Raw genomic sequence first — 101670 nt, 5'->3', positions numbered from 1 at the left:
CTGCGACGTCGTGTAGCTGCCGAGCACGGCCACCCGCGCCTTGCGGGAAAGCGACCCCGCCCTCGGCAGGCAGCGCGCGACGACGCCGGCGGCGGCCCCCCACGCCCCCACCTCGGCGCCCGCCGCGGGCGCCGCCCCCGCCCCCCCCCCCCCCCCCCCGCGCTCCCCCCCCCCCGCCCGGGGGGGCCCCCCCCCCGCGCCCCCCCCCCGCCGAGTCGTGCCGGCACCCACCTCGTGGCCAGGTCTCGGTCGTCGATCTCCGGCACCTGACCGTGCCCGGAGCGATCGCCCTCCGATCTGGCATGTACGCCATCGACTGGCTGCGTTCGCCTTTTGACCGAGTTAGGCTGGCTGCTGACCAGGGAGGTGGACCATCGCCGCCGAGAAGGTCACGTCGCGCCAGTACGACCGCTGGTCGGAGGACCATCGTGCCGACGTCGAGGTCGCCGATGGCCAGGTGGTCACCGCCGCCGTCGCCTCCGCCCGGCGCCGGAGAATGGCGCGGCACATCGCGAACGCGTTGGACGCCGCCGGCGGGCCGGAGTGGAACGCGGACGTCGCCGTCGAGATATGCCTGACCGAGGCGCCGCTGACGATCCGCCGCCCAGATGTCGTCGTCTACCGCGCCGACGCGCTCGACACCGCCCCGATGCACGCCGACCGGGTACTATGCGTCGTCGAGCTGGTCTCCAGCAGTTCCCAGGCGACCGGCCGGATCGTCGGCGTGCATCGTTACGCCCAGGCCGGCATCGGCCATTACTGGCGGATCGAGTGGTCGGCCACCGGCGTCCCGGTTGCCTGCGCCTACGACCTCGACCCGGCGTCGCAGATCTACCAGGAGCACGCCGTCCGCGGCGGCCTGGTTCACGTCACCACCCCGTTCCCCGTGACGATCAACCTGACCCAGCTGCCGTAACCCGGCGCCCGGCCGCCGGTGGCGCTGGCCCGTCGCCGCTGGGCGGCGCTGGCCCGGGGAGCGGGCGCTGACCGCGGAGCGCGGTGCGCCATCGACCAGTTGGTTGATGGGCGGATCAGCCGGCTCGCGGGCGGGGATGACCGGACGGTTGATCCACAACGGGCGCCGGCGGCGGCAGTGTTGTGTCATGGCTGGTTCAGGCTCCACCGCGATCGAGGTAGCTGGCCTCGAGAAGCAATACGGCGACCGCGAGGTACTGCGCGGAGTGTCGTTCAGCGTGCGACAAGGTGAGATCTTCGGCGTCCTCGGGCCCAACGGTGCCGGCAAGACGACGACCGTCGAGATCATCGAGGGACTGCGCAGGCAGGACCGGGGCACGGTCCGCGTCCTCGGGCTGGACCCGTGGGCGGATCGTCGGGCGCTCACGCCCCAGCTCGGCGTCCAGTTGCAGGAGAGCGAGCTGCCCGGGCGGATGACCGTCGACGAAGCGCTGGCGTTGCAGGCCGCGTTCTACGACGCCCCCGTCGACACCGCGGCGCTGCGCGACGAGCTCGGCCTCGCCGAGGTGCGCCGGACCCGGTTCGGCAAGCTGTCCGGCGGGCAGCGCCAGCGCCTCTCGCTCGCGCTGGCGCTGGTCGGCGACCCGCGGGTCGCGGTGCTCGACGAGCTGACCACGGGCGTCGACCCGCACGGCCGGCGGGACGTGTGGGACCTCGTCGAGCGGATCCGCGATCGCGGCGTGACGATCCTGCTCGTCACGCATCTGCTCGAGGAGGCCGAGCGGCTCTGCGACCGGGTCGCCGTCCTCGACGCCGGCCGGATCGTCGCCCTCGACACCCCGGCCGCGCTGGCCCGCGCCACCGAAGGCACGTCGACGATCCGGTTCCGGCCGTCCACGCCGATCGACGACTCCCTCCTCACCGCCATTCCCGAGGTCGCCTCGGTGACCCACACCGGGCCGACCGTGCGGGTCACCGGCACGGGCGAGCTGGTGCACGCCGTGGTCGTCGTGCTCGCCCGCCACCAGATCGTCGCCCAGGACCTGCGCATCGAGCAGGCCACGCTGGACGACGCCTACCTGTCGCTGACCAGCTCGCCAGCCCCCGAACCGAGGGACGCGGGCGAGAACACGCCCCAGGCCAAGGCACCGGCTAAGGCATCGGCCCAGGGAAGCACCGCCGGCCGCAAAACGAGGAGGTCCTGATGTCCCGCAAGGTGCTCGAAGCGCTGGTGCGCAGCGAGGCACGGCTGGCGCTGCGCGACCCTGGTACGACGTTGTTCGCCGTCGGCCTGCCCGTCGTTCTCGTGGTGATCCTCGGCTGTGTCCCGTCCTTCCGCGAGCACAGCGCCGATCTCGGCGGTGCGCGGGTCATCGACCTCTACCTCCCGATCACGATCGTCATGGTCGTCGCGCTGCTGGGGCTGAGCCTGGCGCCCGGCGCCCTGGCCAGGTACCGGGAGAAGGGCGTCCTCAAGCGGCTGGCGACCACCCCGGCGAGCCCCGCGTCGCTGCTGGCCGCTCAGGGCGCCGTGATCGCGATCCTCGCGGTCCTCGTCGCGGCGCTGCTCCACGTGGTCGGTGCCGCCGCGTTCCGCGTGCCCGCGCCGGAACAGCCCGTCGGCTACGTGCTGGCGCTCCTGCTGACGATCGCGACCCTCATCGCGCTCGGCCTGCTGATCGCGGCCGTGGCGCCAAGCAGCGGGGTCGCGAACGGCATCGGCGTCGGGCTGTTCTACCCGCTGATGTTCTTCGCCGGGCTGTGGGTGCCCCGGGAGGCGATGCCGCGCGTACTCGTGGACATCGGTGACGCGACCCCCCTCGGAGCGGCGGTGGGCGCCTTGCAGGACTCGATGTCCGGGTCGTGGCCCGGCCTGGTGCATGTGGGAGTGATGGTCGCCTACATCGTCCTGTGTGGCCTCGGCGCGGCCCGCTGGTTCCGCTGGATGTGAGGGATCGAGGCGCTGGACGCGCTCGATCCCGTCGGGCGCCAGGGCGCCCTCCCCGGCTGGTTTCGGGGTTGGCGTGTTCGGACGGAGCTGGGCTGGTTTGAGGTCGGTCAGATGGCTGCGTTGGCGCTGCGCCTATGCGCCGTCACCAGTCCACACCAAGTACAGAACCCCGACCCCTGTCGGGCGCCAGGGCGCCCTCCCCGGCTGAGATCGCGGTTGGCGTGTTCGGACGGAGCTGGGCTGGTCTGGTCCGAGGTCGGTCAGGTAGTTACGTTGGCGCTGCGCCAATGCGCCGTCACCAGTCCACACCAGGTACGAATCTTGGGCGAATCGGGAAAGAGGTGTCGCATGGCCGACCCGGCCGACCTGGTGGGGGGGTCGACGGTGCCTGGCGCGTCCAGCGTCGGGGCCGAGCCGGCGGCGCCCGACGTCACCGGCTCACCGGCCGGGCGGGGCCTTCCCAACGCGACCGGCGACGCCGCGTCGCCAGCGAGCGCGGACGTCGTGGTCGAGTCCTGGGAGCGGCGGGAGATGCTTGCCTACCGCATCATCCCGTATGTCGGCCTCGGCCTCTCGGTCCTGCTGTCCGCCCTGGTGCCGAGCGATGACGGCTGGTCACAGGTCGCGGTGGAAATCGGGCTCTCCGTGGTCGCCGCGGGCTGGATGGTGTGGTTCCGCGTCCTGCATCCGACCTGGGTGGGCCGGCGACGGCTGATGACCGGCTATCTGGTCATCCTGTTGGTGCTGATCGCAACCCTGGTCATCCTTGCGCCCTGGTTCGGCTTCTTCGCCTTTACCGGCTACCTGGAGTCCACCGCGCTGCTGACCGGGTGGCGGCGCATGCTCGGCGCGGTCGTCACCGCGATGATCGTGGCGACGTCGCAGGTCGGTGGGGTGCCGACGTCCTGGGGCTACCTGCTGCTCTACGTGGTCGTCTTCGGCTTCAACGTCGGTGTCGCCGGCACTCTGACCTGGTTCGACGCCATCTCCACCGAGCAGCGGGCCGCCCGCGGACGCGCGATCGCGGAGCTCGGCGAGGCCAACCGGCGGTTGCAGGCCGCGCTCACCGAGAACGCCGGTCTGCACGCCCAGCTCGTGGTCCAGGCTCGGGAGGCCGGCACGCTGGACGAACGGGCCCGGCTCGCCCGGGAGATCCACGACACCCTCGCGCAGGGGCTTACCGGGATCGTCACCCAGCTGCAGGCCGCCGAACAGGCGGGCGCGCGAGGCCACCATCTGTCGACCGCGCTGCGGCTGGCCCGCGAAAGCCTGACCGAGGCCCGCCGGTCGGTGCAGGCGCTGCGCCCCGCCGAGCTCGCCGACGCGGCGCTGCCCGACGCGCTGGTCGACGTCGCGGCCCGCTGGACACAGGCGAACGGGGTGCCGGTCGAGGTGTCGACCACCGGGCCGGTCGTCGCGCTGCACCCGGAGGTGGAGGCCACGGTGCTGCGGGTCGCCCAGGAGTCGCTGGCCAACGTCGCCAGGCACGCGGCCGCGACCCGGGTGGGGCTCACGCTGTCCTACATGTCCGACGTGGTGACCGTCGACATCCGCGACGACGGCGTCGGGTTCGACACCGACACCGACGTGGCCGGCCCCGGCCGAGCCGAGAGCGGCGGAGACACGCGCGGCGGCGGGTTCGGGCTGGCCGCGATGCGCCAGCGGGTCGCCCGGCTTGCCGGCGGTTTCAGCGTCGAGTCGGAGCCGGGCGCGGGCACCGCGGTGTCCGCGACGCTGCCGGCGATCCCGGCGCCACGCGGCGACGCCGAGACAGCGGGAGCCAAGACAGCGGGAGCCAAGACAGGGAGAACGGCGACGACGGGAATCGAGACGACGGGAACGGCGACGACGGGAACGCAGACGGCGGGAAGGGACCGACCGATGGTCGAGGCACCTGCGTGGGCCGTCGATGCCTGAGCCGTGTCCTCCCGACTACGGGGAGCAGGTAGACCGTCCGGTGCGAGTGCTGCTCGTCGACGACCACCCGGTGGTACGCGACGGGCTGCGCGGCATGTTCGCCGACACCCCGTCGATCGAGGTGGTCGGCGAGGCCGGCGACGGCGCCGCCGCCGTCCGGCTCGCGGGCGCGCTGCGACCGGACGTGGTGCTCATGGACCTGCGGATGCCGCGGCTCGACGGGGTCGGCGCGATCACCGCGTTGCGTGCCGCCGACAGCGACGCTCGGGTGCTGGTACTGACCACGTACGACACCGACAGCGACGTCGTCCCGGCGATCGAGGCGGGCGCCACCGGCTACCTGCTCAAGGACGCGCCCCGCGACGACCTGATCCGCGCGGTGCGCGCGGCCGCCCGTGGTGAGGCGGTGCTCTCGCCGTCGGTCGCGACCAGGCTACTCGGCCAGATGCGGGCGGCACCGGCCCCGACACGCGACCCGCTGAGCGCCCGGGAGCTGGAGATCCTGGCGATCGTGGCCCGGGGCGCCACCAACCGGGAGGTAGCCCGGCGGCTGTTCATCAGCGAGGCGACGGTGAAGACCCACCTGCTGCACATCTACGCCAAGCTGGACGTGAACGACCGGGCCGCCGCCGTCGCCGAGGCGTTCGGCAGGGGCCTGCTGCCCACCCGCCGCACCGACTGACCACCGAGACCACCAGCGGGCGGACGGCCGAGCCCGCGGGCCAGGGTGCCGCGCGGGATCAGCGACGCCTGAGCCCCTGCGCCATCTTTGCCACGGTGCAGAAGTACTGGCGATGGATCTCCAACAGCTGGGCGGCCTCGGCGCGTGTCGCCACCTTGTCGGACTTGGTCTTGCAGCCGGGGCAGACATAGTGAGCCATGACGGGATCCTCCTCCGGAAGTGCCGACCCAGGGATTGGTGTGTTCCCTGGTGAGTCGCCCACTATTCCTCAGGAAGGGGCAGACTTCAGGCAAGTCACCGAAAGCGCCCATGCGTGGACGGGATGCAACACAACCAGGTTAGTCCGGGGACGGCACGGGCACCGACGGTGCCGGCCGGACAGCTGGCACCGTCGCCGGAAGATCGGGGTTCTCCAAGACCGTCCGAGCGTCCCTGACGAAGGTGATCCACAGCCAGCCGCCGACGTCGATGCCCCCGGTTCTGCCCGGCTCCGGCGTCGCCTCCGCCGCGGCTGTGTCGTCTCCGCCGCGGTCGTATGGCACCCGCATGCCGCCGGGTAGAGCAACCGATGGTTGCCTTTCCGCGGAAGCGGCGTTAACCTCACCAGCAACCAATGGTTGCGATAGTCGGGAGGTCTGATGGAGTACGCCAGCATCGAGCGCGAGATCCACATCGATGCCCCGCCGTCGGCAACCCCTGGGACGCCCGGCTGCGGCGGATCAAGCAGATCGCCGAAGCCTTCCAGAAGAGCCAGTGAACGCGTCCCGGCCGCGGCTGGGTGGAGAAGAGGAGAGAACGATGGTGGACATCCTGCATCGCGTGGGGATCACGGCATCGCGCGAAGCGGTGTTCCGTGCGCTGACGACGCCGGAGGGCCTGGCGGGCTGGTGGACCGACGACACGCACGGAGACGGCGAGGCCGGCGGCGTGCTCAAGTTCCACTTCGAGCCCGGCGGCTTCGACATGAAGGTGCTGGAGACCCAGCCGGCGGAGCGTGTGCTCTGGGAGGTGATCGGCGGCCCGGAGGAGTGGGTCGGCACCCAGGTCAGCTGGGACCTGCGGACCGCGGGCGACTACACGATCATCATGTTCGCTCACCAGGGATGGCGTGAGCCCGTGGAGTTCATGTACCACTGCAGCACCAAGTGGGCGACGTTCCTGATGAGCCTGAAGTCGCTCCTGGAGACCGGCACCGGCGCTCCCGCGCCCCGCGACGTGCAGATCAGCGACTGGCACTGATCAGGCGCTGGTCGGGGAAGCCTCATATCGCCGGGCAGGCCGGCAAACCGATGGGTGGCCGCGGGCCGGCACGACCAGGGGCCACGGGCCACGGACAGAGGTGAACCCATCGGCGTCGCCTCACCCGGTCACGTGCGCGTGCCCCAGACGGTGACCGAGGCATGGACCCCGACACGAAACCAGGGCTCCCGCGCTACGCAGCGCGGGAGCCCTGGTTGGAACGGGCGACGCGGTCGACGTGACGCGGTCGACCTCGACATGGCCGACCGGGGTCCGGCGTGTCGGCATGGCGGGTCACTTCCAGTCGGGCGGGCGCAACCCGAGTGCGCAGTCGTCGGTGGGCAGCGCGGGGCAGGTTCCCGCACAGTCCGGCCACACGCAGCGAGTACGCGGCTCGGCGGGCGTACGGGTGAACAACCGGCGAAGCAGGCGGAGCAAGGCAGCCACGAAACGCCTCCAATCAGCGGATGTATGGGGTCCCCACAAGCCGGTAGCGGCGCCGTGCGAGCGGTTTCCAGCCGCCGCCGGCGTCGGGCCGGTGCCGAGCGTCCTTGGCGAAACGATCCCGCTGCCTGATCGGCGGGCAGCGTCGCGGCGACCTGCGCCGGGTGCGGGGCGACCAGGCTCCCGCCGACCTCTGGATCACTGCCGGGCCGGATGGTGTCAGCACGGCGATCGCGGTCAGGGCGGCGTCCGCCGGCCGGCAGGTGCCGCTGTGGGTGCGACTGTCAGTGCGGCTGGTGGTCAGCGGTCAGATCATCGAGGCCGCGGTCACCGGGTCGCCGCCTGCGCTGGAGTGGGATGGGAGCGCATGGGCCGCCCGGGCAACCACAAGGGAGCGGATCCGGTACATCGACATTCCCCTCACAGCAAGATCATCCTGGGTGTGAGGTGGCTGCCCAGACGGCCCCTGATCTCCGCGACGACCCAGGAGAGCTCTCCGCTGGGCGCGGTCGTCGCGAGACTCATCGAGCCACTGAGCGTCCCCCTTCGCCGTCTCGTACAGCGCCGCCCCGGTGTCCAGCTCGACGTCGGACGAGTAGACAGCCCTCGCCATGCTCGCCGTCGGCGCCGCCCCGGAGTTCCAGTCTGGGTAGGCGGCGAACAGCGACGAGCCCGTCACCGAACAGATCACCGACGCCGACACCGACACTAGCCCCGTGACCTGCCGATCCTCTCTCGCGTTCCCGACCGGCGACGAGGTGCCCACACCCATAAGGGCCAGGACCTGGGGTTCATGGAGGGCCGGCGTGGAGGAGCTGGCGCAGGCGGGGGCCGTACGCATCGCCACGTTCGTGCCGCACCAGCACAAGATCAGGACCGTGACGCCGGCATGTGCCAGTGAGCGACAGTTAGTGACCTTGGAACGACGAAGCGGGCCCGCACCATCGTGCGAACCCGCAGGTCAGAGCGGAGGCTCGGGGATTTGAACCCCGGAGGGGGTTAATGCCCCCAACCGCATTAGCAGTGCGGCGCCATAGACCGGACTAGGCGAAGCCTCCCAGCGTGCTAGTCAATCATAGCGGTTGGACCGACGGGTGTGGCGGCCGGCCGGGCCGCGGGCACCGTCCCGCGAGATGGATCTGTCAAGTACTTGTGCGGCGGCGGGATGTCTGGCTCGGTGGGATTCGCGGTGGTCCAGACGTACCTTGCGCGGCATGCGAGTGATACTGACCGTCGTTGATCCGGTCCGTGGGGTCAGCAGGGACGTCATGCTGGAGGCGGACGAGGAGGCACCTGTCCGGGAGGTGGGGCGGGCGCTCGCCGGCCGCCTCCGCGCCAGGACGGGCGGCGTCGACGTGTTCGTCGGCGGGCGTGCGGTGGACGGGCGGCTTGGCCTGCGGGAGTCGCCGCTGGTCGACGGCGCCGTGGTCAGCCTGAGGTCGGCGGCGGGGTGCGCCGCGGTGGGCGAGCCGGTCGGGCTGGTCGAAGCGCGGGTCGTCGGCGGGCCGGGCGCCGGTGTGGTGCATCGGCTCGGGCCGGGCGAGTTCCTGATCGGCACCGGGCCGGACTGCGCCGTGACGCTCGACGACCCGACGGTCGCGGGTGTGGCGATGGTGCTCGTCGTCGGGGCGGACGGCTCGTGCGCGGTGCTCCCGGCGGGGGTGGGCGACGGGTTCGGCGAGGTCCTCCTCGACGGGGAGCCGTTGCCCGCGGCCGGACGGCTACTGCCGCTGCCGCTCGTGGCCGAACACGACGAGACCGGCCGCGGTGGTCGCGTGGCTGGCGACGGCGACGGGGGCAGCACCGCCCCGGGCCGCGTCGCCGACCTGGCCAGCGGTCACGACGATGCCGCGCCGCTCCGGCCCGCGCCGATGTTGGCGGTGGGGGCGGTGCTGTTGACCGTGACGGTCGCCGGGCCGCCGGACCTGGCGACCCGGCCGGCCGCGGACGGACACCGGCTCGATGTGAACCGGCCGCCCCGGCTGTCATCGCCGCGGCCCGACGTCCGTTTCCGGCTGCCGCCCGCGCCCGCGCGGCCCGAGCGCCGTCCGGCGCCGATCCTCGGGGCGCTGCTGCCGGCGGTGGGCGCGGGCGTTATGGCGTTCGCCCTGCACATCTACTACCTGCTGCTGCTCGCGCTGCTGGCGCCGCTGGGAATGGTCGCCTCGCATCTGAGCGGCGGCCGGCGAGCCCGCCGGGCGTATCGCCGCGACCTCGCCGAGCACCGGCGCCGGCTCGCCGACATGGAAGGCGAGATCCGGGCGGCGCTGGTCCGGGAGTGCGCCGCGCGCCGCGCCGGCGCGCCGGACCCCGCCGAGGTGCTGCTCACGGCGGTCGGGCCGAGGCGGCGGCTGTGGGAACGGCGCCGCGGCGATCTGGACTACCTGCGCCTGCGGCTCGGCACCGCCGACCTGCCGAGCGAGCTGACCGTCGAGGACCCCGCCGAGCAGCGACCGCACGACGGGCACCGGCCACGGGGGTGGAGCCGGACCGTGCCGGACGTCCCGGTCACGGTGGCGCTCGCGGAGCGCGGCGTGCTCGGCATCGCCGGCCGCGGCGAGCTGCCGCGGGTGGTCGGCTGCTGGCTGCTGGCCCAGGCCGCCGTCCTGCACAGCCCACTGGACCTGGTCGTCTACCTGCTGACCTGGTCGGACGCGGACGGCGCATCGGCCTGGGACTGGTCACGCTGGCTGCCACATGCCCGCCCGCCTGCTGAGGCGGGCGGCCAGGACGCCGTCGTCCGGGTCGGCCTGGACGACGTCAGCAGGGCGCGCCAGATCGGGGAACTGGCCCAGCTGGTCGCCGCGAGGACCGCGAGCCGGGGTGGCCGCCCCGTTGCCCCCTCTTCCCGCGGCGGCACCTCCGCCGGCCTGCCGGGGCACTCGGCCCCCATCCCCGGGGAGCCGGACGTGCTCGTGATCCTCGACGGGGCACGCGCGCTGCGGGCGCTGCCCGGAATGGTGTCGGTACTGCGCGACGGCCCGGCCGTCGGCATGTATTCGATCTGCCTGGACCGTGACGTCCGGCTACTGCCCGCCGAGTGCCAGGCGGTGGTGGAGCAGGCTCCCGGTGGGCTGCGGGTCAGGCAGGCGGGCGGGGCCGCCGACGTCGACGACGTCCGACCCGACCTCGTCGCGACCGCGGCGGCGCTGGACCCGTCCGGCCAGACGCTCGGCGGGACGGTCTCCGTGCGCGGCGCGGCAGCCTGGTGCGAGCGGGCGGCCCGTGGGCTCGCGGCGCTGCGCGACGTCGGCGGCGGCCGGGAGGAGTCGACGCTGCCCACCGCCGCGCGGCTGCTCGACGTCCTGGATCTCGATCCGCCGACGGCGGCGGCGGTCGCCGCCCGCTGGGCGGCCGCTCCCGGCGGCGGCACCTCGTTCACAGTCGGCGTCGGGCTGAGCGGGCCGTTCACGCTGGACCTGCGGCGGGATGGGCCACACGGGCTGATCGCCGGCACGACCGGCTCGGGAAAGTCGGAGCTGCTGCAGTCGATCGTCGCGTCGCTCGCGGTGGCGAACCGGCCGGACGCGCTCACGTTCGTGCTCGTCGACTACAAGGGCGGAAGCGCGTTCGCGGACTGCGTCGATCTTCCGCACTGCGTGGGCCTCGTCACCGACCTGGACAGCCATCTGGTCGCGCGGGCACTCGCCTCGCTGAACGCGGAGCTGCGTCGCCGCGAGCACGTACTCGCCGACGCCGGCGCGAAGGACCTCGAGGACTACGAGCGCCTGACCGGTCTGTCCCGCCCGGGTGCTTCCGGTGCCGCCGGCCGGCCGCCACGACTACCACCGCCACCACGGCTGGTGATCGTGATCGACGAGTTCGCCTCGCTCGCGAGGGAGCTCCCGGAGTTCGTCGCCGGGCTGGTGAACATCGCGCAGCGCGGCCGGTCGCTCGGCATCCACCTGCTGCTCGCCACCCAACGGCCCGCCGGCGTGGTCTCGCCGGAGATCAGGGCGAACACCAACCTGCGGATCGGGCTGCGGATGACAGACGCCGGCGAGAGCGCCGACGTCCTCGATGCTCCAGACGCCGCGTGGATCGCCCGCTCGACGCCGGGGCGGGCGTTCGCGCGGCTCGGGCACGCGTCACTGGTGACGTTCCAGGCCGGCCGGGTCGGAGGCCGGTCGACGTCTCCGGGCCCGGCGACGGGTGGGGGCAGGGGCAGGGCCGCGCGGGCACCATGGGTGGTCGAGCTGCCCTGGGCCGCGCTGGGGGCGCCGGCTCCCCGCCGGCCGGCGGAGGTGGCGGACGACGGCGCCGTCAGCGATCTGCGGCTGCTCGTCGGCGCGGTGCGCGCCGCGGCCGAGCTGGCCGGTGTGCCCAGGCAACCTGGCCCTTGGCTGCCGCCGATGCCGTCGCTGGTCACGTTGGGCGACCTGCTCGCCAGCGCGGCGCGCCCGCCGGCCGCCCGCGGCACGCAAGGCGGGCGCGGGCGGCTGGCCCCGATCCCGATAGGGCTGTCGGACTTCCCGAACGACCAGGATCAGCGTCCCTACCTGATCGACCTGGACAGGTACGGCCACCTGCTGGTCGTCGGGTCGGCGCGATCCGGCCGGTCGACCGTGCTGCGGACGTTCGCGGGCGCGCTGGCGGCCACCGTGCCGTCGCGCGACGCGCATCTGTTCGGCCTCGACTGCGGCAACAACGCGCTGCTGGCGCTCACCGCGCTGCCGCACACCGGGGCCGTGGTCAGCGCGGACGCGCCCGAGCGGGTGGAGCGGCTGTTCGACCGGCTGCGCGCGGAGGTCGCCGCCCGGCAGGAGGCCTTCGCCAGCCGCGGGTACGCGGACCTCGGCGAGCAGCGGGCAGCCGAGCCGGCCGCCGCGCTGCCCTACCTGGTGCTGCTGCTCGACAGGTTCGAGGGCTTCCTGGCCGCCTTCGAGAACCTCGACGGGGGGCGGTTCGTCGACGAACTGTCGCGGCTGCTGCGCGAAGGCCCGGCGGTCGGCCTGCGGGTGGTGGTCAGCGCCGACCGGCGTGGCCTGACCGGCCGGGTCGCGTCCGCGATCGAGAACCGGCTGGTGCTGCGTCTCGCCGACCGGGGCGACTATCCGCTGGCTGGCCTGGCGGGCTCGGCCGTGCCGGACGGGCTGCCGCCTGGACGCGGGTTCCGGCTCGGCGACGCCGACGAGAACGCCGCGGGGGGCGCCGGCGAAGACGCCACCGACGAAGTCGACGAACCCGAGCGCGACGGCGCGGTGCGGTCACCCGAGGGCGCCCATCCGAACGGGACGGCCGGCGCGGATGAAGGCGGGGGTGGTGGCGGAGCCGGGGGAGCGGTCGGGGGCGCGGCTGGCACGTTCGCTGGGCGGGGCGGCCGGTCCTGGAGGGCCGCGCCGGGTGGGGGCTCGGCGGTCGGCGCGGCACCGGCGGTCGAGACCCAGGTCGCGCTGCTCGCCCCGGACCCGTCTGGCCAGACGCAGGTCGCCGCGCTCGCCCGTATCGGCGCGTGGGCGGCGGCGCGGGACGGTGTGCCGCCCGGCCCGGCGACCGGCCCGCGCACCGACCAGTGCCGGCCGATGCGGATCGACGCCCTGCCATCACGGATCACGCTGGCCGAGACGGCGGCACTCACCCGATCACTGTGGCCGACGCCAGGGCGCGGCGGGCCGTTGACGACGCCGGGATCGCCGGCTCCCGCCGAGGCGGCCGTGACGCCGGCAGGTCCGCCAGGCACGATGGCGGGCACGACAGCGGGTGCGGCGGCGGCATCGCTGGCACCGCCGGCGCCGCTGCTGGGCCTGGTCGGCGTGGGCGGCGACGAGCTGGGCCCGCTGATCGTGGATCTGGCCGAGGACGGCCCCGGCTTCACGGTCGCCGGGCCCGCGCGCTCCGGGCGCAGCACCGCGCTGGTCACCCTGGCGACGACCCTGCTCGCGGGCGGAACCCGGCTGGTCCTGGTCACGCCGCGGCCCTCGCCGCTGCGCGGGCTGGCCGGCGCGCGAGGCGTACTCGGCCCACTGGACGCCGCCGCCGACGCCGGCGACCTGGCCCGGCTGCTGCGATGTGCCGGCCGGGATGACGACGCGCCGACGGTCGTGTTGGTCGACGACGCGGAGCTGCTCGCCGACACGCCGCTGGCCGCCGGGCTCGCCGACTTCCTGCGCCGGGCGCGTGACACCCGGTCCGCGCTGGTCGCCGCCGGGACGACCGAGGATCTGCTCGGCCAGTTCCGCGGGTTCCTGCTCGACATGCGCCGCTCCGGGTGCGGCCTGCTGCTCTGGCCCGGCGGACCGGCGGACGGCGAGGTGCTCGGCCGGCGGCTCTCCCGCTCGGCCGGCGGTGCCCATCCCCCGGGACGGGGGCTGTATATCCGGCGCGGCATGCCGACACCGGTCCAGGCCCAGGTCCCAGTCACGCCCGGCGATGTCCAGTTCGGGGGGTCTCACCCCCGAATCACGGACCCGCCTAGATCACCTAAGCTCGCCCCGCTACCCGCCCCGGGCATCCACCGAGGCGCGGACAGCCGGATCCCCTTTCCCCGCGACGGCGAAGGAGCCGACCCATGAGAACGGTGACGACCCCGGCGGCGCAGGCCGCCGCCCGTGGCCTCGGCGGCGAGCTGCCCGGCCTCGCCGCGATCACGACCGACCTGAGCCGCCACGGCGGCACGCTGGCCGACCCGAGGAACTGGGAGGGCCCCAAGGCCCAGACCTTCCGCACGCAGGTGTGGCCGGAGGTGGAGACCACCCTGACGAACCTGCGGACCAACCTCGACGAGCTCGCCAGATCCATCGCCGAGATCAACCGTCGGATCGCCGACGCGGGCGCCTGAGCCCACGCGGGCAAGCCCTCCTCGACGCCATCCTCACCCCGACGCCCAAGGAGAGATACCCATGTCCGCCTCGGATGGGACCGTCCGGAGCACGCCGGAGGCCGTCGCCGCGGTCGTCGGGCTCGGCACCCTCGTCAACGGGCCGCTGCTGAGAAGTTTCGACGACCTGCGCCGGCACGCGGGCGTGCTCACCGACCCGGAATGCTGGGACGGCCGCACGGCCACCGAGTTCCGCTCGACCGTCTGGCCGGCATACCAGCGCGCGCTCACCGACCTGCACACCCAGCTCGGCCGGCTGCGCACCCGGCTCGGCGAGATTCAGGACGACATCCAGGGCGCCGGCTAGGCCTTCTCCACCGGGTGCGTCTTCCGCGCCGATCTCGCCGATCAGCTGGACAGGGGCCCGGCACACGTCGACACATCCCGCGGGCATCACCAAAACAGCTAAACCACCCCCGGAGACGCGAGGACTTCACGGAAGGTTTCGGAGTGAAAGGGCCGGCTACACGGTTTTCGGATGGGACGGGCGACAACACCTCTTGTCGGCACGCACAACGACGACGCAAAGTGATCAGACGGCGGGAAGGAGGGTCGCGAGTGGCCTTCGGGGGCGTGGGCAGGCGAAGGAACGGCCGGCATGTCCGGCCGGCTGGGCCAGGGGCACCAAACCAATGGCCCAGCGGTGGGGAGGCGTCGAGCCGTCCGGACCCGCCACCGGTCGACGACGCCGCCGAACCCGCGATTCGCCGAGCGGAGCCGCGGCGCGGACCGGGCGGGCGGTCGCTGCTCGCCGCCGGTCTGCTGGCCGCGCTGGCCAGACGGGGCACGTCGACGCTGGCCGCCCGGCACCGCACGGTTGGCGAGGCCCTGCGGCTGGCCGCCGACGTCGACGCCGCGAGTTTCCTCGATCGCGCGACCCGGCTGCTGTCCGCGGGGCTGGCCGCGCAGGACAGGCCCCTGCCGCCGGTGTTCGCGGCGACGCTCACCGACGACGCGTTGATCCTGCACCTCGCGCCGGCGCCACTCGACCCGCCGCCGGCGCCGTGGTGGAAGGGCGGCGCGCCCGGCACATGGCGGATCGAGCGTCCCTCCGGGACGCCGGACGGGCTGCCAGCCGGTGCCGGCGAGACAATCCCGCCCGCCGTCCCGGCGCCGTTCCCCGGCCTCGCGACGATCGGGCACAAAGGGAACAAAGGGAATGGTGCCAGGATCCTCGTCGACATCGAGGGCGCGCCGGGCGTCATCGCGATCGGCGGTGACCAGGCACGCGCCCGGGAGATCGCGATGTCGATCGCCGTCGAGCTGGCCACCAACCGGTGGTCGGACGATCTGCGGATCCACCTGATCGGGTTCCCGGACGACCCGCCGGCGGTCGCGCCGGACCGGCTGCGCGCGGTCGCGACCGTCGGCGAGGCGCTGGCCGAGCTCGCGGCACGCGAGGAGCAGCGGGCCCGCGCGACGGGCGTGCCCTGGGACGGTTCAGACGCGATGGCTGTGCTGCACGGTCGGCGGGAGGCGAGGACGCAGGCGCTGTGGGCGCCGGACCTGCTGGTGCTGGCCAGCCCACCGGACGAGGCCGACACCGCCCGGCTGGCGCGGTTCGCGCGCGGGCGGGGCCAGGCCGTCGGCGTGGTCGTCGTCGGCGAGATGGCGGCGGCCCGCTGGGTGTTCACCGCCAGCCAGGACGGCCGGCTCGCGCTGGGCGTGCTCGGCATCGAGGTCGTGGCGCAACTCCTGCCCGCCGCGCAGCACGCCGCACTCGTCGACCTGTTCCGTTCCCGGAACGACGACTCCCAGAACGACGACTCCCAGGACGTCGGCGTGCCCGACGGGCCGTCGGCCGCGGCCGACGAGGCCGAGCCGTTCCCCCCACCGGTCGTGGGCCAGCAGGACGCCGGCGAGGACAGCGCCGGCCCCGCCCGCCCGGCCGGTCAGACACTCCCGGTCGGGCCGCCCACGGCCGCCAGGCCCGTCGCCCCCGGTAGCGGCCCGCGGACCACGTCCGGCACGTTCCTGCCCGCGGAACCGTTCCTGCCGGCGCTGCCCGCCGAGAGCCCACCCGCCGGTCCGTCGGCGTTGCCTGTGGCCGCGGCCGATCCAGGCACGACCGTCCCCTCCCGGCCCGGCGGGCCACCGCCCCGCCCGGCTGATCCCCGCGTTCCGCCTGATCCCCGTGTGTCGCTCGGACCAGGCCCGGCGATGTTGCCGGCGGTGTTGCCCGAGCCGGCCGTGACGGCCCCCGGTCCAGCCGCGGCCGCGCCATCCGGCGCCGGCCAGCCACCGCCGCGCCCGACTGGTCCGCACGACCAACCCAGCTCGGATCCCCCAAGGCCGCCAGCGCCGGGCGTCACCGGTCCGACCGATCCCGACCCACGCTCGACGTCGCCCGATGCGCCGCGCACGCTGCCGAGGGCGGGCGGCCCCACCGCTCCCCCACCGACGGAGCTCCCCGGCTCCCGACCGACCAGACGGCCGCTGTCGGTCCTGGTCCCGACAGCGCGTCATCGCACGCCGCCGACGCCGGACGACGCGCCTCCAGGCGACGCGCCCCCGCCCGGGCCCGGGCGGGGACACCGGGTGGCCGGGCCTCTCGGCCGCGGGGCGGGACCCTCCCCGACGGGGCCGATCTCGCCTCTCCACCTCCCCTACGCGGCCGCCACACCGCCCGCCGAGCTCGCCGACCCGAGGGAGGCGGAGATCCGAGTGCTCGGCCGGCCCACGGTCTATGCGCCAGGACCGGTGGCACGCGACCAGGTCGAGTCGTTGACAGAGCTTCTCGTCTACCTGGCCCTGCACCCGGACGGCGCACATCCACGGACACTCTCGGCGGCGCTCCGGCCGGCCAGCGCCAGGAGCACGGCCTCCGGCCGTGCTACTCCTGACTTCGTCACCGCGGCCTCCGTGAGCCGCGCCAGGGACTGGCTCGGGACCGGCCCATCCGGTCATCCCCGGCTGGTCACCGGCGAGGACGGGCGGCTGCGCCTCGGCCAGGACGTCCGCTGTGACTGGTGGGCATTCGCCGCCCACGCCCATCAGGCAGACCAGCCGCCGAGCGCCGCCTCGGGCGGTGCCGGCATCGCGACGGTCGGGAGCGGGGCAGAAGCTGAGCTGGCGGCGGCGCTGGGCCTGGTCACTGGTCCGCTCCTGGCGGACCTCCCAGCTGGCAGATACGGCTGGCTACGGTCGACCGGGCTTGAGGCTGGCCTGCGCGCGGCCGTCGTCGACGTCGCCCACCGCCTCGCCGAGCGCAGTCTGCACGCGGGCGACACCGCGACCGCGATGGCCGCGTGCCGGACCGGGCTTCGCGCCGTCCCGGCCGCCGAGCCCCTCTGGCGGGACCTGCTGCGCACGGTCGCCGCCCGGGGTGACCGCCGTACCCTCGAGGCCGTCGCCGCTGAGATGTACCGGGCACTGCCCGCCGCGACGGCGCCGCGGCCCGGCGTCAGCCTGCCGCGTGGGCGCCGTGCGCAGAACCGTCCGGCCGAGCCCGAGACGAGCGCCCTGCTCAAGGCCCTCCTGCCCGGCTACCGCCACCGCGACCGCCGCTGAGCCCGAGCGGGCCGGCGGGCGCGGGCACCTCGGCGTCCGGGCACGATGGACAGTGCACGATGGACCCCGCCCGCCTCGAGCCCTCGCGGCTCGCGCCGCGGCGCCGCCGGACTGGAACTGGAATGGGAAGAGGTACCCGCGTGAACGTGCACCGGCTGCTCGGTACCGCGGACGGCGTCGCGGCGACCGGAAGGCTGGCAGACCGAACGGCGGTGCGGATCGCGGGTGAGGCGATGCGGCGCGGGGAGCTCTGGGCCGCCGCGGCGGCCGTCGCCGACGAGGTCGCCGGGGCCAGGGTCGTGGCGGTGCCCGGATCGGCGAGCCTGCCCACAGTCGTAGGGATCGTCGGCTGCCTGCTCGGCGGCGTCACGGTGGTGCCGGTGCCAGCCGACGCCGGCCCGCGGGAGCGCGCGCACATCCTCACGGACTCCAAAGCCGAGCTGTGGCTCGGCGAGCCGCCCGCCGAAGACGGTGCGGCGGGCGGCAGCGGCCGCGGGCTGTCGGTGGTGCCGGTCGACCCCGCCCGCCGATCCGGCGGCACCTTCCCGGAGCCGGATCCCGCCTCGGCCGCGATGGTCATGTACACATCCGGGACGACCGGGGCACCCAAGGGCGTCGTGACGTCCAGGCGGGCGATCGCCGCCTGTCTGGACGCGCTCACGGACGCCTGGGCGTGGACGCCCGACGACGTGCTCGTCCACGGGCTGCCGCTGTTCCACATACACGGACTGGTGCTCGGGGTTCTCGGCGCGCTGCGAGTCGGTAGCCCGCTGGTTCACACCCGGCGGCCGCGCCCCGCCGACTACGCGGCGGCGGCGGAGCGGCACGGCGGAAGCCTCTACTTCGGCGTGCCGACGGTCTGGTCACGGGTGTGCGACGACCCGGCGGCCGCGGCGTCGCTCGGCCGGGCCCGGCTGCTGGTCTCCGGCAGCGCCCCTCTGCCGGTCCCGGTGGCGCGGCGGCTGCACGAGCTCACCGGGCTGGTGCCCGTCGAACGCTACGGGATGACCGAAAGCCTGATCACGGTGGCGGTTCGCGCCGACGGCGAGCGCCGGCCCGGCTGGGTCGGCCTGCCGCTGCCCACCGTGACGACCCGCCTGGCGCCGATCCCCGACGCCACCGACGCCGCGGACAGCGCCGATGACGCCGGTGCGCCGCTCAGCCCGCACGGCGGTGAGGACGTCGTTGACGTGCCGCGTGACGGCGAGTCCGTCGGTGAGCTGCAGGTCCGCGGCGCGACCCTGTTCGACGGCTACCTGGGCCTCGCGGAGGCGACCGCGGCCAGCTGGACGCCCGACGGCTGGTTCCGGACCGGCGACGCGGCGGTCATCGGCCCCGACGGCTGGCACCGGATCGTCGGTCGGACCTCCGTCGACCTCATCAAGAGCGGCGGGTACCGGATCGGGGCCGGCGAGGTCGAGGCGGCGCTGCTCGCGCATCCCGCGATCACCGAGGCCGCCGTCATCGGCGTCGCGGACGCCGACCTGGGCCAGCGCATCGTCGCCTACGTCGTCGGCGACGGCACGGCGCCGGTCGACCCGGAGGCCGTGTCCGCGTTCGTCGCCGAGCAGCTGTCGGTCCACAAGCGCCCCCGCGAGGTCCGTGTCGTCGACGGCCTCCCGCGCAACGCCATGGGGAAGGTCCAGAAAAAGATCCTGGCCAGCTCCTGAGACCGCGACGCCGTGGGCAGAGGATTGGCCAAGTAGATCGAACCGCTCGCGCCACTGTCCCGGCGAGTCGCCGTCCCCGCCCGGCCCGACCGCTGGCGTCTCCTCACGCTCCCGGCTGCGCGGCCTGAGAGGCTGGCAGTCGTACGGCAAGCTCGGACCGCGTCCGGACGTCGCCGGCCGGGGCTACGAGACTGGTGTCCGGGATGGGAGTCCGGGCGCCCCTCACCAGCAGCCACACGCCGGTTGCGATCTCGAAGACGAACATCGGCAGCCACATGATGATCGAAGCGCCCTCGGCCGTGGTTCGGCTGGCGGCGGTCTCCAGCGGTACCCCGACGACCAGGATGAGCGAGGCCCCCACGCCGAGTGCGGCCAGCGGGACGGGAATCGAGCGGGCCCTGAGCAGCAGGTACGCGAACAGCGTGCTGCCCACCGCGAAGAAGGCGGCTCCGACGTTGGTGCTCCACGACGCCACGTCGGCCACGACAGCGCCCAGCTCCTGTTCACCGGCGGTCGGCGCCTGGCTGAGCGACAGCAGGATCAGCACGCTAAGGATCTTGACGGCGTAGAGCGCCGCCTCCACCACGCGGCAGGCAAGTGCCAGGATCGCCAGGTTCTCGTCCTGCCGTTTGGTCAGGGCATAGAGCATGGCCGCGAGCGCCAGCGTGCCCACGCCGGCGACCATGAGCAGCACCGTGCTGGCCCGGATGCTGACCGTGTTGTCGGCGACGGTGCGGAACGTGTCGGCGATGTCGTCAGCGCCGCTGACGCCGCCCTGAAGGACCGAGCTGGCCAGGACGGCGGCGATGACGATCAGGAACAGGGCGCCGGCGAGGCGGGCGACGTGCCGGTTGGACATCATCGAGTCCTCCATCGAGATCCGTGACAGCGAACGCAACGCCAGCTGGCCGATCTGGCTCGCCGGGGAACCCACCTGGCGAGTCCCGCGAGCTGCGATGGTTCGTGGCGTGGTCGGGCCGCGGGAGCGTTACGCGTCGACCGTGCCGGATGCCGGTTGAGTCGCGGTTGTGGACCGGACGAAGGAACGTTGAGTCGTGCCGCGCGCCGAGACCTCGGCGGCGCGCGGCGTCACCGGGACGTCCCGGTGAGGTCCCCGTGGACGTCGCCGCACCGCGCCATCAGTCGGGTCATCCGTCGCGCTGTGCGCGGCGCTCGCGCTCATTGTCGCCCTGGTCGCCGGGATCCTCGCCCGGCTCGCTGGCGCGCACCTGGCCACCGCGGTGCCGCGCGGCGGGACCGCGTTCGCCGGCGCGCTGGGCCTGCACGGTCCCACTGACCGGCCCCTGGCCCGGTCAGTGCGGGGCCGGGCCGGCCGGCGGCGCGTCGGCGGCGCGCAGCCAGGCGACGGCGCGGTCGCGCAGGTTGGCGACGCCCTTGTACTCGGCGATGTCGTCGGGCAGGTGAGCAAGAACGTCGGCGGTGCGACGACGCCAGGGCTCGACGGTCGCGAGCTGCTCGAACGAGAGCAGGTAGGTGCGGATCAGGAACATGACCGCTCCGGAGTCCGGGAGCCGAACGAGGTGCTGCACCTCGACCCGCAGGTGGAGCAGCCGCCCGAACGACCCGTCGTCGGCCCGCCGCATCCGCGCCCGGTCCGGAGCCCAGTCGGGATAGCGCTCGAGGGAGACGTCGAGCCGCCGGCCGACGTTCACTCCCCAGTTGGTCCGGCGGTAGGGCTGGTGCGGCTGAAGTCGCCTGATGAACTCCTGTGCGCGGGTAATGACGCCTTCGGAATGGATACGCGGGACCGGGCCGTGGATCTCTAGAAAACTCATGCCCAGGTCGAACCCGAAGCTCCAGGCGGACGCGAAGGTCACGACGCCGGCATCGACCCAGAGCTGGCCCGCCCGCGCGTCGAGCAGAACGATGTCCTCCTGAACCTGGTTCGCGACCCAGTGCAGCGGCCCGCCGGGCAGCGTCGCGTCATCGCCGTAGACGAAGTCCGCCTCGACGCCGAGCCGGCGGTTCTCCCAGCGCCAGCGGTTGATGCCCGTCCGGGTGAGGAGCATGTCGGCCGGGTAGCTCGCGGCCAGCTCGCGCAGAAGGGTGAGGGTGGCGTCCCACGCCGCCGTGCGCATGTGTGTCGGGACCGCGTGCCGCGTCGGGTCCTGAGCGAGAATCCGGGCGCGTTCCTGGAGCTCACGGTGGTATTCGCCGTCGATGTCGACGACCGCCGCGCCCCACCGGCCGGCCGCGGTATGGACCGGCACGCCGGCGGGCTCGACGTTGGTGCTGTACCGGAAACGCTCGTCGGTGAAGGGAAAAGGGAAGCCGCGAAGCAGCGACGACGATTCCGGGGCGCTCATCAGAGCGGAACCTCCAGGCCGGACCCGTCCGCTCGGGAGACGCAGGGCATGACCCAGGCGCCGGTGGATCTCTCCTCCTCGGACAGGAACAGGTCGCGGTGCAGCGGACGCCCGGCGGTGACCGGAATCCGGCACTCACCGCATACGCCCTGCCGGCAGCGGCTCGCGACATCGAGGCCGGCGTCTTCGAGCGCCGCGAGCAGGCTGGTACCGCTGGGGACCGTCAACGTCCCGCCAGTCCTGGTGAGGACGACGTCGAAGGAATCACCAGGATCGAGGGCGACCGTGCCGAACCGCTCGGTATGGATCCTCGACGCCGGCCAACCGAGGGCGGCGGCGGTGCCGACCACCCGCTCGGTCAACGCGGCCGGGCCGCAGACGTACAGATGCGTTCCCAGCGGCTGGTCGGCCAGCGCTTCCTCGACCCGGGTGGAGAACGCGCGGCGGTCCGTGAAGAGCTCGGCACGGCCGTCAGAAAGCTCGACGACGTCGTCGGCGTGGGCGCCACGCCCGGCACGGTAGGTGTAAAGGACCCGCACGTCGTGGCCACGCCGACGGGCGGCCCGTAGATGCGAGACGATCGGCGTCACCCCGATGCCACCCGCGACCAGCAGGTGCCGACGGGCTCGCGCAACCGGTGGAAACGCGCTTCGCGGTAGGCGGGCCGCCACTCGGTCGTCCGGCGCGAGACGCTCGTGTATCCAGCGCGATCCACCGAAGCCGTTCTCCACCAGAAGCACCGAGACGGCGTATTCCCTGGGGCAAAAGCCGTCGGAGGTGAGGCTGTAGGCGTTTACCCGGCCACCGCAGTCCAGCAGAAGGTGGCTGCCTGGGACGAAGCCCGGCAGCTCGCGCCCGTCGGGCGCGGCCAGCCGGATGCTCCGGACTCCCGGCACCGGCTCGTCGACAGCGGCGACGACCAGTTCGAGATCCACTCCGAGGCTCATTCGGCGCTCACGGTGCTCATTCGGCGATGGCCCCGGCGTCCCCCTGGAATCCCAGGAACCGGCCGAGCCGGCGTGACACGTGGTAGTAGACGAGCAGGTCACGTCCACAGCCCGGGCAGCCGACGACGTCGCCGATCGCGGCCTCGGCCGACGCGACGCCGCCGCAGTGGACACACGCCACCTCGACCGGTCCGCTCCCAGTCGGGGCGACGTACAGCTCGTCGTCCTCGAGACCGGCCGCGATCGCCGTTGCCCGCAGGGTAAGGCAGCTGCCGACGGAACCCGCCACGCGCACCCGAACGCCGACCCGCGCCTCGGCCAGGGCCGCCGCGAGCTGTTCGCACGCCGTCCCCACGTCGTCGGCGCACAGCACCAGCGGGCTGGGACGGCCAGCGCGCCGGGTGAGCTCATCCCGCCAGGACGCCAGAACGTCCGTCGCCCCCGGGCCCACGCCCACCAGAACGTACGTGGCGCCGCTGGCATCGGCGGGCGGAGACGCCGGGGCTCCCGGACGCGCCCACGGCGGCACGCTCGTATGAGCCAGGCTCGGCACCGACCAACAGTAGGCCGACGCCGCGAGCCGCGTCGGCGACGGCCGCCTCGGCGACCTCGACTCAGCCCGCCTCGACTCAGCGGCCTCGACTCACGCGATGTCCGCACGACCGCGTCGGAGCACGTCCTCTCACTCGCCAGTAGGAACATGTCCCACCCACCCGCCGATAAATAAGCTATGACTTATATAGTCGAGTCATGAACACCATCGACCCCGTCGCGACGGCCGGGCTTGTGGCCCGCGAGATCCGCAGCGGCTCCCGGAACGGGATGCCAACGAAGATCGCCGTGGCCCACCGGACGTATCGCACCGACCAGACCGATCTCTGGGACGCCCTGACCAATGTCGACCGCATCCCCCGCTGGTTCCTGCCGGTCAGCGGCGATCTGGCGCTAGGTGGCCGCTACCAGCTCGAGGGCAACGCCGGCGGCATCGTCGAGCGCTGCGAGGAGCCCGAGTCGTTCGCCGTGACCTGGGAGTTCGGCGGCATGGTGTCGTGGCTGGACATCACCCTCACGCCGGCTGGCGATGGCACCACCCTCGAGTTGGTTCACGAGTCACCCGTCGACCCCGAATTCTGGAACCAGTTCGGCCCCGGCGCGGTCGGCGTCGGCTGGGACCTGGCTCTGATGGGTCTCGGTCTGCACCTCGACAGCGGAATGCCGGTCGACCCGGCCGAGGGGGCCGCCTTCGCCACGACGCCGGACGGTGTCGAGTTCGTGCGGCGCTCGGCGGCGGGCTGGGCCGACGCCGCGGTCGGCGACGGCGACGAGCCGGGGCCGGCGCATGAGGCCGCCGCGCGCACCGTGACCTTCTACACCGTCGTCCCCGACGATGCCGCTCCCACGGATGCCGCCTCCACGGATGCCGCGCCCGAGACGGGCGAGGACGAGAGCGCCGGGAGCTAGGTGGACGGTGTCTTCGAGGCGCTTGGCGAACCGGTCCGCCGGCAGATCCTGGAGTTCCTCGCCACCGGCGAGCAGCCGGTGGGGACGGTCGTCGCCGCGCTGCGAGCGCGGACGCCGATCTCGCAGCCCGCCGTCTCGCAGCACCTCAAGGTGCTGCGCGCGGCCGGGCTGGTGACCGTGCGGGCCGAGGGCACCCACAGGTACTACGCCCTCGACCAGGCCGGCCTCGACGCCGCGCGGGACTGGCTGGCCGCCCTGTCCGCCGACCCGCTGGCGCCGTTCGCCCAGCCGCTCGACGCCCTGGCCACCGAGGTCGCCCGCGGCCGCCGCGGCCGCCAGGCCAGCCCCGTCAGCGAGGCGGAGGCATCGGGACGGCAGCGCGGCCAGTCCGCGTGAGGCGCCTTCCTCAGTACGTGGGGTGCCACCCGAGCCGGACAGCCTCGGCTCGGCCGTGCCCCGGCGGTGCCCGGTGCTCGCCCGGCTCAGCGGGCGGCGGCTCGCGTCTCGAGGAACTGGCGTAGTTGACCGACGGTGGCGAAGGAGCCGAGCCTGTCGTCCGGGATGTCGATCTCGAACTCGTTCTCGACGGCGAACATGAGATTGATATGCGCCAGCGAGTCCCAGGCGGGGATGTCGGCGGCGGTCGTGTCGTCGGTGACGACGAGGGCGTCGTCACCGAAGATCTCCCGGAAGACCTGCTGGAGTCGATCGTCCATGGTCAGCTCGCGGTCCCTTCGAGTTCCCGGTCGGTTCGGGTGATCTGGATGAGGCCGGGCGGGCTACCGGCGCCGTCGACGGCAAGCAGCCACGAGGTCGCGCCGGAGTGACGTTCGGGCAGGCCGCCATCGGAGCGACGTCTGTCCGAACGAAGCCCGTCCGCACCCACGCCGTCCGCACCAGCACCGCCCGAACGAACTCCGTTGGAGGAAGCCGGCTCGGCGAGGGCGAATCCAAGGCGGGCGAACAGGTCGGCGACCAGCCCGTTCTTGGCCGTCGGTACGTGGTGCCCACGCAGGTAGCGGCAGCCGCGACGGCGCGCCTCGGCAACGAGAAGCCCGGCTGTCTCGTCCTCCAGCGTCCGGCCGATCACTCGGCAGCTCATCAGCCAGGTGTCGATGTCGAGCACGTCGTGCTCCTGGCTGGCGATCGCGACGGCGACCAGACCGTGGTCGGCGAACTGGTCGGTGAGCCGGACGCAGAGCACCGAGGTGCGCGGGTCGGCGGCGAGCTCGGCGAGCTCGGCCTGGCTCCGGCGCCGGCCGGTGAGGTTGAACTGGTTGGTCTTGGCGACCAGCTGCGCGACCCGCGGCAGGGTGACCTCGTCGAGGGGGACGACGGTGGCGACCATGGCGAGGCTTCGGTGGAAGTCCTCCAGCGACGTGGCGTCGGCGGCGAGCTGGGCGGCCTGGGCGCGGGCGCGGTACTGCGCGGCGCGGTCCGCGTCCTCCGCGGTGAGGGCCGGGGTCTCGAAGAACGGATAGGACGCCAGCGCCCGCACGTAGCCGTGCGGGTCGGATGGCAGGTCGATCACGTCGACCTCACCGACCAGCTGGCGCACCACTTCCCGTTCCGCGGGGTTGTCGTCGACGAAGACCAGCGAGTCGAGGCCGATGCCGAGCGTGCTCGCGATCTGGCGGATCTGCGCCGGCTTGTCCGCCCACGACGCGGAGAACATGGCGATGTCGTCGAGCCGGAGCCGCATCGCCGGATGACGTTCGAACACCTCGCGCGCGTCGGCGTCGTTGTTCTTCGAGCAGACCGCGAGGATGACGCCCTTGGCCTTCAGTTCCAGGATGTGGTCCTGAAATGCGGTGAACGCCTCACCAGCGGGGCCGTCGCCCAAGGCGATGCCGCCGAGGCCCTCCTCGCCCAGCACGCCGCCCCACAGCGTGTTGTCCAGGTCGAGCACCAGGCACTTGCGACTGGCGCCGAGCTGGGCGCCGAGCACGGCGGCGGTGTGCCGGGCAAGCAGCGGCACGCAACCGAGCGACACCGCCTGCTTGGCCCGGTGCCAGTAGCGGGCGTCGAACCACCGCCGCTTGCCGACCTCGGCGGCGAGCCGGTCGCAGTCGACCAGCGCCACGCGGCTGCCGGCCGCCCGCCCGAGCGCGGCGTTCACCGCGGCGAGCATCGTGGCCCGGCAGCCCGGAGTGCTCGCGGCCAGGTGCCCCAGCGCGACGTCCGGCGGGACGGCGAACAGGTGCTGCACGACCCGGGCGCCGGTCCGGTCGACGAGCAGGTCCCACAGCGACGTCCAGCGGGCGGCCTCCGCCGCCACGTCCGCGGCCGGGTCCTGGCTCATCGCCGGCAGCTGGGCCTCGCCGGCGTGCACCGCGAGGACGACGACGTCCGGGCCGAACCGGTACAGCCCGCTCGACGGGTCGAGGATCTCCTGGCGATACTGCCCGTAGCCGCACTCGTAGACCTCGACCGCGACTCCCGCTCGCGCCGCCGCCACCGGCAGCAGCGCCGAGAGCTGCGACGTCGTGTAGCTGCCGAGCACGGCCACCCGCGCCTTGCGGGAAAGCGACCCCGCCCTCGGCAGGCAGCGCGCGACGACGCCGGCGGCGGCCGACCAGGCGGCCAGATCGTCGCCCGCGTCGGTCGCGGCCAGCGCCCACCGCACCGCGCCGGCGGCGTCGCCCGCCTGTTCGGCCGCCCGCGCCCGGTCGAGACCGGTCCGCATCGCGGCGGCCCCAGCATCCCGGCCGTCGTCCTGTCCCGTGCTCATGTAGCCCGCTTCATCACCCGGGCGGGCGCCGCGAACACGGTCGCACCAGCCGGGACGTCGACGGTCACGATCGAGTTCGGCCCGATCCTGACGTCGTCCCCGATCGCGATGGGGCCGAGCAGGTGCGAACCGGGGCCGATCTCCACCCTGGCGCCGATCGCCGGCACGGCGTCCCGGGGTGCCTGGCCGGAGGCGAACCCGATCGTGACGTTGTGCCGGATGAGGCAGTCGTCACCCACCACACAGAACGCGGGAATCTGGACCGCCTGGTGATGCCCGATCCGGACCCGCCGGCCGATGACCGCCTCGTCGGCGATCTCCACCCCGTACAGGCTACGGATCACAAGTTCGTTGACAAGTTTGTAGATGATGCCGACCGGCGACCGAAGCCGCACGGGTGCCGTGAGCCGCCAGTGGCCCACCCGGTACGCGACCAGCGCGTGCAGGCCGGGATGGACGAAGGAACGGCCATGATTGATCCAGTCCTCCCGGATCAGGGCCCCAAGGCTCGGGCCCGCGGCGGGCCCCGGTTCGGGCGCACCGGTTCCATCGACGGCTGCCACGGTGAACCTGCCACGACCTGTCTGTCTGCCCATCCAGCCGGACCCTCCGCGCCGCCTCCACCTTTTCCAACCATACAGTTACGTAACAGTAGGGTCAGCGCAAGACGGGCCCGGTGGCCTCGCGCTCAGACCACACCCGCGCGCCTGGCTCCACACGGCCGCCGCGGCGGCCGGCCGCCCAACGCCGCGCGTCGTCGCCGGGCTACAGGTGGCCGTCCGGTTGTGGATCCGGCGAAATCACGACCACGACAACACGCTCGTGGCGATCATGGGCGACCGCGGCTCGCTCGCCCTAGGCCCACGCGGCCGTGACCGCCGTGACTGTTGTGACGGCGGTCATGGTCGTGACGGCCGTGACGGCCGCAATAGGCGCGACGGGCGCCTCGCGGCCACTGGCACCTCGTGGGCGGGACTGTCACCCCTTCCGCCCGGCTTCCCCGGGACACCGATTGCGCCCATGGCGCGGGAAGGCCCGGTCGGAAACCAAGGAATGGTTTCCCGCGAACCTCCGGTATCGCTGCGCAGAACGGGCGGATGAATCAACGGCGACTACGCCGTCCTACGGTTCCATGGTAGTTCCCGTTCGTACGGCAGGTGTAACTCCTCCGTCGTCATGCTCGTTTTTTCGGACCATCGACGGGGAAGGTCGTCCTGCGATGTGGGGGGTTTGAATGCGTCCTGAGGCGGTTTTCGAAACGGGGTCTCATCCGCTGAGCAGGATGGACAGCGCACTTCTCGGTTATCAGCGGAAAAACAGTGCCGCGCCGCTGGCGGTCGCTTATCTGCTGCGGGTGGCGGGAACCTGCGATCTCACCGCCGTACGAGCCGCGGTGCTCGACCGGGCGCGGAGGTTCCCGGTCCTGACGCACCGGCTCGTGGCCGCCGCGGGCCGGTCCGGATGGCCCGCCTGGATACCCGAGCCGGGATTCGACGTATCGGCCCATGTCCGGGAGCACCACCTGTCAGCGAGCGCGGGAGAGGCGGAGCTGCGGGGCTTCGTCGAGTGGCGCTGCCGGGCGCCGATCTCGCTGGACGCGCCGCCGTGGGAGATCTGCCTGCTGCCCGGTCCCGGCGCGGACGAGTTCCATGTCCTGTTCCGCGCCAGCCACATCTGGCTCGACGGGGCGGCGCTGCACCAGGTACTGGGCATGCTCTTCGGCGAAGGCCCGGCCGCCGCGCCGCCGCGCCGGGGGCGCGATGGGCAGGTCACCCCCCGCGTGCTGGCGGTGGCTCTGGGGCGTCTCCTCGGCTGGGCAGCACCGGCCGGCAGCCTGGAGGCACTGACACGGCCATGGTCGAGACGTCACAACCTGCACTGGGCGACGACGAACGCCGAGCGGCTGCGCGCTCTCGCCCGCACCTACGACGCCACCGTCAACGACGTCTTCCTGGTCGCGCTGGCCGGCGCCCTCGATTCCTGGTCGCGGCCGGTCGGCGGGCGCCGCGAGGTACGGGCGCTGATGCCGGTCAGCATCCGCCGGAAAGAGGAGTTCGGCGGCCTGGGCAACTATGTCGTGGGCGCACGCGTTTCCCTGCCCCGCGGTCCGGTATCGCCCTGGAGCCGTTTCGAGGTAATACGGCGGCAGACGTCACGCTACCGCGGCGCCGAGAACGTGGCGGCGGGCGAGCGCTGGTGGTTCGAGAAGATCCCGGCCCGCTTCGGGTCCATGGCGGTGGCGATGGGAATGGATTCCCGAAGGGTGCCGGTGACCACGTCGAACGTCGGCGTCCTGTCCGGTCCGATGGCTGTGGCGGGCTGCCCGGTCACCGGCGGGATGCCGATCCCGGTACTTCTTCCCGGGCAGCGCCTGTTCGTCATGCTGGGCGTCCTCGGCCCGACGGCCGCGCTGTCCGTCGCGGTCAACGGCAACGTGCCGGACGGCGCCCGGCTGGTCAGCCTCTGGCTCGCCGAACTCGACCGCCTGGAGCAGGCCGCCGGCCTCACCGCCGTCCCAGCCCAGGCCGCGGCCCCCGCGGCCCCCGCGACGGCCACCACGGCCACGACCTGACGAGGACCACCCGACAAGGACCGCCGGGCCGGACGAACCAGGTCTCCGCGCCGGCGGTCCCGTTCGCGCGCGGCTCTATGATCACGAAATGAAGGTGACCTCGCTCGGGTACCGGACCGATTTGATGGTGCGGAGGCTGACGGGCTCTCTCATCACTGAGCATGCGTCTCACCTGGTCGTCCGCACCCCGGCCAACCCCGGGTTCTGGTGGGGGAACTTCATCCTGGTCGACGGCCCGGCGCGCCGCGGCGACGCGGACCGCTGGGCGGCCACGTTCGCCGACGCGTTCCCACGGGCAGCGCATCTCGCCCTGGGCGTGGACAGTGGCGACGGCGATGCCGGTGACGAATCCGAGCTCACCCGGCTCGGGGTGACGGTGGAGGTGAACTCGGTCCTGACCGCCACTCGGCTCGTTCCTCCCACCCGCCCGGTGACGGGCGCCGCCATCCGACCGCTGGTCGGCGACGACGACTGGGCACAGGCGGCCCAGCTCCGCGCCGTCTGCCATGACGACGAGGAACCATCGGCCGAGGAACGGCTGTTCATCGCGAGGGCGGTCACCGAAGAACGCCGGCTCTGCGAGGCGGGTGGTGGCATCTGGTTCGGCGCCTTCGTCGACGGCCGGCTGCGGTCCGGCGCGGGCCTGGTCGGCGACGGCGGCGAGCTCGCCCGCTACCAGAACGTCGAGACCCACCCGGACTTTCGGCGGGGCGGCCTGGCCTCGGCCGTCGTCCACGGCCTTGGGCAGTGGGGCGTCCGCGAGCTCGGCGCTCGCACGCTGGTCATCGTCGCCGACCCCGACGACCAGGCCATCCGCGTCTACCGCGCGCTCGGCTTCACCGACACCGAACATCAGGTCCAACTCCAGCGCGCGCCCGGTCAATGACCATCCGCCGGCCCGCCCGGCGATGGTGATGGCGGTGGAGTCGACCCGGCGGCAGAGGCCCAAGCCGGTCCGGTCGCGACGCGAGCGCGAGCGTGGACGCGAATGGTGACGGTACGTGTTCGTTCTGGTAGGTCCGTGCGGTCCCGTCCCTCCGCTTCGTGATAATCGAACCACCCGGGCCTGACGGCACGACACAACGCGGCAGGCCCCAGGCGCGCGCCTCCTGGCGGGCCCTGGCGGGCGGCGGATCACCAAGGTCGGAGGTGGGCATCGTGGGCGAGGACGAGAGCGCGGAACTGCCGACGGGGCGCCGACCACCGTTGGATCTTCGTACCGACGTCCCGCATCCGGCGCGAATGTACGACTACTTCCTCGGTGGGAAGGACCACTTCCCGGCCGACCGGGCGGCCGGCGAGGCCGCGCTCGCCTTCTTCCCGTCGATTCGGACCACGGCGCTGCAGGCGCGCCGGTTCATGACCCGAGTGACGGCCTTCCTGGCCGAGGCCGGCGTCCGCCAGTTCCTGGACGTCGGCACCGGGATCCCCACCAGCCCGAACCTGCATGAGGTCGCCCAGCGGGTGGCCCCGGACGCCCGGGTCGTCTACGTCGACAACGACCCGATCGTGTTGGCCCACGCCCGGGCCCTGCTCACCAGCACCTCCGAGGGACGCACCGCGTACCTTGAGGCCGATCTTCGCGACCCGGACGGCATCCTGGCCTCGCCCGAGGTGCGGGAGACGCTCGACCTGAACGAACCGGTCGCGTTGTCCCTGTTCGCGATCCTGCATTTCGTGCCAGACGGACAGGGACCAGACGGAATCGTCTCCCGGCTGCTGGACGCCCTGGCCCCGGACAGCTACCTGGCGCTCAACCATGCCACTCCCGACTTCGTCGCCCCGGAGATCGCCGCCCAGGTGTCGGAGGTCTACCGCTCCCAGGGAATCCCGTTCCAGGCCAGGACCCGGGCCGAGATCGCCCGGTTCTTCGACGGGCTGGAGCTGACCGATCCGGGGCTGGTGCCGGTTCACCGGTGGCGGCCCGCCGGCGAGCCCGAGAACATCCCGGAGTCCGACATCGCCAGCTACGGCGGGCTCGCGCGTCTGCCGGGGCGAGGCGCTGGACGCGCTCGCCCCGTGTCGGGCGCCTAGGCCGTGTCTGACGGCCTCCGGCCACGCGAGGCTCCGCCATCATCGCCGCAGGGGTCCCGGAAGATCGGCGCCAGCCGATCCTCCGGGGGAGCGACTTTGGCCTAGGGCGCCCTCCCCACGTGGTGCCAGGCACAGGCACAGGCGTATGGCGGTCGCTGAGGTGGTGCCGAATTAAGGACGTGGCTGGCTTGGCACTGCACCAATGCGCTGTCACCTTCTGTGGCCGGGCTGCGCGGATGCTCGCCGGCACCACATCGCCTCGCATCACCCGGCTTGACGTCCGAACGCATGGGATGCGACACGACGGCCGCGTCCGGCCGGAAGCCGGGACGGTTCCAAGGCAGTTCAGGGCAGGAGCAGGCAGCTGTCACCGAACTCGTGCCACAGATAGCGCTCACGCAGCGCCTCGCGGTACGCGGCGGCGACGAGGTCGGGGCCGGCGACGGCCTCGAGCAGGTCCAGGTGCGAGGCTCCGGGCGCGTGCCATCCGGTGACCAGCCCGGTGACCGTGCGGGCGGCCCGCCGGGGGTCGAGGACGAGGTCGGTCCAGCCGGCGGCGGCCCGCACCGTCCCGTCCGGGCCGGTGGCCGACTCGAGGGCACGGGTGGCGGTGGTGCCGACCGCGACCACCCGCCCGCCCCACCGGCGCGTCGCGTTCACCAGACGGGCCGTGTGCGCGTCGACCCGGAACCGTTCCGCCTGCGGCGGCTCACCGGGCTCCTGGGAGGAGACACCGGTGTGCAGCAGCACCGGCGCGACGAGGATGCCGCGGGTGACCAGGTCGGTCACCAGGTCCGTCGAGAACGGGCGCCCGGCGCTCGGCATCTCGGCGCTGCCGGGGTCGCGGCCGAACACGGTGCGATAGGCGTCCATCGGCTGGGGGTCGAGCACGTACGCGTAGCGGATCGGCCGGCCGACGTGCCGCAGGTACGGCACGACACCGCCGTCGATCGGCACGCTCGCCCGCCACAGCCGGTCCTGGCCGGCGGGGTGTGGCGCGTGGACCGTCAGCCAGACGCCGTGGGGCAGCGCGATCCGCTCCCCGCGCCGCAGGTCGTCGACCGGTCCCGTACCGACCTCCCAGATCGGCTTCGCCGATCCGGCAGGAACCCCGGCGGGATCCGCCGCCCGTACCTCGAGGACCCAGTCGCCGTCGTCGAGCGCCGTCGCGAAGTGGACGACCACCGCGCGGTTCCCGGCCCGGTCGCCGTGACGGGAACCGCTCACGGCGGCCGGGAGCATCGCGGAGGTGTTGACGACAACCAGGTCGCCGGGCGCCAGATGTTCGCCGAACTCGTCGAAGCGCGCGTGGCGGACGCCGTTCGGACGCGCGACGAGGAGGCGCACGCCGTCGCGGCGCTCGGGCGGCGCGGATGCCTCCAGGCCCGTCGGCAGGTCGAACGCGACGGCGCTCATCGAACGGTCTCCGCCGCCAGGAGATCTGCCGGGCGATCGGCGGTGAGACCGGCCGCGAGCTCAGCCGCGAGATCGACCGCGAGGTACCGGCCGCTGACCGGGCGTGTCGCGATCAGCCGCAGGATCGCCGGTACCACCTGCTCGGGCGGCGGCCGGTCGGAGATGTCCTCGTCGGGGAACGCCCGCTGGTGCATCTCGGTCCGCATGTCCCCCGGGTCGACCGCGTACACGCTCACCGCCGGCTCCTCGGCGCCGAGGACGGCGGCGAGGTGGTCGAGGGCGGCCTTCGACGGCCCGTACACGCCCCAGCGCGGGTAGGCCTCGACCGCGGCGTCAGAGCTGATCGTGAGCAGCGTTCCGCCACCTGCGCGCAGCAGCGGCAGCACCAGCTGGACCAGCGCCAACGGCGCGATCACATTCGTCTCGTAGACGGCGCGGACCGCGTCGAGCGGCGCGTCGGCGAGCGCGGGCAGCGGGCTCGGGCCGAGCTCGCTGGCGTTGGCGACGACGAGGTCCAAGCGGCCGAGGCGCGCCGCCGCGTCGACGAGCGCCCGCCGGTGCGCCGCATCGGTGACATCGCCGGCGACCGGGATGATCCGGCCGAGGGCGGCGCGATGCTGGCGGAGCCCCGCGCCACCGGGGGCCTTCTCCGGTACGGAGGGCGTCGACGCCACGGCGTTCACGAGGCGCGCGGCGTCGCGGCCGTCCACGACTACCCGCCAGCCGCGTTCGGCGAGGGCACGGGCCAGGGCGAGGCCCAGCCCCCGCGACGCGCCGGTGATCAGTGCGACAGGATCGTTGGTCATGCGGCGATCGTCATAGTTAAAGTTAACTTCAAGTCAAGGGCGGAATGCGCCTGGGCAGGCGGGATGAGCCGCGAGGGCTGCCGGGGCGGCGAGGGAGGGTGCTGTGCGGGCGACCGATCTGCTGACCGTCGGGGAGACGTCCGCGCGCAGCGGCCTCCCGGCCTCGGCGCTACGCTACTACGAGTCCCAGGGGCTGCTCGAGACCACTCGCACGACCGGGAACCAGCGCCGCTACCCGCGCCACGTCCTGCGCAGGCTGGCGTTCATCCGCGCCGCGCAGAACGTGGGCCTGTCGCTGGACGAGATCAGGGCGACCCTGGCAAGGCTGCCGGATGGCCGCACCCCGACCCGCGAGGACTGGGCGCTGCTGTCCGAGTCGTGGCGCACCCGGCTTGACGAGCAGATCGCCGCCCTGCTCAAGCTGCGCGACGGGCTCGAGTCCTGCATCGGCTGCGGCTGCCTGTCGCTGGAACGCTGCGCCGTGTCCAATCCTGGCGACATCACCGCGCAGCGCGGCCCTGGCGCGAACTACCTTCCCCGCGCCCTGCGCGGCTCCCCACCCCGCGGCGCCTGACCGGCCCCGGCGGACGGCCGTCACGCCGAGTTGGCTCGACCAGTTCCAGACCGCCGGACCATACCGACGGAAAGCATCGCACCCGCTCACCGACGCGGCCCGGAGAGCATGCCGGTAACCGGGTTCACATCATGTTTTCCAGGCCTTTGGGAAATACCCGCGAGACGCCGGCCGCGAGCCCGGCTCCCTCTGTGACCGCGCCGGTACGGGAATCGCCGCACCCGCTCGGCGCGACACGTCCCGTGGCCCCCGCTAAATTGTATGGGCGAGGTGACGGTCGCGGAGGGTCATCGGTAGCCGTCAGGAAGATAGGGCCGGTGGAAGTCATCGGGAGGCATTCCGTGGGCAGGCGAACCGCGCATGCATGAGCTTTCCGTGACACAGGGCATTGTCGAGATGATTTCCGACCGGGTGCCAAACCAGCGGGTTCTGACGGTCAACCTCACGATTGGCCAGGTATCGGGCGTGGCGCCGCACGCCGTCCGTTTCTGTTTCGATCTGGTCGCCGCCGGCACCGTCGCCGAGGGTGCCCGCCTGCACATCGACACCCCGCCCGGGCGGGCGCGCTGCCGAAGCTGCGGGCAGGACGACTTCGTCATCGACACCCCGCTTCCACTGTGCGGCTGCGGCAGCGCCGACGTGGAGGTGATCGGTGGCGACGAGCTGACTGTCGCGTCGGTCGAGGTGGCGGCTGAGCCAAAGGGCATGCGAAAATGATCTTCTTTCGCATGCCCGGCGGCAGACTCACAAAATCACTTGAGCCAAAGGGCATGCGAAGATGATCTTCCTTCGCATGCCCGGCGGCAAGTCCCGAGATCACCAGATGGCGCCGCGTTGGAGGTGTGGGAACGGGTGTGCGTGACCTGTGGGTGCGACGGCGACGCCCGGCCCAGAATCGTCGGCCCCGTCGATCCGGTACGCCGTGGCGACGATCCGGTACGCCGTGACAAGGACGAGCGGGATCCGGCGCGGGCGGATGGCCGGCACGCGGGCCATCCCGGGCCCGGGGACCGGCCGGCCATCGTTCCGTCGGGCCGCGGGCTCGCCGGCGCCCAGCTGGTGACCCTCGAGGAGCGCGTGCTCGCGAAGAACGACGCCATTGCCGCTTCCAACCGTCATTGGCTGGCTCACCAGGGCATCCTCGCCGTAAACGTGATGAGCTCGCCCGGCGCAGGGAAGACCACCCTGCTCGAACGCACCATCCGCGCGCTGAACGCCGAATGGCCGATCGCGGTCGTCGAAGGTGACCAGGAAGGCGTGCTCGACGCGGACCGAATCAGGGCCAGTGGTGCGCCGGTGGTCCAGGTGAACACGGGCGACGGCTGCCATCTTGACGCGGAGATGTTCGACCGCGGGCTGCGCACGCTTCCGCTGGCGCCTGGGACGCTCGTATTCGTCGAGAACGTCGGCAACCTGGTCTGCCCCGCGCTTTTCGACCTCGGCGAGGGCGCTCGCGTCGTCGTGACGGCCGTGACCGAGGGCGAGGACAAGCCGGCCAAGTACCCCCGGATGTTCGCGTCCGCCGATCTCGTCCTGATCAACAAGTGCGACCTCCTCCCGCATGTCGACTTCGACGCGGCGGCCTGTGAGCGGCATATTCGCCTCGCCAGCCCGCGGGCCGAGGTCATGGTGCTCTCCGCCCGGACGGGCGAGGGCCTGTCCGCCTGGTACGGCTGGCTTCGTCACCGTCGCGGCCACCGCGAGGCCGAGATTTCGGCCTGCTCGACACATCACCACCACCCCCATCCCCCGACCGACCCGACGGACTCCTTGTCAGCGTCCGCGCCAGTCGAGTCCTCCGCGCCCTGAACGGAGTGGATATGCGCATCGTTCTGGGCTGCCGCGCACTGAGGGTGGCCGACACGACCAGGGGGCCGCGGTCGTGACCGCGGACCTCGGCGCCGGGACCGACAAGGCCACGCCGGTCGCTGTGCCGCCTCGGCGGGACGCACCGGCCACGCCGGTCGAACCAAGCCGCCTCGGGCAGCCGGATGCTCCGGAGGCGTCCGGCGACGTGGCCGAGCCCTCCGGGTCGGCCGAGCTGGGACCGCCGCCGCCGGGATTCGCGGCGGCGCGGGCGGTCGCCGACGCGGTGCTGTATGAGGGCTACCTGCTTTATCCCTACCGGCGTTCGTCTGGAAAGAACCGGGTGCGCTGGCAGTTCGGTGTCCTCGCGCCCCGGCCGTGGGTCGAGGCGAACTGCCTCCCCGCCGTCACCATGGCGGGTTCGTCGGACTCGTGGCAGCAGCAGACCGAATGCCTGGTCGAGGCGCCGCCGAGCGCGGTCATCCACATCCGGCTGCGTTTCCTGCATCTACAACACCGTTCGGTACAGCGACGGAACGAGCGCGCCCAGTCCACCGAGGCAGAGCTCGTCGAGGCAGGGTCCGCTGAGGCAGAGCTCGTCGAGGCAGAGTTCGTCGAGGCAGAGTTCGTCGAGGTCGACGCGGCGGCCAGCGGTGACCACCGGTACCTCACCTTTGACGAGGCCGTCGAGCGCGAGATCGACATCGCGGTCGAGCTGTCCGAGCTGATCGCCGGACCGTGCCAGCGCCAGGTGTTCTTCCCCGCCACCGAGTCGGTCGAGCCGCTCGGTCACGACACGAGAATCGTCCGCACCCAGCAGCCGGTGTCCGCGGTGGTGTCCCTGTCCGCGTGGGCCGCCGCGACCCCGTTCCCCGCGTGGCAGCTGCGCCTCGTCACCGAGAACACCGCGACCGACCTGGCCACGCTGGCCTCCCGCCAGGAGGCGCTGCACCGCGCGCTGCTCGCCACGCATTCCCTGCTCGGCGTGCGCGACGGGCGGTTCCTCTCCGTGCTCGATCCTCCGGCCTGGGCGGCACAGGCCACCCGGGCGTGCGAGAACCTGCGCACGTTCCCGGTGCTGGCGGGCGCGGCCGACACCAGCGACGTCGTCCTGTCCGCCCCGATCATCCTGTACGACCGCCCCGCCGTGGCTCCCGAAAGTCCGGGTGACCTGTTCGACGCGACCGAGATCGACGAGATCCTCTCGCTGCGGACGATGACGCTCACTGAGGAGGAGAAGCAGGAGGCCCGGGCGACCGACCCACGAGCAGCGAAGATCATCGATCGGGTCGAGCTCATCCCCGACGACGTGTTCGCCCGCCTCCACGGCGTCGTCCGGTCCCTGCGCCCAGCATCAGCGGCCACGGGTTCCATCGCCAGCGCCGACGTCGTCGCTGTCAGCGTCACTGACGATGTCACTGACGCCGACGCCGGCGACGTGACGCCGAGCCGGCCACCGGCGACGGCGTCCGCTCAAGAGCCGTCCCCGCCGCGCTGGTGGGATCCGGAGGCGGACGCCGCGGTGTCACCCGACCGTGAGGCCGTTCTGGTCGACGGTGTACGGGTGACCAGGGGAGCCCGCGTCCGGCTGCGGCCGCGCGGGCGGGGCAGCGATGCGCAGGACATGTTTCTCGACGGGCGCGAGGCCGTCGTCGAGGGGGTTTTCCTGGATGTCGACGACGCGCGGCACCTCGCCGTGATCCTCGTCGACGATCCGGGTGCGGACCTGCATCGGTGGTATGGGCGTCACTATTACTTCGCCCCCGACGAGGTCGAGGTCGTCTCCCCCGCCGACGGCGGGACGGCACCGGCCGTGGAGCCCGGGCGATGACCGCGCTGCCCACCGGACCGACGGCCACCGGGCTGGATCCGGGCCGCACCGGGCTGGATCCGGGCCGAGGCACTCGCCCCGGCGGGCCCACCGCGCCCCGGGTTCTCGTCGCGGGAATAGGCAACGTGTTTCTCGGCGACGACGGGTTCGGCGTCCAGGTCGTGCGCCGGATAACGCCCGACCTGGTGCCCGATCTCACGGCCTCCGGGCGCGCGAGGCTCCGCCATCATCGCGCACCCTTCGGCCCAGTCCCCGACCTCACGGCCTCCGGGCGCGCGAGGCTTCGCCATCATCGCGCACCCTTTGGCCCAGTCCCCGATGGCGTGGACGTCGCCGACTACGGCATCCGCGGCGTGCACCTCGCGTACGACCTTCTCGACGGCCGGTACGCCACGGTCGTGCTGGTGGATGCGGCGCCGCTCGGTAAGCCACCCGGCACCGTGGAGGTGCTGGAGGTCGACACCGCGGACGCGGCCCGCGACGCCACCACGACCGGCGCCGTCGAGAGCACGCCGGGCTTCGATGCCCATGGGCTGCACCCCGAGGCCGTTCTCGCGCTGCTGCGCGGCCTCGGGGGGCACATCGACCGTGTCCTCGTCGTCGGCTGCCAGCCGGCCGCGCTCGACGAGGGCATGGACCTGTCGGAGCCGGTCGCGGCTTCGGTGGATGCCGCCGCGCGCCTGGTCATCCGACTGGCCCGGGATGAGGCGGCCGCACTGGCCTGCGCCAGGGAACGGAGGAACGTGCGATGACCACCACACCGACTCCCAGCGGAGCCGCGGCGACATCGGCGCCGCGCGGGTTCGACGAGATGACCATCCTCTGGATCTCGGAGGGGATGAGCTGCGACGGCGACACCGTATCGGTCACCGCCGCCTCGCAGCCGGCGATCGAGGACGTGCTGATGGGACTCGTCCCCGGCCTGCCCACGGTGCACCTTCACAACAAGGTGCTGTCCCCGACGCTCGGCGGCGAGGAGTATCTCGCCCCCTTCCGGGCGGCCGCGCACGGCGACCTCGCCCCGTTCATCCTCGTGATCGAGGGCTCCGTCCCGAACGAGAACATCAACGGCGACGGGTACTGGACCTCCTTCGGGAACGATCTGATCACCGGGGAGCCGCTGACGGTGAACTGGTGGATCGACAACCTCGCGCCAAAGGCGTGGGCGGTGGTCGCGATCGGCACGTGCGCCACCTACGGCGGCATCCACGCGATGGCGGGCAACCCCACCGGCTGCATGGGCCTGGCCGACTACCTCGGCTGGGATTTCCGGTCCACCGGCGGCCTGCCGATCGTGAACATCCCGGGATGCCCGGTCCAGCCGGACAACTTCATGGAGACCCTGACCTGGGTGCTCTACCACGCGGCGGGGACGGCGCCGCCCCCGCCGCTGGACGAGCTGCTGCGCCCGCAGTGGCTGTTCGGAAAGACCGTGCACGAGGGCTGCGACCGGGCCGGCTATTACGAGCAGGGCGACTTCGCCCTGGACTACAACTCACCCAAATGCCAGGTGATGGTCGGCTGCTGGGGCCCGGTGGTCAACTGCAACGTGCCGAAGCGCGGCTGGATGGGCGGGATCGGCGGCTGCCCGAACGTCGGTGGCATCTGCATCGGCTGCACCATGCCGGGATTCCCGGACAAGTTCATGCCGTTCATGGACATGCCACCCGGCGCCAGCCTCTCCACAAAGTTCATCAAGCCGTACGGCGCCTTCATCCGGCGAATGCGCGGCATAACGAACACAACCGTCAACAAGGAGCCGCGCTGGCGCCACAACGGCCCCGAGCTGACGAGCGGCTACGATCCCCGCTGGCGTCCGAACGGGCAGGTTTCCCAGGTTCGTTGACGCGGGCGGACAGTCAGGGACGGCACTGGCTCGGGTAGGCACCCCACCCTTCTATCCGGAAAGGCCCGACATGGCGGCGAGAACGACGCAGCGCACGGCGGCCGAACCCTCTTCCCAGCTCGTGGAGATGTCGTGGGACCCCATCACGCGCATCATCGGGAACCTGGGCATCTACACGAAGATTGACTTCGCGAACCGGCGGGTGGCCGAGTGCCACAGCACGTCGTCGCTTTTCCGCGGCTACTCCATGTTCATGAAGGGCAAGGACCCGCGGGACGCCGGCTTCATCACCAGCCGTATCTGCGGCATCTGCGGTGACAACCACACCACATGTTCGGTGTACGCGCAGAACATGGCCTATGGCCTGAAGCCTCCCCCGATGGCGGAGTGGATCATCAACCTGGGCGAAGCGGCCGAGTACATGTTCGACCACACGATCTTCCAGGACAACCTGGTGTTCGTGGACTACTCCGCGGCGATGGTCGCCCAGACGAACCCGAGCGTGCTCGCCCGCGCCGAGAACACGCAGGCCCCGGGCGCGGCGATCCACGGCTACCGCACGATCGCCGACATCATGCGCTCGTTCAACCCGTTCGAGGGCGAGCTCTACAAGGAGGCGCTCCAGGTCTCCCGGGTCACCCGCGAAATGTTCTGCCTGATGGAGGGCAGGCACGTGCACCCGTCGACGGTCTATCCGGGCGGGGTGGGGACCATGCCCGAGCCGTCGCTGTTCACCGACTACATGAGCCGGCTGGTGTCCATCCTTGACTTCGTCAAGAAGTCCGTGGCGATGAACGACGACGTCTTCGATTTCTTCTACGAGGCGCTGCCCGGCTACGAGGAGGTCGGCCGGCGGCGGATCCTGCTCGGCTGCTGGGGTGCCTGGCAGGACCCGGCCGTCTGCGACTACCGGTACGAGACCATGAACGAGTGGGGCAAGTCGATGTACGTCACCCCCGGCATCGTGGTCGACGGCGAGCTGCTCACGACGAATCTCGTCGACATCAACCTGGGCATCCGGATCCTGCTCGGCAGCTCCTTCTACGGCGACTGGGTAAACGAGGAGCCGTTCGTCACCCGCGACCCGCTCGGTAATCCGGTGGACATGCGCCACCCCTGGAACCAGACCACGCTGCCAGAGCCGCAGAAGCGGGACTTCGACGGGAAGTACAGCTGGGTGATGAGCCCACGCTGGTTCGACAAGCGGTCCGGCGATCACCTCGCGCTCGACACCGGCGGCGGCCCGTACGCACGGCTTTACACCACCGCGCTCGCCGGCCTGGTGGACACGCCGTACGTCACCTCGACCGGGCGCGGCGTCCGGATCTCGCTCCCGAAGAGCGAGCGGCTGCCGGCGACGACGCTGGAATGGAAGATCCCGCCGTGGTCGAACGCCATCGAGCGCAACCGGGCGCGGGTCTACTTCGTCGCGTACTCGGCGGCGATGTCGCTCTACTTCCTGGAGCGGGCGATGGAACGCCTCCGCTCCGGCGACACTCGCACCTTCACCGATTTCGAGGTGCCCGACGAGGCGATCGGCTGCGGCTTCCACGAGGCCGTCCGCGGGGTCCTGTCCCACCACCTGGTCATCCAGGACGGGAAGATCGCCAACTATCACCCGTACCCGCCGACGCCGTGGAACGGCAGCCCGCGCGACAGCTACGGCACCCCGGGGCCGTACGAGGACGCCGTCCAGGACATGCCGATCTTCGAGGAGAACGGCCCGGACGACTTCAGGGGCGTCGACATCATGCGGGCGGTGCGCAGCTTCGACCCGTGCCTGCCCTGCGGCGTGCACATGTACGTCGGCAACGGCCGCACCGTCACCCACCAGCACTCACCGATGCTGGGCGCCCAGCATGGATGACCTCCCGCGCGAACAGGCGACCGCGAGGGAACCGGACGTGGCCGAACCGAGCGCGGCCGAACCGGCCCCGCTCAGACTGGCGCCGGCCGAACCGGCCGAGCCGGCCGGTTCGCGGCTCGACGATGAGGCCGTGCGCGAGCGGCTCACCCTGCTCGACGGTCTGCTGGAGCAGGTCGAGCGGACGCCGGGTCCGGGGGCCCAGGTCGCGCTGGACGCGGTGGCCACGCTCCTCGAGGTGTACGGCGAGGCGCTGGCCCGGGCGGCCGGCTATGCCGCGCGGGCTCCCGACGTGCGCGACGCGCTCACGGCCGACGAGCTGCTCGCTCACCTCCTCGTCCTGCACGGCGTCCATCCCGACCCCGTCGAGCGCCGGGCCAGGCGCGCCCTGGAGGCGCTGCGCCCGGAGCTCGCCACGGTCGGTGCCGAGGTCGAACTGCTGGGCATCGACAGCGGCGTGGCGACGGTGGCGGTGCGCGGTGAGAGCGGGTGCGGCGCGGCGGCGACCACGGACGCGGTCGCCGACGCCGTCCGCGACGCGTTGCAGGCCGTGGCGCCGGAACTGTCCGAGGTGCGCGTCGACGTCGCCGCGAAGCAGACGCTCGTCCCCGTCGACTCGCTGCTGCGCGGGCCGGCCACGCTGGGGTCGGCCCGGTGATCGCCGACGCCGGCCCAGGCGTGCTCGGCCATAGGGCGACCGCCGCCGGCGACGGCCCCACCCGCGGGCGCGCCCAGGGCGGACCCGACGCCGCGGCCGGCCTGGGTACCCGCGCCGGTACCCGCCCGGGTGCCGGCGCGGCCGCGGCACTCGACCTGGGCACGACCGGTGGTGCGCTGCGCCGGACGGTTCGCCGGGCCGGGCGGGCTGGCGCGCGCGGCACGGCGGCGTCGGAGCGTTGCGGACTGTGCGCGGCCCCGGTGCCGGAGTCCCACCGGCACCTGCTCGACGAGCGGGAGGCCGGCCTGCTGTGCGTGTGCCAGGCGTGCACGCTGCTGTTCGAACGCGACGCGGCGGGCCGCGGCCACTACGTCCTCGTCCCGCGCCGGCGGCTGGCCCTGCCCGGATTCGTCTCAGGCACGCTGGGGATACCGGTCGGGTTGGCGTTCTTCGTCACCCAGGCCGACGGACGGATCATCGCGCGCTATCCGAGTCCGATCGGTGTCACCCAGGGAGAGATCGATCAGGCCGTCTGGGCCCAGGCACAGGAGCGGTGCGGTGCGCTAGGCACCTTGAGGCCGCTTGTAGAGGCAGTGCTGGTCAACACCGCCAAGGGCGCGAACGAGCACTGGATAGTCCCAATCGACCTCTGCTACCGGCTCGTCGCCATCGTGCGCGAGGAATGGAAAGGATTTTCCGGCGGCAGCACGGTATGGCCCGCAATTAACGAGTTTTTCGCCGTACTGGCCGACGGCGCGGTCACCGCCCGCGCCGCGCACGCGAAGCAGGATTCCGGGCCCGCGCCGCGGGTGACACATCCGCCCCGGCATGACACCTCCGTCCAAACCTCTGTCACCTCCGTCCAAGCGGACGCGGCGAACGCGTCCGCCGGGACGGGCACCTGAAAGGAGTGGTCATGGCCAGCATCCGAGTCGGCAGGCCCGACGTGGCCATCGACGCCTCGGCGCACACGCCCGGCGTCCCCCAGGGCAACGCCAAGGGCGCCTACGAGCGCGAGGCCGGACACCATCCCGACGGGAAGGCCGACGCTCGCCGCTCGACCGGCATCGTGCCGGAGCGGCACAACCCGGTGCTGCCGGAGATGCCGAACATTCCGCCCCCTTGACCAGCCGGCGCGGACCGGGCACCTCGATGGCCCGACCATCTCGCCCCGCGCAAAACAGGCGCCTGGTGCCGCTTTGGACAAAATCACCCGGTCTATCGCCGCGTCGCGAACTTGATCAGCGGGACTGTGTCCGGATCCGAACGGGCGGGGGCTCGGAGTTCGGATTCGGATACAGATCTGGCGATCTTGGTGGGCGAGCGGGCGGGTGTTGCCGGGAACGGCACCAGGTGACGGGACAGGCATCGGAGCGGATCGAAGCAGTCGGAAGGAGCACGCCGTGCGGAAATCCCTGATGATGATCGCGCTTGCGGCGGCGACCGGTGTCACCGGCAGGATCGCCTGGGACGAGCTCCCAGCGCTGCGCCGGTACCTGAAGGTCCGGCAGATGTGACGTCGTCGCCCCTCGACCCGTCCGCGTTGGACCTGTCGCCGGCCGCCGCGCCGACCACCGTCGCGCCAGCCGGTGTCCGGCCCGCCACCGCCGACCCGGCCACCGCCGCGCCGACCACCGCCGCCTCGGCCACCATCGACCCGGCCACCATCGACCCGGCCACCGTCGACCCGGCCACCGTCGACCCGGCCACCGTCGACCCGGCCACCGTCGACCCGGCCACCGTCGACCCGGCCACCGTCGACCCGGCCGGCGGCAGGTCGGCCAGCGCGGTGCCCAGACCCGCCGCGCCGGCCGACGCGCCGGTGCGCCGCCGGTTCACCGTGGGCGGCGTCGTTCAGGGCGTCGGCTTTCGCCCGTTCGTCCATGCCACGGCGACCGGCCTCGGGCTGGCCGGCTCGGTGCGCAACGACGTCGCGGGCGTCGAGGTGGAGGTCGAGGGCTCGCCCGCGGCCGTCGAGGAGTTCGGGCGCCGTCTCCGGGCGGACCCGCCACCGCTCGCGGAGATCGAACGGATCACGGTCGTTACGCTCGCGCCGCGCGGCGAGCTGGGCTTCACCATCGCCCCGTCTCAGCCGTCTCAGCCGTCCCAGCCGTCCCAGCGGCACGGGCCGTCTCAGCCGTCCGCCGCCAGGCGTGCCCAGGCGCCCGCCGACACGGCGACCTGCGACGCATGCCTGCGTGAGCTCGCCGACCCGGCCGACCGCCGCTACCGGCACCCGTTCATCACCTGCACCCACTGCGGCCCGAGATTCACCATCATCACCGATCTGCCTTACGACCGGCCGGTGACGACGATGGCCGGCTTCCCCATGTGCGCCGACTGCGCCCGCGAGTACGCCGACCCGGCGGATCGCCGTTTCCACGCGCAGCCGATCGCCTGCCCGGCTTGCGGGCCTCGGCTGGAGTTCCGCGCGCCGGACGGGCGCCGCGTGCGCGGTGACGAGGACGCGCTGGCCGAGGCCCGGCGGCTGCTCATCGCCGGAGGCGTACTCGCCGTGAAGGGCGTCGGCGGGTACCACCTTGCCTGCCTCGCCACCGACGAGGCAGCGGTCGCGACGCTGCGCCGTCGCAAGCGGCGTGGCGGCAAGCCCTTCGCCGTGATGGCCACCGACCTCGCGACCGCGAGGGCGCTGGTCGAGCTCGACGACGCCGAGACCCGCCTGCTGACCAGTCCGGCCCGGCCGATCGTGCTGGCCCGGCGCCGAGCCGACCCGCGGCCCCGGCCGGCGGACGAGGTGGCCCCAGGCAACCCTGACCTCGGGCTCATGCTGCCCTACACCCCCGTGCACCACCTCCTGTTCGGCCGCCCCGCGCGGGCCGGGGCCGATGCCGGCGCCGGTCTTCCCGACATCGCCGTGCTGGTGATGACCTCCGGCAACCTCGCGGGAGAACCGATCGCCGCCGATGACGACGACGCGGCACGGCGGCTGGCCCATCTGGTGGACGGCTGGCTGTGCCACGACCGTCCCATCCACATCCCGTGCGACGACTCGGTGGTGCGGGTCGTGGACGGCGTCGAGGTGATGATCCGCCGGTCCAGGGGGTACGCGCCGTTGCCGATCCGCCTGCCCTTCGCCGTCGCCCCGACGCTGGCCGTCGGGGGCGACATGAAGAACGCCTGCTGCCTTGGCTCTGGCCGCTCGGCCTGGCTGTCCGGCCACATCGGCGACATGGACGACCTCGCGACCCTGACCGCCTTCGGCAGGGCGGTGACGCACCTGGAGCACCTCACCGGAGTGCGGCCGGAGCGGCTGGCCGCCGACGCCCATCCCAGATACCGCTCACGCGCCTGGGCGATGGAAAGATCTCGCGGCCTGCCCGGCCTGCCCGGCCTGCCCGGCGAGCCGGCCCACCGCCCACCGCCCACCCCGCCGGGTCCGCAAGGCCCGCCCTTCCCGCCAGGCCCGCCCGTCCGGTTCGTGCAGCATCACCACGCGCATATCGCGGCCGCGATGGCCGAGCGTGGCCTCGACGGAACCAGCCCCGTCATCGGCTTCGCGTTCGACGGAACGGGATACGGCACCGACGGCGCCATCTGGGGCGGCGAGGTGCTGGTCGCCGACTACCGCGGGTTCCGGCGCTTCGCCCATCTCGGCTATGTCCCGCTGGCGGGCGGCGACGCGAGCGTCCGGCATCCCTACCGGATGGCGCTGGCGCATCTGGCCTCCGCCGGGATCGCCTGGGACCTCGACCTGCCACCGGTGACGGCGGCGGCCCCCGCCGAGCGCGGGGTACTCGCCCGGCAGCTGCGCCGCGGGGTCGGCACCGTCCCCACGTCGAGTGTGGGCAGGCTGTTCGACGCGGTCAGCGCGCTGCTCGGCGTTCGCCAGACCGTGGACTTCGACGCGCAGGCCGCGATCGAGCTCGAGGCCCGGTCCCGCGGCGGCGTGCCGGATGAGTGCCGCTATCGCTTCGAGCTGCGCGAGGCCGCGAGCGATGGCGGGCCCTTGATCGCCGACCCGGCGCCGGTGATGCGGGCGCTGGTGGCCGACCAACGCCGGGGCGTCGATGTCGCCGCCGCTGGCGCGGGGTTCCACGAGGCGCTCGTCGCGCTGGTCCTGGCGCTGGCTGAGCGGGCGCGGCGCGAGCTGGGGCTGGAGACGGTCGTGCTGGCCGGCGGCGTGTTCCTGAACGCGCTGTTGCTCGCTGGCGCCCGGCGGGCGCTGCTGGCGGCGGGTTTCGACGTGGTGAGCAGCCGGCGGGTGCCTCCCGATGACGGTGGCCTGTCGCTCGGCCAGCTCGTCGTGGCGGCCGCCGGCGACCGGCTGGATTCCGACGACCGGCTGGATTCCGACGAGCGGCCGGCGGGACCGGCCGCGGTGGACAGGATGGGGTGAGGGCGGGTGTGTCTAGCGGTGCCGGGCAGGGTTGTCCGGACGTTCGAGCGGCACGGGACGCCGATGGCCGAGGTCGACTTCGGCGGGGTCAGCAAGGACGTCTGCCTGGCGTACCTTCCCGAGGTCGCCGCCGACGACTACGTGATCGTGCACGTCGGCTTCGCCATCCAGCGCCTGGACGAACGGCGCGCGCTGGAGACGCTCGCCGAGTTCCGGCGATTCGGCCTGCTCGACGAGGAACTCATCGACCCGTTCACGGCTGAGGCCGGAGAGGAGGCGGTCACGCCGTGAGGTATCTGGAGGAGTTCCGGGACCCCGAGCTGGCCGAACGCCTGCTGAAGGAGATCCACGCGGTGACCACCCGGCCGTGGGCGCTCATGGAGGTCTGCGGCGGGCAGACGCATTCGATCATTCGTCATGGCATCGACCAGTTGCTTCCCGAGAGCATCGAGCTGATCCACGGCCCCGGCTGCCCGGTCTGCGTCACCCCACTGGAGATCATCGACAAGGCTCTGGAGATCGCCTCCCGGCCGGAGGTCATCTTCTGCTCCTTTGGCGACATGCTGCGCGTCCCCGGCAGCCGGGCGGACCTCTTCCAGGTGAAGAGCACGGGCGGCGACATCCGGGTGGTCTACTCGCCGCTGGACGCCGTCACGCTGGCGGTCGACAACCCCGACCGTCAGATCGTGTTCTTCGGCATCGGTTTCGAGACCACCGCGCCGGCCAACGCCATGGCCGTCTACCAGGCCCGACAGCTGGGACTGCGCAACTTCTCGCTGCTGGTCTCCCACGTCCTGGTGCCGCCGGCTATGGCGGCGATCATGGAGTCGCCAGCCTGCCGGGTCCAGGCGTTCCTCGCCGCCGGTCATGTGTGCAGCGTGATGGGCACCGACGAGTACCCACCGCTGGCCGAGCGGTACCGGGTACCGATCGTGGTCACCGGCTTCGAGCCGCTCGACATCCTCGAGGGCGTCCGCCAGGCGGTGGTCCAGCTGGAGGCGGGCCGGCACACCGTCGACAACGCCTACCCCCGCGCCGTGCTGGCCGAGGGCAATCCCGCCGCGCGCGCGATGCTGCGCGCCGTGTTCGAGGTGACCGACCGGGCCTGGCGCGGGATCGGCACCATCCCGCGTTCTGGCTGGCGCCTCTCCCCCGACTACCGGGAGTTCGACGCCGAGCTCCGCTTCGACGTCGGCGGCCTGCGCGCCGACGAGTCCACCGCGTGCAGGTCGGGCGAGGTGTTGCAGGGTCTCATCAAGCCCCACGAGTGCGCCGCGTTCGGCGCCGAGTGCACCCCGCGCCACCCGCTGGGAGCGACGATGGTCTCCTCCGAGGGCGCCTGCGCGGCCTACTACCTGTACCGGCGGCTGGAACCGGCCCGGGCGGGTGCCCGGTGACCGCAGCCGAGACCGCGGTCACCGGGGTGACCGGGGTGACCGCCGAGACGGCGAAGACCGCCGAGACAGTGGATCCGGCGGCCTGGAGCTGCCCGGCGCCGTTGCGGGACTCACCCACCATCGTGATGGGACACGGCGGGGGCGGCGCCATGTCCGCCGAGCTGGTCGAGCATCTGTTCCTGCCCGCCTTCGGCGAGGCGGCCGCGACCGAGCTCGACGACTGCGCCGTGCTCGCCGTCGGGTCGGCCCGGCTCGCGTTCTCCACGGACTCCTACGTGGTGCATCCGCTGTTCTTCCCCGGCGGGTCGATCGGCGAGCTGGCCGTGAACGGCACGGTCAACGACCTCGCCATGTCCGGCGCCATGCCACTGTGCCTGTCGACGGCGTTCATTCTCGAGGAAGGGACGCCGCTGGCCGATCTGGCGCGGATCGCGACGGCCATGGGTGCGGCCGCCCGCCGGGCCGGAGTGCGCCTGGTCACGGGCGACACCAAGGTGGTCGACGCCGGCCACGGCCATGGCGTCTTCGTGAACACCGCGGGGATCGGCCTGATAGCTGACGGAGTGGACATCCGCCCCGCCCGGGTCCGTCCCGGCGACGCGGTCCTGGTCAGCGGTGATCTCGGGGTGCACGGCATCGCCGTGCTGAGCTGCCGGGAGGGCCTGGAGTTCGGCACCGCCCTGGAGAGCGATACCGCGCCCTTGCACGGCCTGGTCGCGACCATGCTCGACCGGGACTCATCGGGCCAGCATCCCGATGTGCACGCCCTGCGCGATCCCACCCGCGGGGGTCTCGCGGCCTCGCTGAACGAGATCGCCCGCGCGGCCGGCGTGGGCATCGACATCGTGGAGCGGTCGGTGCCGGTACCGGCGGCGGTCGCGGATGCCTGCGGCATCCTCGGCCTCGACCCGCTGTATGTGGCGAATGAGGGCAAGCTGGTCGCTTTCGTCGCACGCGACGACGCGGACCGAGTGCTGGCGGCCATGCGCCGCCATCCGAACGGCCGAGGCGCGGCCCTGATCGGCACGGTGGTCGAGGACCACCCGGCCATGGTGGTCGCCAGGACCGCGTTCGGGGCGACCCGGGTCGTCGACCTGCCTGTCGGCGAGCAGCTCCCCCGCATCTGCTGACGAGCAGGCGCGAGGGACACGGAACGGGCGCGACGGTGGGGTCAGGGCGGTGAGAGAGGCCAGGGTGGCGAACGATCTCGGCTGGCCGACGCCGTGCGATCACGGCGGCACCGCCGGCCTCGCGGGACCGGGCGGTCGGCCTGGGAGCGGTCGGCCTGGGAGCGGACATGTCCGGAGCGGCGACCCGCCGGGAATATCCGCCCGCGCAGCCCTCCGGGCAGGTTGCGACGTGGCGTCACGCGTCGCGCGTAGGAGACTCGTCCGGTGACGAAGGCTACGCTGCGTGCCGCCACGGTTACAAGATTTGCCCCCGCCTCGACGGACGACCCGGCGGGGACGGCGCCCTCCCGCGGCGTGCTGCTCGACGGCTGGCGAGACGCGGTCGCGTCGGTGGCGGGCCGGATCCTGCTCGCGGCGGCGTGCTGGTCGCTGGTCAGCCTGGCGCTGCGGCGGGCTCACTGGGCGCGCCGCGTCGACGACCTGTTCGGGCTGGTCAATCTTCCGGTGAGCCCGAGCCTGTTCTCCACCGCCCTGCTGTTCATCGTCGCGGGCGCGGCCCGGCGGCGGATGCGGGCCGCGCTCTGGCTGCTGCTCGCGTTCCAGGCCGCCGCGGCCGGTTATCTGATCGCGGTGCTCGTCGCGATCATGACCGACGCAAGGGATGTCCGAGATCTGACGGCGCTGGGCACGGTGTACCTGGTGGTCAACGCGACGTTGACCGTGGCGGTCGTGGCGCTGCTATGGCTCAGCCGGCCGGCGTTCTCCTCCCGGCTGGAGCCCGGCGCGCGGTGGCGGGCACTCGGTGTGCTGGTGGTCGGGCTGGCGGTGTCGGTGGCGTCGGCGGTGACGCTCACGCTGCTGTTCCCGGGCCAGCTGACCGGCACGACCCGCAGGATCGTGTGGGGAGCGCGGGCGGCGCTCGGCATCGAGCCGAACTCGTCGGAGGTGGGCTGGAAAGGGCAGCAGGGCCACCACTGGGTCGCGGCGCTGGCGGGCCTGATCTCCGCCGCCTCGCTCATCACCGCGGCCGTGGTCTTCCTGAGGTCCGCCCGGGCCAAGGCGTACCTCACGGCGGCCGACGAGCTGGCGGTACGCGGGCTGCTGCTGCGCGCCGGGCAGCGCGACTCCCTCGGCTATTTCGCGACCCGCCACGACAAGTCCGTGATCTTCTCGCCGCGGGGAGACGCCGCCGTCACCTACCGGGTGCTCGCCGCCGTCAGCCTGGCCAGCGCCGACCCGATCGGGCTGCGCTCGGCATGGGCGAGCGCGATCGAGGCGTGGCTCGCCGAGGCACGGCTGTTCGGCTGGTTCCCGGCGGTCCTGGCGGCCGGCGAGGAGGGCGCCCGGGCCTATGTCGCGGCCGGGCTCAAGGCGCTGCCGATCGGGGACGAGGCGATCATCGAGGTCGCCGAGTTCAGCCTGGAGGGCGCGACGATGGAGCCGGTCCGGCGGGCGGTGCGCCGGGTTCGCCGCGCCGGCTACACCTTCACCGTGACCCGCCACGGGACCCTGTCCGCCGGCGAGCTCGCCGAGATCGAGCGCTCCGCCGAGGACTGGCGCGGCGACGACACCGAGCGCGGGTTCTCGATGGCGCTCGGGCGTATCGGCGACCCGGCCGACGAGGCGTGCGTCGCTGTGCTCGCCCGCGACGGCGACGGCCGGCTGCGCGGCGTGCTCTCGCTGGTCCCGTGGGGCTCGCACGGGCTCTCCCTCGACCTGATGCGCCGCGACCGGGAGGCGGAGAACGGGCTGGTCGAGGCGATGGTCGCCGCCCTCGCCCAGGCGGCGGGCGACGAGCTCGGCGTGCGCGCGATCTCGCTGAACTTCGCGGCGTTCCGGGAGGTCTTCAGCGCGGCCGAACGGGTCGGCGCCCGGCCGGGCGCGCGGCTCGGCGCGCGGCTGCTCACCTTCGCCTCCCGGTTCTGGCAGATCGAGGGCCTGTACCGCTCGAACGCCCGTTACCTGCCGCGGTGGACGCCCCGCTACCTGTGCTACGACTCGGCGCTCACCCTGACGAGGGTCGCGCTCGTCGCCGGGATGGTGGAGGGGTTCCTGCCGGCCCTCGCCGGTCCCCGGGAACGTGCACCGGGCGCGGTCGTCGAGTACGGCGGGCGGGAGATGCCCTTCACCGAGGCGGTCGCGGCGCAGCGGCGTTCGGCGGTCCAGCTCGTCACTCCCCGGCGGCGGCTCGCCGAGCAGCAGCGGGTGCGGTACGCCAAGCTCGACCGGCTGCGGGGCGCGGGCATGGATCCCTACCCGGTGGCTGTTCCGCGCGACAGCGACCTCGCCGATCTCGTCGACCGGTTCGGCGGCCTCGCGCCCGGCACGCGAACCGGCTGCCGGGTGTCGGTGACGGGACGGGTCCGGGCGCTGCGTGATCACGGAGGGCTGATCTTCGCCGTTCTGCGGGAGGGTGACGCGTCGATCCAGGCGATGGTCGACCGTGCCCGGCTCGATCCGGCCGCGCACCGGTTGTTCCGCGCGGCCGTCGATCTCGGCGACCACCTGAGCGTGACCGGCGAGGTGGTGACGTCGCGGCGCGGCGAGCTGTCGGTGCTGGTGGACGAGTGGCGGATGGCGGCGAAATGCCTGCGGCCGCTGCCCGACGGCCGGGCCGGGTTCACCGACCCCGACGCCAGGGCCCGACAGCGCCACGTCGACCTGATCGTCAACCCCGGCGCCCGGCGCATGCTCACCAACCGCGCGCGAGCGGTCGGCGAGATCCGCCGCTTCTTCGCCAGCAGGAGCTTCACCGAGGTCGAGACGCCCATGTTGCAGGCGGTCCACGGCGGCGCGAACGCCCGGCCGTTTGTCACCCACATCAACGCCTACGACTCGACGCTCTATCTGCGGATCGCGCCGGAGCTGTATCTCAAACGGCTGTGCGTCGGCGGGATGCGGCGGGTCTTCGAGCTGAACAGGAACTTCCGCAACGAGGGCGCCGACGCCACGCACAATCCCGAGTTCACATCGGTCGAAGCGTACGAGGCCTACAGCGACTACCTGGCGATGCGCGACCTCACCCGCGACCTGGTCATCGCCGTCGCCACCGCCGTCCACGGCGCGCCGATCGCGCGCAGGCCCGGACCGGACGGCCGGACCGTCGACGTCGACCTGTCGGGGCCGTGGCGATCGGTCACCGTCCACGACGCCGTCTCCGCCGCCGCCGGCCACCCCGTCACCGTCGCCACGCCCCAGGAGGAGCTCGCCGCCCTGTGCCGGAAGCGGGGCATCACCCCGCCCTTCGACGCGGCCGCCGGCGCGCTCGTCGCGGCGCTCTACGACGAGCTCGTCGAGCCCGCGACCACCGAACCGACCTTCTACCTCGACTTCCCGACCGAGACGTCACCGCTGACCCGCGCTCACCGCCTGGACCCCCGGCTGGCCGAGCGCTGGGACCTGGTCGCCTTCGGCACCGAGATCGGCACGGCCTACTCCGAGCTCGTCGACCCGGTCGACCAGCGGGCCCGGCTCACCGAACAGTCCCTGCTCGCCGCCGCGGACCCGGAGGCGATGCAGCTCGACGAGGCGTTCCTCTCCGCGCTCGAGTACGCGATGCCGCCGACGGGTGGCCTGGGAGTCGGGGTCGACCGGCTGGTCATGATGCTGACCGGGGCCTCCATCCGTCAGACCCTGGCGTTCCCCTTCGTCCGCCCCACGCCGCCGCCCACCCCCACGCGCCGCGGCTGACCACCCCGGCCACCCCGACGGCTCCACATGCCGAGCGCGCCGCCGAGCCCGCTTCCGCATAGGCCCGCCGGCCCGGTCGCGGGCTGGCCCCCGGTTCACGTGACGCTTGCCACGCGGCGCCCGGCCTAACTAAATTGAAGTCAGTTCAGTTTACCCGCTCGCTGCGGGACGACGCCGGCAGGAGCAGCCCCGTGGAGGAGCAGATCAGACCCACCAGCGGAAAGCTGCTGGAGGGCAAGGCCGCCCTGGTCACCGGCGCCACGCGAGGCCTGGGACGGGCGATCGCGGAGGCGTTCGCGGCCGCCGGCGCCAACGTGATCGTGGTGAGCCGCAAGCCGGACGCGGTCGCGCGGGCGGCGGATCAGATCTCGGCGCGCAGCGGCCAGAAGGTGTTCGGCGTCGCGGCGCATGTCGGTGACTGGAACCAGTGCACGGCTCTGGTGGAGCGGGCGTACGAGCTGGTCGACCGAGTGGACGTGCTCGTCAACAACGCCGGCATCGCGCCGCTGTACAGCGCGTTACACGACGCCAGCGAGGAGCTGTTCGACAAGACGCTCGGCGTGAACCTCAAGGGGCCGTTCCGGCTGTCGTCACTGGTGGCCCAGCGCATGCTCACCACGGGCGGTGGGTCGATCATCAATGTGTCCAGCGTCGCCGCCGTGCGGCCGACGCAGCACGAGATTCCCTATGGCGCGGCGAAGGCAGGTCTGCATGTGCTGACGACCGGAATCGCGCTGGCGTACGGGCCGACCGTCCGCGCCAACACGATCATGCCTGGCCCCTTCCTGACCGACATCGCCGCGGGCTGGGACATGGAGAAGTTCGGCGAGTTCGCCGCGAGGATGCCGATGAGGCGGGCCGGCGCCCCGGACGAGATAACGGGCGCGGCGCTCTACCTCGCGAGCGGGATGTCGAGCTTTACGACGGGCGCCCTGCTCCGCGTCGACGGCGGACAGGCCCTGGTCCGCGACTAGCGGTGTACCGCCGCGGCCGCCCCGCTCCATGGCCGCCCACCGAGTTCGATAGCCCCCCTCCCCCCGAGCACCCACGTTCGACGGCCGCATCGTGACCGCACCGTCGGAAGGAGCCGACCACCATGTCCAGCGTGAGCCTGAAGGGCCTGACAAAGCGGTTCGACGGCAAGCCGCCGACCCACGCGATGAAGGACCTCGACTTCGATATCGAGGAAGGGGAGTTCATCGCTCTCCTGGGTCCGAGCGGATGTGGAAAGACGACGACGTTACGCTGCGTCGCCGGTCTGGAGACCCCGACCCGCGGCCAGATCACGATCGGTGACCGGGCCGTGTTCGACAGCACAAGGCGCATCAACGTGCCACCAGACAAACGCAAGATCGGCATGGTCTTCCAGTCGTACGCGCTGTGGCCCCACATGTCGGTCCGCAAGAACATCGCATACCCCCTTAAGGCGCGGGGGCTGAAGCAGGCGATCGCGCAGGGGCGGGTGGAGGAGACAGCCCGCCTCGTCGAGTGCGAGGAACTGCTCGACCGGCTGCCGATGCAGCTGAGCGGCGGTCAGCAGCAGCGGGTGGCGCTGGCGCGGGCGCTGGCCGCCCGGCCCGAGGTCATCCTGTTCGACGAGCCGCTGAGCAATCTCGACGCGCGCCTGCGCGACCAGATGCGCTCGGAGATCCACGAGCTGCACCGCCGCGCGCCGTTCACAGCCATCTTCGTTACTCACGACCAGTCGGAGGCGCTCGCGCTGGGCCAGCGCATCGCGATCATGCGGGCGGGCGCGATCGAGCAGCTCGACACGCCGCAACGCGTGTTCGAGGCGCCCGCGACCGAATATGTCGCTGCCTTCATTGGGATGTCGAATCGGCTCGAGCTGAGACGCACCGACACCGGGTGGACCTGCGGCGGCCAGCCGCTCGAGGGTCTCGCGCCCGACGCCGCGGACGCCACCGTCGTGGCGCGCTTCAGCCCGGACGCCGCGCGGCTCGCGAAGAACCTGGAGGAGATCGAGGCACACGAGACCGCGCTGCCCGTCCAGATCGTCGACGTCGAGTTCGGCGGCCGGCAGATGAACGTCACCGCCACCGCGGCGGCGACGCGGGTCCGGGTGCACGTCTCCGCGGACCGCGACTCCTGGACACGCCGGATCACGCCGGACGACCGCTTGGTCCTCGCCTTCGCCCCGCGCTCCGCGGCGATGTTCCCGGCCGAGCCGGCGCAGGAGCCGAATCAGGCCGAGGCGGCGCCGGCCGTGGCCGGGGTGTGACGTCATGGCGACGCTCGCGCTCCCGGGCCGCCGGGCCCTCGCGGTCGACCACCGGGCTGTCGGCCGGTTCACCATGGCCACCGCTCTGGTGGCCGTGCTCGCCTACCTCGTTCTCGCACCCCTCATCCGGCTGCAGCTGAAGGCGTTCACCGGACCAGGGGGCAACAGTTACCACGCGGCCTTCGCACGTGACGGCTTCGGGCGGACCCTGCTCTACACCGTCGGGCTCGCGCTCGGCTCGCTGCTGATCGCCCTCGTCCTGGGGACCTGGCTGGCGTGGGCGTCGACCCGTCTGCCCCGGCGGCTGCGTTTTCTGTCCGTGTTCCCTGTGCTGCCGATCGTCGTGCCGGCGATCGCGTTGGTCGTCGGCTGGGCTTTCCTGCTCGCGCCCGGGCCGGGATATCTCAACGCGGTCCTGCGGAAGTTGCCGTGGTGGTCGGGCGACACCACGGGGCCTATCAACATCTACTCGCTGCCGTGGATCGTCATCATCACCGGGTTCAGCCTGACCTCGTTCGTCTACCTGTTCGTGCGGGCCGCGTTCGCGAACATCGGCGCGGACTTCCTCGAGGCGGCCCAGGTGTGCGGGTCGCCCGGCTACCAGGTGTTCTTCCGGGTGACACTGCCGCTGCTCCGCCCGGCGCTGACCTATGGCGGTGGCGTCGCGCTACTCCTCGGCCTCGGCCAGCTCACCGGCCCGCTGCTGCTGGGCACGAACGAGGGCATCACGGTCCTGACCACCGACATGTACAACCAGGTCTCCTCGACGCCGGTCGACTACGGGCTGGCCGCCGCGATCGGTTCGCCGCTGCTCGGGTTCGGCCTCCTCGTCGTCCTCGGGCAGAAGTTCCTGCTCGGCGACCAGCGGCGGTTCGTGACCCATGGCGGCAAGGGGTTCAGGAGCTCGGCCAGACCGTCCAAGATCGCCGCTGTCGGCATCGTCCTGTTCTCGCTGACCGCCACGGTGCTGCCCCTCATCGGGCTACTGATCGTGTCCCTGTCGCGCTACTGGACGAAGAACGTACGGCCGTCGACGTTCACGCTGGACAACTTCCGCAAGGTGCTGGAGGCGTCGGCGACGCGGGACGCGATCCAGAACAGCGTCGTCTACTCGCTGATCGCTGTCCTCATCGTGCTGCCGATCGGGTTCGCCGCCGCGAGCATCCTGCTGCGCGGCCGTCGGTACCCGGTCCTCGCCCCGATCCTGGACTTCCTCGTCACGCTGCCGCTCGGCGTACCCGCCGTACTCTTCGGCGTCGGCTTCCTGGTCACCTACAGCCAGAAGCCGTTCGTCCTGTACGGGACGCGCTGGGTGATGATCCTCGTCTACGTGACCCTGATGCTGCCGTTCGCGACCCGGATGCAGTTGTCCGGGCTGATAGCGCTGGGTGACAGCTACGAGGAGGCCTCCCGGGTGAGCGGGGCCGGACCGGTCCGCACGAAACTGCGTGTGATCCTTCCGCTCATGCGCTCCAGCCTCGGCGGCGCCGCGGCGCTCATGTTCGTGCTTCTCACGCAGGAGTTCACCGCCTCGGTCCTGGTGCGGTCCCTGCACACCCAGGTGATGGGAACGGTGCTGTTCGACAGCTGGGGCAGCGGATTCTTCCCGCTGGTCGCGGCCGTAGCGCTGATCATGTCAGCGGTCACCGCGGTCGGAGTCGCGGTGGCGCTGGTAGCGGGTGGCAGCGACTCGCTGAATGCCCTGTGATCGCCGGGCCCGGCGGCTCCTGCCCGACGGGCCTCGGCCCCGGGCCGAGGCCCGTCGACGACGGCCCGCGCGGCTGGCTCCCCCGAAGGAGTTTCTGGTGAAGAACGATGTCGCGCCGAGCGCGCGGTCGAAACGCGAACTGATCCTGCGGATTGCCGCCGAGGAGTTCGGCCGCCACGGCTTCGACGCAACGAAGTGGGCCGACATCGCGAAAGCTGCCGGCATCGGCAACACGGCGCTCTACCACTACTTCGAGACGAAGACGCACTGCCTTTTCACGCTAATGCTCGAGTCGTGGGAGAGCTGGTTCGACCGTTGGAGTAAGTGCCTGAACTCGCCGGAGGATGCCGTGGCCTCGGTCCTGACCGCGGTCAGCGCGTCCTTCAACGGGCCGAAGTCGGAGATGACACAGAACCGGCTTCTCGCCAACGAGCAGGGCAAGCTGTCGAGCACGCGCGGCAGCGGACGGGAGGAGGAGGTCCGGCTGGCCTCCCTGCGTACAGCGCGCAAGGTGGAGGCGCTGTGGGTCGACTTCCTGTCCCAGGCCATGGAGGCGGGGAGCATACCGAGGCAGGACCCGACGTTACTGGCCCACGCGATTATCGGCCTGCTCCAGAGCGTCTGGAACTGGTACCGCCCGGAGGGGCGGGTCACGTCACGTGACCTGGACGCCTTCTACGGGCAGGCGGTCCGCAACATCCTCAGGGGGCCGGAGCCGGGCTGACGTCGGCCGTCCGCCACCGGGGCAGGACGGTGCCGTCGACGTCCTCGAAGTCGGCCGCCATCGCCTGGCCCGGCCGCAGCGCCGGCCGGCCCGGCAGGTGCCCGACCAGCCGGGTGCCGGGCACGTCGTCCAGCTTGACGAGCACCACGGTGTACGGCACGGGGAAGGCCGGGTGGACCTGGTGCTCGACGACCGTCCACGAGTAGACGGTGCCGGTCGCGGCGACCGGCTGCCAGCGGCCCTCCCAGCTGCCGCAGGTCGCGCAGTACGCGCGCGGCATGTGCAGGACGGCGTCGCAGCCGTCGCAGCGGCGGACGACCAGCTCGCCGCGTGCCGCCGCCTCGAAGAAGCCGCCGGTGTCGAGGTCGTCGGTGACCGGCAGCGGGCGGCGGGTCACCGGTCCGCCGTCAGGATCAGCGCGCTGCCCGGCGGCAGCGGAGTAGCGGTGACCAGGCAGGTCTCGGCGCCGGCCACCTGCGAGGTGGACGTGCCGCGGATCTGGCGCACGCCTTCGACGATGTGGTTCATGCCGTGGATGTAGCCCTCGGAGAGATGGCCGCCGCCGGTGTTGATGGGCAGGCTGCCCCCGAGCCCGATCTCGCCGCTGGCGACGAACGGGCCGCCCTCGCCCTTCTTACAGAAGCCCCAGTCCTCCAGCTGCAGCAGAACGGTGATGCTGAAGCAGTCGTAGATCTGGGCGACGTCGATGTCGGCCGGGCCGAGGCCCGCCCGCGCGTACAGCGTCCTGGCGACGGCCGTGGCTGGCAGCGAGGTGATGGACTCGCGGAACAGCGTCGGGAACTGGATGCCCGGCTGCGGGTTCGGGATGCTCGCCTGGGCGACGGCGCGGATGACGGCGGGCGACTGGCGCAGGTCCCGCGCCCGTTCGGTGCTGGTCACGACGACGGCGCAGGCGCCGTCGGTCTCGAGGCAAAAGTCGAACAGCCGCAGCGATGTTGGGGTAGAGCAGCTGCGCGTGGATGCCGTATTCGCCCATGACCTTGAGGCGTTCGGCCTTGTCCCAGGTCTTCGGGTCGGCATCGGAGAACCGCCGGGGACATCAGGGCTCCTGGAGCCGCGCGGCGGTATGCTCGCCCAGCCGCGGCGGCCGTCGCATCGGCGGCACCGGGAAGGCGCCGAAACGGAACGGCGTGCTCGGGTACTCGACAGTGCCCGCTTCGCCGAGGTCGACGCCGACGAAGTAGCCGCGAGCACGCAGGTGCGCGTCGGCGAGGAGGTCCTCGGGGGCTGAGACGATGCCGATTGGCAGTCCCCTGGCCTGGCCCTCGTGGTACATCCAGTCCGCGTCGTGCAGCAGGCAGAACACCTCGATCAGGTCCTGGATGTGCGCGAAGTTCTCCTGGCGGTGCGGCAGGCTGCCGTAGGCCGGGTCGGTGAGGTCGAGGGCGACCCCGGCGCTGTCGAGCCAGGCCACCAGCTGCTGCCAGGGCTTCTGGTCGGCGAGCACGAGGGCGAAGTAGATGTAGTTCCCGTCCGCGCACTGGAAGAGAGCCGGCTGGGTCGGCTCCGGCTGGGCGTGCCGGCAGGTCTGCCGCTCGAGGAGCACCCGGGGGTAGAACCAGTAGGGGTTCGCCAGCTCCCCCGTCACCGCGAGCGCGTCGTGCATCGACACGTCGACGATCTGTCCTCGGCCGGTGCGCCGCCGCTGCAGCAGCGCAAGCAGCAGCCCGTTGTGCGCGTGGCTCGCCGAGGTCTGGAACCCCTGGTTGCCGCCCGGCCGGATGGGCGGGATCGTGTGGTCGTCGTACCCGCAGCTGGCAAGCGGGCCGCCGGCGGCCAGCGCCACGAGGTCGCTGCTGAGGTAGTCGGCCCACGGCCCCGTGAGGCCGAATGGCGTCACCGACAGGACGACCAGGCGCGGGTGGCGCGTGACCAGCTCGCCGTATGACAACCCAAGCCGCGCTAGTGCCGCCGGTTGCAACCCGCACAGCAGCACGTCGGCGTCCGCGACGAGCTCCTCGAGCCGTGGCAGGCCCGCGGGCAGATCAAGTACCACCGACTGCTTGGACGTGTTGTATGTCGCGAAGGCGAGGCTGGTCTCGACCCCTTCGACATCACCCAGCCACGGCCCACAGGCCCGGGTCGGCGACCCGCCGGGCGGCTCGACCTTGATGACCGTCGCCCCGAGGTCCGCGAGGAGCTTGCCGGTCTGCTCGCCGTCGAGGTCGGTGCCGACCTCGACGACGACCAAGCCGTTGTAAGGCGTGCGCCCCGGCGCCGCGTCGGCCTCCCGCCACACTCAGATCACCCCTTCCGCGGCCAGGTCGGCGACCTCGTCGCGCGACAGGCCGAGCACGGTCGTCAGGACGTGCTCGTTGTCCTCGCCGAGCAGCGGGGCCGACCGCCACAGGTCCGGCGTGAACCCCGAGAACAGCACCGCCGGGCCCTCGAACCGGGCCGTCCCGATCACGGGATGGTCCATCTCGAAGAACACGCCTCGCTCGGCGAGCTGCGGGTCGTGCTCGTTGAGGTCCTCGGCGTTCTGCACGGCGCTGGCCCGCACACCGGCCGCCTGCAGCAGCCGCATCACCTCGTGCGGGGTGCGTTCCCTGGTCCACGCGCCGAGCAGCGCGTCCAGCTCGTCCTGCGCGGCGAACCGGGCGGCCTGGGATGCGAACCGCTCCTCATCGGCCCACTCGGGCTGGCCGACGGCCTTGCACATCCGATCCCACTCGTCGTCGTCGAACACGGCGATGGCGACCCAGCGGTCGTCGCCGGCGCAGGGGTACACGCCATGCGGCGCGGCGTGCGGGTACTGCAGCCGGTTGCCGGTCGGGAAATCCGGCCGGCGGGTCGGCCGGCTGTTCGCCGAGGCGTCGAGCAGGTCCGGGCCGAGCATGCTGATACCGATCTCGACGGCCGCCATGTCGATCTCGGTGCCCTCGCCGGTCTGCTCCCGGTGCAGGATCGCCATCAGGAGGGCTGCCGAGTTGTAGTAGGCGGCCTGGTTGTCCATGTAGGACAGCCCCCAGCCAGACGGCTCCCGGCCGGGCAGGCCGCTGATGAACGACAGACCGGAGACCGCCTGCACGACCGGTCCGTAGCTGCGGTACCGGGCGTAGGGGCCCGAGTGTCCGAAGCCGCTCATGCGGGCGTAGATCACTCCGGGGCACAGCTCCTGAAGGCGCTCGTAGGTCAGGCCCCAGCGCTCCATGACGCCCAGCGCGAAGTTCTCGGAGACGACGCTGGCAGCGGCGATCAGCGCGTCCGCGAGCTCCCTCCCGCGCGGGTCGCGCATGTTGAGCGTGATCCCGAGTTTGTTGCGGTTGTAGTTGTTGAACAGGCCGCCCTTGTTCGGGTCGGGGTTCGGGTCCTCGTCGCCGTAGCTGCGGGGATCGCCCTTGTAGATCGGCAGCCGCCGGGGCATGTCGAGACGAGCGCGGTTCTCGATCTTTATCACGTCGGCGCCGAAGTCCGCCAGCAGGCGGGTCGCGACGGCGCCCACGCCCATCCAGCAGAAGTCCGCGACGCGGATGCCGGCGAGCGGGCCGGTGCGGGGGCGAGGCCGGCGCGCCGGGTCGGGGTAGGGCGTGTCGGGGTAGGGCGTGTCGGGGAGGGGTGTGTCAGCCGGCATCGACGGCCTGCTCGATCTGCTCGGCGAAGCGCTCCCTGGCCGCCGCCCGGCGGGCCGGCAGATGACCCGACGGGAAGAGACCCATCGCGGGCTCGAACTGCGCGAGCAGGGTACGCGCCAGCGCGGTCTTGTGGATCTCGGTCGGGCCGTCGGCCAGCCGCTCGTTGGCGTAGACGGCCGCGAGCCGCTGGCGGACCAGCGGGTCGTCGAGCACCCCAAGCCACTGCGCGAGGCCGAGCACCTGCGTCCAGCCTCCGCCGATCTGGTGCGGCCGCGCGCTGGCGTCGCGTTCGAACCCCAGCGTCGTCAGAGCCACCCCCCAGCCCTTGCCGACCTCGCCCAGGCGCAGCGAGTCAGGAATCCGCACGTCGTCCAGGAACACCTCGCAGAACGACACTCCCCCCGACATCTGCCGCAACGGCCGCACCTGCACGCCCGGGGTGTCGAGTGGCAGCAGGAACGCCGTGATGCCGGCGTGCTTCACGGTGTCCGGGTCGGTGCGCGCGAGCAGCTCGCCCCAGCCCGCGTGGTGGGCGCCGGAGCTCCAGACCTTCTGCCCGGTGACCACCCATTCGTCGCCGTCCCGGACGGCCCTGGTCGCGAGCCCCGCGAGGTCGGAGCCCGCGCCAGGCTCGGAGAACAGCTGGCAGGCCAGCTCCTCGCCACGCAGGAAGGGCCTGATGAAGCGCGCCTTCTGCTCCGCCGTGCCGAGCAGCCGGATCGTCGGGGCGATCAGGCGCACGGTTACCGAGAACAGCTCATGTGACGGCACCGTCTCGAACGCGGCCTCCTCCAGTGCGAAGGCCTCCTCGTACGCCGCCGGCAGCCCCGCCCCGCCGAGCTCGGGCGGCCAGCTCAGCGCGCCGTACCCCGCGTCGAACTTGCGGCGCTGCCAAGCCCGGATCCGGCCGAGCATGGCCCGTTCCTCGTCGGCGCCGAGGTCGTGGAAGACGGCGACGTCGTCGGACCCGGTTCCCCAGTTCGCCTGCGCGGCGGGCCGCCGCTTGGCGTTGTCGGCGAGCCACGCCCGCGCCTGTGCCCGGAAGGAGTCGAGGCCGGGCGCCGGCGCGGTCATGCGGCACCGCCGAGCGGGATGACCATCTTCCCGATGTTCGCCCCGTCGAGCATCGCCAGGAACGCCTCGAACGCGCGCTCGACCCCGGGCTTGTACTCCGTCTCGATGTTGCGGACCTGCCCGGCCGCCAGCCAGCCGGCCATGTCCCGCTCGAAGTCCGCTCGTCGTGCCTCGTGGTCGTCCACCAAGAAGCCCTCCATCCGGAGCCGTCGCCAGATCATCAGCAGCAGGTTGCGCGGACCCGGCACCGGCGTGGTCGCGTCGTAGGTCGAGATCGCACCGCACAGCGCGATGCGGCCCCCGGTCCGCATGTGGCGCAGCGCGCACTCCAGCTGCTCACCGCCGACGTTGTCGAAGTAGACGTCGAGCGCCTCCGCGCCGGCGCGCGCCAGCGCGTCGGCGAGGGACTCGCGGATCGGACCGTCCCGGTAGCTGAACGCGGCCGCGAGGCCCAGGTCGGCCTCCAGGAAGCGGACCTTGTCGGCGCCGCCGGCCGAGCCGATGACCGTGCACCCCCGCGACATGGCGATCTGCGCGACGGCCAGCCCTACGGCGCCGGCCGCCGCGGAGACGAAGACCGTCTCCCCCGGCCTGCACGCCGCCACGTCGAGCAGTCCGACGTAGGCGGTCAGCCCGGTCAGGCCCAGGATGCCGAGCCAGCTGCTGTCGGGCACGTCGAGGCCGGGCAGCACCCGCGCCTCGGTCGCCGGCACGAGCGCCAGCTCGCGCCAGCCGAGGTCGTGCAGCACGCGGGCGCCGACCGGGACCCCGGGCACGGTGCTGGCGACCACCTCGCCGACGGCGTGCCCCGACATCGGCGCGCCGAGCCGGTAGCCGTCGGCGTAGGAGGGCCCGGCGCTCATCCGGCCACGCATGTAGGGCTCCACCGACATGACCCGGTTGCGGACCAGCAGCTCGCCGGCCCCGGGCGCCGGCACGTCGACCTCGACCAGCTCGACATCGCCGTCGGCCGGCCGGCCCACGGGATGGCGGGCGAGCCGCCACTCGCGGCTCAGCACGTCCGGCTCCGCCGGCCGGTGGGCGCGGTCATGCCGTGGCCGTGCGGGTCTCGCGCGCCGTGGCCGCGGCCGCCGCCAGGCCGAAGACCAGCGCGTTCGCGAGACCGCCCGCATAGTCGCGCACAAACGTCCCGCCGGCGTCGGCGCCGGCCGCCAGCAGGCCCGGCACGGGCATGCCCCGGCTGTCGAGGACGCGCGCGTCGGCGTCCGTGACGAGGCCGCCGAAGGTGAATGTGATCGCCGGGCAGACGTCGACGACGTAATAGGGCGGGTCGGCGAGCGGGCGGTCGTCGTAGCGCCGCCGTGGCCCGGGCGGCTCCGCCGTGCTGGCCGCGCGCAGGGCGTCGCGGATCGTGGGCGCGTCGTAGCCCCACTCCTCGGGCAGGTCGGCGAACTCGTCGACGTCGTTCGCGACCGCGCAGCGCGCGCCCCGCCGGGACGCGAGCTCGAAGCGTTCGGGCCCGAGGGCGCCGCCGGGAACCAGCGGGGTGTCGCGCCACCAGTCCCGGACCCGCTGGTCGATCACAAGCAGCGCCCTTGCCTCGGGCTGTTCCAGGACGGCCATGGTGCTCACGGCGTCGCTCACGCTCTCGTCGACGAAGCGCTCGCCGCGGAGGTTAAAGAGCAGACCCTCCTGGCTGTAGAACTGGGACAGCGAGACGAACTGCGACGGGTCGACCAGGTCGACGCCGTAGGGGACCAGGTGGCCGTAGAACCCGGCGCCGTCGACCCCGAAGACGCCACCCGGCACGCGGCGGCCGCGGCGGAGAGCCCGGCCATGCCGGCGCCGATGACGAGCAGATCAACCGTCAGGCTGTCCATGGGAACCTCCTTGCGTGCCGGCGAGAACGCCGTGGGCGGTCACCGGGACCGGTCACCTCGGATCGGCCCTGGCGGGTGAGACCGCGCTCACAGGAGCGTTATTATCATGAGGAACTCGGTCAAGCCAGGGTTGCCCGACAGATCACCTTGACGGTCATCCCAGGACAGGACGGTCGTGACCATGAGCCGATCCCGCCAACAGGGCGAGCAGGGACCGTGACTGTTGTCACAAGACGAGATCCACCCTATTGTCTCGCCTACCAAACTGAAGTCAGTTCAGTTCCGGGTGGGGTGGGGCGGAGTGGCCGCGATGGCCCGCGCGTCCCACGGACTTGAAGGAGGTCTGATGGCACGCTCTCGGCTTCGGCGGTGCTTGTTACGGTCGCTGCCCGCGGCCGTGGCGGTGGTGGCCCTGGTCAGCGCCTGTGGCGGCGGCAGCGGCGACGCGAGCGGCCAGCCAGGCGCGGCACAGTCTGGCGCGGCCAGCTCCGCGCCAGTGAGCCCGCAGTGGCAGGCCGTCATCGACGCCGCTAAGAAGGAAGGCTCGGTTACCCTCTATTCCGCCCAGGGCACCGACCAGCTGCAGGACCTGGCCAAACGCTTCCAGAAGGCGTACGGCATCAAGGTCGACGTGCTGCGCATAACCGACGCGCCGGCCGAGGCGAAGCTCGACGCCGAGCACGGCAGCAACGCGATCGCCGATGTCGTCACCATCACCGACAGCGCCTACGTCAAGGCAAAGGGCGAGGCCGGCTGGTTCACCAAGCCGACCGGTCCGAGCTTCACCAACGACACCTACGACACAACGGCCAACATGACCCCGAGCGGTTCGTTCGTGACCAGCGCGGCGGTCTTCGCCCTCTCCTGGAACACGCAGTCCGTCCCGAATGGGCTGAAGAGCTACAAGGATCTTCTCGACCCGAAGCTCAAGGGCAAGATCGGTGTTCCCGACCCGGCCGCCTCGCCCTCGGTGGTGGACTTCTACTTCTACCTGCAGGAGCAGAACGGCGCCGCGTTCGTCGACGACGTCCTGAAGAGCAAGCCACAGATCTTCCCGAGCGTCCTGCCCCTCGCGCAGAGCCTCACCAGCGGGCAGATCAGCGCCGCCCTGGCGACCCAGGCCCTCACCGATGAGAAGAAGAACGGGGCGCCCGTCGACTACCTCATCCCCAAGCCCGCGTGGGGTGCCCGGTTCTACAGCAGCATCGTCGCCAAGGCTCCACACCCCAACGCGGCGCAGCTGCTCGCCAACTTCTACATCAGCCAGGAGGGCCAGGAGGCCATCGCGTACAAGGCCGCCTCCATCATGCGGAACATCCCGGGCAGCGTCGCCTACGTCGCGGACGTGCGTGTGCCCGACCTGACCAAGCTCACGCCGACCGCGGTCGCGGACTTCCGCGCGCATTTCAAGGCGCTGACCTCTGGATGACGACTGCCTGAGGCCGGACGCGTCGCCCGAGGCGGTGAACGGCCGGCCCCGGCCGGGATGCCCGCCTCGGGCGACGACCCGTCACCGGTGACGGGTGACGGGTGACGGGTCAGCCCGCCGCCCAGGCCGGCCCGTGCCCCGCCGGGCGCGAGGCCCTCCGCCGGGCGGGGTCCGTCAGCGGTCTCGCCGTGGCGATCGGTCACCGTGCACGACGCCGTCTCCGCCGCCGCCGGTCACCCCGTCACCGTCGACACGCCCGCGAGGAGCTGACGCCGGCCGGCCACCGCCGAGGGCGCAGTAGCGGTATCGCCGGCCTGAGATCTCTTGTCTCCCGCGACGTGCGAGCGTCGGGTATGCCACTGAGCGGACTCCGCTGGAGGCATACCCGACGTCCGTATGGTCCGTCCGAACCCCCTTGGCCGTGCTCGGCAGGCAGGTTCGGAGCCGCAATCCTCGATGGCCACCGCGGCCTTCACAGCCGGGTTCTGAGTGGTCGGCAGGAGGCGGTGGGTGGCCCAACACGGCGGTCAACATGTAGGCGAGCGCAACTGCTGGGCCACGGGCAGGCGGTCGCGCGGCCCGCCGTGCATCATGCTTGACCTCAGCTTGTCACTTGCTGGCAAACGGTAATTCTAAGAGCTTCGGGCCGATCGGTTCTGGCCCTCAACGTCCGCCGACGACGAGCGGATTACGCACGGTCAGGTCCGGGAACCGGCCGAAGTCTCGATCGGCGCTCCAAAGCTCTCGGACGCCGTTTGCACGACACAGCGCGGCGATACGAGCGTCGTGGACCATAGGCCCTTGGACCTTCCCGGATTCGAGCATTGCGCGCAAAGTCGGCCAGTAGGTAGCGCCCTCGTGGAGAAGCACCAGCGATGGGGAACCGAGCCATGCCTCAACTTGCGTGATGGCCTGATCTGGCCGGCTGGGCGGATCGTAGATCCGGGCGTGGGTCGCTACTGAATAGAACTCGTGCACACAGGGCCACGGGATGGACCAGGCCGCGTTGGACTGCGCCAGGTCGCGGACGACACGCGCCGCAGGCTCGTAGAATGGCGAATCGCGGCGGTGTGCATAAATGAGGATGTTGGTGTCGACCGCGATCATGCGCGGTCACCGTAGACCGCAGCGCGGAGGTCGTCCCAGCTGGCGCCACGGAACTCCTGGCGCACGCCGTCGCCGTCCACGGACGCGTCCGGCAGCTCGAACCGGGCCGTGGAACGGCGCCGCGCGAGTACGGCGCGGAGGCCGTCCTCGAGAAGAGCCCGCAGCGTGGTGCCCTCAGCGCGGGCCACGTCCTGCGCTTCGCGAACGAGCGCATCCGGCAGGTCGACGGTCGTCTTCATACTGCTGACCATACGCGTCCTCCCATATTCCCATACTCCAGGCGGGCAGCCTAGGTTGGCACTGTCCTGAAGGCCTGATGACAGGTATGCCGATCCGCGCGATGCCGCGCACCTCGCGGTACCTCGGAGCCGGGCCCTCCGAGCCGATACCGGCAGTGCCGGGTCAAACAGTACTCGACCCGGCACCACCTCAGGAATCTTGCCTGAGGCCCGAGCCTCCACCCATCGCGGGCGGGCGGTCAGGAGGCCTGAACGGGGGTGCCGGCCTTCGCCAGCGGGACGGTCAGGGACAGCGAGAGCGAGACGCTGCCCCGGGAGGTCTGCGGCGCGAACAGGGCCGATCCGGCGACCACCTGCAGGGCCAGGTGGCTGCCGGGGGTCACGTGCCACGCCACCGTGGCGAGGTCGACGCTGACGCTGTGCTGCTGCCCGTCGAGGCGGAGCTGGACCGGGACCGCCTGGTTGTCGACGACGACGTGCCGGTCGGCGTCCACCAGCTGGGCGTACACGACCGCCCCGGCCGGTTCCGCGGTGCCGTGGTAGTCGACCATGAGTCTGGGCGCGCCGACGATCGCGCCCGGGGCCGACGGCGGCGGGACGGCGGCCTCGACGGCCGTGCCGGCGGCGGCCGGCGCCGCGGCGGTCGCCGACCCGGACGTCACGCTCGGGTCGAGGGTGAGAACGCCCTGGCCGGTGGCGGTGAGCGAGCCGGTGGCGGCGAGCGGGAACGAGTCGGCGCCGTACCAGGTACCGGTGTCGTCGACGTACTCGAACCCCGGGCCGGTCGCCGTGCCCTGCCGTTGCCTGAGGTATCGGTCGAGCCAGCTGATCGTGAGCTGCTCGGTGTGGTCGGACGGCCCGGGATTCGTCAGGCACTCGCCGTGGCCGCCGCAGAACCAGACCATCTTCAGCGGCACCCGGCCGCGCAGCGCCTGGTAGTTCTCGACGCCCTGGGCGAGCGGGAAGAGCGTGTCCACGGTGCCCTGGATGATCAGCGTCGGCACGCGGATCTTCCCGAGCAGCGACGCCGGGCCGTGGTCGGCATACCAGTCCATGATCTCTGTCGATGGCTGGCCGAAGGCGGTGGCCGACCGGCACGAGTCGATCACATGCGTGTCGAGGCGGTTCTTGCCGCTCTGGCCGATCTGGCACAGCAGGCCGGCCCAACCGGCCTTGTTCGCGCCATCGGGATAGAGGCTCTCCGGTAGGGAATGCCACGCGATGGCCGGGACGATCGCGTCGATGCGCGGATCGGACGCCGCCGCGATGAACTGGATTCCCCCGCCGTAGCTGCTCCCGACCATGCCGACCCGAGGATCACCGGTCGCGTCGAGCTGCGTCTCCGGCTGCCGGGCAAGCCAGGCCACCAGCGCGGTCACGTCGCGGCCCTCGAACGGTGCGTAGTCGGTGTGCGCGGTTCCGCCGGACCCGCCGAATCCGCGCGGATCCCATGTCACGACGTTGTAGCCGGCGGCCACCAGCGGCGCGACGCTGCCCGTCGCCGGGTCGGTCTCACCAGGCTGGCCCCAGCCGGGGCCGTCCAGCACGGTGGGAGCGCGGCCACCGGCCCGCAGGCCGGTGGCCGGAAAGAAGTGCGTCACGATCTGGGTGCCGTCGAGCGACGCCACCTTCACCGTTCTGGCGGCCATCACCGGACCTGTGCCCGCGGCGGCCGGCGCGGCGCCGGCGGCGACGGGCCGCGGCGACTGCGGGGCCGAAGCACCGGAGCCGCCGCAGGAGACGAGCGCCAGCAGGGTGAGGACCGCACCCGCCAGCCGCACTGGACGTCGAGGAGGAAGACGTCGAGGAGGAAGACGTCGAGGAGGAAGCCGGTTGGGACGTGCCATCATCCGCACCTCTGACGGCCAGAGCCAGGCGAGACGTGCCGGGTTCACCAGGTTGAATCAACTAAAGGAATCCGGTGAGGCTAGCAGCGCTGCCCCGCTCGTGCTACCGGCAGATCGTCTACGCGGCCCGGCGGGCGCGGCGGGTGGCCCGGGCCGAGCGGACCAGGTAGGCCGGCGTCGGCGGGACCCAGCCCAGCTGGGTGGCGGTGCCCAGGTCGTCGCGGTTGGCCCAGTGCTCGATGACCTTCCCTTCGGCGATGCGGAACCAGTGCGTCTGCGTGGTGGCGAAACGCCGCCCGGTCGGCGGGAAGGCCCGCTCGACGCGCCCCTCGGCGTCGTAGGCGACGAACGGCTCGACGTGCCGGCCGCTCATCGTGCAGTGCAGCGCCACGACGTCGTCCTGTTCCACCGCGTCGTGCACCTGCCAGTGCAGGTCGGCGTAGGAGCGCCGCAGCCACTGGGCAGTGGCGAAGAAGGCTTCCGGTCCCTGGCCTCGGCAGGCCGGCGGCTCCTGCTCCGCCTCCCGGTTGGTGGCCAGCGGGTGCACGACCTCGACGAAGTCGTCGAAGTCGCCGGTCGCCATGATCTCGATGCTGCGTCGCGCCAGCGCCGTGAGCGAGAGTGTGCCTTGCATGGGTCACCTCGTGGTGGTCTAGTCTCCAGATTCGAAGACATGCCGTCTGTATTCGTTACTGGAGGACAGTAAGGAACCATGGAGGATCGCGCCAAGACTCGTCGCGGATACGACAACCGGGGCCGGGCCGAACAGGCGCGGCGCAACCGTCGGCAGATCGTCACCGCCGCCCATGACCTGCTGCTGGCCCAGGGCTACCGGGCCACCACGATGACCGACATCGCCCGCGCCGCCGGCGTCTCCGTCGAGACCGTCTACAAGGCGTTCGGCACCAAGGCGGCCCTGGTCAAGGCCGTCTACGACGTCGCTCTGGTCGGCGACGACGAACCCGTTCCCCTGGTGGACCGTCCGGAGCTCAAGGCACTACGCGCCGACCCCGACCCGGCGTCGAAACTGCGCCGCTACGCCGCCATCGCCCGGTCACTGGGCGAGCGGATCGGACCACTGACGGGCGTGCTGCTGGCCGGGGCGCGCAGCGGCGGCGACCCCGACCTCGAGGCGCTGGCCGCGACCACCGACCTGGAGCGCCTGACCGGCGCCACCGTCATGGTCACCCACCTCGCCGAAATCGGCGGCCTGCGCCCCGGCCTCGACCTCGGCCTCGCCCGCGACACGGTCTGGGCGCTCATCTCACCCGACCTGTACCGCCTCCTCGTCGTGGAACGCGGCTGGTCCCACGACGACTACGAACGCTGGCTCGCCGACACCCTGGTCACCAGCCTGACCTGACCGGGCAGAAGTCGGCCGGACAGTCCCGCACAATCATGTCCGCGGCGCCGGAGAGCCGACGTTCGACGCCGAGGGCTGTTCCCCAGGGCGGGGGCCCGCTCGACGACTGCCAGCGGACCTCATCGCGTCAGGGATGCGGACAGAAGTCCTGCCCGGAAGGGCGCCTCCGGCTTATTCGGCCGCGACGCGGTTCAGCTGACCTTCGGAAAGACGGGTCTGGGAAGGGGATGCCGCCGAGGTCTGCCACGCGAACCCGTCCGGATCGGTGAAAGGTTCGGAATCGCCGGCGATCACGAGCCGGTGCGATCCGGTCCCGTCGGGAGAGACGCCGGCGTCCTTCGCGAGTGCGCGGCGCCGGTAGAGCGCCAGCTTGACGGGACTGGACGGGGTGTCGAACTCGACGTACATGCGGCCGAAGCTCTTCCCCACAGCGAGGCCGTGGTTGACGTAGAACCGCTTGCTCGCCGCGACGTCGGCGACTCCGAGCAGGAGCACGATCTGCTCGATCTGCCGGCTGGCCGGGCCGGTGTCCTTCTTCGCCGAGGACGCGATCTTCCAGATGGTCCCGTCCGGGGCCTGGACGACGCCGCCGTAGCCCCAGAACGATTTCGTCACCGGCTTCAGCGATGACGCGCCAGCCTCGAGGGCCGTGCCGATGAGGCTGTCGACGTTGGCCGGCTGGGACACCGTGAGCGACAACGTGAAACCGCGGAAGCCGGTCGTCGGTGTCTCCGCCGCCCGGAGGCAGATCTGCTCGTCCAGGTCGAAGGCGTCGCTGTAGAAGCGGCTGGCGGCGGTCGGGTCGGTCACCTCAAGGGTGACGGATTCGATGGAAGCCATGCCGGTCACGCTAGGTGCGGCCCGCTACCGAACGCTTCTCCATTCCTGACCGATCTGGTCGCCCTCCCGGATGGCGACCTCTGTGTCCCGCCGGGGGTGTCCCCGGGCCGCGTTTCGGTACGCCCACGAGGCGCGTGCCGTCACGGACCTCGCCTGGCTTCCCGCCCGCGCGGCCGTGGCCGGGTTAGGTCATGGTCATGGGCACCGGGGGCTGGCTGGCGCGCTGGTCGTAAAGCCCTCTGGCGGCGATGATCTCTGGAGCGTGAACCACCGCCCACTCGCCGACGGCGTCGGTCAGCTTGCCGACATCGATGCCGAGCTCGGTCAGCGCGTACTCGACGCGGGGCGGGACCGTCGGGTAGACGGTGCGCGATACGAGCCCGTCACGCTCGAGGGTCTTCAGTGTCTGGGTGAGCATCTTCTGCGTGATGTCGCCGAGCAGCCGGCGCAGCTCGTTGAAGCGCATCGGCCCGTCAGCGCGCCGCAGGGCGGACAACACGTAGAGCGCCCACTTGTTGGCCAGTACCTCGAGCACGGTCGCCAAGCAGGCGTTCCTGCGCGAGCTGGGCGCCGACGAACTGGTCGACTACACCAGCGTCGACTTCGCCGCGGTGCTGCGCGAGATCGACGTGGTGATCGACCCGATGGCCGAGGAATACGGTCCGCGTTCGCTGGACGTCCTGGCAGCCGGCGGCGTGCTCATCGACGTACGCGGTACGGGACCGGACCGCGCCCAGGTCCGCGCACTCGCCGCCCACCGAGGCCTGCGCTTCGCGCAGTTCGGGGTCAAACGCTCCGGCGACGACCTTCGGCACCTCACCGAGCTGGTTGCCCGCGGCGCCCTCCGGGTGGACGTGGGCCAGACCCTGCCGCTCGCCGGGGCCGCCAAGGCACACGAACTCATCGAGACCGGCCGCACTCAGGGCAAGATCGTGCTGCTCCCGTAGCGCCGGACGCCCATCCAGACCCGGGAGGAGGTCACATGACCCCTGCCAGCCGCGGATAACAGAGGGTGGCCGCGAGTAGGCGGACGCTTGCTGTCGCGGCGCTAGGCCTTGCGGGCGACCGCGGCGTAGATGATGTTGCCGCCGGCCTCCGCCTCCAGGCTGGGCGGGGCGGTCGTGTCGGGACGCCAGAGATGCGTTGGCGTCGGGCCGGGCTCGACGATGTCGAGGCCGTCGAAGAAACGGACGAACGCGTCGCGACCGCGCGCCACGCAGGTAAGGCCCTGCGCGTGGTACACGCCGACCGCGGTGTTCACCGAGGCGGGGTTGTAGTCGGCGGTGAGGCTGCTGAGCATCAGGTAGCTGCCGGCGGGCAGCGCGGCCACCAGCTCGCGGACGACCTCGTAGGCGCCGTCCTCGTCGGAGACGAAGTGCAGGATCGCGACGAGGGAGAGGGCGACCGGGCGGGTCAGGTCGAGCGTGTCGAGCAGCTCCGGCGCGGTGAGGATGCGCCCCGGTTCGCGGACGTCCGCATCGACGTAGGCGGTGCGCCCCTGCATGTTGCTGGTCAAGAGGGCACGGGCGTGCGCAAGCACGATCGGGTCGTTGTCCGCGTAGACAACCCGGGACTCGGGCGCGACGCCCTGCACGACCTCATGCAGGTTCGGGCTCGTGGGGATCCCGGTGCCGATGTCCAGAAACTGGCGGATGCCGACCTCGGCAGCCAGGAACCTGGCCGCGCGGACCAGGAACAGCCGGTTCTGCACGGCCGCCTGCGGAACCTCGGGCAGGGCCGCCTTGACCTGCTCCGCGGCCGTGCGATCTGCCGGGAAGTTGTCCTTCCCGCCGAGGTAGTAGTCGTACATCCGCGCCGAGTGCGCCCGGTCCGTCCTCAGGTCCGCCGGGGCGGCCGGGCGAGTCTCCGTCGGCCCCGCCGAGCTGGCAGTGCCCGCCGTCCGCGCGCTCGCATCCCCCACCGCGAGTGACCCCCTACTGCCGGAAATGTCCCTGTGCCGGCATCATAGTGCCGGCCTATCAGGCGCAGGTCGGTCTCGCGCGCTCCCTCCAGGGGCCAGCCGCGTCAGATCGCCAAGTGGAGGTGAGCCGGTCGTGAGCGCTATCAAGACGCCGTTGGCGCCGCCGGCCCCGTTGGCCCCGCTGTCGGCCGGTTCGGTTTCGTTACGCCTCTACCCGCACGCGGTGGAGCCGCCGATGAGCGCCCGGCAGACAGTGGTCGAGCTGCGGGCACAGGCCGCGCTGGCCACCGACGCCGGCTTCGACGGCGTCATGACCAGCGAGCACCACGGCGGATTCGCCGGCTACATCCCCAACCCATTGCAGATGGCGAGCTGGGCGCTGGAAGCCATGGCCGCGGGCTGGGCGGCCGCCTGCCCGTTGTTGCTCCCGCTGCGCCAGACGGCGCTGGTCATCGAGGAGACGGCGTGGCTGGCGGCCCGGTTTCCGGGCCGCGTGGGCCTGGGCGTCGCCGCCGGATCGCTCCAGGACGACTTCGACATCCTTGGGACCACCAAGGACGGGCTGACGCGGCGGTTCGCCGCCGGGCTCGCGGAGGTGGCGGGTGCCCTGTCCGGTCGCGACCCTGGACCGCTGGCGAACGACCCGGCCGTCGCGGCCTGCGCCGACGCCCCGATCCCGCTCGTCAGCGCGGCCATGAGCCCGGCGGCCGTGCGCAGGGCCGCCGCCGCCGGCGCCGGCCTGCTCTTCGACTCGATGTCCACCGTCGCGCGCTGCCGCCAGCTCGCCGACGCCTACCGGGAGGCGGGCGGCGAGCGGGCCTGCGTCATCGTCCGCAGGATCTGGCTCGGCCCGCCGCCGACCAGCCGCCAGGCCAGGCAGGTACAGGTCTACCGCGGCTACGCGGCGTCGGCGGCGGTCTCCCACTGGGCGGACGACGCCCTCATCGCCGACGACGACCCGACCGCGTTGGCCGAGCGGCTCGCGGCCGACGTGATCACCGCTGGCTGCGACGCCGTCAACGTCCGCCTGCACGTTCCCGGCATCACCCCGGCCGAGGCACGCCACCAGCTCGCCCAGCTCGGCGGGCTCGCCCCCGAGGTGCGCCGCCTGCTGGACGGGCACAGGCATCGGACACAGGCGACCTAGGAACGTAGGACGGTCAGGCGGGACCGGCCGAGACAGACGGCCGGGCTGAGGGCCGGGCCAGCACGCCGGCCGAGGGACCGGGCGGAGCCGGCGCCGCTTGGCTCTCGCGGGCGATCCGCCAGCAAGAAAGGGCAAGCCAGCCAACGGCAAACCCGACAAGCACGTGCAGCATGCTGGTCACCGGGGTGTCCGGCAGCCGCGCGGCGAGCGCGAACGGCGGAAACCCCAGCAGGTAGAGCCAGACCGGCGTACGCGGGTAGGCGCCCGAACGCAGCAGGGCGATCCCGAACAACACCACGCCGACGACGAAGACCGCGGCGCTGGCCAATAGCGCGGCGCGGCTCGCCGTGGCGAGGTCGGTGTCCTCGCCCAGCGGGTAGACAACGACGTTCAGGGCATAGGCGGCCCCGCCGAACAGCCCGAACCCGACCAGGTTGACCGCGAACGCGGCATCAGCGAAGGCGCCACCGCCACCGCCACCGCTCCCACCCCCAGCCCCAGCCGGGGAGATGGACGGGTTGGCTGCACCCGGCCGGCGCGACTGGCCCGCCGGTCGCCGGTCGCCGGCGGCCAGGAGGCCGAGGCGCAGCGCCGGCAGCAGTGGAACCGCCAGTGCCGGCGAGACGCCGAGCACCAGGCTGGTAGCCAGAGTCTCGCCGGTGAACGCCTCGATCATGCCGGGCACCGCGACAAAGAGGCCGGCCACCAGGCCACTGACCGCTCCGAAACGCAGAAGAAAGAACATGCCCGGACCGTAGGAAGAGGCGATGCGCGCCGGAAGTGCCCACCAGCCGCATGCCCTTCGGCACCCGGTGCGCGACCATGCCCGCGGGCACGTGCCTTTCGGGTATATCGGCGAGTGCGCCGGCCGACGTACCCTGACGCCGTGTCACCGCCGGTTCCGTGGGTCGCACCCGTCCTGTACGCCGGCGTGCTGATCGCCGGTGGGTACGCCGGCCTTGCCGGTGTGGGTGACACGCGGCCGCTGCCGTTCGTTGGCGGGCTGGCCGCGGCGGCCGTGCTGGATCTCGCCGAGCGGCGGGCGTTCCCGGATGGTGCCCCGCGGCCAGCGGCTGTCGGGTTGCTGGCCGCGCGCGCCGCGTTGTTCGTTCTGGTCGCCGCCGGTGACGGGGCCGGGCTTGCCCGGGTGCTGTTCCTGCTGCTGCCGTTCACCGCGTACTTCGCGTTCGGCCGCGCGGTGAGCATCGGGGTCGGCGCTGGCTGCGTTGTGGCCATCGCCGTGGCGTTCCAGCTGACCGAACCCCACTGGTACCGGTCGCCGGAACACATCTCGGATCTGCTGATGTTCGTCCTCGGGTTGGTGCTGACGATCGCGATGGCCGCGGTCGCCGCCGAGGAACGGCGCGGCAGGACGCGCGCGCAGGACGCGAACGAGCGGTTGCGGGCGTCGTCGGAGCGGGTAGCCGAACTGTCCGCCGCCGCGGAACGCAACCGGGTCGCCCGCGACATCCACGACGGGCTCGGCCACCATCTGACCGCCATCTCGGTCCTGCTGGAAAAGGCGGCCGCCTTCCGCGACCGCGACCCCGCGGCCGCGGACGCCGCCGTCGAGGACGCGCACCGGTCGGCGCGGCTCGCGCTTGATGACGTCCGTCGCTCCGTCGGTGCGCTGCGCGAGGTCCCGTTCCGGTTTTCCACGGCGCTGGACGAGCTGGCGAGGCAGGCCCAGCGGACCGACGACGGCCGGCTGGCCGTGACGGTGGACTGGTCCGGCGACGAGCGCCGGTATGGGCCCGCCGTGTTGATGACGCTCTACCGGGCGGCGCAGGAGGGCATGACCAATGTCCGCCGGCACGCGCACGCCACCCGGGCGGTGGTGACCGTCCGCTGCGCGCCGACCGAGGCCCGTCTCGTCGTCGCCGACGACGGCCGAGGGTTCGAGGCCGGCCGGGAGGGGTTCGGCCTGCGTGGAATGCGCGAGCGGGTGGCTCTCGTCGGCGGCTCGGTCACGGTCGACAGCGAGCCAGGCCGGGGTACCCGCCTGGCCGTCGCGATCCCCCACCAGCCGGAGCCGGTGTCGTGACCGGAACGTCTGCTCCCGGATCCGGGCCCGCGTCCGAGTCCGAGTCCGGCTCCGGCGTGGGCGTCTCCGCGTCGTCCGCGCCGCCGCCGGTGCGGGTGCTGGTTGTCGACGACCAGCGGCTGATCCGGGAGAGCATCGCCGCCCTTCTCGGCATCCAGCCGGGTGTCGAGGTCGTCGGCACGGCGGCCGACGGCCGGGAGGCCGTCGAGCGGGCACTGGCCCTCGGCCCGCACGTGGTGCTCATGGACGTGCGGATGCCGGTACTGGACGGCGTCGCGGCGGCGGCGGAGCTGGCCGCGCGGGCGCCGGCCTGCCGGGTGGTGATGCTCACGACGTTTGATGACGAGGACTATGTGGTGCGTGCGCTGCGCGCGGGCGCCGCCGGCTACCTGCTCAAGGACCGTCCGGCCGCCGAGCTCGCCGCCGCCGTCCGGCTGGCCCATGCCGGCGTGGTCCAGTTCGACCCGGCCGCCGCCGCCCGCCTCACCACCGCTCTGGAACGGGCCTCGCCCTTCCCCGTCCTCATCCCCACCTCCGTACCTGCCGGTACAGCCACTGCTCCGCCGGTCGCGGTCCCGCCGGCCGCCGCGGCGCCGCCAGCTGACTGGTCAGCCGTCAGGCCCGCGGTCGCTGGTCTGACACCACGGGAGATCGACGTCCTGCGTCAGGTCGCGGCCGGGCTGAACAACCGGGAGATCGCCGCTCGGCTCTACCTGAGCGAGGGGACCGTGAAGAACCACATCTCCCGCATTCTTGACCGTCTCGGCCTGCGCGACCGCACCCAGGCCGCCATCTACGCCCGCGACCACGACCTGCTCTGACCCGGCCGTGGGCTTCTCGGGCCATCCCGCGCCCAGAGCCCTTGATGCACGGTCGTCGAAGTCAGCAGGGGTGATTGCCTCGCGTCGAGAGTTCCGGTCCCACGGAGTGCCCGGGGGGCCCCGGGGGGGGGGGGGGGGGGGCCCCCCGCCCCCCCGCGCCGGACGGGGTCAGGAGCCCGTGACCTTGCTGGCCGCGAACGCCGCGCCCTGGGTGGTCATTCCGTTGGAACCGTAGGTCAGATGTGCCACGCCGTTGACGCCGTTGCCGCAGACCGGGTCACCCAGCGCGCAGAACTCCTGTGCCTTGGAGCCGTAGAGCTTGCTGGCGGTCGGGATGTGCTGCCCAAGCAGCGCCAGCGGGTTGCCGAAGACGACAACCGCCCAGACCCGCGGAGCCAGGTTTGTCGGGATCGTCTTGCCACTGCCGAGCAGCGTCGGGATGCCGATCGCGATATCGGTGACGCTGGCGCCCTGCGAGTATCCGCCGAGCACGAACTTGGTGTTCGGGCACTCGGCGGCCACCGAGGTGACGTGGTTGGTCATGTCGGTGGCGCCGGAGCCGGCCGAGGTCTGGGCGACGTCGGCCGCGTAGTTCACGGCATACGAGTTCACGGACTTGCCAGCCAGGTCAGCCTTCAGGGAGCTGACGAACGGGCCACCGGTGATTCCGAGGCCTGGCAGTTCCCCGCTGCCGCGGGCGAAGACGACCTCCACGTCGGCACACTTCACGGGCGTGGGCGGCCCCGAGTCGGGCCCCGGGCAACCGGAGATGCCTCCGGCTGAGGCCGCGGCCATCGCCAGGAATGTGAACAGAGTTCCGTTCTTGAGCACCATCGTCGCGAGCACCTTCCTCGTCGCTGGCTGCCCGGTGGGGGGCCGGGCGCCGTCCCGGTTTGGGGGTGGCCGGGAGCGGCGCGAACGTAACGAGCGCCCATTCAAAGGAAAAATGGCACGTAGGTGCCGATGAGGGCCTTTAGGCCTCTGTTGCAGAGTGAAACTGCAGGCTCGGGTGATGCGGCAAACGGGTTGCCGGGACTCTGGTCCTAGCTATAAAGGACCATCGCCTGGCACTTTTGGGCTAGCAATACGGCTGACCAGCGGAAACCCGCGAGCAGGGCCCGGCCCGCTTGACGTCCAAAACCAGGTCGGGCCGCATTGACACAACAGCCTCGCGCCAGCGCGGCTCGATCCCCGCCTCCGAGCGGCGCCAGAATCCCGCGTGCGCACCCGCCCAGGAGCGCACGGACAAGCCCTGCGGGAGCGCGGATGAGCGATGACGCGAGCCCACTACGTGATCGCCTGACAGATACTGACCAACCCCATGCTATGATCCGCCGCCCATCGGGCACGCCGAGGAAGCGTGTCAAGGACGTCGTCGATGTCGTGCGGCGCGGAGTCGGCGAGCGCCTCGTCCACCCGGCCGCGGATCTGGATGCGCTCGCGCGGTGAGAAGGAGAACGCGGCCACTATGCCCGGTAGCGCCGCCGAGAGCTGGCCGGGTGTCAGGATGAAGTTGCCGAGGAATCCGGGCAGCGACCGGGCACGCGCGGGTCCGATCGCGTAGAACAACGCTTCAGGCGCAGAGCATCGACGAGTGACGTGGATATCGGTGAGCACTTCCGAGGCGCACTCGTTGGAGAAGTCCCAAAGCTCTTTCCAGCCACCGTGGGCGACGGCGGAGAACATCCGGGCGAACGACTCATCCGGTTGACCGTCATCGAGCCAGCCCTGCCAACAAGTCCGCAGGTCCTCCCGGGACGCGTATCCGTCGAACAGACTTGTCCAGACCGGAGCCCACCGTTCCAGCGCAGGTGCGTCAAGGGCCGAGACCGCCCACAGCATGCTCACGCTCACGCCGGCACGGTACGTCTCAGCACGGTACGTCGCGGAATGGCCTTGGTAACCGGTGGTAGGTGAAAGGCCCACCCGGGTTTGCTCCGGGGCGACCGTCACGACACGTGACGCGTACGTGCTCCGCGGCAGGCCGGCCTGTCGATGAAGATCGGTGTCCGGGCCGGCGCGGTTCCCGACCTCGATCGGCCGGGCCGCGGCTACTGTCGGTGCCCGACCGCCCCGGATCGTCATCCGTGGCACTGGCGCGGGCGCCCGCCTCCGAGCGGGATGGTCAGCCGTCTGGTCAGGGATGAGCCCGATGCCACTCGGGGGAAAGAACAGCGGCGCGCCGGCGGCCGCGGTCGTCTCCTCGGGACGCCGGTGAGGGGAACGTGGGCCGGTGGCGCGCCCCGCGGCCGTACCGGGCCTGGCCGCGGCCGACGCTGATCGCCAGCGTGCGCAGCAGGACCTGCGTCTGGTCGGGCTCAAGCGGGATCGCCGGCCGCGATCTGGGCGCACTTCCATTCCAGGTCGGCCCAGAGGCCGGATTCGACGACGTCCGCGGGTACGAAGGGCGGCCGGCGTCGGGCCGCCTCCTCCAGGGCACCGCGTGGCCAGAACAATCCACGCACCTCAGTCGACGCGGACGGCCGTCTCCGACAGCCACCACGCGCACCACCGCCCTTCCGGGTGAGGACGGCAGACCGGACCTGTGGATCAATTCCCGACCAGACCTGTCCCCCGAGCACGAAGGGTCCAACCAGCGCGAGGGCACGACGATTTGCCGTCAACCAGGGGCCGAACGCGGCCCGACAGCACGGCGAAACGACAGATCACACCCAAAAATTGGGTATATCTTGAGATCATCAAAGACTGGCGTCGAGTATGGCCTTACTAGAATTGTGGATACAGGCAACTACGCCGCCTCGTGATATATCCGACACGCCACAGCAGGCGTTCGAGCCATATGTAGAGAGCGTTTCGTGCCAGGCGGCGGCCGCGAGAATCGCGGGCACGTGTCCCGCCGGTGCTTCGGGCGGTCGGAGCGTACGGGCCGTACCACACCTGAGATATCTCAGTGAGCCGCGCCGTCGGCGTCGTCGTGGCAGACTCAGGTACCGTAGTGCCCACCCCCGTTCCAGTCTGCGCTGTCGCCCTACTACAGTTCGTCGAGTGTCAGGTGCTGCGAGGCACGTGGGCGGACCGGCGGGGGTCAGGGTGGACGACCGAGCATGGGATCGGCTCGTGAACCAGCTTCGCAACGGCGAGTGCACCCCGTTCCTCGGTGGCGGTGTCTGCCATCCGACGCTGCCCACCGACAGTCACCTCAGCGCCGTCTGGGCCGCCCGCTACGCCTACCCGTTTCCAGACTCAATGGCGGAACTCCCGCGTGTCATGCAGTACGCGACCACGGTCGAGGGCGAGGGCGTCTACGTCAAGGAACAGCTGAGGGAGGAACTGGCCGCTCGGGGGCAGCCGGATTTTTCCGACCTTTCCGAGCCACACGCGCTTCTCGCCGAGCTTCCCCTCAAGGTCTACGTCACGACGAACTATGACAATTTTATGGTGAGCGCCCTCCGCGCATCCGGAAAGGATCCCAGGGCGCTCGCCTGCCTGTGGGACGACCCACTATCCGAAATTGGCGCCCCGAGTTTGGACCCCGATCCACCGATGGTGGAAAATCCTATTGTATTTCATTTGTACGGAAGTTTCGAGGATCCTCGGACACTCGTACTCACCGAGGACGACTATCTTGACTTCGTGGCGAATCTGTCGGCGAATCGGACCACAATGCAACGCATTGTACCGACCTCGGTGCTTCCGGCTCTGAAGAATGCCCCGCTGCTGTTTATCGGATACCGATACGGGGACTGGAATTTTCGGGTCCTCTTTCACAGCCTGCTACGCACGCTTGCCCCCGTCCACCTGCGACGTCACATAAGCGTGCAGCTCGCGCCCAGCGAGGACGGAGAAACGGGCCTGGATGCCCGCGCCCGAGACTACTTGGACAGGTACTTCGACAGGCGGAATATAACCGTCTTCTGGGGCACAACCGCGGAGTTCTGCCAGCGGCTGCGATTTCTGATGGGGCCGGCATGACGGGGGGTGCGCCGGCTGGTGGCCGCCGGCCCCCTTTCGTGGGTCCACGTTCGTACCAGCCGGACGAGACCGACCTGTTTTTCGGGCGGGAGCGTGAGTCATACGACGTCGCGACCCTGTGGACCAGCCACCGGCTACTCGTGGTCTATGGGCCGTCCGGGGTCGGAAAGACGTCGCTCGTGACGGCCGGAGTCGGCGCGCGGGTGGCTGCCGAGGCGGCCGAGATCCTACCGCCGGGGCGGGTCTCGCAGGCGTCGCCAGTACCCACGGCGGCGCTTTCGCGACACAACCCCTATACCTTCGCGCTGCTGTCCTCATGGTCACCTCACGATTCACCCAACCAGCTTTCCGGACTCTCCGTCACCGACTTTCTGAGCCGCCGCGTCGAACGTTTTGACCGTTACGACGACCCGCTCCCCGTCCTCGCCGCGATTGACCGGTTCGAGGAGGTGTTCCGTGACCTTCCACACCGCCGGCGGTACCGCGACGAGTTTATTGATCACCTCGCCGAGGCCATCCGGGCGCTGCCGCATCTGCGCCTGCTGATCTCGATCCGAGAGGACAGCCTCGCCAGCCTTCTGCCGTACGAGGCCGTGATCTCCAGCGACTCGCGGACGCGCTTCCACGTCGAGCCGCTGCCGGTGGGCGCCGCGCTGCGTGCGGTGACTCGCCCGCTGGCGGGTACCGGTCGGTCCTTCGCGCCCGGGGTGGCCGAGCGCCTCGTCGATGACCTGCGCACGACCGACTTCACCGACCGGCTGGGGGAGACGGCGTCAGTCCAGGCCGAGACGGTCGAGCCGGTGCAGCTGCAAGTGGTCTGTTCCGCTCTCTGGGAGGCCCTGCCCGACGAGGTCAGCGTGATCACGGCTGAGCACCTGCGCAACTACGGCGACGTCGACCGCACGCTTACGGACTTCTGCGCGCGAGCCATCTCGGAGGTCGCCCGCGAGCATGACATCGCGGAGTCTGCTCTGCGCGACTGGCTGGCCCGGTCCTTCCTGACCGAGCTGGGTACCCGGAACACGGTCTACGAGGGCAGAAGCCGGACCGCGGGGATGTCGAATGCTGTCGCCCACGCCTTGGTGGACCGGCATCTCCTCAAGGCGGAATGGCGCTCGGGATCTCGTTGGTACGAGCTGCAGCACGACCGCCTGATCGAGTCGATCCAGGCAGGCAGACTGCGTTGGCCGGAAAGTGACGAGCCGCTGGGCCGGCCGGTCGACTACCTGCGCGCGGCCGAGGCCGCGCTCGCCGACGGTGAGCTCGACCTCGCGCGCAAGCATGCGGAGGAGGCGGTCCGGCTGGCCGGGGGGGACCCGCGGACCTTGGGGGAGGCAGAGTCTTTCCTCGGCAACCTGGCCTTCAACGGCGACCGCTACGACGAGGCTGAGACCCGCTACCGACGGGCCGCGGTGCTGTTCGAGCTCGTTCAGGACTCGACGGCGGTCGGCATGCTGCTGGCCGCGATCGGCCAGCTCCTTCTACGGGCGGGCCGCCACGCCGAGGCCGTGAGCGACCTGCAGGGCGCCGTGGCACGTCTGCAGGGCGACCGCATGCTTCGAGTCGAACTCGCTCACGCGCTTTGGCAGGCAGGCCAGCTACGCGGGGCCGAGGGCGTCTACGGCGGGGTCCTGAGCTACGCGCCGGCCACAGCGGACGCGCTCGCGGGACGCGGCGCGCTGCGCACCGAACTAGGCGACTTCGAAGGCGCGCTGGAGGACCTGGACAACCTGGCCAGGCTGAGGCCGGCCGCCGCGGGCTCGCCTGAGGTGCAGGCCGCCCGCGCATACGCTCTCGCGGAGCTCGGCCGCATCGACGAGGCACGGGCACTCGCGGGCGCGGCGCTCGCGCGGGCGCCAGCCGACGGCGCGGTCCAGTGGCGGGCCGCTGTCGTGGCCGCCAGAGCTGGGGACACCGCTCGCGCGGTCGCCCTGCTGCGAGGGGCGCTGGAGGGCGCGGATCCGCCGCTCATGCCGCACCAGCACACTGGCGCCCGCCGCCTGCTCGAGGAGCTCGGCGGCGAGCGGCCGAACGGCTGACCGAGCTGGCGGGCAGAGCGTCGGCTCAGGGCGAGGACCAAGGGGGAACAGTGCTGGTCGTCTGTGGGTACCGGGCTCGGTCAACCGCGCCAAAATTCCTGGACGGCCCGGAGGCTGCGCCGCCGGGGCGCATCGCCCCCAACGGCCCGTCCCCTTACCAAATGCCGTCCATGCGATCGTCGGCTGGATAAGGCGATTATGACAAGAAGCAAGCACAGCGGCACCCGGTTCCAACCACGGGGGCGGATTCCTGGACGCCGTGGCGCGCCGTATCGGAGGCAACGCCGAACCCGAGCACCCGGCGCGGTTAGATGGTCCGGTTACCTGCACCGAGCTCTCCGGTGCGGCGGCCAGCCCCGGGGAGCCGGGTGGCCGGTGAAGAGTGGGAAGCGGGATACAATCCGAATGTCGTATGCGCAGCGGGGCGGAGGGAAGTGGCGGTGAGCATCGATCCGGCGGTCGGCTCCGGCAGGACAGAGCGGGTGCCTACGGTATGGGGCAACGTCCCGCAGCGGAACAAGAACTTCACCGGTCGGACGCACCTGCTCACTGACCTGCGCGAGCGTCTCCTGACAAAGACCACCGCGGTCCTCCCGCAGGCCGTGTATGGCCTCGGCGGCGTTGGCAAGACGCAGCTCGCAATGGAGTACGCCTACCGCTACGCCAGCCAGTACGAGGTCGTCTGGTGGGTGTCGGCCGACCAGCCCGGTCTCATCCGGGCCGGCCTCGCCGCTCTCGCTCCCCGTCTCGGCCTGACCGTTCCGCTGGACCGGACCGAGGACGCGGTCACCGCCGTGCTCGACGCGCTGCGCAAGGGAGAGCCGCACCCGCGCTGGCTGCTGATCTTCGATAACGCCGACCAGCCAGAGGATCTCAAGAACCTGCAGCCGCAGGGTACCGGGCACCTGCTCATCACATCGCGCAACCGCCGCTGGCAGAGCGTGGTCGAGACGATCGAGGTCGACGTCTTCACCCGCGAGGAGAGCCTTGAGTTCCTCGAGCGCCGTGTGCCGGGTATCGGCCCGCAGAGCGCCGACCGGCTCGCCGAGGAGCTGGGCGACCTGCCGCTCGCCCTGGAGCAGGCCGGCGCTCTGCAGGACGAGAGCGGCATGACCGTCGACGAGTACCTCGCGCTCTTCGCGGACAAGGCCAGCCAACTGTTGGCGGAAAATCTGCCGGCGGACTATCCGCAGACAGTGGCCACTGCATGGAGCGTGTCCAAAGCAACCGTCGGCGAACACAATCCGCAGGCTTTGGAGCTGCTTCGCCGGTGTGCGTTCTTCGGGCCGGAGCCGATCCGTCGGGACTTTTTCAGCAACGGCCGGTTCGCCCTGGAAGAACCGATGCGCGGCTTCCTTTCAGACGGGATCCTGCTCGCCCGGGCGACCCGCGAGCTCGGCCGCTACGCCCTCGCGCGCATCGACAACAACGCCAACACCCTCCAGGTCCACCGGCTTATCCAGCGACTCGTCCGGGAGGAGCTGGGCACGGCAGAAGCGGAGAAGATCCGCCATGACGTCCATCTGATCCTCGCTGTCGCGGACCCGCGCAATCCGAACGACCCCAAGCTCTGGCCGGACTATGCGGAGTTGTATGGGCACGTCACCAGCTCCGCCCTGGTCGAGTGCCAGGATTCCGGTTCCAGGGAGCTGTTCACCAACGTCATCCGCTACCTGTACGCGTCCGGAGACTTCGAGATCGGCCTGGTCGAGGCGGACCGTGCCATCGAGCGCTGGTCCGCCGACTCCGGAGCCGATAACCGTTACGTGCTGGTCATGGCGGGACACAAGTGCAACCTGCTGTGGACGACCGGTCGGTACGACGATGCGTACGAGCTGCGCCGCTCGACCCTGGAGCAGATGCGTGCCACCCTGGGGCCCTCTCACGAGGACACGCTGACGGTTCTCGGCGGACACGGCGCGGATCTTCGTGCCCGGGGTGAGTTCGCGGCGGCCAAGGAACTGGACGAGGAAGCGGTCGCGCTGCACCGAGAGGTTTTCGCCGACCACCTCAACACGTTCTACGCTCTTAACAACCTCGCGGTCGACTATGGTCTTACCAGCGAGTACACGCTCGCGCTCGAACTGAGCGAGCGCAACTACAACTCCTGCAGGATCTTCTTCGGGGGCGACGACAACCTTCATGTCGTATGGGCGCTGGCGACTCTGGCCCGAGACCAGCGGCAGGCCGGTCGGTACCTGGAAGGCCGGGACACCGCCGAACGGGCCTATGGCCTCTACCGAGAGCTGATCGCCCGAGGCACGATCCGCGAGCTGCATCGCGACGCCCTGCGGGCGGCCAGAATCCTGTCGGTCAACCGGCGCAAGGCCGGCGACTTCCCCGCGGCGCTGGCGCTGGCCGAAGACACCTACGACAAATACACGGCGGGCCACCCGCAGAATCACCCCGACCGACTCTTCGCCGGACTCAATCTGGGCAACGCCCTGCGAGCCGTCAACCGGACCGACGAGGCGTTCGATCGCTTCGACCGGACTGTCGGCCGCTTCGAGCAGGCGCTGGGTAGCACCCACCCATACACCTATGGCAGCGTGCTCAACCTCGCGCTCGTGCGGCGGCAGATGGGTGACCCGGCCGAGGCCCGGCGGATACTCGAGGGATCACTCGCCGGCCTGACCGACCGTCTGGGTCCGGACCACCACTACACGCTGACCTGCGTCACCAACCTCGCCACCGCCATCTCGGAGAGCGGGGACGTGGAGTTCGGGCTGCAGACGGGCGCGGACACGTTGCGCCGCTTCCAGTCTCTGCTCGGGCCCAACCACCCGCACACTCTGGTCTGCGCCACCAACTATGCGCTCGACCTCCGCCACGTCGGTCGGGTAGAGGAGGCCGACGAGCTGGCGGCCGACACGATTGACCGCTACGGCAAGGTCCTTTACGAGACCCATCCTGACGTCGTCGCCGCGGTTGAGGGCCGGCGGCTGGACTTCGACTTCGAGCCCGTCGCGCTCTGATCCCGTGTCGCCCGACCTAGCCGTGCTCGTCGAGAGTCTGCGCACTGCTTTCACCGAGCCAACCCGCCAGCGCTTCCGGGTCAGGACCGGTCCCGGTGCGCTCGCCGATGTACAGGTGCAGCGCGCGAACTGTCTCGGGTCGAGCGACGAGGAGCGGTTGGCCTGCCGTACGCAGACCGCGGTGCGCGATCGCAAGCCCGGTCCAGGCCTCGATCCGCTCTGGCGTACGGGTAATTTCTCGCTGGTAGGCGCGGGTGGCCGCGACATGGTCACCCGCCACCAGAAGCACGTCGGCCACGGTTGCACCAGGGAGGGCCGCGGCTAGAGCATCCCGCTTCCCGAGGTCGCGGCGCAGGGCGTCGAAGCGGTCCGGCTCCCGAAGTCGAAGATAGGCGAGCTCGAGGTGCGGCTCCGTGGCTTTACCGCGGCGGCCGCGACGGACTGTCGCCGGAGCTGTTCGCCCGTCGGGGCCAGGCTGGCCTGCCAACCACGCGTCCGCCGCCGCCGCGATCCACGTCTGGTCCGGGTGAATGTTGCGCAGCCGCCAGCTCGTCCAGTGCTCGGCACTGGCAACGCGCGCCAGCGCGAGCGGCAGCGCCGGCACCGCCTCGGCACACCACCGTTCGATGCTCGTCCGCATCCCGACCAGGAAGTCTCGGCCCAGCGCCGTCAGGAGGCTGGATTCATGCAGCCATCGAATCACCCGCCGGACGGCCTCACGCCAGCGCGCGAACTCGAAGTGCGCCAGCTGTGCGCCCGGCCCTTCGGCCGCCTGGCGGTAGACACCCCAGAATTCGGTCAGACCCAGGTAGGCGTACACCCCCTGGAACATTCCTGTGAGCGGGCGCGGGTCATAGCGCCACGGCGCGTAGTGAAGCTCGTCGTCCGACCCGCAGAGCCGGACCGCGTCCTGCAGGACAGCGAGTTTCGTGTGCTGCAGCTCATGGACCAGGGTGACGGCCAAGTCGAGCCCGTCCGTGGGCGGGATCATGCCGACGGCGCCGGGCGCGTCGGTTGAGGTGGCACTCAGCTTCCGCTTCTCTGGGCCAGGATCGAGCGGCACCAGGCAACGGACTCCCGCGGCGATCGCCTCGGCATGGTCCGGCAGGTACCGAACAAGCAGTTCCCATGCCTCGTCCAGCCGCGCCTTCCACACCGCGGCCTCGGTGGACGTCAGGCGGTCCGCGTTTCGGAGCCCGGCGAACCCACGGAAGGGGTCGACGTCATCAAGCGCAATCTCCAACGACCGTCCGTCTACAACGCAACGGAGCTGCCGCAGAGGCAGCCACCGTGACCCGGCCACCGGACCCATTTCGTCTGATGCAACCGTCTCGTCGCCCACCGAGATCCTGAGTGTCTCTCCCGAGCCGTCGGCATGTGCCCGTCCCCACCCGTCCAGCATCTCGGTCCTGATGAGGCCGACGGTCGGGATCATCACCGATCCGTGGCTCACCCGGATCGTCGTCTCGAAGGGAAGGCCCGCCCGCCAGGCCGCCGCCGCCACCACAGCGCCGAAATGCCCGAGATCGGATTCCGCCGAGGATCGTTCGCCGGCGGGATCCAGCATCGTGCGCAGGCAGCGCATGATCCACCCACCGATCTGGGGATTCAGAAGCACATCGGCGACGGCGTCCGGGACAGCGCGGCGGGTCTCCGCCAACACGGCGAGGGCTTCCGCGAACCGGCCCGCGACGAAGACCTCCGGCGCGTGCTCCTGTGCTACCTCGGCGACCGTGTGCACGAGCAAGATCCGTCTACTCAGCTGCATCTTCCAGAGGGCGGCCAATGTCGAGGGCCCGCCGCCTCCGGCGGCCAGGGCGTCGAAGTCCGCCCTGAACAGGCGGTGCGTCTCGTTCACTCGACCTGCCTTGAAAGCCGGGCCAGGTCAGCGTGGACGCGACGACGGATATGACGGATCAGCGCCAGCAGGTCCGGGCAGTAGACAGAAGGGTTGGCGAAGCCCGAGCCCGCGCGGTAGCGGTGTGGGTAATAGCCACCGCCGCACACGTCCCGGATCTCGCACCGGCGGCACTCGGCCGACAGCCCGGCCACACCCTGCTGTCGGGCAACGACGGCCGGGTGACCGAGGGCGAGGTCGAAAGGGCCGTCGGCTACGGTCAGGCCCGTCGCGGGGGCCCCTGGGTAGGCTGCCTTGAGGGCGTCGACCTGCTCCAGCGCACCGTCCGTCTCGATGACGAGGACGCTGGAGGGAGTAAGGCCGATGTCCTCGGTGCCACTCCGTCCGCCGAGCAGCACATGAATGATCTCGGAGAAAAGCCGGACATCGGTGGGTCGCCGCGGGGCTTCGTACCAGCGGTCGAACACCGGGATCAGCCAGTCCGCGTACGGGGTGCCGGGGTCGCCGGGCGTCCGGCCGGGAGGAGGCGCGCTCCACGTGCCGTGCGGGAGCATGAAGTCGACCGCGGGCGGTGCGTGGCGCAGCAGTTCCTCGTACACAGCGAGCGGGTCGTTCGCGGGGTCGACGACGCACAGCAGGCCGGCAAACAGCCCCCGGTGACGCTCGTTGCCGAGCAGCGCGAGCGCGGCCATGACCTGGGCATGGCTGCCTCTGCCGCTGGCGTATGTCCGGTGTCGGTCGTGCGCGGCGGCGGGGCCGTCCAGGCTGATCCCCACCCGGACACGATGCCGGTGCAGCACGGCCAGGATCTCGTCGTCCAGCAGCAGGCCATTGGTCTGCACGGTGACGTTCACGGACACCCGCCGGGGAACGGCCGCCCGCAGAATAGTCAGCGCCTCACCAAGCCACTCAGGCCCGGCCAGCATCGGCTCACCGCCGTGCAGGATTACCCGCACCGCGCGTAGCCCGTGAGTATTGGCATGTTCGCCGATCCGGTGGGCCGCCACCGCGAGAACGTCGAGGGCCATCACGGTTGGCCGTTGCCGCCAGCTTTGGTCCGCCATCTCGTAGACATAGCAGTAGTCGCAGGAAAGATTACAGCGGCTCACGACCTTCAGAATGAACTGCTGAAAAGGTTCTGATCGCCGTTCAATTTCCCGCGGCGCACTGGCCGTGGGCCCCCCTGGAGACCATCCGGCCGCGCCTGCTGATGGTGTCCCGGGTCCCGTGAGCGGCACGGCCACGAGATGCACCCTTTCTCTCTTCCAGCCGCCCTTCAGATGGACGACTTGAAACCAGCAATCGCGCTGGCTGGATCCCGGGCCTCCTGGAGTATCCGTCGCAGGGAATGCGCGAGCGCCGAATCCGGGGCCGACTCCCCGGCCTGCTCGGAAATTGTCGAGCTCAGACGCTCGAAGTCGACCTTTGTCAGGTCGACGAGATCCGTCACGATCTCCGGCGGAGACTCGTTCACCCGCGATCTCCTTCTGTTGCCTGCGGCGGTGGCCGGCCGGCCTGACGACGCAGGCCCGCAGACACGGGCTGGGCTCGTCATGACGAACGCTCCGATCGACACACTACCTGGTAGGAATTACGAGTGTCTGATCTCGCTGGCAACCGCGCAACCATTACCGCGGTGCGCGGTGCGCGGTGCGCGGGTCGAGCCGGGGCTCCCGCGTGATCGTGGCCTGGCGGTTTTGCCAGGGGACGCCATGGAGATCGAGCACGGCCGTTGGGCAGTGTGGACGCGGCCGCCTTCACGACGATCGGGTAGCCGGCCTCGGCGTATCCGTGTTGATCACAGCGGCGCATAGGCCCGCAAGGTGACCGGAGGTCGGCGGTCCAAAGGAGAGGACGTTCTCGTGGAAACCGACGTCGCGCACGTCGTGGGCCATGTTGTCGAGCGTTCAAGGTAGCGGAGCGTGGGCAGCGGGCACGGAGAGCTGGCGGTCTCGACGAGGCAGCCGGTGATCGCGGAATCGACTGAAGATCCTTGAGGTCTGGGTCAATGGCCTGGTGGTGGGGGCGTCCGCTGGGCTGGTGGCGGTGACGCCGAGTGTGTGAGGTATCCGGATGGGGGCGGTCTGACCGCGCATGGGCGGGCTCGCCGGGAGCGGGTGCGGTTGCGGGCCGCCCAGAAGTTCGCCGCGGGGGCGTCCTGACCGGACGTGGCCCTGGTCCTCCGGGCCTCGGTGATGTCGGCGAACCGGTGGCACCGCGCGTTCGAGGCGGGCGGGTCGAGGCGTCGGCGTCGGCGTCACGATGGGCGTAGCGCGCGGCGAGCCCGAGGCTGCCCACGTCTGTCATATTTCGCTTATGACAACGGCCGCGTGCGGGCCAACCCTTCCTGCGGTTGAGGATCAGTGACGTGTCGGGTACGAGGATCGATGACGAGCCGGATGAATGGGACTTCTTCGTCTCCTACACCGCCGCGGACGCGGAGTGGGCGGAGTGGGTCGCCTGGCAGCTGGAGGACGCCGGCTACCGAGTGCTGATCCAGGCATGGGACTTCGTGCCTGGATCGGACTGGATGTTCCGCATTCAGCAAGGAATCGCCCATGCACGGCGGACCATCGCTCTGGTGTCCGCCGCCTATCTGCGGTCGGTGTACGGCGGGGAAGAATGGCGTGCAGCGCGCGCGGCCGATCCCGAGGGTTTCGCCCGCAAGCTGCTCCCCATAAGGATCGAGGACTGCGACCTGCCCGGCCTGCTGCGCACCGTCGTCTGGATCGACCTGTTCGGTCGGCCACCAGAAGCCGCCCGCAGCCATCTCCTCGAGCGCGTCGGTCACGCAGTGGCGAACCGCGCGAAGCCGCCCGTCGCGCCGCCGTTCCCGGTACCTGATGGGGCGGCACCGCCGAGCGCCGAACCCCCCTTCCCACTACCTCAACCCATCGAGCGGCACTTCACTGTTGCCCACCGGTACACTTTCACCGGCCGCGCCGACAGCGCGCAGACCGTGGCGTTCTCCCCGGACGGAACCCTGCTCGCCACCAGCTCCTGGGACAAGACCGCGCGAGTCTGGGACACCACCAGCGGCACCCTCCACGCGACCCTCACCGGCCACACCGACTGGGTACACGCCGTCGCCTTCTCCCCCGACGGGACCCTGCTCGCCACCAGCTCCGCCGACAGGACCGTTCGGATATGGGACCCCAAGAGCGGCACTCCGCGCGCGTTCCTCATCGGCCACACCGGTGCCGTCGGGTCAGTCGCGTTCTCCCCTGACGGGACCCTGCTCGCCACCAGCTCCGCCGACAGGACCGTTCGGATATGGGGCGCCACCAGCGGCACCCTCCGAACGACCCTCACCGGCCACACCGGCGCCGTCGGGCCAGTCGCGTTCTCCCCTGACGGAACCCTGCTCGCCACCAGCTCCTGGGACAAGACCGCGCGAGTCTGGGACACCACCAGCGGCACCCTCCGAACAATCCTTACCGGCCACTCCGGCGCCGTCGGGTCAGTCGTGTTCTCCCCTGACGGGACCCTGCTCGCCACCAGCTCCCGCGACCGGACCGCGCGAGTCTGGGACACCACCAGCGGCACCCTCCGAACGACCCTCACCGGCCACACCGACTGGGTACACGCCGTCGCCTTCTCCCCCGACGGGACCCTGCTCGCCACCAGCTCCCGCGACCGGACCGCGCGAGTCTGGGACACCACCAGCGGCACCCTCCGAACGACCCTCACCGGCCACACCGACTGGGTACACGCGGTCGTGTTCTCCCCTGGCGGAACCCTCCTCGCCACCAGCTCCTGGGACAAGACCGCGCGAGTCTGGGACACCACGAGCGGCACCCTCCGAACAACCCTCACCGGCCACACCGGCGCCGTCGGGCCAGTCGTGTTCTCCCCTGACGGAACCCTCCTCGCCACCAGCTCCGCCGACAAGACCACGCGTCTCTGGACAATCGGCTACGAACCCTGAACGGTCGCGTCGCCCGAGGGGATCTCACCTCCGGGCTCCCAGCAGGCTGGGTATGTCGCCGAGGAACGAAGTCAACGTCGTGGGTCGGGCCGGACCCGGCGGACAGGACGCCTGCGTCCTCGGCTCCGGTGGCGGCATGGAGCCGCGCCAGCGCCTCGGCAAAGTCGATCACCCAGTTCATGGACGCCACCAAACTGGACAATCTCCGCGGATCGGCAACCATTCGCGGTCGCGGAACGACTTCCCTATGGGGAGGGGACCCAATTCGACGGAGCCATACATGACCCTGAGACGAACAGCGCGGACCGCGGCTCTGGCGGTGGTCGCCGTCGCCGCGATCGCCGGCTGTGTACCCGCCGGATTCCCGGGCGGCGGAGGCGGCACAGCGGGCACCCCGACCGCCTCGCCATCGGTCCGGCCGACCACCTCTCCGTCGGTCCCACCGACCACCACACCGTCGTCGCCGTCCGCCACCCCGGCGGCGACCACGACACCCCCGCCCACCGCGACCCCGTCCGGACCGGCGTCCAGTGACTGCGGTCGGACGGCGGGCGCCTCGCCGACGGCGAGGATCACCGAGGTCAGCCTGGGGTCCCAGGTGGTCAGCTTCGCGCCGCAGGGCGACACCGACCCGTTGCCGACCGCGATCGCCGCGGCACCGGGCGGGGGGTCGTGGCTGGCCTGGCTGGGCACCGACTCCAAGGTCCACCTGGGCAGGCTCGACTGCGGTGACCAGTTGGTCGGTACTCCCACGTCCGTGGACGGGGTCGACCTGCAGGACATCAAGGCCGATGCGCAGGGTGTGGTGGTCCTGCTGACCCGTCCCGGCCCGCAGGGCAGCGGGAAGCTGTGCGGCGGAACCTCCAGCCCGACCAAGACCATGTGGATGGTCCGCTTCGACAACTCCGGCCGGCAGGTGTGGGAGCAGCAGGTCACCAACCTGAGCGGCAGCCTCGGCGGCTACGATCCCGGGGCTCTTTTCGTGTGGTGGTACAACCACCACGGCACCCTGGCATACGACGGCACCAACTACGCCGCCTACTTCGAGGCCGCGATCACCGTGGCCAACGGCAGCTGCGTCGACATCCACGAAGGTGACCGGATGCAGGTGGTCAACGCCACCACCGGCTCCCCGGTCTCCGGGCACGACAGTTTCGCCTGGGGCTGCAGCCACGCCTGGGACTCCCACATCGTCTGGGACGCCCGGACCGGCCACTTCGCGATGGTCTGCGCCACGGACAACAAGTGCCGCATCGCCCGCCCTGCCACCGGCCAGACCGTCGCGGCCGGAGTCTGTGACGGGACCCTGTTCGGCGGCAACATCGTGCTGGCCGGTACCCAGGGCTACTGGACGGCCTGGAGCAACGGCAACCAGACGAAGCTGGAGCACTTCTCCACCGGCGCGTCCGACCAGACGGTCCTGACCGCCGACAAGACCCAACACTCACACCTGGCCGCCTACGGCCCGGCCAAGATGCTCCTGACCTGGAAGTCCGGAACCTCGATCGCCGCCCAGGTGTACGACTCCACCACCGGCAAAGCCGTGGGCGGCCAGTTCACGATCGCCGCGCCGGACCACACCTACGTCGAGGCCAAGGACTACACCGACGGCAGCGTCGCCTTCCCCGCCGCCGGCACCTCCACCACCTCCATCCGGATCGTGCGGGTCATGCCGCTCGCCTGACCCCGCGGGAAAGGGACGGTCTCTCCGCCGTCCCACGCCTCGACCGACCTCGACGCCTGCGCGACGTGCGCAGCCTGGTCGGGCGGGGGGCCGGCCGCCCCGCCGCCCGGCCGCGGCCCCCCCCCCGGGGGGGGGGGGGCGCCGGGGGGGGGGGGGGGGGGGGGCCCCCCCCCCCCCCCCCACCAGGCCAACTCTCTGCAGGATGGTTCATACGGCTGCGCCCTGGGGTCGATGTCCATCGAGCTGTCCGACGCCGACGAGCCGTCCCGCGCGGCGCTCTTCGGAACGTTCACGGCCTGGAAAGCACTGATCGCCGACGCCCTCACCCGGCTACGCGACCTCGGGATCCTCGCGAAGGCCGCCGATCCCGGCACCGGCTTCAGTTGAAGCGCCTGCTCAGCCTGGCCAAGGCCTGACCTGGGACCCGGCCACCCGCGGCCCACCAGCCAAAGGCGAGCACCATGGACCTCACCGAAATCGCGAACCCGAGTCACCGGGTCGGCCCCGTTGACGGGCAGCAGCGTCTCCATAACCCTGAGGAATCCCTCGACGGCGACCGGGCCGATGGCTACAAGGTCGGCCTCCCGCAGCGGGCATCCGTGGTGCCACGGGAAGCCACATGATCTGCCCGACCCTGCTGACCTCCGTCGGCACCGTCCAACCGTCGCTTCAGGTCGCTTATATGCCGGGTTATGCTCTGCCGGTGCTCACCACCGAGGACCAGCCCAACTCGGGCGTCATCCTGCTGAAAAGGCTGTTCTTGGAACAGGTGCCGCTCCACGCGGTCCGTCAGGCTCACAGCGGCTGAGGCCAGCGGGCACGTATGAGCACGCCGGTCACGGGCGTACGCGTCACGATTACTCGGCGGTTCACAATGACGGCCGATTGTCGGCAGATAGACAGTTTCTCCGCGGACAGCCTCCGCGCAATACGCGTGCTCTCACGTCTGTGAAAGCCATCACACAGGGGGGTCATGGAAGCGGGGGTAACGATGTCAGCCGGGCTGACCGTCCGCAGTGGGCACGAGGTTGTGGCTGTCGTTCCGGCGGGCCAGTCGTGCGTCATCGGGCGGACAACTGGCGGTGACCCCCTGCTGGCGGACGACCGGGTCTCCCGGCGCCATCTGCTCATCGAGCCGACCCCCGAGGGCTGGACCGCGGTCGACGTCAGCACCTTCGGCACCTGGCAGAACGGCTGGCGGGTCGGACGGGTCCTGATCCACGAGGAGTCGCACCTGCGGCTCGGCGCGCCGGACGGCCCGATGCTCACCCTGGTGCCGCATCCGACGGCCGGTCCGGCCGGCCCGCATTCGTCGGCACTGGCGGTGTCCGTCACCGCGGTCGACGAGCCCGCCGAACAGCGGTCCCAGCCCGACGACTTGTTGGAGCAGCCGCAGGCCGGCCCCTGGGGGCGGCAGGCGGAGCACTGGGACTCCGCCGGGCCTTGGAACCAGCCCGCCGCGTCGACGCCTGTTGGAACCTGGGAGCCACCGGTCTCGTCGATCCCGATCGGGCGCTGGGACCCGCAGGCGTACTCGCCCCCCACCAGTTCCTGGGAGCCGCCGGCCGCGCCGCTCCCTGTCGACCCCTGGGACGCCCGGACGGCCGTGCCGCCCTCCAGCCCGTGGGACGCCGCCCAGCCCGCGCCTAACCCCGGGTCATCTGGGAACCCGCGGGCGACGTCCACCCACGCCGCTTCCCGGGACACCGCTTCCTGGGACACCGAGGCACTCCCTCCCCCCACTGGTTTCCCGGCCGAACAGGTCTCGCCGGACCCGGCGCCGTCCGTCCCGGTCAGTTCCTGGGACCCACCGGCGATCTCGGTCCCAGCTGGATCCTGGGAACCGCCACCACCCGCGGCGCCCCCCACCGGGCCGCGGGATCAGCACGATCGACACGATCAGTACCTGCCCTGGCCGTCCGCTCCGGACTCCTTGGACCCACTGGGGACCCTCGTCATAGATCGGCCGGACCTGACAGGCAGGGCGCCGCACGCCGCCGACCCGGCTGCCGGGGCGTCCGCCGTCGCCGGCCGGAACCCGACGCCATCTACCCGACGCCCGGACGACCGGGCCGCGGCGCCGGCGCGGCGGCACGGGGACAGCCCGGCCATGGGCGACTCCGCGCATCGCGCGGACAGGCCGGCTGGAGCGTCATCCGCGCCGGGCGCGGTCGTCCCTTCCGAGGTCAAGCGCCATCACGAGCGCCCAACGCTGTTGCCCAAGAAGGCACGTTCTGGATCGGGGCCCCGGATGCCCCCGGCCGAGGGCGGCGCGCCGGATACCGCCGCGGGGCTCGGCCGCATCCACACGCTGCGGCCGGGCCGGACGGTGATCGGACGGGCGCTGTCGAGCGACGTCGTCGTCGGGGACCTGCTGACTTCGCGGGAGCACGCGGCGCTGTTCGTCGACGCCGAGGGTGTCGAGATCATCGACCTGGGCTCGGCGAACGGCACGTTCGTCAACGGCCGCCGGATCGACCGGGCACGCCTGCGGACCGGGGACTTCTTCTCGATCGGGCACCACGTCTTCCACACTGGCGCCGCCTCGGCGGAGAAGAACGCGGTGCCCACACGGCTGGTCGAGTACCTCGATCACGGTGACGTGACCTTCCAGGTGGACGGGCTGTGCGTCGACGTCGGCGAGACCCGGCTGCTGCACGACGTCACCTTCCGCCTGCCCGGGCGTGCCCTGCTGGGTGTGATCGGTCCGAGCGGCGCCGGCAAGTCGACGCTGCTGGGCGCCCTGACCGGCTTCCGCCCGGCCGACGTCGGAACCGTCCGCTACTCCGGCCGCGACCTCTACGCCGAGTACGACGAGCTGCGCCGCAGGATCGGCTACGTCCCGCAGGACGACATCCTGCACACCGCCCTCACCGTCCGACAGGCCCTCGAGTACGGCGCCCAGCTGCGCTTCCCGGCCGAGACCACCAAGGAGGAACGCGCCAGGCGCGTTGACGAGGTCCTCCTCGAACTCGGCCTCACCAACCGGACGGGCGAGGCGCGGGCGGAGCGATCCAGCCGGGATCCCGATGACGCCGCCCGTCGCCGCCGCCGTCCAGCCGGCGCTGGCGGCCCCGGCGACGAGGACCTCGACGACCTCGACGATCCGGCGGACGGCCTCGACGACCTCGACGACCTCGACGACGAGGTGCCCGGGGGCGTCGACCTACCTGGGCTGAAGGTCTCGAAGCTCTCCGGTGGCCAGCGCAAGCGGACCAGCGTCGCGCTGGAGCTGCTCACCCAGCCGACCTTGCTTTACCTCGACGAGCCCACGTCGGGCCTTGACCCCGGCCTCGACAAGGAGGTCATGGAGTCGCTGCGCCGTCTCGCCGACGGTGGCCGGACGGTGGTCGTCGTCACCCACAGCGTCGCGAACCTCGACCTTTGCGACTATCTGCTGGTGCTCGCCAGGGGCGGTCACGTCGCCTACTTCGGTCCCCCGGCGCACGCGCTCGAGTTCTTCCGCCGCGGCAGCTGGTCGGACGCCTTCCAACTGCTCAAGAACCCGAAGAGCGCGGTCAGGCTCGCCCACCGGTACCGGAACTCGAAGCACTTCATCCGGGGCTCGGCGAGCGTGCCCAAGCCGCGGCCGGCACCGTTGGAGAACATCCGCCAGCAGTCGGTGCTTTCCCAGGCGCTGACGCTGAGCCGTCGATATCTGCGGGTCATCGCCTCGGATCCGGCCTATCTGCGGCTGCTGGTCGCGTATCCGATCGTGCTTGGCCTGATACCGCGGACGCTGCCGTCGAACTACGGCCTGGCCGCGTCGACCAACCCGGAGGAGGCGAACACCGCTGCGTCGTCGATCCTGCTGATCCTCATCCTTATGGCCTGTTTCATGGGGATGTCCAACTCGATCCGGGAGCTCGTCAAGGAACGCGAGATCTACCGCCGAGAACGCGGCATCGGCTTGTCCACGGCGGCCTACCTTGGGTCCAAGGTCGCGGTGCTCGGGATGATCACGACGGTGCAGAGCGTCGTGCTCACCATGGTCGGCCTGACGGGCATGAAGATCTCGGGTGACGGCGTCCTCACCGGTATGCCGCTGCTGGAGCTCACGATCGCGGTGGCGGCCACCGCGATCGCCTCCGCGATGATGGGCCTCGTCGTGTCCGCGCTGGTCGACAACGCGGACAAGACGCTGCCGCCGCTCGTCGTGGTCTCGATGGCGCAACTGGTGTTCATGGGCGCGATGATGCCGCTGGCGGGAAAGGCCGGCCTGGAACAGATCTCCTGGCTCTTCCCCGCCCGCTGGGGGTACAGCGCCTCCGCCTCGGTGATCGACCTCATCACGGTCCAGCGGATTGGCGACGAGCGGTTCGCACCCGGAGTCCCGGTCGACCCGCTGTGGAAACACACGGCGGCGACCTATCTCATCGACCTCGGCGTCGTCGCCGTCATCGGCCTCCTCTGCGCGGTGGTCGCCGCCCGGCTGCTGCGCCGCCTCGACCCCCAGAGCGCCCAGCGCGGCTCTGCCCGCGCCCGCGGGCGCTGACCCGACTCCGCCAGCTCGGGCCACAAGGGTGCTCGGTCGGCTCAATGGACACGCGCTGCTCGACCGGACGCGGGCCCGCCGAGTTCAATGGCGGTCGGACCGCGGGTAGCAGGCGGGCGAGGTACGGCTGGCCCCGCAGGGAGTGCCAGTCGTAGGGGTTGACGGCGACCGCCCGCACCCGGAGCAGCACCTCGCCGTCGCCCGGCTCGGGCTTGTCGACCTCGGCCAGCTCCAGGTCGTCGGGCGAGCCGTACCCGCGGAAGACGAACGCTTTCATGTGGTGCCCGCCGCGGCACTCGTGCCTGTGGTGGCGTCCCCGCTCATTCGACGGACCTCAGGATCTTCTCGATGGAGGCAGTACGGCCCCGGAGCTCGGCGACGTCGGTGGCCACCCGCTGCTGGGCGTCCATCGTGTTCTCGGCGAGCTGCTCGAACCGCTGGACGAGCTGCCGCAGGTCCTCCGTCTGCGCGGTCCGGAGCTTCGTCTTGCGGTAGTCGAAGGTGAACCAGAGGACCGCGATGGTCACGGCTGCGATGGCGAGAAAAAACGCGAGGGCGGCAATCCCCTCACCCGCGCTGAAGTCATCGGCGACGTACATCAGGAAATCTCCTTGGGTGCGTGACCCTTGTCCGGGTCATGGCTGGTCAGGCTGCGTGCCGCAAGGGCCAGCGCGGGCGCGGTCAGGCGCAGGTCGAAATCGGTGACCTCGTAGTACTTCATGGCTTTGCCGTCTTCCGAGAGCTCCAGGCTGCCGACGATCAGGCCGGCAGCCTCCAGGCGCTGCAGGTGCATGTGCATGAGCGGCCTGCTCACGCCGATCACCCGAGCCAGGTGGCTCACGTAGTCACGGCCGGTGGCCAGCGTGGCGACGATGCGCAGCCGCAGCGGGTTGGCCAGGGCTGCCAGCATCTCGACCAGCTCGTCGCCGGTCGGCCGGGCCTCCGTCATACCCCTCCTTCACCTGTAAGGGATCTGTGACAGGTGAAAAGATAGCACATCATGTGTCCGATGGCACTGACAAAAGATGGCGGAGTGGGTGGGCCCGCGGGTGCGCCACACTGGACGAGCTGCGATCACTGCTCACGCTCCGCGACGACCTGTCCGATCAAGGACTCCCCCAGGACCGGCGCAACGAGCTCCACAAGGCGCTCCAGACCTGGATCGCGCCGGCGGAGGACAAGCTTGCGACCCTGCGCACAAAGACGACCGTCGTCGAGGAGTTCGTCGCCGGCCTCGACTCCAACTCCGACCGGGCCGCCCACAGGTAAGGCGAGCAGGCGCCACCTCCGGGCGCGCGACGGTCTCGTCAGGCGTGGGCGCGACAAGGTATTGCCACTGGCTCACGCTCCGCTGTGGATATAGGCGGCCCACAACGAGGGCGTGCGGGGCAATCGGTCGCGCAAGGCCCGGGCAGCGCCGTGCAACGCCGCGGCGGACCGGTCTGTGTCCAAGGCGCCGGCTTCGGTGCGCAGGGCGGTGTAGAACTCCTCGGCGATCTTCACAGCTATGACGTCGTTGATCTCCCACAGCGTGCCGACGACATGCCGGTAACCGATCGCTTGGAAAGCCGTCGTGAGGTGGATGGCCTCATCGAGGAGCGCGGCATTGCGGTTGAGGGCGGCGATCGTCGAGGCCAGGTCGGGCAGGGCATTCCGCGTCGGTTCGTCGAGCTCCACCGTGCCGAGGGTGACCACGCTCATGCTGGCGGTGGCGCACGCGGACAGGTAGGCGAGGTCGGCCCGGGTCACCCGGGCCGAGGCGAGTCCAGCCACGGTCAACGGCGCGGTCTGGTGGTCGCTAAGGAGAAGGCGGCTGTGTGCCGGGTCGACGGGGTCGCTGGCGCCATGGCACGCGGGCGTCGCCGTAACCGCCTGACGGAGAGCTTCCACGGCGGCGTCGAGATGTTCCCCGGACCCGGTCCGTTCGAAGAGAACGCCGTCGCCACCAGGCTGGATCACGAGCTCGACCTTGACCTCGCCACCATCTGGCCATACCTGTGGCTCACCGTGCCCGACGCCGCCCGCCTCGAGATCACCAACGCACGTGAGACGATCGACCGCGCCACCACCCTGGCAGGCTGGGGCCTGCTCTACGTCGTGGTCGCGGCGGTGTGGTGGCCCGGTCTGCTCATCGTGATCGCCGTCGTCGCCACCGCGCACCACCGCGGACGCGCGGCAACCGACACCTACGCGCTCCTCCTGGAGGCGACTGTCCGGCTCCACACGGTCGCCCTCGCGCACGGTCTCGGCCTGACCCACACCGGCCCGCTCTCCCGCGAAACCGGCAGGGCGCTCACCAGCCTCCTCGGAAGCCGGTCCCCCGCCACCGCCTGACCTCCGAAACAACCTCGCCTACGCGCGACTGTTCCGACAAACCACGTGACGGTACGGATCGCAGGTCACGGTGCCTTGTCGCTTGTCGGTGATCCCCGGTTGACGAGGGCCTCCAGCCCGGGCTGTCGTCGGCGAGAAACGGATTGACGATCATGCCGGAGTGACCATGGTCAAGGCCCGCAAGCTTCCGCGGCGGGCGGACGATCGACCCGCGCGACCTCAACCGATGGTGAGACGTCATGTGACTTCCCAGTACGTTCTGGCATCGTCACCTTCCTCTCGTGCCCTCGACCTCGTGTTTCAGGGGATCTCCAGACGAGCGGCTGGGTCAGGGCGCGGTGAGGGCTTCGGTGGGCTGGAGGTGGGAGGCGCGCGTGGCGGGGTACAGGCCGGCGACACCGCCGATGGCGAGGGTGGCCCCGAGGGCGAGGAGCATCGTCCAGGGCGGGACGACGGTGGGCCAACTCTGGAGGGTCGCGTAGCAGGTGGTGACGCCGACGCCGAGGACGAGTCCCGCGATCCCCCCGAGCGTGGACAGCAGCAGCGCCTCGGTCAGGAACTGGTTGCGGATGTCGCCGCGGGTGGCCCCGAGCGCGCGGCGAAGCCCCACCTCGCCGCGCGCTCGGGGCCACCTCGGGCACGAAACTGATTTCTGGCACGGTACAGCTTATGGCGGGCCTTCGGAGCGCAATGCAGGCGGCGTCATCCGCTCGAATTCTCCTTGAGGTAGGTGTCATAGATCAGCCGGTCGTCGGCCGAGAGTGACTCCTGGGGGATGTAGGAGAACCTGAAGTCCGTGTTCACGACGTTGGCTCTGTTGTACAGCTCGTTGTCGGAGGGCGACCATGTCCCTATCTGCTCATTGACGCTCGGATTGAGCATCATAAATATATTGTCGCTTATCCACCTGTTGACAGTGATTGGATCGTAGGTGGGGTAGAGCTTGCATGCTCCCGTGGAGTTCCGCCAGTTGAAGTACATCTGCGTGCCGTCCACGAAAGTGCTGAGATATAGATTCTGGCCGTTTTTCTGCAAAGTCCACAGCAGGGCACCGTCCGTGGTGGCGGAGCTCGAGTACAGCCATACTCCATCATTGGTGACGTAGGTGTCGAAACCGACGTTGTAGAGGTAGCCACGGAACGGACTTCCGCTGTCGTACTGACTCTGAGCCAGCCACGCCAGACCAAGTGTCGAGTAGAGGCTTGCCAGCTCCCGATCGAGATCGACCGCCTCTTCTCGGGGCTTCGCTGTGGACCCGTGCGTTTCGCGCACCTTCTTCAGTACTTCCTGGCGGTATTCCACGGAGACAGGCATGATCAACTCCCTTGGTCTCTCGGGCCACAGGCGCCCACACCAAACGTAGATGAGGACGCCGAGTCGAAGGCCGCTGGGCGGACTGGGTTGACGTCAGTCCCCTGAAAACGCCAGAGTCCTCCTTCCCCGGTGACCTCGCCTGAAACGCCATCATTGAGGCGCCGCGGGCCGCGGCCGTTCTTTGCCTGCGGCCATCCCTCCCGCCGCCAGGCTTACTCGGGGGTTCACCGAAAATCGGGACTCCGTCAGTGATCCTGGGGACAACGGCCGCCGCGCGTGCGAAGGAAGATCATTTTCGCACACCCTTTGGCCCTCTAGTGATCCTGGGGACAACGGCCGCCGGGCGTGCGAAGGAAGATCATTTTCGCACGCCCTTTGGCCCTCTAGTGATCCTGGGGACAACGGCCGCCGGGCGTGCGAAGGAAGATCATTTTCGCACACCCTTTGGCCCTCTAGACCTGTCTTCCGCACGTCCGTGCGGTGAGACAGTTGCTTGATCCCTTGTTCGGACCACGTCGGGATGATCGCGATCCGTAGTGACGGGTCTGGGACTGTTCGTGGCTGTGTCGGTCGCCAGG

91 protein-coding genes and 1 tRNA gene are annotated in these 101670 nt (G+C 71.4%); 52 read left to right on the top strand and 40 right to left on the bottom strand.

The window, feature by feature from the left end; all coding sequences use genetic code 11:
• Positions 1-373: 373 nt before the first annotated feature.
• The 5 genes from QOZ89_RS33285 to QOZ89_RS33265 all read left to right on the top strand — a co-directional run bounded on the left by QOZ89_RS33285 (position 374) and on the right by QOZ89_RS33265 (position 5465).
• Entirely contained in the window at positions 374-916 is a 543-nt protein-coding gene (locus QOZ89_RS33285; RefSeq protein ID WP_071049680.1) for a Uma2 family endonuclease, read from the top strand.
• A 187-nt stretch (positions 917-1103) separates the two neighbouring features.
• Positions 1104-2120, top strand: coding sequence for an ABC transporter ATP-binding protein (locus QOZ89_RS33280; RefSeq protein WP_312627679.1), 1017 nt, complete (start codon positions 1104-1106; stop codon positions 2118-2120).
• Complete coding sequence (locus tag QOZ89_RS33275; protein WP_312627677.1) at positions 2120-2866, top strand: ABC transporter permease; 747 nt, start codon at positions 2120-2122, stop codon at positions 2864-2866. The genes QOZ89_RS33280 and QOZ89_RS33275 overlap by 1 nt, the downstream gene beginning before the upstream one ends.
• A gap of 348 nt (positions 2867-3214) precedes the next feature.
• Positions 3215-4783 carry a sensor histidine kinase gene (locus tag QOZ89_RS33270; protein ID WP_312627675.1) on the top strand — a complete coding sequence of 523 codons (1569 nt, stop codon included), beginning with the start codon at positions 3215-3217 and terminating at the stop codon, positions 4781-4783.
• Positions 4776-5465 (top strand): response regulator, encoded by a 690-nt coding sequence (locus tag QOZ89_RS33265; protein WP_071049684.1) that lies wholly within the window; start codon positions 4776-4778, stop codon positions 5463-5465. Before QOZ89_RS33270 ends, QOZ89_RS33265 begins: the two co-directional genes overlap by 8 nt.
• A gap of 58 nt (positions 5466-5523) precedes the next feature.
• Here the strand turns inward: QOZ89_RS33265 and QOZ89_RS33260 are convergent, their stop codons facing one another.
• Positions 5524-5664, bottom strand: coding sequence for a hypothetical protein (locus QOZ89_RS33260; protein WP_198543299.1), 141 nt, complete (start codon positions 5662-5664; stop codon positions 5524-5526).
• A 139-nt stretch (positions 5665-5803) separates the two neighbouring features.
• Positions 5804-6013, bottom strand: a complete 210-nt coding sequence (locus QOZ89_RS33255; protein ID WP_071049685.1) for a hypothetical protein — start codon at positions 6011-6013, stop codon at positions 5804-5806.
• 250 nt (positions 6014-6263) lie between these two features.
• Here QOZ89_RS33255 and QOZ89_RS33250 point away from each other — a divergent pair, with 250 nt between their 5' ends.
• Entirely contained in the window at positions 6264-6704 is a 441-nt protein-coding gene (locus tag QOZ89_RS33250) for an SRPBCC family protein (protein WP_071049686.1), read from the top strand.
• A gap of 294 nt (positions 6705-6998) precedes the next feature.
• Here the strand turns inward: QOZ89_RS33250 and QOZ89_RS33245 are convergent, their stop codons facing one another.
• The 3 genes from QOZ89_RS33245 to QOZ89_RS33235 form a co-directional block, all read right to left on the bottom strand.
• Complete coding sequence (locus QOZ89_RS33245) at positions 6999-7151, bottom strand: hypothetical protein (RefSeq protein ID WP_198543300.1); 153 nt, start codon at positions 7149-7151, stop codon at positions 6999-7001.
• Between the two features lie 304 nt (positions 7152-7455).
• Positions 7456-7920: a hypothetical protein gene (locus tag QOZ89_RS33240; RefSeq protein ID WP_312627672.1), complete on the bottom strand. Its 465-nt coding sequence runs from the start codon at positions 7918-7920 to the stop codon at positions 7456-7458.
• Between the two features lie 195 nt (positions 7921-8115).
• A tRNA-Ser gene (locus tag QOZ89_RS33235) sits at positions 8116-8206 on the bottom strand.
• 156 nt (positions 8207-8362) lie between these two features.
• Between QOZ89_RS33235 and QOZ89_RS33230 the strand changes: the two genes are divergently transcribed.
• The 5 genes from QOZ89_RS33230 to QOZ89_RS33210 all read left to right on the top strand — a co-directional run bounded on the left by QOZ89_RS33230 (position 8363) and on the right by QOZ89_RS33210 (position 19145).
• Entirely contained in the window at positions 8363-13660 is a 5298-nt protein-coding gene (locus QOZ89_RS33230; RefSeq protein ID WP_312627669.1) for an FtsK/SpoIIIE domain-containing protein, read from the top strand.
• On the top strand, positions 13657-13926 hold the full coding sequence (locus QOZ89_RS33225) for a pyrophosphorylase (protein WP_071049689.1): 270 nt from the start codon (positions 13657-13659) through the stop codon (positions 13924-13926). The genes QOZ89_RS33230 and QOZ89_RS33225 overlap by 4 nt, the downstream gene beginning before the upstream one ends.
• 61 nt (positions 13927-13987) lie before the next feature.
• On the top strand, positions 13988-14272 hold the full coding sequence (locus tag QOZ89_RS33220; RefSeq protein WP_071049690.1) for a hypothetical protein: 285 nt from the start codon (positions 13988-13990) through the stop codon (positions 14270-14272).
• Positions 14273-14523: 251 nt separating this feature from the next.
• The gene (locus tag QOZ89_RS33215) at positions 14524-17475 is read left to right on the top strand and encodes an AfsR/SARP family transcriptional regulator (protein ID WP_312627666.1); all 2952 of its coding nucleotides are present in this window, start codon (positions 14524-14526) and stop codon (positions 17473-17475) included.
• 140 nt (positions 17476-17615) lie between these two features.
• Positions 17616-19145: an acyl-CoA synthetase gene (locus QOZ89_RS33210; RefSeq protein ID WP_312627664.1), complete on the top strand. Its 1530-nt coding sequence runs from the start codon at positions 17616-17618 to the stop codon at positions 19143-19145.
• 103 nt (positions 19146-19248) lie between these two features.
• On the opposite strand, the gene QOZ89_RS33205 is transcribed toward QOZ89_RS33210, so the two are convergent.
• The 4 genes from QOZ89_RS33205 to QOZ89_RS33190 form a co-directional block, all read right to left on the bottom strand.
• Complete coding sequence (locus QOZ89_RS33205) at positions 19249-20079, bottom strand: DUF4386 family protein (protein WP_312627662.1); 831 nt, start codon at positions 20077-20079, stop codon at positions 19249-19251.
• 379 nt (positions 20080-20458) lie between these two features.
• Complete coding sequence (locus tag QOZ89_RS33200) at positions 20459-21472, bottom strand: heme-dependent oxidative N-demethylase family protein (RefSeq protein WP_071049692.1); 1014 nt, start codon at positions 21470-21472, stop codon at positions 20459-20461.
• Positions 21472-22419 (bottom strand): PDR/VanB family oxidoreductase, encoded by a 948-nt coding sequence (locus tag QOZ89_RS33195; protein ID WP_071049693.1) that lies wholly within the window; start codon positions 22417-22419, stop codon positions 21472-21474. Before QOZ89_RS33195 ends, QOZ89_RS33200 begins: the two co-directional genes overlap by 1 nt.
• Before the next feature lie 16 nt (positions 22420-22435).
• Positions 22436-22876 (bottom strand): dimethylamine monooxygenase subunit DmmA family protein, encoded by a 441-nt coding sequence (locus QOZ89_RS33190; RefSeq protein ID WP_241841837.1) that lies wholly within the window; start codon positions 22874-22876, stop codon positions 22436-22438.
• 293 nt (positions 22877-23169) lie between these two features.
• Here QOZ89_RS33190 and QOZ89_RS33185 point away from each other — a divergent pair, with 293 nt between their 5' ends.
• Both QOZ89_RS33185 and QOZ89_RS33180 read left to right on the top strand, forming a co-directional pair.
• Positions 23170-23880 (top strand): SRPBCC family protein, encoded by a 711-nt coding sequence (locus QOZ89_RS33185; RefSeq protein WP_312627656.1) that lies wholly within the window; start codon positions 23170-23172, stop codon positions 23878-23880.
• Positions 23881-24276: an ArsR/SmtB family transcription factor gene (locus QOZ89_RS33180; RefSeq protein ID WP_071049696.1), complete on the top strand. Its 396-nt coding sequence runs from the start codon at positions 23881-23883 to the stop codon at positions 24274-24276.
• 86 nt (positions 24277-24362) lie between these two features.
• On the opposite strand, the gene QOZ89_RS33175 is transcribed toward QOZ89_RS33180, so the two are convergent.
• The 3 genes from QOZ89_RS33175 to QOZ89_RS33165 are packed head-to-tail and all read right to left on the bottom strand — an operon-like array spanning position 24363 to position 27174.
• The gene (locus QOZ89_RS33175; RefSeq protein WP_071049697.1) at positions 24363-24596 is read right to left on the bottom strand and encodes an acyl carrier protein; all 234 of its coding nucleotides are present in this window, start codon (positions 24594-24596) and stop codon (positions 24363-24365) included.
• Positions 24597-24598: 2 nt separating this feature from the next.
• Complete coding sequence (locus QOZ89_RS33170; RefSeq protein ID WP_312627654.1) at positions 24599-26611, bottom strand: HAD-IIIC family phosphatase; 2013 nt, start codon at positions 26609-26611, stop codon at positions 24599-24601.
• Positions 26608-27174 (bottom strand): serine O-acetyltransferase, encoded by a 567-nt coding sequence (locus tag QOZ89_RS33165; RefSeq protein WP_071049698.1) that lies wholly within the window; start codon positions 27172-27174, stop codon positions 26608-26610. Before QOZ89_RS33165 ends, QOZ89_RS33170 begins: the two co-directional genes overlap by 4 nt.
• Positions 27175-27893: 719 nt before the next feature.
• On the opposite strand from QOZ89_RS33165, the gene QOZ89_RS33160 reads away from it, so the two are divergent.
• The 3 genes from QOZ89_RS33160 to QOZ89_RS33150 all read left to right on the top strand — a co-directional run bounded on the left by QOZ89_RS33160 (position 27894) and on the right by QOZ89_RS33150 (position 31217).
• Complete coding sequence (locus tag QOZ89_RS33160; protein WP_241841838.1) at positions 27894-29183, top strand: wax ester/triacylglycerol synthase domain-containing protein; 1290 nt, start codon at positions 27894-27896, stop codon at positions 29181-29183.
• An 88-nt stretch (positions 29184-29271) separates the two neighbouring features.
• Positions 29272-30069, top strand: a complete 798-nt coding sequence (locus QOZ89_RS33155) for a GNAT family N-acetyltransferase (protein ID WP_071049700.1) — start codon at positions 29272-29274, stop codon at positions 30067-30069.
• A gap of 272 nt (positions 30070-30341) precedes the next feature.
• The gene (locus QOZ89_RS33150; protein ID WP_241841839.1) at positions 30342-31217 is read left to right on the top strand and encodes an SAM-dependent methyltransferase; all 876 of its coding nucleotides are present in this window, start codon (positions 30342-30344) and stop codon (positions 31215-31217) included.
• Positions 31218-31562: 345 nt separating this feature from the next.
• On the opposite strand, the gene QOZ89_RS33145 is transcribed toward QOZ89_RS33150, so the two are convergent.
• Both QOZ89_RS33145 and QOZ89_RS33140 read right to left on the bottom strand, forming a co-directional pair.
• Positions 31563-32633, bottom strand: a complete 1071-nt coding sequence (locus tag QOZ89_RS33145; protein ID WP_071049701.1) for an S-adenosylmethionine:tRNA ribosyltransferase-isomerase — start codon at positions 32631-32633, stop codon at positions 31563-31565.
• Positions 32630-33439 carry an SDR family NAD(P)-dependent oxidoreductase gene (locus QOZ89_RS33140; protein WP_071049702.1) on the bottom strand — a complete coding sequence of 270 codons (810 nt, stop codon included), beginning with the start codon at positions 33437-33439 and terminating at the stop codon, positions 32630-32632. The genes QOZ89_RS33145 and QOZ89_RS33140 overlap by 4 nt, the downstream gene beginning before the upstream one ends.
• Positions 33440-33542: 103 nt before the next feature.
• Here QOZ89_RS33140 and soxR point away from each other — a divergent pair, with 103 nt between their 5' ends.
• From soxR to QOZ89_RS33045, 20 genes are all read left to right on the top strand, one after another.
• Entirely contained in the window at positions 33543-34013 is a 471-nt protein-coding gene (gene soxR / locus QOZ89_RS33135; RefSeq protein ID WP_071049703.1) for a redox-sensitive transcriptional activator SoxR, read from the top strand.
• Positions 34014-34373: 360 nt separating this feature from the next.
• A complete protein-coding gene (locus tag QOZ89_RS33130; protein WP_312627644.1) occupies positions 34374-34730 on the top strand; it encodes a hydrogenase maturation nickel metallochaperone HypA/HybF in 357 nt (118 codons plus the stop codon).
• 141 nt (positions 34731-34871) lie between these two features.
• Entirely contained in the window at positions 34872-35822 is a 951-nt protein-coding gene (gene hypB, locus QOZ89_RS33125; protein ID WP_312627642.1) for a hydrogenase nickel incorporation protein HypB, read from the top strand.
• A gap of 73 nt (positions 35823-35895) precedes the next feature.
• A complete protein-coding gene (locus QOZ89_RS33120) occupies positions 35896-37650 on the top strand; it encodes a hypothetical protein (protein ID WP_312627640.1) in 1755 nt (584 codons plus the stop codon).
• Positions 37647-38402, top strand: a complete 756-nt coding sequence (locus tag QOZ89_RS33115; RefSeq protein ID WP_071049706.1) for a hydrogenase maturation protease — start codon at positions 37647-37649, stop codon at positions 38400-38402. Before QOZ89_RS33120 ends, QOZ89_RS33115 begins: the two co-directional genes overlap by 4 nt.
• Positions 38399-39496, top strand: a complete 1098-nt coding sequence (locus QOZ89_RS33110) for an NADH-quinone oxidoreductase subunit B family protein (RefSeq protein WP_071049707.1) — start codon at positions 38399-38401, stop codon at positions 39494-39496. Before QOZ89_RS33115 ends, QOZ89_RS33110 begins: the two co-directional genes overlap by 4 nt.
• Positions 39497-39566: 70 nt before the next feature.
• Positions 39567-41363 carry a nickel-dependent hydrogenase large subunit gene (locus tag QOZ89_RS33105; protein WP_312627638.1) on the top strand — a complete coding sequence of 599 codons (1797 nt, stop codon included), beginning with the start codon at positions 39567-39569 and terminating at the stop codon, positions 41361-41363.
• Positions 41356-42018, top strand: a complete 663-nt coding sequence (locus QOZ89_RS33100; protein ID WP_312627636.1) for a NifU-related iron-sulfur-binding protein — start codon at positions 41356-41358, stop codon at positions 42016-42018. Before QOZ89_RS33105 ends, QOZ89_RS33100 begins: the two co-directional genes overlap by 8 nt.
• Entirely contained in the window at positions 42015-42923 is a 909-nt protein-coding gene (locus QOZ89_RS33095) for a DUF5947 family protein (RefSeq protein WP_312627634.1), read from the top strand. Before QOZ89_RS33100 ends, QOZ89_RS33095 begins: the two co-directional genes overlap by 4 nt.
• Positions 42924-42934: 11 nt before the next feature.
• Positions 42935-43144: a hypothetical protein gene (locus QOZ89_RS33090; RefSeq protein WP_071049710.1), complete on the top strand. Its 210-nt coding sequence runs from the start codon at positions 42935-42937 to the stop codon at positions 43142-43144.
• Between the two features lie 277 nt (positions 43145-43421).
• A complete protein-coding gene (locus tag QOZ89_RS47730; protein WP_397428887.1) occupies positions 43422-43535 on the top strand; it encodes a DUF6893 family small protein in 114 nt (37 codons plus the stop codon).
• Positions 43532-46375, top strand: coding sequence for a carbamoyltransferase HypF (gene hypF, locus QOZ89_RS33085; protein WP_312627631.1), 2844 nt, complete (start codon positions 43532-43534; stop codon positions 46373-46375). The genes QOZ89_RS47730 and hypF overlap by 4 nt, the downstream gene beginning before the upstream one ends.
• 18 nt (positions 46376-46393) lie before the next feature.
• The gene (locus tag QOZ89_RS33080; protein ID WP_491677146.1) at positions 46394-46666 is read left to right on the top strand and encodes a HypC/HybG/HupF family hydrogenase formation chaperone; all 273 of its coding nucleotides are present in this window, start codon (positions 46394-46396) and stop codon (positions 46664-46666) included.
• Positions 46663-47772 carry a hydrogenase formation protein HypD gene (gene hypD, locus QOZ89_RS33075; RefSeq protein ID WP_312627628.1) on the top strand — a complete coding sequence of 370 codons (1110 nt, stop codon included), beginning with the start codon at positions 46663-46665 and terminating at the stop codon, positions 47770-47772. Before QOZ89_RS33080 ends, hypD begins: the two co-directional genes overlap by 4 nt.
• The gene (gene hypE / locus QOZ89_RS33070) at positions 47769-48902 is read left to right on the top strand and encodes a hydrogenase expression/formation protein HypE (RefSeq protein WP_491723681.1); all 1134 of its coding nucleotides are present in this window, start codon (positions 47769-47771) and stop codon (positions 48900-48902) included. The genes hypD and hypE overlap by 4 nt, the downstream gene beginning before the upstream one ends.
• Positions 48903-49166: 264 nt before the next feature.
• Positions 49167-52592, top strand: a complete 3426-nt coding sequence (gene lysX, locus QOZ89_RS33065; RefSeq protein WP_312627626.1) for a bifunctional lysylphosphatidylglycerol synthetase/lysine--tRNA ligase LysX — start codon at positions 49167-49169, stop codon at positions 52590-52592.
• 191 nt (positions 52593-52783) lie between these two features.
• Positions 52784-53566 carry an SDR family NAD(P)-dependent oxidoreductase gene (locus QOZ89_RS33060; protein WP_241841842.1) on the top strand — a complete coding sequence of 261 codons (783 nt, stop codon included), beginning with the start codon at positions 52784-52786 and terminating at the stop codon, positions 53564-53566.
• 122 nt (positions 53567-53688) lie between these two features.
• Complete coding sequence (locus tag QOZ89_RS33055; RefSeq protein ID WP_071049715.1) at positions 53689-54831, top strand: ABC transporter ATP-binding protein; 1143 nt, start codon at positions 53689-53691, stop codon at positions 54829-54831.
• 4 nt (positions 54832-54835) lie between these two features.
• On the top strand, positions 54836-56539 hold the full coding sequence (locus tag QOZ89_RS33050) for an ABC transporter permease (RefSeq protein ID WP_071049716.1): 1704 nt from the start codon (positions 54836-54838) through the stop codon (positions 56537-56539).
• A gap of 97 nt (positions 56540-56636) precedes the next feature.
• The gene (locus QOZ89_RS33045; RefSeq protein WP_071049717.1) at positions 56637-57263 is read left to right on the top strand and encodes a TetR/AcrR family transcriptional regulator; all 627 of its coding nucleotides are present in this window, start codon (positions 56637-56639) and stop codon (positions 57261-57263) included.
• Here QOZ89_RS33045 and QOZ89_RS33040 read toward each other — a convergent pair.
• From QOZ89_RS33040 to QOZ89_RS33010, 7 genes are all read right to left on the bottom strand, one after another.
• On the bottom strand, positions 57241-57660 hold the full coding sequence (locus QOZ89_RS33040) for a Zn-ribbon domain-containing OB-fold protein (RefSeq protein WP_312627621.1): 420 nt from the start codon (positions 57658-57660) through the stop codon (positions 57241-57243). The two genes, QOZ89_RS33045 and QOZ89_RS33040, sit on opposite strands and share 23 nt — an antisense overlap.
• Positions 57657-58163, bottom strand: a complete 507-nt coding sequence (locus tag QOZ89_RS33035; protein WP_071049719.1) for a thiolase C-terminal domain-containing protein — start codon at positions 58161-58163, stop codon at positions 57657-57659. The genes QOZ89_RS33040 and QOZ89_RS33035 overlap by 4 nt, the downstream gene beginning before the upstream one ends.
• A 160-nt stretch (positions 58164-58323) precedes the next feature.
• Entirely contained in the window at positions 58324-59523 is a 1200-nt protein-coding gene (locus tag QOZ89_RS33030; RefSeq protein WP_312627617.1) for a CaiB/BaiF CoA transferase family protein, read from the bottom strand.
• Positions 59524-60858, bottom strand: a complete 1335-nt coding sequence (locus tag QOZ89_RS33025; protein WP_312627615.1) for a CaiB/BaiF CoA transferase family protein — start codon at positions 60856-60858, stop codon at positions 59524-59526. It lies immediately after the preceding gene.
• Positions 60848-61933 carry an acyl-CoA dehydrogenase family protein gene (locus QOZ89_RS33020; RefSeq protein ID WP_071049721.1) on the bottom strand — a complete coding sequence of 362 codons (1086 nt, stop codon included), beginning with the start codon at positions 61931-61933 and terminating at the stop codon, positions 60848-60850. The genes QOZ89_RS33025 and QOZ89_RS33020 overlap by 11 nt, the downstream gene beginning before the upstream one ends.
• On the bottom strand, positions 61930-62952 hold the full coding sequence (locus QOZ89_RS33015) for an NADP-dependent oxidoreductase (protein WP_071049722.1): 1023 nt from the start codon (positions 62950-62952) through the stop codon (positions 61930-61932). Before QOZ89_RS33015 ends, QOZ89_RS33020 begins: the two co-directional genes overlap by 4 nt.
• Before the next feature lie 28 nt (positions 62953-62980).
• Complete coding sequence (locus QOZ89_RS33010) at positions 62981-63703, bottom strand: FAD-binding protein (protein ID WP_071049723.1); 723 nt, start codon at positions 63701-63703, stop codon at positions 62981-62983.
• 417 nt (positions 63704-64120) lie between these two features.
• Here QOZ89_RS33010 and QOZ89_RS33005 point away from each other — a divergent pair, with 417 nt between their 5' ends.
• Positions 64121-65203 (top strand): ABC transporter substrate-binding protein, encoded by a 1083-nt coding sequence (locus QOZ89_RS33005; protein WP_157910525.1) that lies wholly within the window; start codon positions 64121-64123, stop codon positions 65201-65203.
• A 663-nt stretch (positions 65204-65866) separates the two neighbouring features.
• Here the strand turns inward: QOZ89_RS33005 and QOZ89_RS33000 are convergent.
• The 4 genes from QOZ89_RS33000 to QOZ89_RS32985 form a co-directional block, all read right to left on the bottom strand.
• Positions 65867-66310 carry a type II toxin-antitoxin system VapC family toxin gene (locus tag QOZ89_RS33000; RefSeq protein WP_071049725.1) on the bottom strand — a complete coding sequence of 148 codons (444 nt, stop codon included), beginning with the start codon at positions 66308-66310 and terminating at the stop codon, positions 65867-65869.
• Positions 66307-66561, bottom strand: coding sequence for a type II toxin-antitoxin system VapB family antitoxin (locus tag QOZ89_RS32995; RefSeq protein WP_071049726.1), 255 nt, complete (start codon positions 66559-66561; stop codon positions 66307-66309). Before QOZ89_RS32995 ends, QOZ89_RS33000 begins: the two co-directional genes overlap by 4 nt.
• Positions 66562-66788: 227 nt before the next feature.
• Positions 66789-68330 carry an alpha/beta hydrolase family protein gene (locus QOZ89_RS32990; RefSeq protein ID WP_241841843.1) on the bottom strand — a complete coding sequence of 514 codons (1542 nt, stop codon included), beginning with the start codon at positions 68328-68330 and terminating at the stop codon, positions 66789-66791.
• A 184-nt stretch (positions 68331-68514) separates the two neighbouring features.
• On the bottom strand, positions 68515-69030 hold the full coding sequence (locus tag QOZ89_RS32985) for an ester cyclase (RefSeq protein WP_071049727.1): 516 nt from the start codon (positions 69028-69030) through the stop codon (positions 68515-68517).
• A 78-nt stretch (positions 69031-69108) separates the two neighbouring features.
• Here QOZ89_RS32985 and QOZ89_RS32980 point away from each other — a divergent pair, with 78 nt between their 5' ends.
• On the top strand, positions 69109-69759 hold the full coding sequence (locus tag QOZ89_RS32980) for a TetR/AcrR family transcriptional regulator (RefSeq protein WP_071049728.1): 651 nt from the start codon (positions 69109-69111) through the stop codon (positions 69757-69759).
• Between the two features lie 171 nt (positions 69760-69930).
• Here QOZ89_RS32980 and QOZ89_RS32975 read toward each other — a convergent pair whose 3' ends face one another.
• Both QOZ89_RS32975 and QOZ89_RS32970 read right to left on the bottom strand, forming a co-directional pair.
• The gene (locus QOZ89_RS32975; RefSeq protein WP_071049791.1) at positions 69931-70599 is read right to left on the bottom strand and encodes a VOC family protein; all 669 of its coding nucleotides are present in this window, start codon (positions 70597-70599) and stop codon (positions 69931-69933) included.
• A 184-nt stretch (positions 70600-70783) separates the two neighbouring features.
• Positions 70784-71134 carry a winged helix-turn-helix transcriptional regulator gene (locus QOZ89_RS32970; protein WP_241841852.1) on the bottom strand — a complete coding sequence of 117 codons (351 nt, stop codon included), beginning with the start codon at positions 71132-71134 and terminating at the stop codon, positions 70784-70786.
• Between QOZ89_RS32970 and QOZ89_RS32965 the strand changes: the two genes are divergently transcribed.
• Positions 71115-71546, top strand: a complete 432-nt coding sequence (locus tag QOZ89_RS32965) for a zinc-binding dehydrogenase (protein ID WP_071049730.1) — start codon at positions 71115-71117, stop codon at positions 71544-71546. The two genes, QOZ89_RS32970 and QOZ89_RS32965, sit on opposite strands and share 20 nt — an antisense overlap.
• A 101-nt stretch (positions 71547-71647) precedes the next feature.
• On the opposite strand, the gene QOZ89_RS32960 is transcribed toward QOZ89_RS32965, so the two are convergent.
• Positions 71648-72520, bottom strand: coding sequence for an SAM-dependent methyltransferase (locus QOZ89_RS32960; RefSeq protein ID WP_397428886.1), 873 nt, complete (start codon positions 72518-72520; stop codon positions 71648-71650).
• Between the two features lie 133 nt (positions 72521-72653).
• Here QOZ89_RS32960 and QOZ89_RS32955 point away from each other — a divergent pair, with 133 nt between their 5' ends.
• On the top strand, positions 72654-73667 hold the full coding sequence (locus QOZ89_RS32955; protein ID WP_071049744.1) for an LLM class flavin-dependent oxidoreductase: 1014 nt from the start codon (positions 72654-72656) through the stop codon (positions 73665-73667).
• Between the two features lie 13 nt (positions 73668-73680).
• Here the strand turns inward: QOZ89_RS32955 and QOZ89_RS32950 are convergent, their stop codons facing one another.
• Positions 73681-74412, bottom strand: a complete 732-nt coding sequence (locus QOZ89_RS32950) for a hypothetical protein (RefSeq protein ID WP_312627606.1) — start codon at positions 74410-74412, stop codon at positions 73681-73683.
• 141 nt (positions 74413-74553) lie between these two features.
• Here QOZ89_RS32950 and QOZ89_RS32945 point away from each other — a divergent pair, with 141 nt between their 5' ends.
• Together QOZ89_RS32945 and QOZ89_RS32940 are read left to right on the top strand one after the other, a co-directional pair.
• Positions 74554-75711, top strand: coding sequence for a sensor histidine kinase (locus QOZ89_RS32945; RefSeq protein WP_071049792.1), 1158 nt, complete (start codon positions 74554-74556; stop codon positions 75709-75711).
• Positions 75708-76532, top strand: a complete 825-nt coding sequence (locus QOZ89_RS32940; RefSeq protein ID WP_274536548.1) for a response regulator — start codon at positions 75708-75710, stop codon at positions 76530-76532. Before QOZ89_RS32945 ends, QOZ89_RS32940 begins: the two co-directional genes overlap by 4 nt.
• Before the next feature lie 168 nt (positions 76533-76700).
• On the opposite strand, the gene QOZ89_RS32935 is transcribed toward QOZ89_RS32940, so the two are convergent.
• The 3 genes from QOZ89_RS32935 to QOZ89_RS32925 all read right to left on the bottom strand — a co-directional run bounded on the left by QOZ89_RS32935 (position 76701) and on the right by QOZ89_RS32925 (position 78988).
• Complete coding sequence (locus QOZ89_RS32935) at positions 76701-77366, bottom strand: cutinase family protein (RefSeq protein WP_083418880.1); 666 nt, start codon at positions 77364-77366, stop codon at positions 76701-76703.
• A gap of 453 nt (positions 77367-77819) precedes the next feature.
• Positions 77820-78485, bottom strand: coding sequence for a hypothetical protein (locus QOZ89_RS32930; RefSeq protein ID WP_131804046.1), 666 nt, complete (start codon positions 78483-78485; stop codon positions 77820-77822).
• Between the two features lie 365 nt (positions 78486-78850).
• The gene (locus QOZ89_RS32925) at positions 78851-78988 is read right to left on the bottom strand and encodes a hypothetical protein (protein ID WP_157910526.1); all 138 of its coding nucleotides are present in this window, start codon (positions 78986-78988) and stop codon (positions 78851-78853) included.
• Between the two features lie 622 nt (positions 78989-79610).
• Here QOZ89_RS32925 and QOZ89_RS32920 point away from each other — a divergent pair.
• The 3 genes from QOZ89_RS32920 to fxsT all read left to right on the top strand — a co-directional run bounded on the left by QOZ89_RS32920 (position 79611) and on the right by fxsT (position 85479).
• A complete protein-coding gene (locus tag QOZ89_RS32920; protein ID WP_071049747.1) occupies positions 79611-80465 on the top strand; it encodes an SIR2 family NAD-dependent protein deacylase in 855 nt (284 codons plus the stop codon).
• A 38-nt stretch (positions 80466-80503) separates the two neighbouring features.
• A complete protein-coding gene (locus tag QOZ89_RS32915; protein WP_198543302.1) occupies positions 80504-82504 on the top strand; it encodes a tetratricopeptide repeat protein in 2001 nt (666 codons plus the stop codon).
• A 440-nt stretch (positions 82505-82944) separates the two neighbouring features.
• Positions 82945-85479 carry an FxSxx-COOH system tetratricopeptide repeat protein gene (gene fxsT, locus QOZ89_RS32910; RefSeq protein WP_071049795.1) on the top strand — a complete coding sequence of 845 codons (2535 nt, stop codon included), beginning with the start codon at positions 82945-82947 and terminating at the stop codon, positions 85477-85479.
• Positions 85480-85495: 16 nt separating this feature from the next.
• Here the strand turns inward: fxsT and QOZ89_RS32905 are convergent, their stop codons facing one another.
• The 3 genes from QOZ89_RS32905 to fxsA are packed head-to-tail and all read right to left on the bottom strand — an operon-like array spanning position 85496 to position 88811.
• Complete coding sequence (locus tag QOZ89_RS32905; RefSeq protein WP_071049749.1) at positions 85496-87337, bottom strand: HEXXH motif domain-containing protein; 1842 nt, start codon at positions 87335-87337, stop codon at positions 85496-85498.
• Complete coding sequence (locus tag QOZ89_RS32900; RefSeq protein ID WP_274536550.1) at positions 87334-88575, bottom strand: FxsB family cyclophane-forming radical SAM/SPASM peptide maturase; 1242 nt, start codon at positions 88573-88575, stop codon at positions 87334-87336. The genes QOZ89_RS32905 and QOZ89_RS32900 overlap by 4 nt, the downstream gene beginning before the upstream one ends.
• Positions 88576-88613: 38 nt before the next feature.
• Positions 88614-88811 carry an FxSxx-COOH cyclophane-containing RiPP peptide gene (gene fxsA / locus QOZ89_RS32895; RefSeq protein ID WP_071049750.1) on the bottom strand — a complete coding sequence of 66 codons (198 nt, stop codon included), beginning with the start codon at positions 88809-88811 and terminating at the stop codon, positions 88614-88616.
• Positions 88812-89705: 894 nt separating this feature from the next.
• On the opposite strand from fxsA, the gene QOZ89_RS32890 reads away from it, so the two are divergent.
• The 5 genes from QOZ89_RS32890 to QOZ89_RS32870 all read left to right on the top strand — a co-directional run bounded on the left by QOZ89_RS32890 (position 89706) and on the right by QOZ89_RS32870 (position 97444).
• Entirely contained in the window at positions 89706-91265 is a 1560-nt protein-coding gene (locus QOZ89_RS32890; protein ID WP_312627593.1) for a toll/interleukin-1 receptor domain-containing protein, read from the top strand.
• A gap of 280 nt (positions 91266-91545) precedes the next feature.
• Positions 91546-92949, top strand: a complete 1404-nt coding sequence (locus QOZ89_RS32885) for a hypothetical protein (protein ID WP_071049844.1) — start codon at positions 91546-91548, stop codon at positions 92947-92949.
• Between the two features lie 231 nt (positions 92950-93180).
• Positions 93181-93336 carry a hypothetical protein gene (locus QOZ89_RS32880; protein WP_157910531.1) on the top strand — a complete coding sequence of 52 codons (156 nt, stop codon included), beginning with the start codon at positions 93181-93183 and terminating at the stop codon, positions 93334-93336.
• 232 nt (positions 93337-93568) lie between these two features.
• The gene (locus QOZ89_RS32875) at positions 93569-93757 is read left to right on the top strand and encodes a hypothetical protein (protein ID WP_071049845.1); all 189 of its coding nucleotides are present in this window, start codon (positions 93569-93571) and stop codon (positions 93755-93757) included.
• A gap of 183 nt (positions 93758-93940) precedes the next feature.
• Positions 93941-97444, top strand: a complete 3504-nt coding sequence (locus QOZ89_RS32870; RefSeq protein ID WP_312627589.1) for an FHA domain-containing protein — start codon at positions 93941-93943, stop codon at positions 97442-97444.
• A gap of 320 nt (positions 97445-97764) precedes the next feature.
• On the opposite strand, the gene QOZ89_RS32865 is transcribed toward QOZ89_RS32870, so the two are convergent.
• Both QOZ89_RS32865 and QOZ89_RS32860 read right to left on the bottom strand, forming a co-directional pair.
• Positions 97765-98043 (bottom strand): hypothetical protein, encoded by a 279-nt coding sequence (locus QOZ89_RS32865; RefSeq protein WP_071049847.1) that lies wholly within the window; start codon positions 98041-98043, stop codon positions 97765-97767.
• Entirely contained in the window at positions 98043-98393 is a 351-nt protein-coding gene (locus QOZ89_RS32860; protein WP_071049848.1) for an ArsR/SmtB family transcription factor, read from the bottom strand. The genes QOZ89_RS32865 and QOZ89_RS32860 overlap by 1 nt, the downstream gene beginning before the upstream one ends.
• Positions 98394-98446: 53 nt before the next feature.
• Here QOZ89_RS32860 and QOZ89_RS32855 point away from each other — a divergent pair, with 53 nt between their 5' ends.
• The gene (locus QOZ89_RS32855; RefSeq protein WP_071049849.1) at positions 98447-98713 is read left to right on the top strand and encodes a hypothetical protein; all 267 of its coding nucleotides are present in this window, start codon (positions 98447-98449) and stop codon (positions 98711-98713) included.
• Between the two features lie 72 nt (positions 98714-98785).
• On the opposite strand, the gene QOZ89_RS32850 is transcribed toward QOZ89_RS32855, so the two are convergent.
• Positions 98786-99334 carry a CHAT domain-containing protein gene (locus QOZ89_RS32850; protein WP_157910533.1) on the bottom strand — a complete coding sequence of 183 codons (549 nt, stop codon included), beginning with the start codon at positions 99332-99334 and terminating at the stop codon, positions 98786-98788.
• Between QOZ89_RS32850 and QOZ89_RS32845 the strand changes: the two genes are divergently transcribed.
• On the top strand, positions 99260-99778 hold the full coding sequence (locus QOZ89_RS32845) for a hypothetical protein (RefSeq protein WP_071049851.1): 519 nt from the start codon (positions 99260-99262) through the stop codon (positions 99776-99778). The two genes, QOZ89_RS32850 and QOZ89_RS32845, sit on opposite strands and share 75 nt — an antisense overlap.
• A gap of 328 nt (positions 99779-100106) precedes the next feature.
• Here the strand turns inward: QOZ89_RS32845 and QOZ89_RS32840 are convergent, their stop codons facing one another.
• Both QOZ89_RS32840 and QOZ89_RS32835 read right to left on the bottom strand, forming a co-directional pair.
• A complete protein-coding gene (locus tag QOZ89_RS32840; RefSeq protein WP_071049852.1) occupies positions 100107-100388 on the bottom strand; it encodes an ABC transporter permease in 282 nt (93 codons plus the stop codon).
• A 92-nt stretch (positions 100389-100480) separates the two neighbouring features.
• Entirely contained in the window at positions 100481-101092 is a 612-nt protein-coding gene (locus QOZ89_RS32835; protein ID WP_131804054.1) for a hypothetical protein, read from the bottom strand.
• Positions 101093-101670: the final 578 nt, after the last annotated feature.

The sequence above is a fragment of the Pseudofrankia coriaricola genome (genome assembly GCF_032027725.1).
GTDB lineage: Bacteria > Actinomycetota > Actinomycetes > Frankiales > Frankiaceae > Pseudofrankia.
This window is presented reverse-complemented; position numbering and strand designations above follow the sequence as displayed.

Bases quoted from the DNA above. Each gene is read 5' to 3' on its own strand.
- QOZ89_RS33185 (WP_312627656.1), top strand. From the start codon at position 23,170: ATGAACACCATCGACCCCGTCGCGACGGCCGGGCTTGTGGCCCGCGAG.
- QOZ89_RS33020 (WP_071049721.1), bottom strand. From the start codon at position 61,933: ATGACCGCGCCGGCGCCCGGCCTCGACTCCTTCCGGGCACAGGCGCGG.
- QOZ89_RS33225 (WP_071049689.1), top strand. From the start codon at position 13,657: ATGAGAACGGTGACGACCCCGGCGGCGCAGGCCGCCGCCCGTGGCCTC.
- QOZ89_RS32860 (WP_071049848.1), bottom strand. From the start codon at position 98,393: ATGACGGAGGCCCGGCCGACCGGCGACGAGCTGGTCGAGATGCTGGCA.
- QOZ89_RS32835 (WP_131804054.1), bottom strand. From the start codon at position 101,092: ATGCCTGTCTCCGTGGAATACCGCCAGGAAGTACTGAAGAAGGTGCGC.
- QOZ89_RS33170 (WP_312627654.1), bottom strand. From the start codon at position 26,611: ATGAGCACGGGACAGGACGACGGCCGGGATGCTGGGGCCGCCGCGATG.
- QOZ89_RS32935 (WP_083418880.1), bottom strand. From the start codon at position 77,366: ATGGTGCTCAAGAACGGAACTCTGTTCACATTCCTGGCGATGGCCGCG.
- QOZ89_RS33100 (WP_312627636.1), top strand. From the start codon at position 41,356: ATGGATGACCTCCCGCGCGAACAGGCGACCGCGAGGGAACCGGACGTG.
- QOZ89_RS33140 (WP_071049702.1), bottom strand. From the start codon at position 33,439: ATGACCAACGATCCTGTCGCACTGATCACCGGCGCGTCGCGGGGGCTG.
- QOZ89_RS32950 (WP_312627606.1), bottom strand. From the start codon at position 74,412: ATGTTCTTTCTTCTGCGTTTCGGAGCGGTCAGTGGCCTGGTGGCCGGC.
- QOZ89_RS33255 (WP_071049685.1), bottom strand. From the start codon at position 6,013: ATGCGGGTGCCATACGACCGCGGCGGAGACGACACAGCCGCGGCGGAG.
- QOZ89_RS32875 (WP_071049845.1), top strand. From the start codon at position 93,569: ATGATCTGCCCGACCCTGCTGACCTCCGTCGGCACCGTCCAACCGTCG.
- QOZ89_RS32985 (WP_071049727.1), bottom strand. From the start codon at position 69,030: ATGCAAGGCACACTCTCGCTCACGGCGCTGGCGCGACGCAGCATCGAG.
- QOZ89_RS33270 (WP_312627675.1), top strand. From the start codon at position 3,215: ATGGCCGACCCGGCCGACCTGGTGGGGGGGTCGACGGTGCCTGGCGCG.
- QOZ89_RS33220 (WP_071049690.1), top strand. From the start codon at position 13,988: ATGTCCGCCTCGGATGGGACCGTCCGGAGCACGCCGGAGGCCGTCGCC.
- QOZ89_RS33250 (WP_071049686.1), top strand. From the start codon at position 6,264: ATGGTGGACATCCTGCATCGCGTGGGGATCACGGCATCGCGCGAAGCG.
- QOZ89_RS33000 (WP_071049725.1), bottom strand. From the start codon at position 66,310: ATGATCGCGGTCGACACCAACATCCTCATTTATGCACACCGCCGCGAT.
- QOZ89_RS33025 (WP_312627615.1), bottom strand. From the start codon at position 60,858: ATGCCGGCTGACACACCCCTCCCCGACACGCCCTACCCCGACACGCCC.
- QOZ89_RS33145 (WP_071049701.1), bottom strand. From the start codon at position 32,633: ATGAGCGCCGTCGCGTTCGACCTGCCGACGGGCCTGGAGGCATCCGCG.
- QOZ89_RS33195 (WP_071049693.1), bottom strand. From the start codon at position 22,419: ATGAGCCTCGGAGTGGATCTCGAACTGGTCGTCGCCGCTGTCGACGAG.
- QOZ89_RS33055 (WP_071049715.1), top strand. From the start codon at position 53,689: ATGTCCAGCGTGAGCCTGAAGGGCCTGACAAAGCGGTTCGACGGCAAG.
- QOZ89_RS32865 (WP_071049847.1), bottom strand. From the start codon at position 98,043: ATGTACGTCGCCGATGACTTCAGCGCGGGTGAGGGGATTGCCGCCCTC.
- QOZ89_RS33090 (WP_071049710.1), top strand. From the start codon at position 42,935: ATGGCCAGCATCCGAGTCGGCAGGCCCGACGTGGCCATCGACGCCTCG.
- QOZ89_RS33260 (WP_198543299.1), bottom strand. From the start codon at position 5,664: ATGGCTCACTATGTCTGCCCCGGCTGCAAGACCAAGTCCGACAAGGTG.
- QOZ89_RS33160 (WP_241841838.1), top strand. From the start codon at position 27,894: ATGGACAGCGCACTTCTCGGTTATCAGCGGAAAAACAGTGCCGCGCCG.
- QOZ89_RS33280 (WP_312627679.1), top strand. From the start codon at position 1,104: ATGGCTGGTTCAGGCTCCACCGCGATCGAGGTAGCTGGCCTCGAGAAG.
- QOZ89_RS32870 (WP_312627589.1), top strand. From the start codon at position 93,941: ATGTCAGCCGGGCTGACCGTCCGCAGTGGGCACGAGGTTGTGGCTGTC.
- QOZ89_RS32880 (WP_157910531.1), top strand. From the start codon at position 93,181: ATGTCCATCGAGCTGTCCGACGCCGACGAGCCGTCCCGCGCGGCGCTC.
- QOZ89_RS33050 (WP_071049716.1), top strand. From the start codon at position 54,836: ATGGCGACGCTCGCGCTCCCGGGCCGCCGGGCCCTCGCGGTCGACCAC.
- QOZ89_RS32885 (WP_071049844.1), top strand. From the start codon at position 91,546: ATGACCCTGAGACGAACAGCGCGGACCGCGGCTCTGGCGGTGGTCGCC.
- QOZ89_RS33275 (WP_312627677.1), top strand. From the start codon at position 2,120: ATGTCCCGCAAGGTGCTCGAAGCGCTGGTGCGCAGCGAGGCACGGCTG.
- QOZ89_RS33115 (WP_071049706.1), top strand. From the start codon at position 37,647: ATGACCGCGCTGCCCACCGGACCGACGGCCACCGGGCTGGATCCGGGC.
- QOZ89_RS33105 (WP_312627638.1), top strand. From the start codon at position 39,567: ATGGCGGCGAGAACGACGCAGCGCACGGCGGCCGAACCCTCTTCCCAG.
- QOZ89_RS33200 (WP_071049692.1), bottom strand. From the start codon at position 21,472: ATGAGCGCCCCGGAATCGTCGTCGCTGCTTCGCGGCTTCCCTTTTCCC.
- QOZ89_RS33110 (WP_071049707.1), top strand. From the start codon at position 38,399: ATGACCACCACACCGACTCCCAGCGGAGCCGCGGCGACATCGGCGCCG.
- QOZ89_RS32980 (WP_071049728.1), top strand. From the start codon at position 69,109: ATGGAGGATCGCGCCAAGACTCGTCGCGGATACGACAACCGGGGCCGG.
- QOZ89_RS33240 (WP_312627672.1), bottom strand. From the start codon at position 7,920: ATGGGTGTGGGCACCTCGTCGCCGGTCGGGAACGCGAGAGAGGATCGG.
- QOZ89_RS33230 (WP_312627669.1), top strand. From the start codon at position 8,363: ATGCGAGTGATACTGACCGTCGTTGATCCGGTCCGTGGGGTCAGCAGG.
- QOZ89_RS32995 (WP_071049726.1), bottom strand. From the start codon at position 66,561: ATGGTCAGCAGTATGAAGACGACCGTCGACCTGCCGGATGCGCTCGTT.
- QOZ89_RS33155 (WP_071049700.1), top strand. From the start codon at position 29,272: ATGAAGGTGACCTCGCTCGGGTACCGGACCGATTTGATGGTGCGGAGG.
- QOZ89_RS33005 (WP_157910525.1), top strand. From the start codon at position 64,121: ATGGCACGCTCTCGGCTTCGGCGGTGCTTGTTACGGTCGCTGCCCGCG.
- QOZ89_RS33265 (WP_071049684.1), top strand. From the start codon at position 4,776: ATGCCTGAGCCGTGTCCTCCCGACTACGGGGAGCAGGTAGACCGTCCG.
- QOZ89_RS33175 (WP_071049697.1), bottom strand. From the start codon at position 24,596: ATGGACGATCGACTCCAGCAGGTCTTCCGGGAGATCTTCGGTGACGAC.
- QOZ89_RS32975 (WP_071049791.1), bottom strand. From the start codon at position 70,599: ATGGCTTCCATCGAATCCGTCACCCTTGAGGTGACCGACCCGACCGCC.
- QOZ89_RS33130 (WP_312627644.1), top strand. From the start codon at position 34,374: ATGCATGAGCTTTCCGTGACACAGGGCATTGTCGAGATGATTTCCGAC.